The organism is Enterococcus sp. DIV0436a (genome assembly GCF_051711605.1).
In the GTDB taxonomy this organism is placed as follows: domain Bacteria; phylum Bacillota; class Bacilli; order Lactobacillales; family Enterococcaceae; genus Enterococcus_B; species Enterococcus_B faecium.
In genome coordinates, this window is the sequence record NZ_JBIONA010000001.1 from 1,503,087 (window position 1) to 1,618,429 (window position 115,343).

Here is a 115,343-nt window from a genome sequence, read left to right on the forward strand (position 1 = left end):
CATGGAACCTATTCCCATAACATTCAGCATCAAATTTGCACTCTCTTTGAATGTATGAATGGATGAAAGTTGGCTTTTTCTTGTCATCCACAAGAAAAAGGAAGCCCCGAATAAAATGAGACTCGTCATGACAAGTAGGACAAGACCAAGACTTAAACTATAAGATAAAATGATTGTTGGACGATTACTGGCATAAAATTCTCTTTCTAAAAATCGTTGGAAATCTTCGGGCGTACGTACAGAATCTGGTTGGAAAGATGGGCTATAATTCATCGTATAGCGGCGTATACCAGATTTATCCTTTTGTTGGATCACCCATTGTTCCTTCTCAAAATCAATAAAAGTTCCATGATCGGATTGTTGTTTCTCAGATAAAGACACACCTACCAAAATTTCAGGGGTCACAGCTATCGTTTGTTGCGATGATTGTAACCCAGTTTCAGATAATTCAAGTTCAGAAAATTTTTTGGTTCCTTGTTCATCGATCAGCGAATGAACGGATAGAAATTGTTCTAATGGAATCGCTTGGATCTGATTGGCATAAAAAAGAGTCACAGGCATAACCATCAAGGAAACTAAAAATACAAATATCAAGAAAAATTTAGGCCATGATAATAGTTTGCGTCCCGCAAACACTTGAGTTGGCGTACGTAATGCGGAAAAATAGTTTAACGGAAATGTTTGCATGATACTCTGCTCCTATCCTTTTGTTCCGCCAGATGTCAGGCCGGTAACAAAGTTCTTTTGTAAAAAGAAGAATAATAGACAAATCGGTAGTGCAATCAAAATTGCCCCAGCAGCAAAAAGAGAGACTCTTTGGTTTGTCACATCAGAAATAAATGTTTGTAAGCCGACAGCAACAGTCTGATTTTCAGGTGTACGAAGCAGGAACTTAGCTAACATGAAATCCCCAAAAGGTCCCATAAAAGCCCATAATGCTTGAACGGCGAGCATCGGTTTGACAAGCGGTAATACAATCTGGAAAAAAATCCTGAAATGCCCTGCCCCATCAAGTTTAGCAGATTCATCTAAATCTATTGGTACTGTGTCAAAGTATCCTTTCATCAGCCAAGTATTCATTGGAATCCCACCGCCTATATAGATCATCGTCAAGAACCAGTACTTATCTAGCGCCTCTAATAGGAAAGCCATGACATAAAAGGCAGTCAATGCTGCCATAGTCGGTACCATCTGAATCACTAAAAAGAACATCAAACTTGATTTGCGGCCGATAAAACGATAACGGCTATACGTATAGCCAGCTAAAGTTACTACAGTTACTTGTACGATCATCGTTAGGACAGAGATGATTAACGTATTTTTATACCAAGTCCCGTAAAGTGTTTCACTGAATAGCCGAGTAAAGTTTCCTAAAGTCCAGTCACTTGAAAGATCTAAACTAAAAGCTGCAATATTTCCTGACTTGAAGGCAGTACTTGCTGTGATCAAAAGCGGATAGATGATAATGACTGACAGTATTAAAAGAAAAAAGTAAGTAAAAAAGTGAGAAAGTCGTTTTTGGAATCGAGCACTCGAATGAAATTTTTTCATTGTTAATCCCCCATATTGAACGCATTTGTCTTTTTAAATACCAGCAATGACACACAGATAACGATGATGGAGATAATCAACGTGATTGCTGAAGCCATAGAATATTGCGGAGAAGTTCCAGTCGTAAGTTTATAGATCCAGGAAATAAGAATATCAGTAGAACCAGCTCCTCCGCCTACGCTTCCGGGACCACCATTGTTAAACAGATAGATCATGGAGAAATTATTGAAATTCCCCGTATACTGTGTAATAAATGTTGGCGCTGCCACTAGGAAGACAGCAGGAAGCGTGATGTTTGAAAAGCGCTGCCATGCATTTGCTCCGTCGATTTTTGCTGCTTCATATAAGTCTTCTGAAATCGATTGTAAGATTCCTGTAACCATCACATAGATATAGGGAAATCCTAACCAGCCCTGCACTAAGATAATTGCTACTTTCGTCCAGTTGGGATCTGTTTTCCAAGAGATTGCACTGATATCTACAAAAGGAAGCTGGTTTAGGAAAGGAATCACTTGAGTATTGATGGCTCCTACGCTGTCGTTGAATATATTCGAAAAACTCATGATAGTAATAAAAGCTGGGACCGCCCATGGTAATAAGAAAATGATACCGAAAATACGTTTGAATTTAATAAATTTCTGGTGAGCAACAACCGCTGTGAGAATACCAAGGGTGATTTGCAAAGTTGTTGCACATAAAGTCCAAATCACGGTCCACGAAAAGACTGCAAAAAAAGTATTACGATATGAGCTTAAAAAGAAGATACTAAAAAAGTTTTTAGCCCCTACCCAATCAATCAAACTGGCTGGTGGAATATGATTGAAGTCATAATTAGTAAATGCAGTGAACAATGTAACTAGGACTGGGAAAATGATCGTAAAAATCATGAGAAGATAAGCGGGAAGTGTCAATAGATAAGGAAAACCTTCATCACCTATATTATGTATGACTTCCTTCATCGTCCGATTGATTTTTTTGCCCTCTTGACGCATCTTCGCTACTCGATAAGCGTCTAAAAGATTCAAACCGTAAAAAATCAAGAAAATGATTGTAATGATGAATTGCAAAGTGCCTTCAATCAAAATAAATAATGAATGATCTTCCATTGGTATACTTCCCAAAGTAACCAATCCTACCAATGCATGAAATCCGCCCAGAAGCATCTGACCAATGAATAGGACGAATATGGCGAAAAAAACGATACCTTTAAAAGCTTGGCCATTTACAAACTGCCCCATCCCTGGAATAAGTGAACAAAGCGTGATTTTTTTTTCGTTGATATTGCTTGTTTTATCTTGCTGCATCTGAATGCCCCCTCTAAACTTGCTAAACCGCAAACTGCTTTTAAGATAATGGCAACAAGAGCAAGATAATTTTCCATCTCGCTCTTGCCACTTTTATCTGAAGCACCTGTTCCATTTTTTATAAAAATGGACGGTTATCATTTTAATCAGTATTTTTGTTCTATGGCTTCACTGATTGTTTTTACTGCTTCATCTGCGGATTCTTTTGGTGTTTTTGAACCTGATGCTGCATCGAACATCAAGTTTTCTGCACCTGTCCAAACTTCGCCCATTTCTGGGATGTTTGGCATCGCTTGAGCTGTTTCATATTGTTCAATCACAGCTGTTGTTAATTCATCGTTTTTAGCCTTTGCTGTTTCCCTAGCTTGTTGGTTTGCAGGGATTTCATTTACCATTTCAAAGAATTTTTCTTGATTTTCCTGATTCGTTACATAATCAAGCCATTTTTGAGAGAGGTCTTTGTTTTTAGCATAATTGCTGACTACCCATCCTTTTCCTCCGCCAAACGGTTGATAAGGCTGTCCATTATTTAGAGTAGGAATTTTGGCTACACCATAATTGATATTGTTTTCTTTGTATGTTTGCGCTTGCCATGGACCGTCAATGATTGCTGCAGTTTTATTGGACATGAATTGCTGGCTGGCGAAGTCTCCTGCACTTTTTATGTCTTGCATTCCCTTTGGCCAAACATTTTTGAACCAATCTGTTGCATAAGAGATTCCTTCTACAGCACCTGCATTATTCAAACCGATATCTGAAGGATTTGTACCATCATCACCAAATACATAGCCACCGTAACCTGCAATTAAACCATAGGAATAATAAAAGTCAGTCCATTTAGCTAAAAATCCTGTATTTTTTCCTGCTTCTGACTCAAAAGCAAAACGACTGTCTTTGGATAGATTCTCCAAATCTTTAAACGTTGATGGTGCTGTATCGACTAAATCTTTGTTATAGTACAAAACAAGGGTCTCGATTACTGCAGGTTCTCCGTAGATTTTTCCATCATAAGTCACTTGGGCTTTGTCTGTTTCATCGTAAGCTGCTTCATTTCCCAGTTTTACTTCCGCCAGATGTCCTTGCTGTCCTAACGCACCGATCCGGTCATATGCTGCCATCATAACGTCAGGTCCCTTTCCAGCAGGCCCATCTAACGCTAATGATTCCAACTGATCGAACATGTCCTTTTCTACTAGCTTGATTTTCACATCGTTTTCTTTTTCGAAAGTGTTTTTTATTTCGTTTATATAATCTTTATATCCAGAATCAACGGAAACTGTTAACGTTTTTCCTTCATCGGCTTCCCCTTCTGCTGAAGAGTTACCATTGCCACAAGCCGCTAATCCGCCTAAGATTCCTAAAGAGATTAACCCTAAACCCAACTGTTTCACACTTCTTTTTTTCATCTTCATTTCCTCCTGTGTATTCAACGTGCTGTTACACCCTTATTATAATGGGCACAAATCTTCATTTGCAAACGCTTTCTTGTTGTTACCGGTAACAGTTTTCAACACATGATCAAAAATCCGTATTGTCGTATCTCTGCTTTCCCGTCTTCTAACAACTGACAATTTTGACTAAGAATCACCTCATTTTCCTGTTCTACTACCCAAGGTTCTTTTGACTGATTAAAGTAAACATAGATGATCTGTCCCTCTAGTTCCCGTGTGAAATAGAGCTTATCTTCACGATCATTTACTATTAGCCACTGAGTAGAACCTTCAGAAATAATCTTAGACAACTGTTTCCTTAGAGAAACAAGTTCTTTTATAAAACCGAATAGCTCTAGATCTTGTTCCTCCTTCTCCCATATCATACATTTGCGGCAATCCGGGTCATCTTCACCAGTCATCCCTATTTCTGTCCCGTAATAGATACAAGGAGACCCTTTTTGAAGAAACATAAAGGCCATCACAGACTTCATCAATTCTTTGTTACCTTGGCAAAGGGTCAAGATCCTGGCAGTATCATGAGAATCTAATAAGTTGAATGTTCCTTCGTTCACCTGATCTCTGTAAAGCATTTGCTGATGATTCATTCCACTGACCATTTGTGAAGCTGTGATTTTCTTTTTTGCAAAATAATCTTTAATCGAATCTGTAAATGCATAATTCATCACTGCATGGAATTCATCCCCTTGCAGCCAAGCTTGAGAGGAATGCCAAATCTCTCCAAGGATATAGATGTCTGGTTTGATTTCTGTAACTGCTTCTCTGAATTTTTTCCAAAAATGATGATCGACTTCATTAGCAACATCAAGACGCCATCCATCAATATCGAATTCTTTTATCCAATAAGTTGCGATATCCAGCAAATATTTTTGCACTTCTGGATTTGCTGTATTTAGTTTCGGCATGAATGGAGTAAAAGCAAAAGTATCATATGGGATATTTTCAGCAGTTTCTGGTAAGTCAGTCATCTGATAAGAATCTACTGGGAAAAAACGGATGTGGAACCAGTCTTTATAGATCGATTTTTCTCCGTTTTTGAGAACGTCTTGCCACTGTGGTGAATGGACACCCATATGATTGAATACAGCATCGAACATGATACGTATCCCTCTTTTATGTGCTTCATCAATCAAGTTTTTTAAAAGTTTTTTATCGCCAAAAGCGGGATCCACCTCATAATAATCAATCGTATCGTATTTATGATTGGATGTGGCTTTAAATATGGGACAAAAATAGATGCCATTGACGCCAAGGTCCGTCAAGTAATCCAAATGATCCCTCACACCTTGCAAATCTCCCCCGAAGAAGTCTTCTCGGTCTGGATCTTTACTTCCCCAAGGTAAAGTGTGTTCGGGGTCATTTGCTTTGTCCCCGTTTGCAAATCTTTCGGGAAAAATTTGATACCATACTGTTTCTTTTACCCATTCTGGAATAGTGAATCGATCGATTTGATGAAAATAAGGTATTCGAAAATAAAAATTTGGTTCAGTAATCACATTTTCTCGATAAGGAAAAATTCCTTGATCACCGTAAAAACAGTCCGTGTTATCTTCCCCAACAACATGGAACGCATACTGTAAGCGCCTTGTTTCGCTCGTCACTTCAATTTCCCAATAATCATGAACATTGGTACTTAGACATTTTTTCATTGGTCGTTGTTTTTGATACCATTTTTCAGTTGTTATGGTATATGGATCTCCACAAAGCACATATACTTTTTTGATATCATTTTTCCTAGTACGAAGCCGAATACGAAATCTTGTATTCGTATATAGAAATGCATATTCACTTTCCGGTCGATGATAAATTGCAGCTGTATCCATTGATTTCCTCCTTGTGTTTTAATATGACGTCATCACTATAAGTGATAGAGAAACAAAAGACAACGCTTTCAAAAATGTTATCGGTAACAGTTTTTTGATACCGAATTTTTATTTTTTAAACTTGCCAAATAGATAGACTTAAAACTTTTAAAAGTTTTAATCTACTTCCTGTACTATTTAGTGTCCTGAATTTATCTTAAGCGATCAATTTCTCCAATTTTCTAAAGTAAAAGTTTTTTAACAGTTTTTAACGTAGAAGTATATTCTAGAAGAATGAAACATAATAATTTAGACTAGCCTAATTTTTTTATTAATTAAAGTTAACTTAAGGTGAAAAGTAAGTTATAATAAGATAAGAGTATTATTAATGAATTAAGGAAGTGGATAAATGAAAGAAACGAGACAATTTATATGGACATACATTAAAATTATTTTTGCCCTCTTCATATTAGGAGTCGCTATCAATATGTTTTTAGGGCCTCATCATATTGCTGCTGGAGGTGTCAGCGGTCTAGGAATATTACTGGAAGCTGCTTTAGGATTTGACCGAGCTATAGTTATTTTAGTGTTGAATATCGTTATGTTGGTACTAGCTCTTCTATTTTTAGGTAAAAAACCCTTTTTTAAAGTACTTTTCGGAAGCTTGGTTTTTCCTTTAATCATTGCAATAGTTCCAGAAACAATGATTACTTCAGATCGGTTGTTGTCTGTCATTTTTGGAAGTGCGATTTTTGCTTTAGGAGTTGCGATTTTATATAAAAACAACTCTTCTAGCGGCGGTACGACGATCCCTCCCCTCATTTTTAAAAAATATTTCCACTTGAATACTTCGATTGGCTTATTTTTTACAGACGCATTCGTTGTTTCTCTTAATCTGTTTGTTTTTGGAATAGAAGAGTTTCTTTATGCTATTTTATCTATTGCAATCACTTCAATTGTCATGACTTATATCGAAACAGGTATCAATCGAAAGAAATCTGTTATGGTCATGAGTGAACATTATTTGGAAGACATCCGCCTTCGCTTAAGTGCTGAGATTGGACGTGGCCTTACCCTGCTAGAGGCAAAAGGCGGGTATAATCGAAAGTCAAAAGAGGTTTTATTGATCGTTGTGACTGATCATGAATTTTCCCGAATGAAACCATTGATAGAAGAAATCGATCCAAGTGCCTTTGTCATTGTCAGCAGCGTAGCAGAAGTAATGGGACGCGGATTTACTTATCATCCAATCGAATGAGTTGGTAAGTAAATCCGCTATTTTTTTGAATGCGTTTTCTTTAACTGGTATAATAAAAGAATCTAGTAACTGTTCGACTGAAAAGGAGAGGAGATCTTTATGCATAAAGGAACGGAAATCGATTTTGTATTAAATGATAGTTTGAAAGCACTAGAACTGTATCAAACAATCTTTGATGAAATACAACTGATTGAGGCAACAGATTACCCTAGAGGCAATAATGAAGTCATTTTTACCTTGTATGGCACGAGATTCCATATGCTGGATGAAAACACGTCTCTTGGTTTGACTGCTCCTACTGCTGAACATCCAAATACGATCTGGTTCAATATCATCGTCTCTGATATCGAGGACACACATAATAAAGCATTACGAAATGGCTGTGTAGAGATTCAAGAAATGACAGAAATGATGGACTTTGGTGTGACTAACTCAATGTTCAGAGATCCTTTTGGTTATTTATGGATGCTTCATCAGGTCCATCGTGAAGTAAGTTTTGAAGAAAGAAAACAACTTTTTGAGAAATATATGTAATGTTTATGATGAGATTAGTTTTTGTCTCTGATATTTTTTGTATATGTTTGCTATTCGAGAAAGCGCGTCTGTTTCATGTGCTTTCTCTTATTTATCTTATGCCAATCCATTTCTTTGCTTTTCACAATTATATTGTGTAAAATTCAATTGTATAAAATATAATTAAAGGTGGTAATTTTATGAAAAAAATGTATTCTACGAAAATGATCAACACAGGCGGACGCTCTGGAGAAGTTCATAATCCCGATCGTACATTCGAATTGAATATTGCAGCTCCTGGTAAACGCGTCGAAAATGCAACCAACCCTGAACAATTGTTTGCAGCTGGTTTCAGTGCATGTTTTAACAGTGCATTAGAATTGATCAAACAGCAAAAAAATATCTCTGGGGCTTCTACTGTCAGTGCACAAGTTTCCCTTTATTCAGAAAGTGAAACGAGCTTTGTCTTAGGTGTAGAGATTGAAGGATCTATCGAAGGTCTTTCTCTGGAAGAAACGCAAGAATTATTAGAGGCAGCGCATAAAGTGTGTCCGTATTCAAAAGCTACAGCTGGAAATATAGAAGTTACTCTGAAAGCAGTTAGTGAATAGACTTTTTTGTGTAAATCCGCTATGATACACTATAGTAAAACAGCGGAGGTGGAAAAATGGAAGATCTATATTTAGTTAATCAAGTATGTTTTCCTTTATATGCCGCCTCTAAGGAAATCATTAGACACTACACTCCCCTCCTCAAGCCGCTGAATCTTACCTATACCCAGTATCTTGTGATGTTAGTTTTATGGGAAAAGAAAAAGACTTCAGTGAAAGAGCTAGGAAATGATTTGTGTCTGGATTCTGGTACGCTGACTCCCTTACTAAAAAAGTTAGCAGAAAAAAATTATATTAATCGTCAGCGTGAAACGGGTGATGAAAGAATCGTAAATGTTACGCTGACTCCTCAAGGTGCTGCGTTGCAAAAACAAGCAGAAGGTATTCCACAAAAGATCAAGTCTTATCTTCCACTTGAACAGGAAGAATTGGATACACTGCAACATCTGACCCGAAAAATGCTAGATAATTTTCATCAAGACCAGAAAAAGGGCTGAAACTGCTAGATGAACGATTTTATGAGGAAAACCAACTCATAAGATAACGTCATTTAGCGGTTTTTCTTTTTGCTCTTTCTCTTTCTTATTTTCATATTCCATCATATAATGAATAACGTGTTTATTTTTTGTTATTTGGAGGTTGTCGATTTGACCGTTTATCAGCGTTTTTTGGCGAATGAAAAAATACGCCGTCTCACTGTTTTATTATTTGTCGTTTTTGTTCTTTTCTTAGTTAGAAGTATGATTACAACCATTTTGCTCACATTTATCTTTACTTATTTGATGATTCATCTTGTTCAAATCATTCAGCGATTTGTCCGAATCCCTACAGGTGTTTTAGCTATCATGATTTATACACTGATCGTTTACCTTATCTATCTGGCATTCACAAAGTATATCCCGATGCTTATTCATCAAACATTTGATATGATCCAGTCCGTTATTGATTTTTACGAGCATCAGCCAAAAGATGCAGATCCTGTTTTACAATATATCCATACTTATATTGAGCGAAACGATTTTTTTGAACAGCTTCAAAATGGCGCTTCGATTGCGCTTGGCTATTTACAGGATATAGGAAAAATGGCAGTGGCGTTTGCTATGTCATTCATCTTAAGTTTCTTTTTTATGATTGAAAAGAAAAAAACAATTGTATTCTCAAGATTGTTTTTAAAAAGTGAATTTTCTTGGTTCTTTCAAGATATTTACTATTTTGCCGATAAGTTTGTCAATACATTTGGTTTGGTATTAGAAGCTCAATTTGTTATTGCTCTTTTAAACACGTTGCTCACTACAATCGCCTTGGCTGTATTTGGCTTTCATCAGCTGCTGAGTTTAGCGATCATGATTTTCATTTTAAGTCTGATCCCAGTAGCAGGTGTTATCATTTCTTGTATTCCTCTATCTTTCATAGCTTATTCCCAAGGAGGCATCCGAGATGTTGTTTATATCCTGATTACGATTTTGATTGTCCATCTAATTGAGTCTTATGTGCTGAATCCGAAGTTGATGTCCAGCAAAACAGAACTGCCGATTTTTTATACATTTGTGGTCTTACTTGTTAGCGAACGGTTCTTTGGCGTTTGGGGCTTGATTGTCGGCATTCCGATCTTTACCTTCTTTTTAGATGTATTGAAAGTGAAAAAGATCCCGAACCATCTTCCAAAAGAAACAGATATCCCTTAAAATAAATATGAAGAAAGATAAAGTATGAACGACCCCAAATATCAGATTTCAATCTGGTATTTTGGGGTCGTTTTCTGGATATTTCTTTTTATTTGAAAAATGCGTTCAAAGACATTATTCAAATGTTAGAGAGATCTGTTTTGTTTAAATCTTTTTGCAGAAAGCATTGTTGCTATACTTAATAGAATGATTCCGCTCCACAGTATAACTTTATTTTGTGACTCTCCGGATTTTGGTAGCTGTTTATTTTTCGTTTCAGGACTAGCAAAGGTTGTATCCTTGCTACTTTTTAAGGTTTCAGCTGATTGGGCGCTATCAAATATTCGTGATTTTTTATTCAGCTGCTCTTCATTTATTTTTAGAATTGCTAGATTTGATTTTTTACTCTCTTTTTTTCCATCCTCTTGAATTGTTTTTTTGTTTATTTTTTCTGGTATTCCTTGGTCTCTTGCGTCCGTATCTGGTTCTGGAGTCACATCTGGTTTTTCTTCTGGATCTACCTCTGGTTTTTCTGGATTTTCAGTTTCATTATCTGTGTCTGGATTTGTTTCCGATACTGTTTGGTTTCCAGAATCCGTATCTGGTTCTGGAGTCACATCTGGTTTTTCTTCTGGATCTACCTCTGGTTTTTCTGGATTTTCAGTTTCATTATCTGTGTCTGGATTTGTTTCCGGTACTGTTTGGTTTCCAGAATCCGTATCTGGTTCTGGAGTTACATCTGGTTTTTCTTCTGGGGCTACCTCTGGTTTTTCTCCAGGGGTTATTTCAGGTTTTGATTCATTGTCTGGCTCTGGTTGAGTTTCTGTATCGGGTTCTTCTCCAGGTTCTATTTCCGGTTTCTGTTCTCCGTCTGGATTTTCTGTAGGCGGTACTTCTGGCTTATTTTCATTTTCTGGTTTATCTGTTGGTTCTTCAACAAGATCTCCTCCTGAGTCGATAGCTGAATCTTGCTCAATTGTCTGCCGCTGACTATACGGCGTTAAATGATGATGATCGTTCGGTAGTCCATCTGATACCTTGACAGTAAAAAGCGCTGGTTTTAACAAGTCCTGATTTAATGTAACGGTGAAGGTAAATATCGCTTGCTTGTGTTGGATAGTCAAAGTGTTCTCGTCATAGCCAATCGACAAAGCGGGATCAACATTCTCAAATGTAACAGCTGATTGTAGTATAGGTGCTAAGTCTCCCGAATAGTCAATTTTTGCTTTGATGGTCGCTGTTTGTCCTTTTCTTAATTTTGCGACTCCTGAATTGAAGGATGAAAATTCATCCTGAAAGGTAATTCGATTGACGTTGGCCCACTTGGTTTCTGTCCATTTGGCTGTTTCTATCTCCTCTGTGTGGACTGTCTGATTTATAGTAAGCGATAAGCTTAAGGCTGCAAATGTTGATATTAAGATGGTTGAATATCTCATAACTCTCTCACTCCTTGATTTTTTTGTATGCAAGAAATAAGATAGTAGAGATTCTACCTATATGTTTACTGTTTTTTTGTCTAAATTTATGAAAAAAACAGTAATATTTTCAAGTTTTAACAATTTAAGTAAAAAGGAGCCTCTTTCATGCAAACTCAAGAAGCGATTAAAACGTTTCTCTTGAAGAAAAAAAGCAATACAAAATTAGATATTTTTCTTTTCCTATCTGAACATCGTTTCTTTATTACTACACAATATTTAGCAGATCATTTCCATATGTCTGAATCAAATTTTTTACTATACATCAAAGAATTAGAACAAGACTTTGAGCGTCTCAATCTAACAGAACTGCATATTGATAAGCAAAAACCTTTTTTAAAGTTGAATTTTGAAGGAATTGATCCGGCTTACTGCTATTATCGTCTATTTGGAAGATACTGCAACGAATCAGTCAGTTATCAGATCTTGACTTCTTTGTTCAGCTGTCAGACAAATTCGATTATCAGTTTAAGTCAGCAAACAAACTATAGTGCCTCTTATTTGTATACGAAAATGAAAAAGATTAATGCATTTTTAGCATTGTACGGTTTGTCTATCTCCTTTTCTAATAACGGCAGAAAGTCTTTTTCTGGAAAAGAGGTACAAATTCAATATGCAGCATTAGATATTTATTGGAACATCTTTTCAAGTACTGCTACAGAATTTTATGATGAAGATCCGCAAGTAGTGGCTTTTATGATGAATACTTTTTTTAAAAAAGAAGTACTTGACCGACTAAATAGCGGTATGATAGATAAATTATATTTTCTATTAAAAATATGTAAAGAGAATTTTCCTGCAACTTCTGTGAAAGACGTACAAAAAGAATTCACAGAGTATGAATATATTGACTTTTTTATTGATCCCTCTGTAGATATTTTGCGACCTAATCTGCCAATTTGTCGCGAACAACGCATCTTAGTGAATATTTTAGCTCGACTTTCTATCACGAAAATCGAATCGGAAGAAACAAGCTTGGAGCAATACAAACTTTTAAAAAAAGCAAACGTTCCTCATGTTCTTTATTCAAGAGAAATGGTGGAGTCCTTTTGTACTGTATTTGATTTGTTTATACCTGAAAAAGAAAAGATTCTTTACTCATTGGCATTCGCACGAAATAAACTTTATAATGGATTTCTTAACTTCAATCAACCAAATACGCCCCTTCCTACTTTCATGCTTTATCAAGAACATAGCGTATTGAAAGAAGTCCAAACCGCCATTGAACAATTTTATATGGATTTCAGAGAACAAAATCAACACTTGTTACCAGTTATTTTAGAAAAGGAAAATGTGCAATGGATGGTTGAAGACCTAGTACATTTGTATGATCGCTACAAAAAACAGCCGCGAATTGTGATTGGTGTGAACTATACGCGTGATTTCTATATCAGTAAAGATCTGATCGTTAAGATAGAACAAATTTTTTCAAATGAATCGATCAAAATACAAAATGATTTTATGGAGAACTGCAACATCGTTATCAGCGACTGCCCTTTGAAACAATTGCCTTCTCATATCAAAAAAATCTATATTTTAAAAGGAATCATCACACCAGAAGACTGGAAAAAAGTGATTATGAGGATCTCAGAATATATCTTTGAATTAAAAGAAGAAGCACTCATGGATCAATCGAAAAAAGAAAATCAAGTTACTTCCTAGACCAAATAAGATACATAAATCCGAATGCTTATTAACAACCTCCGGATTTATGTATCAAGAATTTGAACATCCTTCTTGTTTACATAATAAAATTACAGTTTTTTTCACTAATTATCTTTACTTTTGTTTCCTTTTTCGATTGCTTCCCATAATCCATTTAGATAAACAGCACCTAATGCTCGATCATATAAGCCGTATCCTGGTCTTCCTGTCTCATTCCAGATCATTCTTCCATGGTCAGGACGGATGTATCCGTTAAATCCGTTGTCATACATTGTTTTTAGTATGCGGTACATGTCTAATGAACCGTATTCGGATTTATGCGGTGCCTCATAGAAATCTCGATTAGCTAAAAATTTAATATTTCGAACATGTGCAAATGGGATTCGATCTCTTTGGCAAAATTCTGCTAAAATCCCATATACATCATTTTCTGGATCTTCTGCAATACTCCCTGTACAAAGAGTGATTCCGTTATAAGGGCTGTCTACTATGCGGCACAACCAATCTAAATCTTCTCGATTCTTTACGATTCGAGGTAATCCAAAAATCGAGTATGGCGGATCATCTGGATGTACAGCCATTTTGACCCCTACCTCTTCACATGTTGGGATGATTGATTGGAGAAAATAGGCAAAATTTTCTCGAAGTTTTTCTTCGTCTACTGATGCATAAGCTTCAAGCAAGGATTTGATATGAGCTAAGCGCTCAGGTTCCCATCCCGGCAATTCAAATTCATTGCTGGAATGTTCGATGCGCGCGACGATTTCTCTTGGATCATCTGGAATATCATCAGATATAAAAGCTAACGTGGATGAGCCGTCTTCTAAGCGGTAGTCAAGGTCAGATTTCACCCAGTCAAATACAGGCATAAAATTATAGCAGATGACTTCTATTCCATATTCTGCCAAGTTTCGGATTGTCTGCTTATAGTTTTCGATATACTGCTCACGGGAAGGTAATCCAATTTTAATGGCATCATGCACATTGACGCTTTCAATTACTTTTAGTTTTAACCCACGAGACTCAATTTCTTCTTTTAGTTCTTTGATCCTCTCCCTAGGCCATACCTCTCCTACTGGTATATCCATCAATGTGCCTACAATCCCTTTGACCGCAGGAATCTGTCTGATTTCATCTAAGGTAATCTTTTCTTCTTGTGATCCGTACCATCTAAAAGTCATTTCCATGATAAATTTCCTCCATGTTCTTGTAAGTAATCCTGTAATGTTTTTCGTACGGCATTTGGTCCTGCTACCATCTTGATGAACATTTCTTCTATTTTTCTGCCAAGCTCTGCTTGGTAAAGATCTACACCAAAAATTTCTTTATTTGACAAAATAGGAGCCATTTTCTCATGAATATGTGATGTATCTTGCGTACCCAGTTGAATATCGGAAAGCTTATGCTGAAGGTCTGTCAATAGTGGGTCTGCACTCGGGATGAATGGTTTTCCTTGATCATCAATGCCAATAAGGTATCGAAGCCAAGCAGCGAGAGTCAATGGTATGAATACAAGTGTCTGCGGGTCTTTAACTTCTATTTCCATATATTTTTTAATCGTCTCACCATAACGAATCGCCACCTTTTGAGAGGTATCCGTGGCGATTCGCTGAGGCATATCAGGAATATTTGGATTAGAAAAGCGCACAGTAATTACTTCTTCCAGAAAGATCTTTGGATCAATGATACCTGGAGACTCCACAACTGGGAGGCCTTCATTGTACCCGATTTCAGAAACTAGCAGCGATAAATCTGGATCTTTCATCTCCTCAGCTATGCTCCTATACCCCAGTAAACAACCCATAATAGCTAAAGACGTATGCAAAGGATTAAGGCAAGTCGTCACCTTTATCGTATCTGCTTTATCTACCGTTGCACGATCAGTCAAGAATACCCCAGCTTTTTCGAATTTCGGACGTCCATTGGGAAAATGATCTTCCATGATTAAATAATGGATGTCCTCTGTATTGACAAATGGAGCAATATTATTTCCTTTTGCGGTTTGGAAAATCGACATATTTGAAAAGCCCTCTTTTGCCAACATTTTGCTAACTGACAAGGAAGGATTCGGGGTGATACGATCAATCATCGTCCATGGAAACGCAACAATTTCTTCATTCGATAAGTATTGGATAAATGTATTTTGTACATAACCTTCCTTTTGCCATTCTTTTGCGATCGTTAGCAAAGAAGTACGTAATTGACTACCGTTTTGTGAAAAATTATCTGTAGAGACAAGTGCAATCGGCCAAGCTCCAGATAAAAAACGTTTATAAAGTAGCGCAGCAAGAATACTCATTGTATGTGATGGCTTCTTTGGACCATTTTTTATATCGACTGCAATCGGTCCTATATATTTATTATTTGTATCTTTCAATCGATAACCTTTTTCAGTAATAGCAAAAGTAACTAATTGTAAACTAGGATTTTCAAAGTGTCGAATCATCTTATCAAAGTGTTCAGAACAATCTGGATGACAATACAGACTGTCAGCTGTCGCAGCTAATATACGTTTGACGAACTCTCCACTGCTTGGCATGACCACTTCAAGAATCAAATCATCAAAATTTTGGTAAGCCCTTTCAATTATTTCTTCATCGAATGTTTCACAAACAATGACACCAGTGGACAATTCGCCTAGATCCGCTAAACGTTGAGCGATTTCTGCATGAAATCCTCGATAAAGATTTCCGCCACCGAAATGGATCCAGACAGGATTTTTTTGTCCATTTTCTCTTAATGATGCACGGTCAAAATGAGGTATTTCTACTTCTTTTTGAGATAATTCAGGAATAAAGTTCCTCCAGTTGTTTAAAGCAATCATTTTTCCCCTCCTAAACTAACATATTAGTTTTTTTGTATTCAAGTGAATTTTATGCAATAAAAATCGCTATGTCAACCAAAATTTTACTATTTATACAAATTTCCTAGTTAATGTGACATATCAGATTATTTTTCAGACCTCTTCTGTTATACTACGTTCATAGAACTGATTTTGGAGGTATAAAAATGAAAAGCAGCTTGCAATCTCAAGCTTATCAAGCGATTCGTAAACAAATTATCTATGCTGACTTAGAACCTGGAAGGAAAATATCTGAAAAGGCACTGGAGGAACATCTTGCTATCGGCCGGACTCCCATTCGCGAAGCATTGATTCAACTACGTCAGCAAGAACTCGTGTATACGATACCTCAAAGTGGTACGTATGTTTCAAAAATTAATCTTGTTTCTGCAGAAAATGCTCGCTTTGTCCGAGAACAGTTGGAAGAGCAAATCATGATTGAATGTTGTTCCAAATTGGACACACAAACACGAATAGTGCTAGAAACGATTTTAGAAGAACAAGAAAAAGCAGTCAAAATAAATGACGAACGCGCTTTTTTCCGTGCAGATAATTTATTTCATGAAGCTTGTTTCGAAATTGCAGGAAGAAAAGAAGTTTGGAACTGGTTAGATGACCATAATACCCATTTAGAACGTTTCCGCTGGTTACGAGTGACCATTCAGGGGCTTCCATGGGAAACGATCATGGAACAACATTATGATTTACTCAAGGCTTTAGTTGATAAAAAACCAGAAGAAGCTCGATTTCAAACGGGATTGCACTTACACATGATGCTGAAAGAACAGAAAACTGTTACTCAACGTTATCCCGAGTATTTCCAGCAGTAGCATTTTCTTGCGACCTCTTCTATTTTTATAATTAACCTTCGTTTTTGAGTAATCTTTATTAAATAACAAAATATCCATTGACTTTGCAACTCCAACTAAATTACAATAATTATAAATAAATAATTATTATTGGAGGTTTTACTATGTCATTGATTGGGAAAAAAATCGAAGAATTTAATGCACATGCTTATCATCAAGGAGAATTTTTAGAAGTTAGTGAAAAAGATCTTATGGGGAACTGGAGTATTCTTTGCTTCTATCCAGCTGATTTTACTTTTGTTTGTCCTACTGAATTAGAAGACTTACAAGAACAATACAGTACATTGAAATCTTTAGGTGTTGAAGTCTTTTCTTGCTCTACCGATACCCACTTTACTCACAAAGCATGGCATGATACATCAGATGCTATCGGTAAAATCGAATACGTGATGATCGGTGATCCGTCTCATCAGATTTCTCGTATTTTTGATGTTTTGGATGAAGAGCAAGGATTAGCTCAGCGAGGAACATTTATTATTGATCCAGACGGAATCGTTCAAGCTATGGAAATCAATGCAGATGGAATCGGTCGTGACGCTAGTGCACTGATTGATAAGATTCGCGCTGCTCAATATGTACGTACCCACCCAGGTGAAGTTTGTCCGGCAAAATGGAAAGAAAGTGGCGAAACATTGAAACCAAGTTTTGATCTTGTTGGAAAGATTTAGGTGGTGGATATGTTAGACAAAGAAACTAAACAAAATCTCGAACAATATTTAGCACTGATTGAATCTCCTATTGTTTTTTCTGTTAGTTTGGATACTAGTGAAAATAGTCAAAAACTAGCTGAATTTACGAAGGAAATAGCAGAAATGTCTCCTAAAATCTCTTGGGAAAAAAGAGATTCGATGCGAACACCTAGTTTTTCTATCAATCCAGTTGGCAAAGAAAGTGGAATCGTTTTTGCTGGTATCCCCCTCGGTCATGAATTTTCCTCTTTTTTACTGGCTATGTTACAAATTAGTGGACGGGCACCGAAAATCAGTGAATCTTTGAGTCTTAAAATCAAAAAAATAACACAAACATTGCATTTTGACAGTTATGTTAGCTTGACTTGTCATAATTGCCCCGACGTTGTACAGGCATTGAATATATTAGCTGTATTAAATCCAAATATTACTCATACGATGATTGAAGGTGGGATGTTCCAAAAAGAAATCGATGATAAAAAAATCATGGCAGTGCCAACTGTGTTTTTAAATGGAGAAGAATTTAGTAGCGGACGCATGACGATCGAACAAATTGTTGAAAAAATCACTGGCCCTTTGATTGAAGAAGAGTTGTTTGAAAAAGAACCTTATGATGTATTAGTGATTGGCGGTGGACCAGCAGCTAGTAGTGCAGCTATCTATGCAGCACGTAAAGGAATTCGTACAGGACTTGTCGCTGATTCTTTCGGCGGACAAGTCGTTGAAACACTCGGGATTGAAAATATGATTGGTACCCCTTACACAGAAGGTCCAAAATTGATGCAGCAAGTAGAAAGTCATGTGCGTAGTTACCCTATCGACATTATGATGAATCAACAGGCCGTTTCCTTAAATAAAGAGCAACATTTTATTAATATTGGCTTAGCTAACGGTATATCACTTAAAGCAAAAACCGCAATCATCGCGACAGGTGCGCACTGGCGTTCTATCAATGTACCAGGCGAAAAAGAGTTTAAAAATAAAGGAATTGCTTATTGCCCACACTGTGACGGCCCTTTATTTAAAGGAAAAGAGATTGCTGTAATCGGTGGTGGTAATTCTGGTGTTGAAGCAGCGATTGATCTAGCTGGGTTAGCAAAACATGTTTATATTCTAGAATTCTTACCCGAATTAAAAGCAGATCAAGTTTTACAGGATAAACTAGTTTCTCTTGCGAATGTCACTGTTATCAAAAATGCAGCGACGAAAGAAATCAGCGGGTCGAATCAGGTCGAATCTCTCTCCTATATCGATCAACATACGAAAGAGTTGCATACTCTAGCTGTTTCAGGTGTATTCATTTTAGTCGGTTTACTTCCTAACACGGATTGGCTAGATGGAACAATCGAAATGAACCCAAGAAATGAAATAGTGACTGAGAAAAATGGCGCGACGAATATCCCCGGTGTTTTCGCAGCTGGTGATTGTACAGATAGTCCATACAAACAAATCATTGTTTCAATGGGTTCAGGAGCTACTGCAGCTTTAGGAGCCTTTGATTATTTGATGCGCACTTGAGCGATGAAGATTATACAAAAGACAGATAGAGGTTGTAAGCCTGCCGTTTCACTCCGAGTCACAAGGAACAATTTAATAAACAGTTTCTCATGTTTGTTGAATATTGTGACTTGTGACCGAGGAGTTGACAGGACAACACCGTTCACTCGGAAAAAAGGATTGTGACAAGAATTTTGTCACAATCCTTTTTGTTTTTTTGAATAATCGCTTTTTCTTCTCTTTTTCTTATATACTATAAGTAGTAAATAATTTGAAAAAAAGAAAGGTGACTGATTATGGCGCAAAATCGTATTTTTACGACAAGTTTTGCAAGCGTTTATCCTATGTATGTAGCAAAAGCGGAGAGAAAAGATCGTATAAAAGAGGAAGTAGATGAAATCATTTGTTGGCTGACGGGTTATTCCCAAACAGAACTAGAATATCAACTACAAAAACAAGTGACTTTCGAACAATTTTTTGCGGAAGCCCCTGTCCCCAATCCTTCACGTTCCTTGATTACAGGTGTTGTTTGTGGTGTACGAGTAGAAGACATCGAGGATAACTTGATGAAAGAAATTCGTTATTTAGATAAAATGATCGATGAGCTAGCAAAAGGCAAAAAAATGGAAAAGATCCTCAGAAGTTGATTTTTCCAGAGATATTCTTCTCCTTCGCTCATTTTGTAACATTTAATTTGGTAAAATGACTAGTTCACGTTAAAATAAGTCAAAGGAGGTTTTCTTATATGTTTGAGACGATTAAACAAAATATTCAAAAATACGCCTTATTAAGAGCTGCTGTTTATATTATTTCTGGGATTGCGATTGTGCTAAACCCTTCTGCTGTTTTTCATTTTATCGGTTATCTGATCACCGCCTATCTTGTTTTGCTTGGGTTGTTGAATCTTTTTGAGGCTTACCGTTTTAAAAGGAAAACAGGTTCTTGGAGTATCGGTCTGTTCAGTGGTCTTTTTTTCCTGATCTTAGCTCTGATCGTCTATGCTTTTGCACCTGCAATCGTTTCTATCCTGCCGATTCTTCTTGGATTAGCTGTTATCATCAACAGCTTGTTCCAGTTGTTCTTCAGCATGAATACAAAAGCTAAAAGTTGGAGTGTTTATAGTATTCTGTTGTTGATTGGCGGATTCGTCTTATTGTTCAATCCATTCAAAAGTTTGATGCTTCTATTCCAAATATTCGGCTTTATTTTGATTTTCATGGGCATCCAGGAGATTATCAATTTCATCAGAATAAGAAAAATGACTATACGTTAATCATTTTTAGTTATTAAAATAGACCGTATAAAAACCAACAATCCAAAAAAATCTTTTGGATTGTTGGTTTTTTTGTGAGTATATTTTCCTATTTTTTCAATAATGTATGTTATGCTAAGTTCGGACTATATTTTATACAAAGGAATGATGAGAATGGAATTTATTGGTATTTTATGCCTGATATTGATTTCAACAACGATTGGCTCACATATCTCGCGGAGATTAGGTATCCCAGCAGTGATTGGACAATTACTTGTTGGTGTTTTGCTAGGCCAAGCTGGATTGAATTGGGTCAAACCTGATATTCTAGTCCATGACTTTTCGGAGATTGGTGTGATCTTATTAATGTTTTTAGCTGGTCTGGAAAGTGATTTATCTCTTTTGAAAAAATATTTCCGACCTGGTATGTTCGTTGCTTTGCTTGGGATCATCTTCCCGGTTGTTTTTGGCTGGTTGACAGGCGAAGCATTCCAAGTTTCGGGAAATGAAGCGATTTTCTTTGGGATTATTTTTGCGGCAACTTCTGTCAGTATTTCAGTAGAAGTATTAAAAGAACTAAACGTAGTGAATACAAAAGAAGGATCAACAATTTTGGGTGCTTCTGTGGTAGATGACATTTTAGTCGTTTTAGTTCTAAGTTTCAGCCTATCTTTTCTAACGGGGGAAGCTTCTAGCAATGCTTCTTTACCGCTTGTTTTGATTGAACAGCTAATTTATTTTGTTTTTATTTTCTTATTAGTCAAATGGATTGCGCCTTTCCTACTTTCATTTGCAGAAAAAGTGTACGCAAATTCTTCTATTATCATCGTATCGCTAGTTATTTGTTTAGGAATGTCTTACGTAGCGGATCTTGTTGGGCTTAGCTCTGTCATTGGTGCTTTTTTTGCAGGGATAGCTGTCAGTCAGACAAAGGTTAAAGAAGAAGTATACCACAATGTAGAGGCTTTAGGATATGCAGTATTTATACCAGTATTTTTTGTCAGTGTAGGATTAGAAGTTGATTTTTCTGACTTTAGTGAACAACTACTCTTTATTTCTATATTGACGCTTGTAGCGATTTTGACCAAATTGCTTGGAGGGTATTTTGGTGCTCAGATTGCCGGTTTTTCTCAACATAGTTCATTGATGGTCGGTGCTGGTATGATTTCGCGTGGAGAAATGGCTTTGATCATTTTACAAATTGGACAGCAAAGTCAATTGATCGAACCACAGTACTATTCACCTTTAGTTATCGTGATTTTATTAAGTACACTTATTTCTCCACTTGTTCTCAAATATTTTACAAAAAAAGTTTATGAAGTGTGAGTAAATCAAAAAGAAGTTGTGAAAGAGACATCGTGAAAACCGTTTATTTGAAAAAAGGACTGTGACGATAACGCCACAGTCCTTTTACTGTACTTAAAAAGCAATTTTTTATTGATAATTTTGGTTGAGGTATTGCAATAGTTCCGGTGCTCGTTTGGTTGCTGAATCATCATCTTCTTTATTTTCCAACATGCTGACCATCATATAACCTTGGTTATCAGGATTGAAAGCAAACAAGAAACTGTTCTCTTTCCCCTTTTCATCCTGTTTTTCTTTGATTTCCGCTGTACCAGTTTTCGCTGCCAACGGAATCCCTAAAGCAGAAAGAGAATGTGCTGTACCATTTACATCTTGCACAACTTCTCTCAGATCTGGCACGATCGTTTGTACTGCTGTTTCGCCGATGACATTCTTCTTATCTTTTGTCTCTTTATCTGCAATCAATTTAGGATAGACAAGTGTGCCATTGTTGGCAAAAACAGAATACATTGCTGCTTGCTGGATAGGATTAATTAGAAGTTCGCCCTGTCCATATCCAGTATCAGCTAGCAAGATATCTGAGTTAAAGCTATCTTCATTAGAAATTTGTGCTGGATTCATACTAATTGGCAAATCAAGGTCTTCACCAAAAATGAATTTATCTAAGCCTGTACGAAATTTTTTCTCACCCATTTTCAACGTTTCTTGTGCCATATATATATTATCGGAATAGATCAAAGCAGTTTTTAAGTCTACTTGTGATACATCACTGACACGCGTTACTTGATAAGATCCCCAAGAACTGTCTTTTTGCCATTTAAGCCCGTTGATCGTCAACACTTCATTTGGATCGATAGTGCCGTTGTCGAGACCGATTGCTGCTGTAATCATTTTAAACGTAGATCCAGGAGCATAACCTGTCGCAAATCGGCTGATGAATGGCTGTTCAGGATTTTCTTCATAAGCTTTGTAATCTTCTTGTGAGATCCCGTTTGTCATTTTGTTTGGATCATAGCTTGGAGAGCTAGCAAGCGCAAGAAGATCACCGGTTTTTGGCGTTGTCGCAACAGTTGATCCAGCTTTTCCTCCTAGACTGTCAAAAGCTGTTTTTTGTGCCTTCGCATCGATTGTCAATTTGATATCTTTGCCATTTTGAACTTCATGTTCGATCAGAACTTTTTTCTCTACACCGTCTGCATCTGTAATGCTTAATTTCCCACCTGTTATCCCACGAAGATCCTTATCAAAAGCCATCTCCAAACCTGAGCGACCGATTTTTCCATTACTGCTTAATTCTGGATTCTTATCAATATCTTCTGCTGTGATATCTCCCACGTAACCAATCAGCTGAGCAGCTGCTTCACCCAAAGGATAATATCTGCCGTCTACTTCTTGAATGGTAGCTCCAGCTGGAAGTTCTGGCGTTGCTCCATCAATGATTTTCAATGGGACAAAGTAATCGGGTTGTACCCAGCTTTGTGAAATCGCCTGATTGATAGCATCTTCTGTTAAGTCGAAGGAGGAAGCAATCGCTTTGATATTGGCTGTTTTTTCGTCTCCATCTCCAAGTTTACTTGGAACGACTCCTAATTGTTTTAGTTTGCCTGTTGTTGCTAATGGTTCACCATTTCGATCTATAATATTCCCTCTTGCTGCTTCTTGTGTGGTCAGGCTTACTTTGTCATTTCCTTCCATTTCTGGAAAAACCAAGTTGGGTTGCCAGTTGATCGTGGTTTGACCATCATTTCTGTCTAATGTTCCTTTATAAGAAAGATCTTTCAATTCACCTAATGAGGTATTCATCTTTGCTTTATATGAGAAGCTATAAGTAGAATCGTCTTTTTTATCTACTTTTAGATTCGATATCTGAAGTCCTTTGACATCAGCAGCACCGTATATATTCTGGTATTTCTCTAAGATCTCTTTTTCAGATAATGCACTTTTATTTGCCGCCTTTTTTGATGCCATTTCTGCAGCTTTGTTATAATCTCCTTTGTTCAAAGCTTGGACAAATTGCTCAACCGTCTTTTCTCCAGCTTCTACTGCTTGGTCTTCTTGATAGTGCTGGTAGTAAAAATAACCGCCACCCGCAGCTGCTATTAAGATCACTGCGCCGGCAATATAAGCGCCTGTTCGATTTTTGCCGTGCTTGTCACTTCTTTTCATTTTTTCCTCCTTCTCTTGCTTGTCATTCCTTTATTTTCACTATTTATCCCTGTTTATTCTAACATAATAAAAGAAGTCAGAACATAACATAGATTGTTATTTCTAACTTCTTTTATTTTCTTTACTTAATTATTCAGAAATTTTTTGATTGCTTCTTGGTTTTTGGTCAAATCTAATTCCAGAACACTTCCGGAAGGCGTATTGTCGTTGAAGTCCCAACTGCCGTCTACTGGTACGGATAATGTATCGATCTTTTTATTATTGTCTTTGAGGAAATCCATACCACAATCCAGAAGCACACTTTCTGGAAGGCTCGTTTGGATACTACCAAGTAATTTCCCAACCGCTTTGGGTAGCTTGAATATTGAAGTTACGTCTTTCAGCTGCTGAGAGATAGCTTTGATCACTTGCTGCTGCCTTCTGATCCTCCCGAAGTCTCCTTCTTTGTCTTCCCGAAATCGAGCATACTGGAGTAAAGTATTACCATCCATCACTTGCTCTCCTTTGTTTATATATACGCCATCTAAATCTAGAGATTTTTCTGCATCGATCTTGACTCCACCAGGAAACAGTTCATTAACGCAATCGATAAAATCTTGAAATGTGATACTTGCATAATAGGGAGCTTCAAATTTGAAATTTTCCTTTAATGTTTGATTTAATAAATCAACTCCCCCATAAGAGTAAGCTGCATTTATCTTATTCATTCCGTAACCTGGAATATCGACATATGAATCTCTCATGATAGAGATCAGTTTTGCTTGTTGTGTTTTCTGGTTGTATTGTGCAACCAGAAGTGAATCCGAGCGACCGTTTTCGTCTTTCGAACGAGCATCTGAACCAATCAAAGCCACATTTAGTGTGGTAGGGACACTTTTCGGCTCTACCTTTTTCACAGTTGAACTCTGTTTTGCAGACGAAAATCCATGGATAAACTCAATCGAAAAATAGCCAACTACTAATGTAAGCAGCAACAAAATAGATAATATGATTTTTTGAGATACTTTCATTGCGAATTCCTCTTTCTAAAAGAACCTCTCGCTTGAAAAATAAAAGATTGTACTTTATGATAATTCAAACTGAGAGTTTCTCAGTTTCTCTTTATTGTTTTTCAGGTCGATAGATCGGCAACTCTTCGGCCTGTATCTTTGAAGAAATATTCAACGTGATTCCGATTCCTAAAGAAAGGATCAGATAACTTGTTCCTCCGTAGCTAACAAATGGCAATGGCACACCAGTCATTGGCATCAGCCCCGCGATACTTCCCACGTTCATTATCGTCTGAACGAATAGCAAAGTTCCGAATCCTAAAAGAAACAATCCAGCTTGCTGATTTTTACAGCGACTGCTTAAACAAAAGATTCTCATGCATAATGAGAACAATAAGAAAAGCACACACAATGCACCGATTAGCCCAAGCTCTTCTGTAATAATCGAAAAAATAAAATCTGTTTCTGTCTCTGGAAGATACCCTTTTTTTGTGATACTATTTCCTAATCCCCGCCCAAATATGCCACCATTATATAGTGCATAAAACGAATGGGTCATTTGATAGCCCGCACCATGACTATCGATAAAAGGATCTCTTAAAGTCGCGATCCTTTCATAAGCATGATTAAACATCTGTGGAAGCCAACCTTTATTTCCTAAATATAATACCCCGCCTGCTGCTCCAATCAGCAATGCAGAAAAAGTAACGATTAGATAGATCCCTTTTTTAAATGGAACCGCCGCTGCCCAAAATATGACCCACGCAATCGAAAGGATCATCAATGCTCCAGCAATCTTTGGCTGGAATAAAATCAGAAAAGTTATACCTACTGTAATCAGGAATGGTTTTTTTAGATCTTTTGGGCTACTATTTCCGTCACGAAAAAACCAGCTTAAATAAAAAATCAAAAAAAGATTTGCCAGTTCAGAAGGCTGGAATTGAATGCCAAACAGAGAGATCCAACGTTGTGCGCCATTGACAGTGACACCGAATATCCCTATTCTTACTAATACTAAAAAGAAAATCGATAAGGCTAAACCGTATCCTGCTATTTTAGGGTGAAGTAAATAGTGTAGTTTGACTGAACGAGCTAAGAAGATCACGCTCCAACTCAAAAATATGAAAATTAGTTGACGCAATAATAGACTTTTTGTATTTTCATCGGCTTGCAATAAACGATAAGAACTGGCACTGTATACTTCTAAAAGACCGATCATGGACAAAGTCAAATAAGGACCCAAAATCCACCAATCGATCTTTTTTCTTTTTTTCACCGCATCTCCTCCTCACACAGCAATCCACTTGTCAGGTGAGGAGCGAGTTTGTCTCATCAAATAAGTCAGTCACAAAAATATAAAGAAAAGGTCAGAAACCTTTTCGAACAAGAATTCTGACCTAGCATCATCTCATCGTCCGAGTTTTAGCACTATACAACGTAAAGAAAACATTCTTAGCTATTGGAAAAAGCCTTAATCCGACAGTTTCTGTTTTACCCATTGGCGACTTTCGACGTTTCTGGGCAACAGCCTATGTTTGTATAGGAGCCTCACCTAACAAGGTTATTACTATATTCTATTTACGAGTTCATGATAGACTTTTCCTAATGATTAGGCAATGGAATTTGAAATGAAATAGTGAAATTTAACAATCTTTAATATTTTTTAGAAAAAAATAACAAATAAGTTGAAAGAATCCCGTTGCAAATTCTTTCAGTTGCACCAGGATTCTTTGATAATTTTTTAGTTTTATGTGTTTTTTTATATATTTTTTCACTTTTCGGAATAAATGTTTATTTGTTAAAGTAATTAAACAATCCGCTAATCGTTTGATCTGGCATTTCTATTTCCTTACCATCTAAAGTAACAGTAGTAACGACAAAATGGTCTTGCAATGGCGGAACTTCTAAGTACTGCCCTTGCAGAAAATCATTCACTGTTTCATATTCTTTTTTCATTTCTTTTGAATCTGTCGATGGTTTATAGCTTATTTTTAACATAACTAGTGCTCCTTTTTATTCGGGACGTGCAATCGTGAAAATTTCTCCTATTGCTGCATAATCATTTCCTGCCAAACGGCTTACAGCATTCAATTTTCTTGGATCGATCCTTCCTGTCTTATCATCATAGACTGTTTCATTTAAATGATATTTCTGTACTTCTAGCAAAAATAAATCAGCTGTTACTTTATTTTTATTCCGTATCTCGACATGTTCATATAAGGATGTTTCAAAACGAACTTTTGCTTCTGTCAATGCTGGTACTGAAATGATTACTGAATCAGTTAAAGTCAAGTCAGTCAGGTACAGTTCGCTTTCCTCATTAGGCAGATTGGCTGCTGTTTTATTTACTTCTTCTACGTTGTCCTCATCAAGGATATGGATAACAGCTTCTCTTGTCTCAAGAATATTCTTTGCTGTGTCTTTTACTGCATCTTGTTTTCTCTGGATCGCCAAGGATAAGATGGGTGGATTCGAACTGACGATATTGAAGTAACTGAAGGGTGCGATATTCACTATATCTTTTGCTGATTTAGTCGTTACTACTGCTACTGGTCTAGGGATGACTGAACCAATCAGCAACTTGTAATTTTCACGTTCTGTCAATTCTGAAGGACTCCGTTCAAACATGGTTTCGCCTTCTTTCTATAAAATTCGTTAAAAAGCAGATCTTGAAGACAAAATGAAAAGTAATGCTTTTTTCATCTTCTTAGAATCTGCTTTAAACTATCTATCAATTTTTCTTTTTTGTCAAGAATCTGTGCCGTGCGTGTTTTTTAGTTATTTGCTTTACTTGCGGCTTCGACATATCTTTTAGTGATCAATTGCGGACGGGTGATAATAGATCCAACTACGACTGAAAAAGCACCTAATTCATATGCTTTCTCTACTTGTTCAGGAGAGTCAGTATGTCCTTCCATAATTACTGGGATATCGACTTGTTCTATGATTTGATTCAATAAATCAAAATCAGGTGTCTGCGTCTTTCGTGAATATTCTGTATAGCCTGCTAAAGTCGTAGACAAAAGATCAAAACCATCTTCTTGCGCTTGAAGCGCTTCCTCAAAAGTCGAAATATCTGCCATAGCTAACCGACCGTGTTCGTGAATCATTTGGACAAGTTCAGCAGTTGTTTTTTCTGTCGGACGTTTACGAGAAGTTGCATCCAGTGCAATGATTTCTGCTTGCGTCTCCAAAAGTTCTTCCACTTCTTTTTCTGTCGCAGTAATAAACACTTCTGACCTATCGTAATCTCTTTTGATAATCCCTATTACCGGTAAATCAACGATTCGCTTGATTTCATTGATATCTTCTGTCGTATTTGCTCGAATACCAACTGCTCCGCCTTCTTTTGCAGCCAAAGCCATTCTCCCCATAATAAAAGAACTGTGTAGCGGCTCGTTTTCCAAAGCTTGACAAGAAACGACGACTCCGCCTTTGATTTGTTCCAGTGTATCCACAATATCTCCTCCAGTAATGTTATATAAAAATACAGCTTCATATAAAAATGTAACCCTTTTCTATTCAGGAGTCAATAATGAGCTATTTCTTTCAGCAGACCTTTCTTACTAAAAGAAAATTACTTCAAATTCTTCGTATACGACCAGCTTCTCTTCTGTAAATTCTATGTTCAACGCTTCTTTATAAGCATGTTTAAAAAACTCAGCATGGACTTTCCGCCAATAAGCTAATGTCCGATCCCCTTCTCCTTCTTTCCAAGCATGCTCTTTCGTGACTTCACTAAAAGGCAAGATGGTCACATTTATATTTTTGATGATACAAACTGGTTCATTTTTTCCATTCAGGACCACGTCTAATTGACCAACTTTTGGTAAAGGCTCATTCTCTTGTTTATACAGATCGTAACCACTTGATGTACCAGTCTTTATCTTTTTTACAACTAGTTCGCTCAACTCGTCTGCCATTTTTTCTGTATCCCCAAATGAAAAGAAACCTAATTTTTCTGATTGATAACTAGGATATTTTTCTTGGAACTTTTTGACATATTCTTCTACTTGCTGATACATAACATCCACCCCTTTGCTTTTTATAATGAAAAAACCATCCAGATACTAGTATAAACAATTATCTGGATGGTGAGCATAATGAATTATTGAATATTCAAGACACGCAGACTATCTTCAACGATTTGTTTTGGTGTTAAATGATAACGTTCATAAAGCTGCCCTACAGGAACGCTATCCGTGAATTCTTTCTCTGCACCAAAATTTAATACGTTCATTGAAGAATCACCATAATAACGACTGATATTTTCGCCAAATCCTCCTGACAAACTACCATCTTCTAATGTGATGACTAATTCATGTGTTTCTTTTAATTTATCTAATGTTTCTACGTCATTTTCTGTGATCGTTCCTGGATTGATCAACGTTGCTTCGATTCCTTTTTTTCTAAAAGCTTTTACTGTTTCTTTTCCTAATTCAAGAAAACCGCCTAAAGCTAAAATTGCTACTTTTCCTCCATTATTTACTGTTTGATAGGCTGGAATACTATAATCATTTGCGATAGCTGTACCATGTTCTACACCATGTGTAGGAATCCGGATTGCTACAGGCTGCGCTGTTTGTTCGAACGCCCAATCTAGCATAGAGATCATATCCTCTTTTGTTGCTGGAGCAAGATATTTGATGTTCGGGATACTTGATAAGTAAGGAATGTCAAATGTTCCTTGGTGTGTTCGGTCACTAGCTGAGATCGTTCCGCCACCGACTAAAATAATCACTGGATTCTCGTTGATCGCTAAATCATGTGATAATTGATCATATGCCCGTTGCAAGAAAGTACTTGATTGGAAGACGACTGGACGTACTCCCTGAGAAGCCAAAGCAGAAGCGAAAGTGATAGAGTGCTGTTCAGCGATCCCCACGTCAAAATAATGATCTGGATGTTTTTCTTGGAATGTTTTCAGTCCAAAGGCGCCTGGTATCGCTGCATTGACTGCGGCAATAGGAGCTGTACTTGTTTGCATTTTCTTATCCAAATAATCCATGATGATCATATTAAATGTTTCTCCAGAAGTTACCTGCTTTGCCTCCCCGGTGGGCAGATCAAATGGTACATGCCAATGATATTTCATTTTATTATCGATTGCCGGCTGATAACCGCGACCTTTTTCCGTATGGACGTGAAGTACAATCGGATGATCAATATCTTTTACTTCTTCAAATAAACGGATCACCGTTTCCAGATCGTTTCCATTATCCACGTAACGATAATCAAATCCCATTGCTTTAAATAGGTTATTGCTGCTTTTACCGTTGGTTTGACGAAGCTCAGCTAAGTTTTTATATAAACTGCCATGGTTCTCATCAATAGACATCTCATTATCGTTTACTAATACGATTAGATTGGATTGTAAAACACCACCATTGTTCAATCCTTCAAAAGCTAAGCCACCACTTAGGGAGCCGTCACCGATAAATGCTACCACATTTCCTGATTCTTTCTTCAGATCTCTCGCTTTAGCTAAACCTGTTGCTAAGCTGATAGATGTAGATGTGTGCCCCACTGTAAAATAGTCATGTTTACTTTCATGTTGGTTGGAATATCCGCTCACTTCACGGTAATGTCCTTTTTCAAAACCATTTTTTCGACCAGTTAAAAGCTTATGACCATAAGACTGATGGGAAACATCCCAAACGATTTTATCCTTTGGTGAATCAAATACATAATGAAACGCAATCGTTAATTCTACTACACCTAGATTCGGACCAACGTGCCCACCTACATCGCTGTCCTTTTGCAAGATTTTTTGGCGCATCTCTTCTGCCAACTGTTTCATTTCCTCAACAGATAATTTTTTGACATCTGCGGGGCTATTGATTGCATCCAATACATGTAATACTGTACTCATAATACATTCTCTCCTCCGTACTATCTTCTTTTAATGAAAATAGATTTGTTACACTTTATCTATTCTACTACTTAGAGTTGACTCTAAGTCAATAGCATTTTAAAAAAATTTCAGAGAAAGCTTGTTATATAAGTAGATCTTCGCACGAATCAGGACTCAAATAAAAACCTTCTACAGACAATTAAAAAGCTTTGTAGAAGGTCTCCTAATTAAGATCTCATCAAGAAATATGTTTTTTTAATAGGTGAAGTTCCTGAGCAATATGATACAAATGGATGTTTGCACCTTTTAATGAGATTGGATAGATCTTTGTCTTTTCAGTTTCTAATCCATTTTGATAGCTAGCAGCATCGCACAAAACCGCTCTTTTTTTCGCACATAGACATTCATCAGGCAATTCTTCTAATGAACGAAATAAAATAGGATTTATTTCAGCGATGCCTTCTTCCGCATACAAATGAAATTGGGTTCGATAAAAAAATTGTTTGACTGAACTTTCTGAAACAACAAAAATTTCTATTTCCTGTCTCCCCGCTTGTTCACTGTTGATCAAAGAAAGACTTTTGACGAATTTTCGAATGAAATTTTCATTCCATCTTAGTTGGATTTGATTTTTCTTTTTCCACTCTTCCAATATTTCTACAATTTTTCCGTACAGAAGTTGTTCTTTTTCTGATAGAAGATAGATCCTTTCCGGTAAAAATACTTGTCCATCTGCCCACAACGTACGGACAAATTGTAAAAAGGATTGCTTGAAAATAAAATTTTCTGCATCGTCGATTTCAGCGATACTAATAATCTGTAAAATCAATTCATTCAGTGATAGGTCATTGAGAACAAAATTTTTATAAACAACTTCGAAATCTTTTCTTAACAGCTCCATGTTCTCATTGGTATAATTTCTACTGTTGAACAAAGAAAAAATATAATAGACATCTTCTTCTTGTAAGTCTAGAATTCCTTTTTGCTCTTCCAATCCTTGACAGACTAATTGAAATAACGGCTTCGTTTCTGCGCTTTTCTTATCTTCTTCTTTCAGTCCAAGGGGAAATGCCTTTCTTCCGATTGCGATCTCTATTCCTCGTATGATAAAGGACTTTTCATCTTCCGAATATCTTCTTTTAAAAAAATGAGTCTCTACATAATCAATCAACTCGTTACAAGCTTCTTCTACATACGGATTTTTATTTTCATAGCCTTCCCAATTGACATAACGTACTAAAGCTAGCAAGATGTTCCGCGAGTCAAATTCTGGGATAATGATTTCTTTATTTTTCAAATAATCATTTTCTTTAAAAAAATCCAATACGATTTTTTTGATTGTATATACTTTGCTCAAAGAAATAAATTCAAGATCAGCCAGTTCTGTACTCGTGAATATACCATTAAAATAATAACTTAAAAACTTTAAAAAATAAGATTGACCGTACAGAAACTGTGTGAGCTCAGAAAGAGCAATACCATGTTTGAATACGAGTTTATACTTATGCTTCTCTCTTACTTGTTCTTTTATGCAATATTCTAGACACTCGGCTAGACTTTCTAGATCGTGAAGGATCGTTGGTGTAGTCACCCTTAGTGAAATAGCTGTTTGTTCGATATCTATTTCTTGGAATTCAAATAATTGTTCACACAGATACACTTTTCTAAATATATTTCGCTCGATGTAATTTTCCAGCATTCCTGATACACGCCTCCAGTTTTTCTTATGATTTTATTTAATCATATCTGTAAATCGTATTTTTGTTTCCTTTTTATTTAGAAAAGCCCTTTCAAAAACCAATAAAAAAAGAAACTGGGACAAAAGTCAAACAAGCTCACAATTTCAGCCTCATTGTAGGTAGCTTTGAGCCGTTTGGACTTTTACCCCAGCCTCTTTCAAGAATGGTTATTCAAAGATGTCAGCGTCTAGTTCTTTGACTACATCTTTCAACAATTGGATACCAGCTGCGCTGTTACCAAATGGATCTAGTGCCGGGCTGAAGACACCTATGCCGTAACGATTTGGCACAGCTGCCATCAACCCGCCGCCTACACCGCTTTTTGCAGGTACACCAACATGGACGGAAAACTCTCCTGATTCATCATACAAACCAGCAGTTGTCATAATTGATTTGACGATTGTAGCACTTTCTTCAGTAATGATTTGTTTGCCATTCCAAGGAGCAATTCCTTTATTTGCCAGCACAGCAGCTAATTTTGCTATGCCTGTAGCGGTGACATTGAGGGAGCATTGTCTGAAATAAGCATCGAGTATCTCCGGTACGTCTCCTTCGATCATTTGATTACCTTTCATATAGTAAGCAAGAGAGCGATTGATATCACCTGTTCTTGATTCAGAATGATAGATTTCTTCATTCAATGTGATATTAGGATCATCACAGATCTCTTTCATAAATGACAAGATTCGCTCAAATCTTTCATCTGCATCTTTACCGGCAATCAACGAGGTTGTTGCAATCGCTCCTGCATTAACAAAAGGATTCATTGGATGTTTGCGATGATTGATTTCCATATTCATGATAGAATTGAAAGCAAATCCGGTTGGTTCCGTGTTGATTGTTTGAAAGACTTTTTCTATTCCGTTGTCTTTGATTGCTAATAACAATACGGGAACTTTTGACATGCTTTCGATGGCAAAGCGCACATCGGCATCTCCACCCTCAATCAGTTGTTTTGTATTCAAATCATAAATCGCCATACCTAATTGTTTAGGATCCACTTCAGCTAATGCTGGAATGTAATCCGCCACTTGTCCTGTTTGATAATAGTGGAAATTTTTTCCAATCAATTGTTCTAATTCTTTTACTTCCATTTGAATAACCAGCTTTCATTTTTTATTTTTCTGCATGCTGGAATTTATGACGGCATGCGTAGATCGTAAATGGAATAACTAAGACGATAAGATAAGAAACAATCAGAATCGTTTCATAAATCCCATGCTGTCCAGCTGCGATACTAGCAGGTGGAACAAATGAGATACAAAAAGCAAAAAGTGAAGTCAAAAGACCTAAACAAGCAACGATTACTTTTACAACTTTTCCGCCTGGAACCTGATAGGCTCTTTCAAGACTGTCATCTTTAAAAACCAGCTTCAAATAGCCCGCGAAAAACATAAAGTACAACATCAGGTAGATTACAACAGTCAATGACATCGCTGCAAGAAATGAAAGATTATTCCCCCCGCCGCTTAATGTAAAGACGGCTGCCCAGATTGTTGCAACGATCCCATTTGCGATCATCAAATGAGCAGGAACACCGTGTGTGTTTTCTTTTGCAAAATATTCAGGAAGTAATCCTTCTTCTGCTGCTACGTGAAGTGCTTTTGAAGGAGAGGTTACCCAAGAAGCAATTTCTCCGATGACACCTAAACAAACAAGAATCGCAAGAATTTTCGCAATCCATGCAAGATTTGGATCAATGTGTCTTAATAGGAATTCTAACGATTGAATCACCCCTGTATTAAGAGACAAACCATGTTGAGGTACTGTAGTAGCGACGGTCAATCCGCCAAAAGTATCTAAAATGATTGCCAGAATAACCAATACAAACATTGCTAATGGATAATCCTTTTTAGGGTTTTCCATTTCATTTGCATGACTGGCAGATGTTTCTACGCCCATATATGCTAAAATAAAGGAAACAAAAACAACCAGCGTAGGCAATTTTGAAAAATCAGGAATCAATGTTTTCATAGACAGTGTCGTTTGTAGTGGAGCGCCTGAAGCGACATAATGGATCCCTAAGCCAAACAAGACTAATGCTGGCAACAAGATACCAGCTACAAAACCGATCCGAGCAATCAATGAAGTGTATTTGGTTCCTTTTAACTGTGAGAGTAAAATAGCCCAGAAAATAATCAATAGGATTGCCAATTTCAGATATTTATTGTTTTGTATAGCACCAATACCCGTTGCATAGGATAATGCACCAGTTAAGAAATACAGCATGGTCAAGTAGCCAACTGTTATCTCAAACCATTGGAAAAAGATTGCGGCAAAACCGAATCGTTTTCCCAATGTGCGACTGACCCAAGTATAGACACCGCCTTTTTCCCATCCTTTCACCGTTGCCATCTCTGCTGCGCACAATGCCACAGGGATAAACCATAGCAAACCGCCTAATAACAAGAAAAATACTAAGCTGAAGCCTGAGGTCGCGAATGTGGGATATTCATATAATGAAACGACCATTGAGATGGTCATAGCCAAAAAGCCAAAGAACGTTAATTTTTTTGCAGGAATTTTCGTTTTGCTTTGTTGCATGAATCTTCCTCTTTTCTATTTGAATTTGTTTCAATTGAGTTTGTTGCCAAAGAAGAAAAAGTCCAATCCTTCTTCTTGTTCTTCTTTTGTAGTAGTGATCGTTGTAAAGTGCATCGCCGATTTTAAAATCACTGTTGTCAGCACATAGGCATACACGGCAGTAATGATGACACCAATCACTTGAATCCCTAAGAAGTACCAGCTGCTTGGATTCGTTAGTAAATGGCTGTTAGATGCAAAGATCCCTATCAGAATCGTACCTGTGAATCCGCCCATGCCATGAACACCCCACACATCAAGTGCATCATCCCATTGTTTCTTTTTACGAAAATCAACAGCAGCATGACAGACGATACCCGCAATGATCCCAATCAGCATGGCACTTTTTGCTTCTACATAACCGGCACAAGGCGTAATGGCTGCCAATCCAGCAACGGATCCTGTTAGTACGTCGACAAAATCAAAGCCATTTCCTTTTACTTTTGCAATGATCAGCCAAGTAATCATCGCAAATGCAAGAGCGATGAATGTTGAACCAAATGCATTGACTGCTTGTTCATCTGCTCGAAGTGCACCACCGGAATTAAAACCGAACCAGCCAAACCAAAGCAGTCCTGTACCGATAGCAGCTGCCATAAGACTGCTATGCTGACTTCTTTCTCCTAAAGGAATCTTTCTTTGACCAAGTGTGAGGATACATGCTAAAGAGCCGAATCCAGCTGTCGTGTGGATGACTGCTCCACCAGCGAAATCTCTAAATCCCATCTGATCCAAAAATCCGCCGCCCCATATCCAGTGGCAAACAGGGAAATAAATCAGCAGATTCCAAAAAATAACAAGTATAATATAGCCTTTTAAATTCAATCTCCCTGCAAAAGCTCCTGTCATCAAAGGAACGGTAATCACGATAAACATCAGTTGGTAAAGAAAGAACATTAAAAATGGAATCGTTGCACCATGAAACATGTTGGGGAAGCTTGTAACATGTCTCATCAAAAAGAAATCTGCCGGGTTTCCAATAACACCGCCGATATCCCGTCCAAAGGCCAATCCGAATCCACCAAATACCCACATAATCGTTGTTATCCCAACGGAGAGAAAAGATTGAGACATGATCGTTAGTATATTATTCTTCCGTGCTAATCCGCCGTAAAAAAAAGCTAGACCAGGAGTCATCAGACAAACCATTGCTGTACATAAAATCATGAATGCTGTATCTCCTGTATTGATAGGTAATGTATTCATTTTTTTCGCCTCCTTTCTACGATTACGAGTATAAAAGAAGGTGTAGTTGTTTTTTTCTTCTGTTTTTTTGAATTAATACTTGCATTTATAAAAGACAGACAATTAATAAAAGCTTGATGTGTTGTGCTCTTTTTCGTTTTTCACACAAATAAAGACAAAAAATAAACGGTCTTCTTTTTATAGAAAACCGTTTATTTTCGTCTTTTTTTATTTTTAAAGATATTTTTTCATAAGGAATAAAGAATACTTCATATAAAATATATAAAAAAGAACCGCAGCAAGTGTCGCTACGGTTCTCAAATTTGTTCTTCATTTCAACATAAGTTTTTCTTCAATTTGCTTATAATTTACGTGCAAAGAATGAAACGACTAATACTAAAATGATTGCACCGATCAATGATGGAATGATAGCCATTCCTGCAATTGTTGGTCCCCAAGTTCCTAGTAAAGCTTGTCCAATTGCTGAACCTACTAAACCAGCAATGATGTTTGCGATGATCCCCATTGATGATCCTTTATTCGTGATTGCTCCTGCAATTGCTCCAATGATACCGCCGACGATTAATGCCCAAATAAATCCCATTTTAAATTCCTCCTAACTGACTTTTTACTTCTTATTGTACACGTGGTTCGTTATTTTCTTTGACTTTTTGTGCACCTTTGCCTACAGCAGATTTTGCTTTATCTGTTTGGCGTGAAGCAAATTGTCCTGTTGATTTTGCTGCTTCTGTTACTTTGTCTTGTACTGTTTCTTGATCTTTTTGGTATTCTTCTTGTGTTTTGATGTCTGCAACATTCACATTCACTTCGATAACATCTAAATGTGTCATATTGTTTACTTCAGTACTGATCAATTCTTTGATTTGGTTGTAAATATCTTCGATGTCTTTACCGTATTCTACGATCACATCTAGATCCACAGCTACTTGTTTCTTACCTACTTCTGTATTGATACCTGCTGTTACGTTATCTGTGTTGACTAATTTTTCAGCCATATTTGAGAAAAATCCGCCATCTAATGTCAATAGACCATCTACATCTTTCAATGCATAACCGATGATTTTTTGGATGACTTTGTCTTCATAAGTCAATTCACCATTCATCATGCGGTTTTCTCCTTTTTCATTTGCCAAAACTGATCCATTTGTTGTATTCATGTTTTTGTTTTCCATCTTTGTTTCCTCCTATGATTTAAAAAATTGATCAACTATTCCTGACTGTTTCAAATAAAAACCGATTCCTACGCCAATTGCTGTCATGATTATGATCAACAATGTCTTGAAAAATCCAATCGTTAACCACAAAACAGCTAGCAGTAGTCCAAGACCCCCAAAGATAATAGGGAGCTTGTATGCTGAAAATAGTTCTTTCATTATTTGGCCCTCCTATTCCACTCGAGAGTGCTTGTAGTCTCTTGTATCTTCTTGTTCTTCATAACCGCTGTATGTGACTGCCACTTTGACCGTTTCTTTTGTTCCAAGTACTCTAGTCACTTCTTCTTCGATGTCTTGCATCAATACACCTGTTTTCCCTACTAATGAAGAAGTTCGTTTCAAGTCTCCGTTGACATGGATATGGATTCGATTTTTCGTTGAACGTATCCGTACTTTAGGTGAATGAATGAACTCTTCTTCGTGTAAATGGGAACGTACCAACCCTTCGATCGCTTTTTTGTCGATTGTTAGTTTGCCATCTTCCCGTTTCATAACGAAAGTTCCTCTTGACTTTGGATAGAAAAGAACGACTAGCAAGATGATAATAGCAAGAACGGCAAATACTACAGCTGCCCAGAAAATATATTGTTGCATGTAGTAATTCGTTAAAGTAAAGAAGCGAAATCGTTCCAATTGTTCAGGCATAATATACGGCGCATTGATCAACGCAATCGCTAGAAATACTGAAAGTAGCAGTAAACTCATGATAACACCGATTATTTTTAACCCCTTATTCATTTTCCACCTCCTATAAACTTATTTTTACCCTGTAAATAACTCTACCGACAATCACAGTATAGATAGCGAACAGTTAGCATAGCACCAGTAAATAAAGCGCTACCAAACATTGTTGGATCATAACGGCGTTTTATTGCCAGTCTGATACTGAAATAACAATTGCTTACTTATTCTCTATTTACTTTTGATTACTGGCTATACTTAAAGGATATTATTCAAGATTAAAAATTGCAAAGGTTATGCTCAGTTATTATTACAAGATTCTATTTATTTATTAAATTTTTTCGGAGAATTAAAAAATACAATAAATAACTTTAGTTACTTTAATGCGTTCTTGCTTTATTTTTATATTATCATTTTTCTTATTCACTTCTTTGGTTTATACTATTCTTATAAATAAAAACGAGGTATGTCCTATGATGAAAAGATTGTACTATTCATTGATCATAACGATTGGCTATTTGATTGTATCAAATCTAGGAAATATGGTATTTGGTATCAGTAAAGAATTCAGTTGGACTACTACATTATGGGAATCTCTATTCTTTTTCATCTTCGTATTTTTGTTACAAAATTATCGAAAAAAATAAACATGTGCCATCTATCTGTTGGCACATGTTTTAGGATTTATGGTACTTTTTATTCGGCAATCCATTTTATTTTTCTACTTCTTCTTAATACCTCTAACACTTTTGATTTATAAACTAATCCAATGCATCTACTTGCGCTTATTAAGCTATTTCAGCTAGATAGTACCACCCCATGCGTCAATGCTTGATTTTCCTTTTGTATAACATTGTATAAGCAATAAAGGACAAATAAGTGGTGATTACACCAAACCATTGAATAAGAAAAATTCTGATACGTAAATAAACATGAACTTGAAAAAATTAATGAATCGGTTAGCTACTACGTAGTTGTCTTTTTTCTCATACAGTTCTGTTAACTTACACTTCTCTTCGCTAGATAATAAAAAATCCTCCAACTGTATTGTCCAATATAATCCCAGGCATCTAAACTAGCATTATAGAAGAGACACACATAGAATCTAAAATAACTGGTTTTAAATGTTTCTTACAATCAAAAAAAGCTGTTAAATGCACTCCACACCCTCATACTCTATCATTTTTTATAAACGATATATTTTTATTGTTTTTCGATAAAAAATAGTTGTTTTACAATAATTATTCTGCTATATTTTAGCTATCAAAGATAAAAGAGGGATAAAAATGAAATTTAAAACATTGCTATTAAAATTTGTCGTTTTAGGTATAAGTGCCGTATTTATTTTGTTCGGCGTACTTTTTTACACTCAGATCGCTACAAGCGAAAAAGGATTCAATTTTGATTGGCAGACCACATTATTTGTTTCTGTCATTTACTTTGCCCTTCTCCTAGGGATCGTTATTGCTTATTTCTTATTGAAACTATTGAAAAAAATCGAAGATAACCAGGCTTTTTCCACTCAAAGCTTAAACATACTAAAAAAAATCGAACGAACCATTTTGTTTATTGGTTTCGCCTTTTTTGGCTTACTTCCTAAATTTATGAAAGTAGCGGATTTAGACGATGCTCCAGGTTTGATGTTGGTAGGAATCGCTGTCGTATTCATTCCTTTTGCAGTATACACATTAACAAGCGTGCTGGAAAAACTGCTTGAAAATGCGATTTTACTTAAGACAGATCATGATTTGACAGTGTGAGGTGCGACATGGCAATTATCGTTAATTTAGATGTAGTATTAGCTCAAAAAAAAATGAGTGTGACTGAATTGAGTGAGAAAGTGGGCATTACGATGGCAAACATCTCTATTCTAAAAAATGGAAAAGCAAAAGCCATCCGTTTTTCCACTCTCGAAAAAATCTGCCAAGTTTTGGAGTGTCAACCAGGTGATTTGTTGACCTATAAAAATGACTCGAATACTATACCAGAAGAATAAAATAAAGTAGAACAAACAGTAAATAAAAAATAATCTGAATGATAGATGTGTGAGACTTTTAGAAGTTATTTACGTCTATTATTCAGATTTTTTATTTCAATTGAATACCGTTTTATCTATAAATAAGATATGTACTGACTCATACAAAGGGGGCCTTTTCTTCTCCATGTACTATCACTTTTCCTGATACAACTGGTTTCCTGTTACGTTGTAGTTGGATCTGCTTTTAGTATAATACTTTATTCATTCCACCAGACTGATAGCAGTTTGAGCAGTCTAAATAATCATGTAGTATTACAGGCCATTCTGTTTCATACCTTGAAGTGCTTAAAACTTCAGCTAATGGCCCATTGTGTTAACTCTTACTCCATTCTTTTTTAGTAAACTCCCATATATACTGTAAAGCCTTCTATATATTATGTCATGTTGCTTTTTACCATTTACTATGTAGTTTTGATAAAATGATTTGAATAACAGTGATGGAATGTTCTTTTTTATTTTTAACATTATTTTGATAATAATGATTATTTATTTAAAAATACATTAGATAACATTTGTTACGACACGAAAAAGCTTCACAAACAAATATCGTTATTTTAAAATGAGGGCGAACTCACACAATTAGGAGGAATAGTATGCCATTTATTGTTTACTTTTTTCTTTCATTACTCGTGATCTATATTCCATTACCAACATTTTTCCTGCTCGTCAATCGTCTAGCAGAGCAACATGATACGATTGCTGCTCTTACGAAACTTTGTTTACTTCTATTTGTTTGTCTAGATTACTTTACGAGCTATTATTGGCTAAAACAGACAAGAGTAAAAAAGAGATATTATTTCTTCCTTGTCTTTTTCAATCTCTTTGAGTTTCTGATCCATTGCTTTTTACTTCATCAGTATCATACGATCCATTTGTGGATCATCTGGGTTTTCCAAGTGGTCGTATTATTTTGTATGTTCACCTTTTCTATCTCAAGAAAATTTAGGGAGACATTATTTTATTAAAGAAGCTTCTCTGTATCAATAAAGACACATTTAAGGAAAAACTGGTTAACATACTGGGTTTCCCTTAAAAAACTTTTAAAAATCTAATTGGGAATTTGCCCGCATAAATAAGAGGCTGTGACAAAAGTCTTGTCACAGCCTCTTATTCCGAATAAACAGTGTTCAAAAGCTTGCATCTTCGATAATATGCCCAACCAAATGAAAAATATGAGAAGCTATTTTTGTTTGGCTGTTCTTATTACTTGATGAAGAACAGCTTTTTCACGACCTCTTTTTAAAAGTCTTTTTACAGTTTTCGAGCAAAGAATGATACGATTAGTACTAAAATGATGGCACCAATCAATGATGGCACGATTGCCATTCCTGCAATACTTGGTCCCCAAGAACCTAATAATGCTTGACCAAGTGCTGATCCAACTAAACCTGCTACGACATTTGCAATAATCCCCATCGAAGAACCTTTATTCGTGATTGCTCCTGCAATTGCTCCGATAATTCCTCCGACGATAAGTGACCAAATAAATCCCATGTTTCGTTCCTCCTAATGTTTTACTTCCTTATTACTGAACCCGTGGTTCTGTATTTTCTTTTACTTTTTGTGCGCCGCTTCCAGCTGCTGATTTTACTTTATCTGTTTGATTCGAAGCAAATTCACCGGTTCTTTTCGCTGCGTCAGTTACTTTGTCTTGCACCGTTTCTTGATCTTTTTCAAATTCTTCTTTTGTTTTGATGTCCACTACGTTAGCGTTGACTTCGATCACTTCTAAGTGTGTCATATTTTTTACTTCTTTGCCGATTACTTCTTGCATTTCTTCAAAGATTTTTTCGATATCTTTGCCATATTCCACAATGACATCCATATCAACTGCTACTTGTTTTTTACCGACTTCTGTTTCAATACCAGCCGTTACATTATCTGTATTCACAAGTTTTCCTGCCACATTAGAGAAGAAACCACCGTTTGCAGATAATAAACCGTCTACTTGTTCAATTGCGATTCCGATGATTTTTTGCACAACTTTATCTTCATAATTCAGCTCACCGCGCATTGAATCTTCCTGTTCAGAATCATGCTTTCCTTGGTTATTTGTATGATCAGAACCAAGTTTTCCTTGTCCGTTTGTGTGGTCAGAACTAAGTTTTTCTTGTGCTTTCGCATGGTCAGAAGGATGTTTTTGCTCTTCCACAGGTTTAGAAGGATCGATTGCATCATGTTGTTCTGGAACTTTAGATTCTGGAGTTCCTGGATGATGAGGTGCATGCTTTTCTGCATCATGTTTCTTCTCTTCTACTCCTTGTTGAACGTTAGGGACTACTGGATCTGGATGTGCAGATACTGGTGCTGTTTTGTTCTTTTCATCGTTCACACCATTTGATTGGTTTGGTGTCGTTGGGTCTGGATGTGCAGACACTGGTTTTTGGTTGTTCATTTTATTGTTATTATTTTTGTTATTGTTATTCATGGATGTTTCCTCCTAAGATTTAAAATAGTGATCTAAGATTTTCGTTTGTTTCAGATAAAAACCGATAGCGACGCCGATCGCTGCCATGATCAAGATCAATAAGGTCTTGAAAAAGCCCACGGTGATCCATAAAACGGCTAATATCAATCCAAGTACCCCAAAGATGATAGGGAGCTTGTATGTCGAAAATAGTTCTTTCATTTTTGGTCCCCCCCTATTCTACTCGTTTGCGGTCATTGCTTCGTTTAGCTGGTTCTTCAAAGCCTGTGTATTTCACCGATACTTTCACTGGCTCTTTTGTTCCCAATATGTGTTGTACTTCATTTTCGATTTCTTTCATCAATGTTCCTGTTTTACCAATGAGTGCTGAAGTTCGTTTCAACTCCCCTTTTACATTGACGGCGATCTTGTTTTTTGTTGCTTTGACATTTACTTTTGGTGAATGGATGAATTCATCTTCATGCAAGTGAGAACGAACCATTCCTTCAATTGCTTTTTTATCCAACGTCAACTCCCCATCACCATGTTTCAGTAGAAAGTTTCCGATTGTTTTTGGATAAAACAGGAAAACAAGTAACGTGATAATTGTCAAAATAGCAAATGCAACGGCAAGCCAAAATACATATTGTTGCACGTATGAATTAGTGATGGAAAAGAATCGAAACTTCTCTAGCTGAAAAGGCAATGGATAGGTTGCACTTAATAGTATCGCAAACAAAAGCACAGATAGCAAAAGTAACGTTCCGATCACTCCGATCGTTTTTACACCTTTATTCATTTTCGCACCTCCTCATAGGGGTGAAACGATCAACTTCTTATAAGTTGATCGCTTCTCCACCAGTTACTCCGTAAATTTGGGCTGTAACATAACTTGCTTTATTCGATGCTAAGAAAACATAAACTGGTGCTAATTCTCCTGGCTGACCTGCACGTTCTAGTAAACTTTGCTGACCAAATTCAGGGATCGAATCAGAAGGTTGTCCTTCGTCTAGTTGTAATGGTGTCCAGATTGGACCAGGTGCTACACCATTTACACGGATTCCTTTAGGTGCAAGCTGTTTTGCTAAACCGATCGTAAAGTTAGCGATTGAAGCTTTTGTTGCTGCGTAATCTAATAAATGTTCGCTTGGATTGAATGCTTGAACAGAAGTTGTTGTTACGATTGCTCCTCCTGCTGGGATATGCGGAACAGCTTCTTTCACTAAAGCAAACATAGCGATGATGTTTATCATAAATGTGTCTTTGACTTGCTCAAGTGGTAACTCAGCAATAGACTGACAAGAAATTTGCTGTCCTGCGTTTAGTACCATCGTATCTAGCCCGCCAAGTTCACTCACGGCCTTATCTATGATTTCTTTAGGTGCTTGTTCGTCACGAAGATCAAAAGGTAGTAAGACAATCTTACGTCCTGCATCTTTCACGTATTTTGCTACTTCCTCTGCATCTTTTTCTTCTCCTGGGAAGAATTGAAGAGCGATATCTGCTCCTTCTCTAGCAAATGCAATCGCTGCTGCACGACCGATCCCTGAATCTCCACCAGTGATTAGTACACGGCGGTTTTCTAGTTGATTATTGCCTTCATAGGATTCTTCTCCGCAATCAGGAACAGGAATCATATTCTGCTGTAAAGCGGGTGTATCCTGATCTTGTTTAGGAAATTTCTCCGTATGGTACAAGTTTCGCGGGTCGATTAATTTTGGTTCTGTCATTGCTGTATTCCTCCTAGTTTTTAAATTGTATTGCCAAAACAAATTTCTTTGTTTGATACCTGTTTTAAATAGATTCTTTAATTTGTATAATCTTTCCGGTATAAATGGTAACCTAAAACTACTGCTGCTATCAAAGAGCCAAAGACTACGAGTATAAAGCCTAGAGCAGAACTTTTACCCGGTAATCCTCCTGTATTCATTCCCCAAATCCCTGCGAACAACGCCGGAACGGAAATGATTAATGCAGCTGAATCTAGATATTTCATGATATGATTTAGATTATTGTCCATCATCCCGTTGAATAGATCACCAATACTCTCTAATAAATCTCGATAGATCTCGATCATTTTTTCTGTTTGTCGCTGTCTCAAATGGACATCATAGAGTAGCTGTTCATCATCTAAACGTTTGATGAAAGTTTCAGAATTCCATAATTGATCCATTGTTTCCCGTTGATCTCTTAAGGTATGATCGATATATACGATGTCTCTTTCAAGATCTGCCTGTTTATACAGTTCTTCATTTTCCGTTGTTTTACGAGCTGCTTTATCCAAAGCGTCAATTCGCTTTTTCATCTCTCTTAGTTCTTTCACGTAATGGGTGTAAATATCTAATAATGTATACGTGATGATCTTTTCAAACGAGTTTAAATGATTTCCATGCTTTGTCAGCAGCCGATCCACAAATTCGGTTTTTCTATCGATACAAGTAATCAAGAGATTATCGGAAAGTACAAAAGATATTGGCGTTAATTTTTTTTCGATACGATTATCTGACTGATCTAGATTAATCACTACCAAAGAAAATGGATGCTCTAGTTTCGTCTCATAAAGGCGCTCCATCCGAGAAACTTCTTCCGGATATTCGGTTCCTACGAAAATATCATCAGGAAGCTCGAATTCTTCGATTGCTTGCTCGATCTCTTCGGGCTTTGCACTATCAAGTACGAGCCAATTATATTTTTTTTCATCTGTTTCTATTACATTCTTTTCTTCATCCACAAAGTAGTATCTCAATGTATACCTCCTTTTTGGACTTTCTCGAAACTATTAGCTGAAGAAGCAGTTCTTTAATTTGATATTATAATCGAGTACTGCGATTTCATTTTCTAATGAAAAGCTGTCAAGCTGTTTGTTGAAGTCCATGTTCAATCGTTTACCGAAATAATTTTGCTCTAATTTAGATGTATAGATGTCCAATAATGGATGCTCGATTTTAGTCGCATATTCTCCAAATTCCGAAACAAAAGGAATGATTTGAAAAAAGCTGCCTTTTGCAAAAGCACCTTTGTCCCTTAAAAATGGATCGGAATCATTGATGAGCGCGAGTGCGATTTTTGTATTTTCCCCAACCTTTTCAATTAACGTCTCTACTGCATTTTTAGACATTGTAATTTCCATTCCTACTCCCCCTCTTCAGTTGTTGTCTTCTATTATTTAACAACTACATCTGTTTTTGGTTGAACTTTTGCGTATTTTGGATATTTAGGGAATTTAGCTACACAGCGGAAAGCCGTCATCCCTGCATATTTTTCGTAATATTTCTTCGTTGGCCCTTCAAAATCCTTGCTCCACGGTTTCACATGTCCTGAAAAATGGATAATGTAAGGATTGTTGCGAGTTTCTTCGTATTCACGTTCGCCTGCTGCTGTTGGATGTTTTTTTGCTTTTGCCATGATATAGCCTTGTGCATTCCAACGCGGATGAAGTGGTAACCAACGGTCATGTAAGATAGCATTTAATGCATCTTGGTCATGGAATCGTAATTTTTCTGGATTATGTTCGATGAAATCTAATACTTTTTGCGTAATATTTTCATCTAACCATTTTTTCACATTGATCAGCATCAAACCTGAGTTGAAATAACGCATTGATTTAGCTGAAATTTCCATTTTTTCCAGTCGTTGATGGAACCCTGCATCTTCAACAGCTGCTACGATTGAATCCCCAAAATCAAGACGCCATAATTTAGAGATGTCTTGTAAAGCGATCATGTCGCAATCCATATATAAGATACGTTCAACTTCTGTGCCGCGGAACAATTCCGGAATCGCAATACGATAATAAGCTGTTTCTGGAATACGATCGCTGATTACCACATTTGTAAAGAATTCTTTATTGATTTTCAAGAATTCCACATCTGAGTTCATTCGTGCGTTTTTCACTGAGAAGCGTAAAAGCTGTTTACTTTCAAAATCGATATCATCGTCAATCACATAGAACCGAACAAATTTAGACGGGTTGCAATTATCTAATACTGAGACAAATAATGCAGCTAAATGTGGTACGAATTTTGTGTTACAACTTGCGACTACTGCTATTTCTTTTTTATTCATTGATCTCGCCTACTTTCGTTAGAGTACTGTGTGCTAATTTTTTTAAGTATAAATTGGTATACGGATGATCTTTCAACGTATTCCAAGGTTTATCATGTCCTGTAAAGTGAACGATCGAAGGTTTTTCATTTCCTTCTTTATACTGACGTTCATATTTTTCATTTGGTGCTGGATGACGTTCAAAAATCAGCGAAGTCTGCATGTTCCATTTTGGATGAAGTTGTTCCCAATCTTCATAAAGTACAGCATTCAAAGCATCTTGGTCGTGATAGATGATTCGATCGCCATTTTCACTGAGGTAATGGATAGTTTTTTCTGTAATTTCTTTTTTATTCCATTGATCAATGTCAATCACCATCACTCCTGAATTGAAGTACAAGTCATCGGAATCGATTCCTAATCTTTCCAAAGCTTTCACTTGGCCTGGATCGATAATAGCGCCGATTGTTTTTCCATTTAACGGCTCATCATATAGTTTTACGATATCGTCTAGTACTAACACATCTGAATCTAAGTAAAGGACTTTCTTATAATCCTCTTTAGCTAATAAGTTTGGTAAAGAAATTCTTAAGTAAGCGGTAGTTGTGATATGGTCACTGACTAGGAAGTCTTCGTAGATATCTTTTTCCACTGTCAGGAATTGGATACTTGCATTACTTGAATATTTATTTACCGTTTCTTCCAATCCTTCTTTACTATATTCTGATAGACCATCGTCAATCACATAAAATTTTATGCGTCTTGTTTTATTGCAATTTTCTAATGCAGTTGCGATCATCACGCTCAAGTAAGGAGCATAATTTTCGTCTGAAGCAGTTACCACAGGAACTACGCCGTATCTCTTCTCCATCAAAATCACTCCTTTTTCTAATCTTTTTCTAACCTGTTCTACATCTAGAATATTCCTCATTTGGTTTTAAAGCAAAATATATGCTTTGTTTTCATTGAATATTTTAAAATTTTTTTATCACAAAACGTATTGGTAAGCGCTAACTATTCGTTTTTAATGGCTTTTTATTCAAAGGTATTGACCAAAAACTACTATATATAGCCACCTTTTTCTTAAGAATGTTTTTTGAAAAAATTCATAATGACAAAGCAAGTTAGTTTCATTTTTTTAAATTCTCATTTAATCTTAAGGTAACAGGAAAATAGATATGTAAAAAGAAAGTAGGAAGATAAAATGAAACTAGCAGCGATTGATTTAGACGGTACCTTGCTTGATCGAAATGGAAAGATACCAGAAGAAAATATCCAAGCACTTCGGAAATTTGATGAAAATGGCGGAATCGTAACCGTCGCTACCGGAAGGAACAGCATTTCTGCTAAAGATATTTTTTCCGAATTAGGAATCGGTGGCTATTTGATTTCTTCCAATGGTTCACTGATTGCTGAAATGAAGGATGGAAAAATGGCGAAAGTTCTCAGACGTTCAAAAATAGATAGCGATACACTGAGAAAAGCCTTCTTCTATGCTCAAGAAGCGAAAATATCCATCATTGCTAGCCGAGAAACCCAAGATGATCAGCTGACATTCGATGAATCAAATCTAGTCAAAGATGACCCTTATTATGAACATTTCAATTTGCAGAACCATTCTTTTGATCAAATTTTAAATATGTTGGAAGATCCTTCTCTTAGCTATCTTAAATTAGCATTAACAGATAAGAGTGAAGAAAAACTACAGAAGCTACAAAGAGATCTGCAAGCAGATGGTATCCAATCAGTATTCTCTGATCCGCATTTCTTAGAAATCACGCCTACAGGTATCACTAAAGCTCATTCACTTGTTTTTCTGGCGGATTACCTTGGAATCGAATCGAATGACATCATGGCTTTTGGCGATCAAGAAAACGACATTGCTATGTTGAATTACAGCGGGTTGAGTATTGCGATGGGGAATGCACAGCGACAAGTAAAAGAAATTGCAAACCAAGTAACGCTGACGAATGAAGAAGCTGGTGTTGCTTATATTTTAAAAAACTTTTATTAAAAAGAATAAAATGACGATATGAATGTAGGAGGAAAGAAAATGTTAGTTATTATTGATATGCAAAATCATATTCTTGATCCAAACAGCGAATTTTATATTCCAGAGTCAGATCAATTGGCAGAACGTATTGCTCAAAGATTAGCTAAAGCACGCCAAAATAATGAATATATTCTCTTCACACGGGATATTCCAGTTGAACTGAAGGACAAAGAAGAAGAACGAGAAGATTTGCAATTGATCCCTCTTCTTTCTCCACAAGAAAATGAACGAGTGATTAAAAAGTATTACTTTACGATTCCACCTGAAACTTTAGCTGAAATCAAGGAAACTTTATTTGAAAGCAAAGAAGAACAAAAAGAGATCGAAGTAGTCGGGATTGAAACAAACTTGTGTGTACTCTCTAATCTGATAGGCCTGCAGAGTGCTTTTCCTGAAGCAGACTTTTTTGTTGATCCAATGTTAGTCTCCAGTAGAAAACACGGAGAATCCGCTTTAGAGCTGTTGAAAGATTTCAACGTCTCTATTGTCGAATCATAAAAATATCTATCTTCATTTACGATATTTAACACACAATAAAAAAAGCACGCAGAACTGTTTTAGTCCTACGTGCTTTTTCTATCAAAGTAGATTGGCTTTTTTATGACACAGAGTGAAACGGCAGGCTCACGACCTCTTTCTTAAATGGTGTTCAATCAACTGACCCTCGGTATTAGCTTAACAAACGGAAAAATAGTTCCTCATATTTTGCCGTTTGTTAAGCTAATACTCAGGTCAAAACGCTGATTTCACAACCTCTTCCTTAAACGGTATTCAAAAGCTTGCATCTGCAGTAATAAGAACAGCCAAGTAAAAACATAAGAAGCTGTTTTTACTTGGCTGTTCTTATTACTTGATGCAGGGCAGCTTTTTCACAACCTCTTATGTACCTTGTAGGACTCGAACCTACGACCGGACGGTTATGAGCCGTCTGCTCTAACCAACTGAGCTAAAGGTACATCATAAATAAAATTTATTTTTGTTACTTTTCAACTATAGCACGGATGATAAACTCTCGCAAGTTTCAAAATATAAGTAAAATAATATTGTTATTCTTATTTCTTTTACTTGTATCATAACTATTTTGTTACTTTAATTTTTATTGAGAGTATAAAATATTTTGTGTAAATGAAAAAATCCATACAAAAAAGGAAGTCCCTTCTGTAGAATAAAGTTAACGACAACCAATTCACAGAAAAGAGGACTTCCCTATGAATGATTTTACTACAGAAATTGTGCAAACTCTAGTCACTAAAGGCGATTTAAATGAATTATTCCGTTCGCACTTAGAAAAAGCGATAAACACACTCCTACGGACTGAATTAACGGCTTTTTTAGATTACGAAAAATATGATCGCACTGGTTTTAATTCAGGTAATTCGAGAAACGGTTCTTACTTTCGATCAATCAAAACCGAATATGGTGAATTAACATTGGAAATACCTAGAGATCGTAATGGTGAGTTTAAACAACAAACTTTACCAGCCTACAAAAGAACAAACGATACATTGGAAACCACTATTATCCATTTATTCGAAAAAGGTGTTACGATGTCTGAAATTGCTGATTTGATCGAAAAAATGTACGGTCATCACTATACTCCACAAACCATGTCCAACATGACTAAAGTTCTGACTGAAGAAGTAAATGCCTTTAAATCCAGAGCCTTAAATGATAAGTATGTCGCTATTTTTATGGACGCTACTTACATTCCACTAAAACGTCAAACTGTATCCAAAGAAGCGATTTATATTGCCATTGGTATACGAGAAGACGGCACTAAAGAAGTACTGAGTTATGCGATTGCTCCAACTGAATCAACATACGTTTGGAATGAGCTGCTACAGGATATTAACTCCAGAGGAGTTCAAGAAGTCTTGCTTTTTATTACGGACGGCTTAAAAGGCATGAAAGATACTATCCATCAAATTTATCCTAAAGCAAAATATCAGCATTGTTGTATCCATGTATCTCGTAATATCGCTCATAAAGTACGTGTCAAAGACCGAAAAGAAATCTGTGATGACTTTAAGGCTGTTTATCAAGCTAACTCAAAAGAAGAAGCGAATACCTTCTTATCCGGCATGATTGAGAAATGGAAGAAAAACTATCCTAAAGTGACGCAGTCACTCATAGAAAACCAAGACTTATTAACTTTTTATGATTTTCCACCTAGCATTCGTAGAACCATTTACTCAACCAATCTAATCGAGTCTTTCAATAAGCAAATTAAAAGATACAGCCGTAGAAAAGAGCAGTTTCAAAATGAAGAATCACTAGAACGCTTTCTAGTCAGCATTTTTGATACATACAATCAAAAATTTCTAAACAGAAGCCATAAAGGTTTTCAACAGGTAACCGATACATTAGTTTCAATGTTTACTGAGTAACTAATTATTTTGCAGGAGGACAATTTATTTACACAAAATTATTGACGCTCCCTTTTTATTTGCTTATTTTAGAAAAAATGTTATTCTTTTATTTATTCTCAATGTTAGGAGTGATTATTTTGCCATTTATTGCGATTTTATTCGATTTAGTTGCGGCAGCAGCTTATTTTCTCCAATTAAATTATCAAACCTCAGGAATTCTGTTTATTGGAATGATTTTTCAAGGTGTGATTACCCTTTTGCTTCTTGTCATGATGCTCAGCTATAAAGGAAAAAGATATGCCCGTATTCAAACAAAAGTATTTGTTAAATATGTTTCCATTCGCTATGGGATTATCATTCTTTCCTTTTTGGTGAATGCGATCGTCCTCTTTTTATATGTATTGAATTACTTAGATATCAATCCATTGATTTTTTCTCGATAGATAAGACACATTCAGCGGAACAGTTCCTGCTCATCAGCAGAAAACTGTTCTGCTTTTTCATTTTTCATTGATCTATTCTTCTTTTATTTTCCTAGCATTTCATTTGTGATGTATGCAATAACATGTTATCTTTTATTATATGAATCGTTGAGGAGTCCGTTACATGATTACGTTGGTGAGAGTTTTGTTTTGGGTGCCTGCGGTCGCACTGATCGCAAGTATTGTTTATCTTATGAATTGGAACAAAGAACGGTTTTATTTAGCTATTTTGACTCTTCCGGCTATCTACTTTATGTGGAAAGTTTTTAATTACAACTACTTTGAACCCGATAGTGTTTTTATAGAAGAATTATCAGGACTGGTTTTGTCTTTATTGATCGTCATTCTTTATTTGATACGTTTAAATAAAAAACATTGAGTACTATTGATTGCATGTGTAGCTTTCTATAGTCATTATAACTATTCTACTATAATGAAAGGTGATTAAATGAGTATCGAAGAAGCTATTTTACTGGATACTTTACGTTGTCGTCTGAATTTCTTAAGAACTGGCCGATCTTTATCTCAAGTAGCTGTTTCTAGCGCGTTAAGTATTCCTTTATTCAAATATCGTAAGTACGAAGAAGGAGAAGAAATTCCAAGCATCATTGAATTAATCTATATCGCTGACTTTTACGATATTTCCGTTGATTACCTAATTGGTCGCTCAGAAACAGCAAGCAGACTTAAGTGATTTTTTCCAGCCTTGGTGCTGGTTTTTTCATTTAACGTCTAAAGTTAACAATCTATATATAAAGGAGATATTTCTATGCGATTATGGCATGAAAAATTGATTTCAAAGCTTCCTCGTCAACAGCTTTTAGGACAACATCGGGAATGCTGTGCATTAAGAGGAAATGGCTGGGGAAAGAAACATGCTACTGTGGATTATGTTTTTCACTATTCTCCTTATAGATTATTCCAATATCATCAGCTTGTCATGGATGAAATGGAAAAACGTGGTTACAGCCCAGCACCAGAGTGGAAAAATCCTATGTATCGTGGCAAATCATGCGAAGCATTTTTTGATTTACCTACTGTAGAGCGCAACGTGCCGATTTATCCGGAACACGATGAAGTTTATCTAGCAGAATGTTTAGCAAATTTGGAGCAAAAAGGAATTTATCTTACCTAATATAACTAGAAAAGCCTTCTATCTCCTCTTACTTCATTAAAAAGCTTTAACCATCTTAGATCAAGCTAAAATGTCGTAAGTTTTAGGGTTATCTTCATCCTCACGTGCAAAACTAAAAGTATACTCTAGTTTTGGTTCATCGCCAACTTCCCTAGACATAAATGAACATCTCCTGACGTGGTTTAAAAGTACCGCATCTTCGACGTCTGTATACGATGCACAGCACAGATTGCTTCTTTTGATCTTTCTTTTGATCTTTCTTTTGATTTTTCTGTTGCTTCTTCTACACCTTCTTCGATTACTACATCGATGCTTACAATTGCTTCTGCCTAATATTCCCATGCATCGTCGATTTAAGCCTCTGTAGTCACTGTGATCGTTTCCACATTTTAACTCCTCTGTCGTGGCTTCAGTTGATTTTGTGATCAGTTCAGTTGCTAAGCCAGAATCAGAACAACCTGCCATTGCTAGCGTTAATATTGATAGTAAAAATAGTTTTTTTATCATAAGGTTACCCCCCTGAAAATAGACTAAAATAATAACGCTTTCTTTTTTGTTTTCAGACGAAAATTAATAATTTCTAAATATTCTTAAAAAAAGCTTATAACTATTATGCCTTTTTTAATATATAACACAGTTATTTTTAAAAATAAGAATGCTAAATCACTCTACAATAACGGCGAAAGCACAAAAAACAAAAAAATTATTACGTTATTTAAAAAACAGATGAAAGATCAGGTTTTATTAGATCTCATTCTTTCATCACTTGAAGGGATTTAATGAACTACTTTTTCCTCTTTGTCGTTTTTATATATTCGTATTCCTTCAAACAGTAGGATAGCCTCTTTCAATGCTTGATATTTGAACTGTCCGTTACTTAAAAATTTAGATGTGCCGCCCTCTTCCTAGAACATATTCTTTTTTACTTTTTCATTAATTGACAGACCAATCGAACGAAACTGTAAATTTCGATAGGATAATGATTGGTCAAACTCATTCATTTTCAAGACATCTCGATTCATATTCAAGATAGGAATCTTTTTATCAACATCACTTTATTCGTATTTTCCTCTACCATAAAAGCTTCACGCTCCACAAAATTGTTTTATACACTACTATTCAGCCCATTCAACGACCAATGAATTTTTTCATACAAAAAAACCGTCTTTTCTTTCGAAAAGACGGTTAAAAGTCAATTTTTATTAAGCTTTAACAATGTTTGTTGCTTGAGGGCCACGTTGACCATCTTCAACATCGTAAGACACTGCTTGGCCTTCTTCTAAAGTTTTGAAGCCGTCACCTTGGATAGCTGAAAAATGTGCAAATACATCATTTCCATCTTCACCAGTGATAAAGCCAAAACCTTTGTCTGCGTTGAACCATTTTACTGTACCGTTATTCATAAATAAATTCCTCCTGATACGTATCAATGTACGTTTTTTCGTTGCAATAAATATTTGATAGGCAAAAGGAGTTTTATCTATGTAGATATATCGCTCAAATTACGTTTCAAAATAGATTACTCATTTAATATATCATGCTTTTTCTAATAACACAAGGATAATGCAATGAAATATAAAATTCATTGTCTTCTATTGTCTTCGAATCGAAGAAAAAGTTGAATAACCGCGATTGATTCACTTTTTGTTTTCTTGTTTATTTGCTTTTATCTGCAACTTTTGACTTTAAAATTTCTTAACTATGAAAACCTTTCAATTGGTGGTATACTTATAAATGGAATTTCGTTATCAACGCGTTCGTTGCCTTTCAGCAAGTATTTAAAGAAAGGAGAATGGCTATGACATTCTATAACAAAGATATACAATATCGAGTAACCTTGGATACAGATTTGAATCTATTTGTCGTTTTTGACAAAGAAAATACCAATCATGTAGCGACAGGTGTTACGATCGAACAAGCAGTGCAAGAATTAAAAAAATCTGCATAAGGAGTGGAAACCCTCATATGGACGATTCTCGTTCTTCTCTTTAAACGCATCTACTGGTAGATAACAGTAGATGCGTTTTGTGTTTGTTCTAAATTGTTCACTACAAATAAGGTAGATACTTCAAAATAAAAAATTACTTCTTTTTCATCTGTTCCCTCAGTCGTGCAGGACAATAAATAAAGAGGACTAGAAAATAGTCCTCTTTATTAGAGATACACCCCTTTACTTTCTAAAAATCGTTTTGCTTGATGCAGGTCATAAAATTCATAGTCTGCTTTATTGGATTCATATAAACTTACATCTACTTTCAACTTATGCTTCCCATTATGATCGGGCAACCCTATCAAATGATCTTTGATGAGAAAAGACAAAATGCCCGCTCGCCTTGCTGCTTCGATCCCTGCAATCGAGTCTTCAAATACAAGTGCTTCACTTGGAGGAATATTCATTTTTGAACAAGCTTTCAAAAAGATCTCTGGTTCCGGCTTCCCTTTTTTTACATCATCCCCTGAAATGATTTGATCAAACAAGGCATATAGATTTTCCATTTTTAAATACATTTCTACTTTTACCCGTGTATTAGACGAAGCCACGATTGTATGGATTCCTCTTTCTTTTGCAAAAGCTAAAATTTCTTCTGCTCCTTTTTTCGTATATACTCTCTTATCTTCTTTCACGATTTTTTCTTTATATTGATTGATTGCTTCTCGCCATTTGATATATGGAACATCTTCTCCGTACAAAATGCCCATTTGTTCTCTTATCGCCATTTCTGTTTGGCCAGTTAGTAAATAATAGACTTCCTTACGCATTTCATAATCATACTTCTGTGCTGATTTTACATAAGCACGATAAGCTAAACGTCCAGTTTCTAATAAAAGGCCATCCATATCAAAGATGAAGAGCTTGATTTTATTCATAATGCTCTCCCAGTGGTTTTTCCTTACTTATCGCCTCATATAGACCTTGCATGTAAGTGAGTCCCATTGCACGATCATACAGGCCATATCCAGGCATAGCCACTTCACCCCACACGGTTCTACCATGATCAGGGCGTATAGGACCGTCGAACCCTTCTTGCACCAACGCTTTCATAATATGATACATATCAAGGGAGCCTTCTGTAGAGGGATGTGCCGTTTCTTTGAACTTTCTTTCTCCTAAAAACTCCACGTTTCTGAAGTGGACAAAATGGATGCGCGAACCTATCTCATGGATGATTTCAACTAAATCGTTTTCCGGATTTGCCCCTAAAGATCCTGTGCACAGCGTTAGTCCATTATATGGAGAATCTACTGCATTTAGAATTTTCTTCAAGTCGCCAAGATTTTTCGTCACTCTAGGAAAACCAAAAAGTTCCCATGGCGGATCATCTGGATGGATAGCCATTTTTACATCTGCTTTTTCGCACACTGGAATCACTTTTTCTAAAAAATAAGTCAGATTTTCAAATAATTCTTCTTCGGTCATTCCTTCATACAGTTTTTCCAGCTGAGCGAATTTTTTCAACCGTTCTTCTTCCCAACCCGGCAATTTGAATCCCTTTGACTGGCTGTGTATCAATTGATACATTTCTCCTGGCTCCATCTGATCGACGATTTTCTGATCGTATAAAAGAGAATAGCTTCCATCGTTGTTTTCATTAAACAAATCAGTTTTCGCCCATCCAAAAATTGGTTTGAAGCTATAACAAATCAATCGAACCCCACATCGAGACAAGTTTTTGATTGTTCGTATATAGTTATCAATATAGTAATCTCGTTCATCTGTCCCTGCCTTGATTGCATCGTGGATCGCTACACTTTCAATTCCAAGCAGTTCCAGTCCTTGGCTCTCAACAGATGCTTTCAACTCCTCAATTTCTGAAATCTCCCAAACATCTCCAGGCATTTTAGTCAGCAAAGTTCCAATTATCCCATTTATTCCCGGTATTTGGCGAACATATTTTAATGGGATCGAATCCCCTTTTTCACCATACCATCTAAATCCCCACTTCATCTTTTCAGCCTTCCTTCTAAAAATCGTCCTCATCTAAATTTTTTTCTTCCGCTGAAGCATGCCAAACAGTTAAATTATCTTTTCCTTGTTTGACAATTTGTTCCACCGCTTCTTCTATCGGTGTGTGAAGCATCTGATGATTGATTGCTTCTAACAACATTGGCAGATTCACGCCCCCTATGACATAAGTGGCTGCTTTCTTTTCTTCAGTCAGTTCATTGACTGCCAAGAGCGCTTGATTGTACGGACTTGCGCTAATTAGATCAACAAATATTAGCATGGGTTCTGCTGTGTTGATCATAGTTAATTTTTCTTTGACCTTCTCTCCGAATGTTTGGATGTCCTCCCCAGACTCTAAGCACATTGTTTCAATATGGCTCGATGTCCCGACAATTACTTCCGCCGCATCTTTCAGTCCTTCGCTCAACTTACCATGTGTAACGATCATGATTTCCAACATTAGTCTTCTCACTCCTTGTTTTGCACTTTTTACTTATCGAAAAAGAGCAATAATCTGATTGGCATTTTGCCAATTAAATGTTTTCCCTCGTAAATCTGTTTTGGTCAAATAGAAGAACTGCGCTTGCTTTTTTCTTGCACTAAAAATATAATTGACGTTTTTTTCTTTCAACTTATCAACTTGTTTCAGCCACTGTTCTTTATTTGAAAAATAATTTCCCGAAAACTGTAGCGGTGTATCTGCCCCAACAGAGTCTAGATAAAAAAGAATAGCCTCTTTTTTCATACCCGATCTCACGCTGTCTAAGCCCTTTTCTCCATAACAGCCTTCATCAACAAACGCATACGCTACACTCGGATCATCAATCGTACGGATCATTTCTAGCATCGTTAATATAGATGAAGTATTTCGAATAAAAGTTTGTCTGCTAGGCCATCCGCGAGCTGCTTTTCCCAATAAGAAAAAGTAGCTCCCAAATGCTAGTACAGTGATACCTGTTTGTACGGATAGCAGATCGAATACGTGATGAGGATTTTTGTTATATATCATCATTCCCCACCAACCTAAACTGAACAACAAAATGAAGGACAATAATATAGAGTAGATTGTTTTTTTCCTTTGGTCTTTCCAATCAAACATGAAATAACTTCCTAATGCATGAACGGGTGTATCGTAATAAGTACAGATAACTTTCTCTGCTTTTTCGATATCTCCAACATAAATATTTTTTGATCGGTAGGCTAGCGTATCGTAAGCAATGACTGTCACATCTGTTCTCATACTGTAAATATCTGATACTAATGCTGAAAGAAAACGCTGTTTACTCTTTTTTGTACGGCGCTTACGGTAAATATAGCGATAACGAAATTCCCAATCACGAAACATCTCGTTCTTCTTCATTTTTTCGCCCTCTTTATCTTTTTTCTAAGCATTTGTTTATGACAAATCAAACTTGTTCAATACATCTTTTAATCCTGTTTTAGGTGCAGATGGAGTGGCTTGAAAATAAATATTCTTTACGCCATATTGTTCATTCATTTCTTTCAATTTTTCAGCATCTGATTTATTTAAATAAACAGATTTCGTCACTAAAAGATCTGTCTCAGGATTTTTTTGAGCAATCCCTCCAATATTCAATTCTTCCATGGGGATTCCGTGTTTTACTAAGTCGTAAATCGTTTGGACTGTTTTTGCGATCAAAATACAATTGTATTCTTTAAATTGATATTCATCCCAATAGAATTTAGCTTTCTCTGGTGTAATGACAATTGTTTTTTGTCCTGTACGGCTTCCTGCATTTTTGTAAAGATCTCTCATAAATTTATCTTTTGCTACAACTTCGTCTACAACAAAAATGGAATTCACTCCACTTTTTTGAGATAACGTTACCATTACTTGCCCATGGATCAAACGCTCATCCACACGCGCTAAATTGACTACACCCATCTTATTCACGTTCCCTTCTTTTTATAAAATACCGATTCCTGCTAGCACAATTAATATTCCAGTCAGCCATAATAATGCTTGTGTGACTTTCAATCCTTTTTTCGTATAGAACAAGTACACACCCATTACGACAGCTAAAGGTAATATCCCTGGCACGATTTGATCAAGAATTTCCTGGATAACAAACTCACGTCCGGATATCGCAAATTTCAATGAAGATTCTACTTTTACATAGTTTCCCGCAAGCACCCCCATCATAAACAACCCTAAAACTGATAGCATTTCAATCGCTGTCTGAACACCAGTGTTTTGCATTAGGCCTGTAGCATTACGGCCCATAGTGAAAGCTTGTCTTGCGAAAAATACCCCTAGTAAAACCTGATACAACCCAAAGCAGATAAAAGGAAAAAGTGCGCCTAAAGGACTTCCCTGTTGTGCCCAAGGTACCGCGATTGCGATAAAAATATATTGGACGGTTCCTGAATCGATTGCATCTCCGATTCCTGCTAGTGCCCCCATCAATCCCGCTTTCGTGTTATACATCAAGTCATCCTGCATCAAGATCTCTTTTTCTTCATACTCTTCTTCTGCTCTTTGCTGTTCCATAGAAGACATTAGGCCAGTAATCACACCGCCACCCCAGCTTAATTGAGTGTTGAAGAACAGTAACTGCCGTTTATATGCTGCTTTTAAAGAGTCTTCATCTTTATAAAGTTTTTTCAAGATTGGCATCATTCCGTATAGTAGTGATGGCGCCAAGTAACGTTCAAAAGAGTGAGGAATTTCGTTTGCAAAATGCCATCTCAGATAGGCTTTTGTTACATCTTTTTTCGTGATTTCTTCAGGAGCACCTGTTTGATTATCCATTATTTCAGCCATTTCCCATTCCTCCTAAATTAAAATCCGTCATCATAGTCATCTTCGTCATCAAAAGATGCTGAATTGTTATTGCTTGTGGCAGGCTGTACTTGTTTCCCTTTTTGCGACTGGACAAAGATCAAAGCGATAATAATCCCAAAAATGGCATAAGTAACCATCGTAATATCTAAAGATTTCAAAACAACACTCATAAAATAAGCAAGGAAGAAAAAGACCAGATAATCTTTTCGACCGATAACGTATACAGTTGTCGCGATACCGATTGCCGCTAACCCTCCACCTACTACTTCAAGAATGTGGATAATGACTGTTCCCTCTAAAGCTTTGATTACATCAGCGATCAATGGCGCCCCTAAATATAAAGCAATGAAAACAAGCGGAACGAATAATAAAAATGAGGCAACCGTTGGATAAAGAATAATTGATCGGGCCATAGCTTTTGTATTCAAATCTTCTACAGCTTTGTCTGTATATTTACCTAAAAAAGTATTGATGAAAAAACGAAACTGATACAAGTAACTTCCGAGCAATCCGACTGGCACCGCAACGGCAATCGCTGCTTCTGGCGACAGATCCCCTAATAATGCGACTGGTACTGCGATAGCTGCTGCAATAGATGGTTCAGCTGGCATTGATCCTCCTGGAGAAAAAACCCCCATATAAATCATTTGCAAAGCGGCTGTAACAATCATCGCTTGTGCAACTTCCCCCATGATCAACCCGACGACTAATCCAGTCATCAAAGGAGAAAAACGTAAGGTCAACGTGGCTCCTCCACCTAACCAGCGGGACATAACCGCGGCTACCCATAAAGCAATCAACAAACTTTGTACTACACTTAATGTTTCCATGTGTCCTCCTCCTTCAGATCTTTCTGATATAACCTTCCAGTTCCATCATTGACTGTATCAGTGATTTCTGTGTTACCTCTATAGGAATCAAATGCACTTTCTCTTTCGAATCAATAAATTCAGCCATTTTATCTATTATCTGTTTATCTTTCGGAAATAATCCCATTTGTTCTAGAGAAACCGGCAGTTCTAATTCCCGATACAAAGGATATAACTCGTCTATTTTTTCCCAGCGACCTTCTAGTGCCAGTTGATAGAAAATCCCATACGCTACTTTTTCTCCATGTAGAAAACGATGGCTTTCCGGAATATATTTACTGATAGCGTCATGCATAGCATGTGCTGCCGCATTTCTTGCGTATTTATCTCCTAATCCTCCAACTAAACCAGCAACAGCAAAGATAATCTCTGAAAGCTGTTTGAACTCCGATGTCAGTTTTCTTTGTGCCATATCTTGGATTGCTTTAGCAGAATGATTCAAAATCTCTTCTTTGCAGATCTTCGCAGTATCTTGTGCTAGCTTCAAAAATGATTCATCTTGCAAAAAATCTTGTTCTAAGATGAGCTCAGATTCATACCATTTTGCTAGTGTATCTGCTAACCCGGCAATGAAATATGGAACAGGGGAATCAATCACTAATTGGGGATCTGTTATAAAAAAAGCAGCTTGTCTGTAAAAGTGTTCTGTTTTCCCTTCTGCTTGTCCATTCTCCTTATACATGACAGCAAGAGGTGTCCATGGAGCACAATTACTAGCTAAAGTAGGGATGACGCCGAAATCGATTCTTGCAAGATTGGCACTATAACCCACTAGATCGGTCAGTTTTCCTCCGCCAACGCCAACTACGAAATCGATTTCATTTTTTTTGATGATTGTAGCTATTCGTCTGGCTTCAGCATAACTACATTCTCCAGAATAACGATGATAAAAAAATTGAATCGTTTCGTCATTCAAAAATACTAATTTAGGTAGCGCCTTTTCCCATGATACCGTTCCGTGGGTGACCAGTACTCTTTTCGCGCCGTATGATTTCAAGAGATCAGAAACTTTTGAAATACCACCTTCTTCATATAAATAAAATTGAGGGCCTGTTTTCACTTTTAAACCGTTCACCATTTTCTTCATCATCCTTTTATATAGTTGCTCTTTGTCTGGACAGAACGTTCAGGAAGAAGGTGCTGACTGATCTGTTCGACATCTCTGACACATTTTTCACCCATTGCTTCTAAACATTCCCTTGTGTAGGCCGATATATGTGGCGTAATCACTACTTGTTCAAACGCTAAATACGGATGATCTTGACGTCCCGGTTCTTCTTCTAAAACATCTGTGGCATATCCTGCGATCTTTCCGCTTTTCAGACCATTAATCATCGCTTCTTCATCAACTAAAGCGCCTCTTGCACTATTAGATAGATAAACATTTTCTTTCATCTGATCGACTTCTTTATCAGAAATCATGTGATAGTTCTCTTCTGTCAAATTCGCACATAAACAAATGATATCTGAATGTTCCAGTAATTCTTGAAGTTCTACTTTTTTTGCACCAAAGCTTTCGATGTATAAATCTGATTTGTAAGGATCATAAGCTAGAACATCACAGCGAAAACCGTTACGCAAAATTTCGATTACTCCGCTTCCGGTATTTCCTGCACCAATCACACCAACTGTTTTGTTAAACAGCGTCCTACCGACGAACTCCGCCCGATCTTCCCATCGATCGTCCTTGACTCTTGCTTGTGCTTGTGTCGTGCGTCGAAGCATGGACAACAAATTAGTTATATTATTTTCTGCTACAGCATTTCGTTCAACTAAAGCAGGTATGATAGATACGATTGTCTGGTGTTCTTTTGCTGCTTTTAAATCAATATTGTTGTAACCAATACCATGTCGGGAAATCAATAGCAGTTCATCTTTGTTTTCAAAAAAATCTCGTCGAAAAAATGGCGTAACACTTGCAATAATGATATTGAATCCTTTAAGTAACTCCGCTAGTTCTTTTCCTGGAATCTCTTGATCAACAGTAAAGAAATGAACGTCTCCAACTGACTTTAATCTTTCCAAGTGGTGTGGAAAAACTCTTCCGAAACTGCTGGAATTAACGATTGCTATATGATAATCTGGCATTTTACTCACCCTTTTCAACTATTTCATGTCCGCCAAACCCATTTCTTAGTGCTGAAACTACTTTTGCTGAAAAACTATCTTCTTCCTGTGAAAGATTCCTCATGAACAAACTAGTTGCAATTACTGGAACTGGAACAGCCATTTCTAGCGCTGTTTCAACCGTCCATTTTGCTTCACCTGATGCAGAAACGATTCCCCGATAATTACTTAAATTGGGATGTTCGTTTAACTGATCTTCCATGATTTCCATCAGCCAGCCGCGAATCACCGAACCATGATTCCAAACACGTGCGACTTGTTCCAAGTCAAAAGCATACTCACTTTTTTGTACAAGTTGGAATCCTTCACCGATTGCTTGCATCATTCCATATTCGATTCCATTATGGATCATTTTCAAGAAGTGTCCGCTTCCGGATGCACCAGCATACAGATATCCTCTTTCGATTGCTACATCTTTGAATAATTGTTCCACGGATAGAAAAGTTTCTTTATCTCCTCCAATCATTAAGCAGGCTTGATGTCGTGCTCCTTCGATTCCTCCAGAAGTCCCACAATCCAAGTAACCGATTTCATTTTTCTGAAACTCTTCTGCTCGACGGATTGAATCTTTATAATAAGAGTTTCCGCCTTCAATAACAATGTCTCCTGGTCCGAGTTTTGGAAAAAGTTTTCTTAACATGTTTTCGGTTATCTCTCCAGCAGGAAGCATTAACCAGATGATTTTTTTCTGCTCAAAAGTAGCTAGAAATTCAGAGATCTCTTGATAAGCAGGAATGTCATTTTCTCTTGCCTGACTAACAGCTGTACTTGAAATGTCGAGTCCTTGTACTTTGTGATGGTGCTCTTTTAAGTTTAAAGCTAAATTCAATCCCATTTTTCCCAAACCAATTACACCAATTTCCATGATAGCGCCTCCATTTCTATACCCTCATTATACAAAAAAATATTTTTTTGTAAATAGATTTTACAAAAATATTTTTTGTTTGATTTTTTCCTACTCTCCTTGTATCTTTAACATTAATGAGAACGGAAAAAATGATAATCTTATTATGAAAAGGAGGAATTCTCATGAGCGTCTCCATAAGACTACAAATCAAAACAATGTACAACGACTTCAGCCCAAAAGAACAGGCTATCGCCGATTATATTTTAGAAAATCCAAGCAAAGTAAGTCATAGTCCTATTAGCAATTTAGCAAGTGAACTGGGCATTGCTGACTCTACTTTTTTTCAATTTACAAAAAAACTTGGTTATAATGGATTTAAAGATTTTAAAATGGCCATGTTGATCCAAGAAAATGATCTATCTGCTATTTCTATCCACGAAAATATTCAGAAAACAGATACTGAGCTCACTATGGCGCAAAAGGTGTTCGAGTCTAGTATTTCAACTTTAAATGACACAAAAAAGTTGTTACAACAAAAGGATCTAAAAAAAGCGGCTACTATTATCAATGAATCTAAACGTGTCTATTTTTTCGGTGTTGGCGGTTCAGAGATTGTAGCAACTGACGCTTATCATAAATTTTTGCGTTCCCCTATCGCAACTTCTCACAGCACGGATTACCATATTCAATTGATGGAAGCTTCTTTATTGACGGAAAAAGACTGTGCTGTTTTGATTTCTCACACAGGGCAATCAAAAGAAACAATCCATATTGCTGAAACCGTAAGAAAAACTGGAGCAAAAACAATCGTTATTACTAGCCAAGCTAATTCTTCCCTTGCTAAACTTGGCGATGTCGTTTTTATTTCTATTTCTGAAGAAACAGAATTCCGATCTGAAGCTTTAGCTTCCCGTATTTCTCAACTAAGCATTTTGGACTCTCTATATGTGATTTTGATGTTTTACAACGAAAAAGAATCACGTCGTTCTATCGCTAAAGTTCGACATACTATTTCTGAAATCAAAGAATAGCACCATAACAGAAAAAGCGAAAAATCCATAAAACAAAAAAAGCCACTACCAAATATTTGGTAGTGGCTTTTTTGGTTCTGCAAGGGTGGTACAGAACATCAATAGTCGGTGGGTTAGAACGTATGTCATCGCATCTTTGGAGAAGGTTGTATTGGTATTATTCGAGTTACTTGTTAGATGCGATAACAAAGTTAGTATACAGTAGTAAAAAATTTATCTTTTCTTTTTTTTATTATTTTTGTTTCTTATTTTCTAAAAAATTAAAAAAAATTTTGGTAAATTAAGTATTTCCTTGATAACACTGGCTTTTGGCCTCATTTTAGGTTATCATTTGTAATTTTATTTCACAGTTGATATGATTGTGATGTAAAATAAAAAAGTTTAGGATACATCGAATTTTTGGGGAAATTCTTTTGGGGGTATCCTAAATCTTTTCTATTATATTCCCATATTTTCTATTATTGGTCTAGACGTATGATGGTAAACTTTGTAACTATCTGATTGCTGAATCATTAATTGCTTATCATTAGCCATCTTTGTTTCAAGTTCGCTGGATGGTCATTTTATTCACATCCTAACAAACTTGTCACATTTATAGATTCTTAATCTATTTATCATACAATTATAAAAAAGGAGGTGCTGCTTATGAAAGCTATCCATATTTCTTTGCTTTTTTTCGCTAGTGCATTGATTTTATTTGCTATTCATCTTTGTTCCCAGCCTTATATCAATAACAACGGAATATTAGTGGAACCAGCATTCTTTTGCTTACCACTCGGCTTTTTGTCCCTTCTTGCCTCCGCAGGCTTCGGATTTGTTGCTTTTTTTAAACGATCAAAACAACAAATCTGACTTATAAAATTTACGTAAAAGAGATCGTGACAATAATCGTGTGATATTCCCAAATTTCGAATAAAAGGTGCCCCTTGCCATCTCTAACTCCTCAGTCACAAGTTACAATATTCATAAACCATGAAAAGCTTGTTTATTGAAATTGCTCCTTGTGACTTGGAGCTAAGTGACAGATTACAACCTCTTTTGCATCATAAGACTTTACTCCTTGAAAAACATTACTAACTTTTGATATGTTTCTTGCGCTTGTTTATTGCTGAAATCAAACTGATATTCATGGTTCAAAACAGCATTTTTCTCCGCATAATCTACTTTTGTGACTTTCACCCCCGCTTTCTCAAATACAGAAGTTACTTCTTCCATTTGTTTCGTAAACGTATTTGTATTTCCATCCGTTAAGAATGTGTTTTGCGTCCAACGATCCGCATGTCTGACCAAGGCTAAACTTTTGACCTTCTCTGATTGTTCAAAGTCCTTATTATCAAAGTAAGCCCATCCACATTTTTCATAAAGAAAGCTAGAGATTTTATCACTTACTTGAGTAAATGCAGAAGGATCCAACAGACCAGACAAAGAAATAAACTTCGTAATCTGCTTGTTCTCCAAAGTCGGATCAAGATGATCAGCTTTTTTAATTTCTTCATTTTGAAGTGCTAACAAATATTCTCCACTAATTTGTGCACCTGCCGAATCTCCACCAATCGAAATATTCGACCAATCTGCTTGATCTTTTATCTCTTTTTTAGCTGCTTGAATGGCTTCGTTCAATTGGATAACTGGTGTAGGATGTTTTGCTTCCGGTGATCGTTCATAATCTATATTTACGATGATTTGCTGCGTGTCTGAACATAGATATTCCAAATAATCACGACAATCATTTTTATCCCCTCCTACATATGCGCCTCCATGCATCCAGAAAAGAATCGGTAACTTTTTCTTTTCCACTTTCGGTGTGTAGATATCCATATTATTATTTTTGTATTTTGAAGGATAGGATATTTCTTTTTTTATATCGATTTGTTCGATTTTTTGCTGGAAATCATCTGGTCGGGCATATACTTGTTCTTTTTCACTTGTGTCAAATTGTTTTCTAACAAGCAAGCTAATCGGCTTTGGTGTGATTTGATTAATCAAAAATACAGTGACTAAAATAACTACGATGATAACTGGTACTGCAATCACTATTCGCTTGAACCATTTCATTCATTTACCCTCTCTTTCTTCGCCAAATCCATGTGATAATCGTGCTAACAGATAAAAATCCACCTGAATAAATGAGAAGCGAATGTTTCTTTTCTCCAGTTTTCGGCAACATTCTTTTTTTTGCATCTGTCTTTTTTTGTACTTTCACTGTCATCTGAATCGGTTGCGTATCATCACTTGATTGATCCTCTCGAGGTTCATTCTTTCCCCTATTGTCTGCATTCTCTGTCGGATCTTGCTTTTTTGGTGGAGCTACTGGGATTTTTTTGTAATGGTAAATAATAGTTGGTATCGTCTCATTAAAAACCCCTTCAGTCGGTCCTTCAACATTTGCTAATTCGTATCCTTCGAATGTCTTTTGCTCTGTCATATAATTCTCTCCATAAGCTCCGTAAAGCTGGATTTCGTCCTGGTCTTTGAGTAGACTTTTATTGTTTTCATCCACATACTTTACGTTTATCTGATCATGGAACACTACTTTCAAAAAGTCCGTTACATGTTTCGTGTAGGCAGCATGGTCAACTTCCTGTGCCTTTCCATGCCCTGCTCCTTCTACTAATAAAAGATCTTTATACCCTCCTGATAACTCATATAATTTTTGCGCGTTAGACACAGGTACTACATCATCTGCTGTTCCATGGATAATCAATTTAGGCAATGAATCTGACATTCCAATCGTAGGTAGAGCAGCTTTTGTATCCAAATGCATCTCCTGATCAAAATAGTATTGTTTCAAAAGGCCCATAAATAAATCTTCATGCTCTTGATCCCCAATGATGTCTAACTGATTTTTTATGGCATCCGGTAGTGCGGGGACTACTGTCTGGCTGTACGTAAAACGTAGTTGTTCATCAATTGATGCAAATCCGCAATTTTCAATAATTCCTTTGACATTGACAGGAATATCTTTCGCTAATACAGACATCATCGTAGCTGCTCCCATCGAACCACCATAAAGTAAAATCTTTTGAGATGGCCGCTCTCGAACTTCTTGATTTATCCAGTAAAGGACGTCATCTGACTCATATTGTCCATAGGTCACATAATCGCCTCCGCTATTACCAGTCGCTCTGGAATCAACAAATAATAAATTATACCCGGTCTTATAAAAATCATTGTATTCTTCTGTAACGATCCCGTTATTCCAATTCCCTCGAAATCCGCCATGGATCATGACTGTTTTATCTGAACCTTGATCGACATAATATGCATATACATCCATCATTTTGCCATCTTGTTTGTTTAGTACAGTTTGATGAAGTTGTTTTGTATTTGGATAGAAGCCTGTGTTTTCTGTAGGCGTTGTCCCATCATCTGTACCTCCAAGCATCGACATCAACACACTGTTTTTTGCAAAAGCGATATCGTACAATAGATAAGTAGCAATCAGATGTTTGATAATCTCTTTATCTACACCATAATCATTAACAGCAAGCTCAGTGACTAATAACTCTATTAATTTTGACTTGATGTCTTCTGTTGGTCCATTAAGTATTTCTGTCATCTTGTTTACCGAAGTAATTCAAATATTCTTTACCATTAAAATTTTCACCTTTACCGATATCATCATTTTCTGTCCCATTCTCTTTGTCACTTACTTTAGCAGAAGAGGATTCGTCGTTTGACATTTTTGTAGCTGTTGCTTCTTCTGTTTGTTGGTTATCTGCGGTAGCGGTCGTTTCTTGATCTGTGCTAGTAACAGATGTCTCAGCCGTTGTTTCAGTATTTGTTTCTGTTTGTGAAGTACTCGATTTCGTTTCATTTCCAGCATCAGTAGTTTCTGTGGTTTCTACCTCCCGAGATTCCGATTCGGAAGAAATGCTCTCTCCATATACTGTCCATTGCGGGACGCTTGTACTTACAGCAAATAAGATGACCAACGCTCCCTTTAATACTTGTTTTGTTCTCAAGCTATTCACTCCTTTTTATGTTTCTAGGAGAATTATATGTAAACGCAAACATTTTTTATACAAAAAATAAATGGTTTATCCCATAAAAATAGAACAGGATTATTTTCTCATTTTACGTAATAAAGCAGAATGGATAAACCAGTATCCATTCTGCTTTTTTAAACGAAGAAACAACTTATTGCTCCAAAAATGTCAGAAATCGTTTATCCCAAATTTTCTCGTAAAAAGCGATTGTTTCCTTTGCTTTCATAAAAGGATTATCATAAGTTGTCGTTGCTCCTCTACACATCATAAGCTGGTATCCTAATCCATGAGCAAACTTCACAGTCGTATCTATACAATACTCTGCTTGTGCCCCACATAATTCGATCGAATGACAGTCCAATTCAGTTAATAAAACACTCAAATTAGTCTTATAAAATGAATTCGCATGGGTTTTTCTCACAAAATAACTGTGTACAGGAATAGATAATTCCGACAATAGCTCCCATGGTTTTGTTCCTGGTACTAATTGATCATCTTCGTGTTGAACGAAAATAACTGGCTTTCCAATCGTTTCGTATGTTTTGATTCTTTTATTCACTAATGCTGTCACTGTTTCTAATTCGTGTATCGGCGAAGAATCAAAACATACCCCTTTTTGTAAATCGATCACTACTATTGCGTCGGCTGTGTTTGACATACTTGTGCCTTCTTTCTTTTTTCTTGATTTAATAGTATTTCTTATCTAGCTAGTTCCATTATACGTGACAACATTTTCTTATTTTACACCTCTAAATGGCACTTTTCGACTATTTCTTCATGTTATTATTTCATAAATACTTAGCTATTGGAGGAATGTATGATGATTAAATTGTATACAGGTTCTGGCTGCTCGTCTTCAAGACGCGCAAAACGTTGGCTTATCGTCCATGATATACCGTTTATCGAACAGAACTTAATTCGTCAACCACTAACCAAAAATGAATTTATCCACTTACTAAAATTGACAAACAACGGCGTGACCGAAATGCTCTCTACTCATTCTATTAGTTATAAAAATCTTGTTCACAGAATAGACGAGCTCAGTTTGAGTGAACTATACCTTGAGATTCGTACATCCCCTTCTTTATTGAAAAAACCGATTATCTACGACCAACCTGCAAAACTTTTGACTGGATTTAGCGAAGATAAAATCAGGATGTTCCTTCCTAAAACTAAAAGAAAGCAAGAGCTCAACGAACTCTTGCTTTCTGGTCATCTTGTTGATTTTAAAGAAAACAATCTTTTGGCGATGTCTTGATCTTGGCATAAAAAATCTGCTGTTCTTAATTAACGAAATCCAATTTTTCCAATATGGATCTATTTTTCTCATTCCTGATTTTTATGATCTCAGCTTTCAGACGCGCCCAATCATTTTTTGTAGGTTGTCCATTCCAGTAAAATATCTGTGTATTCGTTTGATCATATGCCTTTTTGTCGATAGGATAATCGCTAATGACAATATCAGGTAACTGATCAGCGGATGCACTATATTTTATTGGGCGTTCAGTCATAGATAATATCCTTTTCTTTGCCCATAATTCCTGAGTTTTACCGTACTTCGATTGAATATAGAATATGACAGGTTGTTCGTGTTTTATAAAAATGTCCCTGACTAGCATACAGTATTGAAAAATCAATCGACTGTTCTTTTCATAATAAGTATTAAGCTCTGGAATTCTGCGAGCTACCCCACTAAAAAACTGTTGCATGATTGGATACATCACTGGAAATATATGCTGAAAATCTCTGTCCTCTGCTGTTTTTCCGAAAGCATCCACCTTCTTTTTTGTCCCAAAAACCCTTGAATACAAATGGATCATTGCCAAATTGACATATAGATAATTTTTTTCTGAAGTTGTAAAACAAATCTTGAAGTTTTTTTCAAAATTTTCTACAATAGACGATTCAATCCACCCCCAACTTTCTTGTACTTTATCTGGAGCATCCAACAAGTCTTCTTCCAAATAGGTATTCATTACACCAAACATAAAATAAAGGTAAGCTTGCTCTGTTGGAGTGATGTGGTTCATCGACCAGAAGTTTGCTTCAAAAAAAGGCTCTAGTATGTAATGCGTAAACTCTTCTTTTGTTATCAATGGATGCACAAATTTGTTCATCTCTTCTGGGACAAACGTAATCGGGTGGCCTTGTTTCATTCGTTGCAACGAAATTCTTAGTAGGCTGATCCATTTCTTTCTATCTATACTACGCGTATATGGCGCATGTTTCGCAAATTTTTCTAATAGTTGACGTTTATTTTTTATACTTGATAATATATCAGAATGATTTTCGTCGAATGACTGCCAATACATCAAGTGAAAAAAGTATCGGATACGGTATTCTTCTCCTTCTATCGGATTACCTTTTTTCAAGCTGCAAGATAAATGATAGTTTTTCAAAATAGTATTAAGTTCTCTTAATTTTCTTTGAATCGTACGCAAACTTATATAATTTTTTTGACTAAGATTTTCTAAGGATTGATAAGTACCTTTGTAAAGTGAATCCAGTAAAATATAACCAATCGTTCCCTCTATCAGTATAGAATAAACTTTACTCAGTAAAAACTGAGAAGAAAACTCGACTTTTATCATCTTGTTTTCTGAAAGAAAAGATAATTTATATTCTGGATACCTTTCGCAAAACGATTCTGCTTGTTGAATCACCGAATTCATCTTAGCCAGGGTGTAGTTTAGATCTAAAGCGATATCCTTCACCACATATAATTTCTCGTCTCTTTCATAACAATAGTTCAAAAATTGATATACTTGCCTTTCATTGATATCAATAAATTCTTCAAACAAAGTACATACTCCTTTTTATCTATTATTTAGACTTATTCCGACAGCTACATGAATAACGTACAAATAGATTCGTTACTGATTTTTCAGAGATACTACCATGCGCAGTGTGCATTGTCAATTATTCTTGCTCTTATTTTCCATTTGTGTTCCTGTTATTTCCTGTTTCTCAAATATGTTAGTAAACAAAAATAGACCTGGCAAAGCTACAACTTCGCCAGGCAATACAGCACTCTCGAATGAAATATTCACTCAAAAATCTATCGTTTTTTATTCAATTTTAGATCTGTTGCTTTTATTCTTTATTTCACTCGATGGAAGAGAGAACGAAAATAGCTTGCTCCTACAATCAAAATGAGTAACACACCCATCCATGTAATTAGCTTGTTCAAGGTTCTACTACCAGTTTCTGGTAAATCGCTTTTTCTATTATCTGTTTCTTTCGCTTTTTCTTGATGATCAATTCCACGAGAAACAAAATCAGGCTGTTTTAGCACACTTTTTAGGTTGCTCCCTGCATTTCTCTTTTGTTCCTTAGTTGGTATGATAGGTACCAAATCAAGTTCATTATTTACTTTTCCTGTGCTGCTTTCACTACTTGTTCTATCCGTACTGCTTTCGCTGCTCGTGCTTCCTGTGCTACTTTCACTACTCGTGTTTTCTGTGCTACTTTCACTGCTCGTACTTTCTGTACTGCTTTCACTACTTGTGCTATCTGTACTGCTTTCGCTGCTCGTGCTTCCTGTGCTACTCTCACTACTCGTGTTTTCTGTGCTACTTTCACTGCTCGTACTTTCTGTACTGCTTTCACTACTTGTGCTATCTGTACTGCTTTCGCTGCTCGTGCTTCCTGTGCTACTCTCGCTGCTCGTGTTTTCTGTGCTACTCTCACTACTCGTGTTTTCTGTGCTACTTTCACTGCTCGTGTTTTCTGTGCTACTTTCACTGCTCGTACTTTCTGTGCTGCTTTCACTGCTCGTACTCTCCGTACTGCTTTCACTGCTCGTACTCTCCGTACTGCTTTCACTACTCGTACTCTCCGTACTGCTTTCGCTGCTCGTGCTTCCTGTGCTACTTTCACTACTCGTACTCTCCGTACTGCTTTCGCTGCTCGTGTTTTCTGTGCTACTTTCACTGCTCGTGCTATCCGTACTGCTTTCGCTGCTCGTGCTTCCTGTGCTACTCTCACTACTCATGCTTCCTGTGCTACTTTCACTACTCGTACTCTCCGTACTGCTTTCGCTGCTCGTGCTTCCTGTGCTACTTTCACTACTCGTACTCTCCGTACTGCTTTCGCTGCTCGTGTTTTCTGTGCTACTTTCACTGCTCGTACTCTCTGTACTGCTTTCACCGCTCGTGTTTTCTGTACTGCTTTCACTACTTGTGCTATCCGTACTGCTTGGCGGTCCAACAACTGTCCAACTGATTGGTTTCAAATTCTCCGTAATCGTCATCTGTCCATTATAAAAAACAATCAAATCAACTTTATCTTTACTCTTGATCTCATCAATCGATAGTTCTGCAGAAATCATTATTGTATACTCAATACCAGCGGTCCATTGTACGTCTTTTAAATAAACTTCCCCAATAACTTTTTCTGAACTTCCATTACCATCCCAACCATATGTTAGAACAGCATGTACATCACTACCATTCACGCTTTTGTTTGGTTTGACTGGAATAGTACTGGAATAGTAATGACTTGTTGTGTCATGTCATAAACAATCCGATCAGTTTTCACAGTAAATGAAAGATTCTCATTTGCCCGTTCATTTGCAGAAGTACTGATTCCAATCATTGCTGCAATTATACTCAGCCCAAGAATAACAAATAATACGGTCGCTGTTTTCTTCATTTCTATCACTCTCCATATAATTACCTTCTATTTGATAAAGGAATTATATAAAATGAAAATGATGAGAACACGACAGTCAGTTGTGAAAATCTAACAAAAGATGTCGTGTATTCGCTTGAATTTGTTTACTTTTTCGTTTAATCAATGACAGACTTAAAAAAGCAAGACCGATATCAGCCTTGCTTTCTTCATCTTTTATTGATAAACAGCAGTGTATTTCTTCATCCGCTTTGTTTTATATGCATAGAGTAACAAACCAACAATCAAGACTAACAAGAATAATGTAGTCGATATAGATGCTTCAGCCCCAAAGTTTCCCCCAGTAATTATTGTATTTTGCGATTGGATCAGAGTGGAGAAAAAACCTTGTTCTTGCGTTCCGCTGACTGGTATACCCAAAATAGCTCCTTGTGTCCAATTCCAAGTAATATGAGCACCAATAGCCGTAAATAAACTTCCTGTACTGTAGATAAGTGCGCTGAAAAAGCAACCTGCTAAAAAGATATTGAAAACTGCCAGAAATGTCATGTTAGGATTCAATCCGTGCAAAAGAGCAAATAATACAGCAGATCCAATCATTGCTATTAACGGACCAAATCTAAGCATCTGATGCTGAAAAAAGCCACGGAATAAAAGCTCTTCTGATGCCCCCCACTGCAATAAATAAAATAAAACTCGTTATCAGCGGCACAATGTTTGCGTTTCCTGAATCTAACCGATACGCACCCGTCAAATATAATGGACTAGTAATAAGCAGAAACACTCCAATTCCAACAACGAGACCTCCCGCTAAATACCCCCAGTCTTTTCCTCGAACAGAAACACCATAATCTTCTATTCTTTTTCCTTCGACCTTACTAGCAAGAAATAAAGCTAGTAAAAAAACAGCTAAATGTCCGACCGTACCGGCAATTGCTCCAATCCATTCACTATTTCCAATAAACATATCCGCAAGTGCATTATTGACAAGAATTCCTAAAACAAAACCAACTAAGACTATTAAAACAGATCCAATCAACCGAATAATCCTGATCATCTTTCATCCCTCCTTTATATTAAGTTTAACAACCCTTTTCTTTCTTGTCTCGTGAAAACTATGTAAATGTTCTCCATCATAGAGAGAATAGATTTTTACGAACTAAGAATATCTACAGCAACCTTACGAAAATGAAAGACTGTCTGCCTGGTTCTTCTGTTAGACTGTCTTTAATAAGGAAAGGATGGGAAATTTTTTGAAAAAACAACTACTGATTATGTGCCTTTCAGCATTTGCTATTTTGCTATTCTCAGGTTGTCGCAAGTCCAATGAAACAATTGCAACGTTTAAAGGTGGAACACTTACAGTTCAGGATTTTTATGATAACCCAAAAGTTAAATCAAACAATCAAACACTATTAAAAAAAATGATTGTCTTCAAAGCATTTGATGATGTATACGGAAAAGAGATTTCTTCAAAGGAAGTAATAAAAGAATATAATGAACAAATCAAAAAACTTGGTCCAAACTACAAGGAACAATTAAAAGCAGTTGGCCAAACAGAAGAGACATATAAGAAACTCTTTAAACAGATGCTGGCTTTCCAATACGGTTTGAAAGCCAATGTAAAATTAACAGATAAAGATCTAGACACTGCTTGGAAAGAATTCCATCCAGAAGTTAGTACACAGATCATCCCATTTTCGACTAAAGAAGAAGCAGATAAAGCAAAAAAAGAAGCAAACGAAGGGGAAAATTTCTCCAAGCTTGTTCAAGCTTATGGAAAAAATAAAACACTAAAGGAAACTGATGGAAAAATGAATTTTGATTCAACCAATCCAGGGATTCCTACTGAAGTAAAAAAAGCAGCATTTCAATTAAACAACGGGGAAGTTTCTGATATCATTCCTGTAACAGATCCAACGACTTATCAGCAAAGCTATTATCTAGTAAAAATGGTAAAAAAACAGGATAAAGGTTCTAATAAAGATAAATACAAATCAGAGCTAGAAAAAATCGCCACGGAAACAAAAACTCTTGATACGGAATTCATGGACAAAACAATCCGTAAAGTGATGAAAAAAGACAATGTAACTATTAAAGATCCTTATGTAAAAAATATATTCAAATAAACAAATTTGACCCAATTGGGGATGTGGCAAAATTTGAGAAGTGATTTTTGGAAATTCCTTCTTATTTTTGAGGCAAACCACTTTTGCCACAACTTCATTGGGGTCTTTTTTTATTTGTTACAATCATGAGGATATAAATTTAAAAAAGTTTTTTATTTCTATCACATGAATCAATGCGCCATTAAGTAGATTCTTTCATGCTCCCCTATTTTTTCACTTGCCGTATCGCTTCAAAAACAACTATCATAAACTCAAACTCGACTGAAAAGTTATTTAAAAAAGACTAAAAATATCCCTTATGGACTTTTTCTTCTTATTCTGTTATACTAGAGAAACACGAAAGATATTTTTATGCGACACTTTTCATTTGTTTTTATGAAATTTATTCAAAACTGGCGTAACTTCAGAGTTACAAGGATGTATTAGAGGTTAGGGAATACATCGTTTAAATGAGAAATAAGTAATAGTTAGTAATAGTCACCCAAACTTTAAATTAATGAATATTGAATCGTCAGATAGCCTTCTCGAGTTTTCGAGAAGGCTATCGTTTATTTTATGGAGAAATTGATTCAGAAGTAATCAGCGACCTTTTTTAGTTCACCAATCGTTTCTGCTTGGAAAGTTTGCACCCAATCTTCTTGGAAGCCCCTCACTGCTTTATCAATCGAGGGCATCTCTAATACTTGATCTAGTAGCTCTTTACCTAACGTTATCGCATGAGCTCCAGATCGAATGGCTGTAGTGACTTGTTCACAATTTTTGAAACTAGCTGCTAATATTTTTGTTGGACTTTGCGTACGTTCGATCTCAGTCCGCAACGAATCAATCACTTTCATAGCATCAATGCCTTGATTTTGCATCCTGTTATAATAAGGTGCAATATAATCTGCTCCATTATTAATAGCTAAATACCCTTGTAATTCTGTGTAAATAGCTGTACCGGTAATCAAATAACCTTCTTTTTTCAACTTTTTGATTGCTTGAAGGCCTGCTTGATTCACCGGCACCTTGATAAACGTATCTTTTCCCAGTTCTTCTATGATAACTCGAGCATCCTCTATCATTTCTTCTTCCGTTCTTCCTATTGTCTGAATATGGATGGGAATCTGTCCGATTATTTTTTTGATTTCTTTCATATGCGAGAAGAAGTTTGACACTCCTTCTTTTTTCAGAATAGTAGGATTTGTTGTTACGCCTGTTAAATTCAAAAACTGTTGACAAGAATAAATACTTTTTGTATTTGCTGTATCAAGCATGATTTCCATATAGCTTTCCCCCATTCTGATCCTCTTGATCGATTTTAATGATTGTCCCCTTTCTTAAATGCGGCATTTCCTTATCTTCTACATACATTGTTCCTGGAAGTTCCGGCTCATGAGATCCATCAAATTTTATCGTGATATGTCCTAATTCATTCAAATTAGTTTGGACAACATCTCCTACTGCTGTGATTACATACATTTGTTTATCAAAGCAGAGCTTCATATCACAAGTTATTTCTTTTCTTACCTGATTCAATTCAATCTTATAACAATAATCTGTTAATGTTTCCGGTGCTTCATCTCCAAATAAAATCATTATTTTTTCTTTCCTGAATACTTCTACTTCTATACCAACATCTGTTACAACCGTTTCAAAGATCGTCATCTCTGTTCCTCCTAAACTCAGCTATATAATCCAAAACTTGCTACCCAAGCAATGATAACTCGTGGGATGCCGTTAAGAAATCTTGAATAAAGAACTGATGGTACACCTACTTCTACTGTCTCAGCTTTTGCTTCTTCCAAACCTAGACCGACTGGAATAAAATCACATGCATTTTGAGTATTGATAGCAAATAGTGCCGGTAATGCTAATTGGGGAGGAATATTTCCTTTCCCAATCTCTACACCGATCAATGTTCCAATCACTTGGCTAATAACTGCCCCTGGACCAAGCAAAGGAGATAAAAATGGCAGTGAACAAATAAATCCAATGATTGTTAATCCAACTGCATTTCCTGCTAAAGGTGCCATAATGTTAGCAAATACATTACCGATCCCAGAACCTTGTATCACACCAATCAAAAGGGAAACGAAAGCCATAAAAGGGATTACTGTCCGGATCATCGTATCTACTGCTTCTCTTGCTGATTGATTGAATGTAGCAACTACTTTTCCCGCGCCCATTCCAATTTTTGCTATCCAGTTTTGCTGCTCTGCTTTTTGCTCGGTTATCTTTTTAGAAGTATCATATTTGTACTTTTTATCTGGAGATGCAGTATTTACTGTTTCTTTGTTATCATCAGTTTCCATTAGTGGCTGTATTTGTTCTAATCCTACTGCTGAAACATAAATATCTTCAGTGATATATTGTGCTAATGGGCCACTTTTTCCTGTGGGAACGATATTGATGGTTGGTATCCCTTTTTTAGGATAAATTCCACATCTAAGAGTCCCTCCACAGTCAACGATTGCAAGCGCAATTTCACTATCAGGTATTGATGTTTTGAATCCATTGATAGACTCCATACCTGTCAGTTCTTCTATTTTATCTACGATCATTGGCCTCTCACCTCCACCTGTGACATAGATGAACTTGTGTTTATCTTTTGTCGGCCTAATAATCAAAGGACCTCCATACCCGCCGTTTCCTTTTACGATCTTGATATCACTATACATTTAAAACTCTCCTTTCTCTAATCAACTGAAAGCTCTACTTTTTTGCTAAGAACGATTCCTTGCTGTCTGCATACAAATCCAGTAGTAAAATCAGTTATCCAACCACCAATAAAGTTCATCAGCAGTCCCACAAGCAAGTATCGGATAGCCAGCTCCATCGAATTTAGCCCTAAGGTTTCGATCCCTTGAGCAATCCCCATCCATACAAACAATTCTCCAGGATTAATATGGGGGAATACACCATTGCTCGTATGACAAAATTGAGCTTGAGCAGCATAATAGCTTGGTTTGTAGTATTCTGGAAGGAAACGAGCCATTGTAAATGACATAGGATTTCCCAACATAAAAGCAGATAAGAACGGTAACACAAGGTAACGAGTAAGCGGATTTTTCGCTGATAATTTGGCTACTTTCGTTACTCGGTCTTCACCTAAAAAAGCAATCAGCGTATTCATTGCAACCATCAGCATCAAGACAACTGGTACGATTCCTGTCATCCAGCTTATGAATGTTTCTGCACCTGTTTGGAACAGCCTCATAAATCCCTCAGCAAATTTTGTTATGATATCCATCGTTTGTCACTCCTTTTTTCTTTGATCGTACTTTTCCATATCCGAAAATTATTGAGCATAGCAATAAAAGGCAATGAAGGTTGTTCACTTTTTTCATTTCCTGCCTCTATTCGTAAGTATACTTCTCTGGCATTTTCTAAAGCTACTTGTGTCAAACGATCTTCCGCTCGAACTGAGGGATGGTAACGATCGATGTAATGGATATCTTCACCCGCATAGACAGGTAATGAATGAAATTTCGCCAAAGATGTAACCCCTTGCATTTTTCTGACTTCTAAAACTTGATCATGATCGTCTATAGCTAGCATAACAATCGTGCCTGAACGGATTTTCCCAGGTCGTTTACCAATCGCTACTTTTCCTTTTCTTCGCAGTTCGCTATATGTTTGATTGAAATGCTTTAGTTGCTTCCAACCGATAACTGCTTGCATCACATAAGCTGAAGCTGCGAAAACTATGAATAGATACATATCATTCATGAAGTCTCTCTCCTTTACTTTTGATTAGTTTTAAAAATGATTCTTGTGTCGGTGCTAATTCAATAAACTCATCTATTCCCATTTTTATGAGTTCAAATAGGATATCGTATAGCTCAAATAATTCATTCTCAACTTCAGCCGTCATTTCTTCAGGTATGGCAAATAAAAAAATAACTCCATTTCCTCCTGTTTCTGCTAAACCTTGATCAGTTATTAGCCCTACTGATAAAACAATGTGTTGAGATAGCTGGTTGGTTGTGTGAGGAAAAGAAAATTCTTTGTTAACAAATGTGCTTTGCTGAGATTCTCTTTTCAAGATCCTTTTTTCAAATTCTTCATCCACATAATAGCCTCTGATCAAAGGAGCGATTAATTTGTTTAAATATTCTTGATACGTCTTTTTTTCTTTCCATATTTGATAGAAAAAAACAGTAGAATGAAACCCGGCTAATCGCTTTTTTTTTGCTTTTTGCCATTGTGCCCTTAACCAAGAGTCATCGAAAAGATTAGTCAAATGGATCACCGGTGTCTCTTCATTTACATTTTTTAACGGAATCGTTGTAAAAACAGCGAAATATTTGTTTAGATCTACTTTTTCATATTGTTCTTCTGAAACATGTGTTATTTGTATATCCGTCCCCAATATCCTTTTGATTTGTCTTTGGATCATTAATGCTGTTCCTTTTCCTGTCGTATGAACAATGGCTACTTTTTTAGAGGAAAAATGCTCTTTTTGATATCGAAATGCTAACTCCAAATACAACGTTAGGTAGCTGATCTCTACTTTAGAGATCGTATGTTGCAAGATAGCTTCTAATGCTTGTATGCATTCGCTAGCGATTTGGTAAGAAAAAGGATACTTTTTTTCTATCTCACCATAAAATAAATCAGTCAATCGATAACGAAAAATTACCCGATTTATCAATAAAGAGAGGTGCTGTTTCATCTCTTGATATAAGAAGGACTCATCCAGATCAATGAGATCTAATCGTCGAATACGCATCATCATGGGGTCGAAATATAAGCGCAAATCAGAGTTAGCTTTTCTTATCATCGTTATACTTGTGTTGATGATGTTCAAAGGAAAACTGATAAAATCTTTTTCATATTGGCTCAAAGTTAGTTCATAGATTTCTTCCAACCGATTGATCAGTTCATTGAATTCTTGGATATATTCAAAACACCCACTGTAACGATTGATGGGCTTCTTCAACAGATAGTTACTAGAGATTCTATTCAAAGAAATACCGATAACTTTCGTCAAAAGGGTGATTTCTTGTTTACTAGCATTCGTCTTCTTCTGAAAATGTTTGATTGCTTGTTTTTCTTCTAGAAACTGTTCTGTTTTCGTCTCTGAAAAGTAGGGAGAAACAAAATAAAATAAAAGTAGTCGTAATTCTAGCTCATCTCCTATTATTCTTAGTCCTTTATTTGGTGTGCCTGTAATCTTTACATCAAAATCATTGATCATCTCTTTTAATGTCTTTAGATCCTTGACCACTGTTCCTCTGCTGACACCGACTTCTTCAGACAAATCATCCATACGTAAGAAATCCTCTGTTTCGATCAGCCTATTTAGTAAATAAGCGATTCTTTTGGATGCCGAATTGAAATCACTGGCTGTTTTCAATTTTCCTTGCATGATCTCATCAAAAAAATCAAAATCATAAATTTCAAGTTCAAAATGTTTGTTTTTTTGGATGATTTTTGCAATACCGGCAATTTCTTCATTCAACTCCCCAATATCTTTTTTTATGGTTTGATTACTGGTTTTGATTTCTTTTTGCACTTCCTGGATTGAAACTTTCTTGTGAGTGACTAGTAATTTCAATAATTGGTACCATCTGTTTACTAGCGTCACGTGCGTCCCCCCTATCCTTTATCCTCTTGTTTTACCTCCTGAAATATTAGTCGTGACCCCAGTGATATAACTTGATCTTTCTGAAAGATAATAGCAGACTAGATCCGCCACTTCTTGCAGCTTACCACTCCTTCCTAGAGGGATCGTACTTGTTCGACTGTAACCGTTTCTCAGCTGTTCGACGCTTATACCTCTCGTATAAGAAAGAGCTTCTTCATATTCTTGTGTTCTCAAACCGGTTTCTTCCAGTATCCCTGGTGCAACACCTACCACACGAACATTCCTCTTTCCTAACTCTTTTGCCCAAGAACGAGTAAAACTGTTCATCGCTGCTTTTGTAGCAGCATAACAGCTCTGTCCTTCTGATCCTTCCAATCCTGATTCAGAAGAAAGATTTACGATCACTCCTGATCCCTTTTGCACCAAGATTCTTCCAACTGCTTGGCTCATCAAATATACACTTTTTTGATTGACAGCGATCATCTTATCAAAAACTTGTTCTGATAATTCATACTTGCTTTTTGGATGATTTCTATCTATTAGAAGAGAAGGAATATTTATTCCTACATTATTGACTAGACCATCGATCGTCTTGAAATGTTTCATTACTTTATATATCCCTTCTTCTATGTCCGTTTTAGAAGACACATCGACTTTTAAAGATAGTAGGTTTTCATGCTGTATACGGCATTCAGTTACATCAAAATTCGCTACTTGTGCATTCTGCTTCAACAAATTTTCGACGATACTTCTTCCAATTCCTGAGGAACCTCCAGTTACAATTACTACTTTTCCTGCAATATCCAACCAATCCGACATATGTGATCCTCTCCTTCTTTTTTCTTACAAATCCAGTATAAAAGCTCACTAAAAAAAATTAAGACATGAAATTTACAGCTTCAGCTAAAAAATGTGTACTAATGGAAGAGCAAAAAAAATTTTCATCTTTTTGCATAGATTGCTAAAATTCCTGAGCGTTATATAAGCAATGTTTCTCTTTTTGATATATAATTGTTTTATCATTTAAGGAAGGAGAATTCTAATGAAAACTTTAGATGCTATTGCATTAACTTTATTGATTGTGGGAGGGTTGAACTGGCTGTTGGTAGGCTTGTTCGAACTTGATTTAGTAGCTATGATTGCTGGTGGTTCAACAACTATTTTTGCGAAGATCATTTATATCGTCGTAGGTATTTGTGCGATCTACTGCTTGAAATTTTTCCCAATGATTACTAGAAAAGTTGATGAAAGATATTAGAAAGCTATAATTATTAAAAAAGTTATTATCTTCATGAACCTTCCCTTTATTGGGAAGGTTTTTTCATTTTAAACCATCTGCTTTTCTTTGTTTAAGTGATATACTGAATAAAGATAATCTATTTTAGGAGGAGCTATCATGCATAAAGGGATTTACGCAGGCTTGTTGGGAACTGTAATACTTTTTTCTGCCTGTGGATATAAAACAAAGAATTCTGTTAAAGAATCTTCAGCAGCCATTTCAACAACTGAGGTTGGTTCAACTAAAAGTACTTCTACTACTTCCATTGCTAATACTTCTACTGGTAATGTAGATTCGCAACATAGCCAATCAAGTATTCAGTCGTCTAGCATTTCTTCAACATCTGAAATGCAAGAAAGCACTGTACCTTCTCTTCCATTAGAAAACTCTGACAAAGCACTTCTATTTCTTATTGCCCACCGTTCCGAATTACAAAGTGACGATATTGTTATTAGCTTTTATCAAAAAATTGATCGAGATTATTTGTTCACAGCTTCCAGCAAACAAATCCGTTCCCAAGGAGGATCTGGAAGCGTTGGTTTTTATCGAGTGTCACCCGAAGGATCGATTACGATGACAGATGCAAATGGAACACCATTTTGATTAGATGATATTATACGGATTTACAGTACTAGCAAGTCATTATTGGTATCATTTTTTCTGAGAAAGTTATACGGAGTATAAATAAGCATTTGCATTAACCTAATAATTCGTTACAGCTATTTCTCTTATGAATATACTCACTTCTCTACTTGCTCTCTTGATAAATTTTTGGTATCTACTTCATTTTCGGTCAACTGAGTTAATAAAATTTATTGTCGGGCGGTTTTCTAGATTCAATTTTTCTATATTTGGATAGAAGAATTTACTTTTTTATCTTTTGACATATTTTCTTCTTATTATTTTAATGATCCCTTTTTCAAATTAGAAAGATAGCCTTTGTATCGTATTAGATGAAATATTCACAAAGCTAACCATTATACTTGCATTTTTTTCAAAATAGAGTTATTACGTAAATAGGGATAAATAAAAAATACTTATTGAAAGGATGATCAAAAATGGCAAATGTACCTAGCATTCGCGACATGTTCCCTGATTTCAATGATGTGTTTAGTCCAGCATTCAATGATTTTTTAGGTGTTTCAAGTTATCCAAAAGTAGATTTAGTCGAAAATGAAAAAGAATACAAACTAACTGCTGATATGCCTGGCTGTGACAAAGAAGACACGACAGTTGAATATTCAGATAATACTTTGACGATCTCCGCCAATCATGAGTCCCATACAGAAGATAAAGAAGATGGCAACTATGTACGGAAAGAAAGACATTCGGTCTCTTACAAACGTTCATTCTATCTTCCTAATGTTGATGAAGAAAAAATCACTGGAACCTTTAAAAACGGTGTGCTGAAATTGGTATTACCTAAAACAGCTCATCAGCCAAAAGAAACAAAAAAAATTGAGTTAAATTAGAACTTATCGCCTCTCGATGAATGAGGGGCGATTTTTATATATTTGGATAAGAACGAGTATGTTTAAATTTTCAAAATGAGCAAAAAAATATTTTGTTTTTACGATAAAGATGTTATGATCTCTCTTGGTAAAAAATATGGGAGTTGATCATTTGATTGTCTTAAGTAAACTTTTGTTTTGGATACCATTTATCATAATGACCAGTGCTTTCTTTTACTTATTCAAAAGGCCTAACAAATACTTACTCTTATCTGCTTGTCCGATGATCTATTTTATCCATAAGATTAGAGGATTTTATTATTACGACTCTGGTATCTCATTGTTTTGCTACGAAATCGGCTTATTAGCTTCGGCCATCTTTTTCATATTTGTGTTAGAATATTTCAGAAAAAAATAAACTTCCAGTCAGTTTTGGCTGGAAGTTTTTTATTTGGTGCAGATCTTTTCAGCTGTTATTCATACAAGTTGATCCATTTTTCTATTATTAAGTACATACCATTGTTACTCTTTGAATGTGGGGGAGAAAAAAATAAAAGGAGCTGGTATTTTGTTAGTTATGAGTAAAGCTTTGTTTTTACTTCCCTGCACGTTCATGTTTATTGTTTTATGTTATTTCAAAAGAAGAAAAAAATGGTGCTGGATCGATGTTCTACTATTCCTTCCCTTTTTCCCGCTTATTTATTTTCTTGAAGAAATATGGGATGATATGGCATGTGATTCTGCTTTTCTTTTTAGTCATTCATTGGGGCTTATGATCTCTCTTATGATCTTTGCCATTGTGCTATTTTTTTTGAATAAAAAATAATGTATTAAAATGTATTAACTCGTTTGTCCCAACTTCCAAAACATATTTTTGAAAGTTGGGTGTTATCTTTTTTGAAGTATAAAAAGATCTCAAATCAATCCACTTTACTTTCTTATTATGTTATTCATAGTAACAAAATCCCACCTACTTTATCTTATAACTTGATTTTTTGCATAAAAACTAAATAAAGAGTGCGGCATTTCGCACTTTTTTATTATAGATAAACGTTTAGACAAATTGGAGTACTTCTAGTGTCGTGATACATTGGCATAGAAATTACTTGCAGTTTGTAGGTTTACATAATTTAATTATAGTTACGCTCTATTTTATCTCCCATTCACTAATATTTCAAAGATGATTTCTCCATCTCGTTAATTATTATAGAAAATCATATGACAAAAGTGTTAGCTTTTTCGATTGTGATTCTTGCTCAACTTTATTAATAATACAACTGTCACTTGTTTCATTTATTTAATTAGGAGGGAAAAATTTGAATACTGTTAGCTTGAAAAAAGGATTTTCTACCTTTGATCTAAAAATTTTAGGGATTACGTTGATGTTTATCGATCACATTCATCAAATGTTTTATCCGTTTGGTGCTCCCGATTGGCTGGATTGGTTTGGTAGGCCAGTTGCTACTTTGTTCTTTTTTATAAGCGTTGTAGGCTTCTCACATACACATGATAAAAAGAAATATATGAAGCGACTTTATTTCTCAATGGTTCTTATGGCTTTCTTCACTTATTTTCTTGGTAATATCGTTCATTATGATGAAGTGGTATTGATAAATAATATTTTTAGAGATTTGTTTATTGGTACGGTCATGATGTATGCAATTGATCTTTTCACTGATGGAAAAAATACTGGAAGTTGGAAAAAGATTCTTACAAGTATTTTCTTGTTCATTTTACCAATCTTACTCTCACTATTTATTCCCTTGTTATTTTCCAGTCCAGTAATCGTTCAAAATAAAATTGTTTTTATGCTGATTACGTCATTTTTACCTGCACTGCTTTTAGCAGAAAATAATTTTATGGTTCTTTTGATTCCTTTACTTTATTTAGCAAGAAATCACCGTAGCATTCAATGTATTATTATCTCAATCGTTGCCGGCATATACTTCTTCTTGGGTACGACCCAGTGGATAATGATCTTTTCAGTCATCCCGATATTGTTATATAACGGACAAAAAGGAAAAGGAATGAAATATTTCTTCTATATCTTTTATCCGGCACATATTGCCCTATTATATTTGCTATCCGCGTTTTTATATAAATACTAGACTGATTATTAATGAAAGAAAAACTTGTCATAAACTCTTAAAGAATCCCATGAAACTTATGCAGGAGAATTCACCATTTCGATTTAGTTCCTTTCCTTAGTCTTTTTTACCCATTCCATATTACAATCGCTTTGCAATCGATCTCACAAAAAGGAATCTGGAGGGAAAAAGATGAAGCAAATATTGCCGTTTTTGACGTATAATGGTCAAGCAGAAGAAGCAATCAATTGGTATCACAAAGCTTTTCCTAACTCCGAAATCACTAAGTTGAATCGGTATGGAGATACCAGTAAAGAGGAACCGGATCTTATACTTGAAGGCGAACTTAAATTAGGCAATCAAGTAATTGGATTTTTGGATATGTCAAAAGATTTCCCTGCACCTGCCTCCACCTGAGCATCTACCATTTTGATTGAAGTAGATGATCAGGCAGAATTCGATCAGGCGTTTAATATATTAAAAGATAGCGGAACTGTAATGATGCATGAAAAAAACTATGAGAAGTATAAGGAAGTTTGCTGGGTGACTGACAAGTTTGGCTTTACTTGGCAATTGTTATTCTAAGCATGAGATAAAACGTAAAAAACGATAGTTGACATCCATTAAATATGGAAAGTCAACTATCGTTTTTTCTCTCGAGTAATATTACTTTTCTAACTTGAATAAATCGTCTAATGCATTTGAGAATGTTGTTATTTCAAAATCTGGAAATTTCTTTTTAAATTTATCAGAATTAAACTTGTTGTCATAATGATATCTAGGTAATAACTCTTTTAGCTCTTGCATATTTTTATTGAATATAGAGCCAAGATCAAACATCCATTGTTTGATCACTTTATATTTTACCGGTTTGTGCAATTTTTCTTCCATCAACTTTATCATCTCTTCATATGTTCGACTTACATCACAAGGTAGATGCCAGGTTTGGTTATAAGTGTCAGGCTGATTTGCTAAAAGCGCCATGGCTTTACTAGCATCAGGTGTCCATATTAAGGTCCTTAATGTTTGATCAGAAATTGGCAACAAAGCAGTCTTATCATTTTTCACTCGGTTAAACAATAAACTGTTTGTAATACTTTGCGTCTTATTAGGTCCATAAAATTCAGGAGCGCGACAAATCATCACATCGATGTCAGGATTCTCCATTTCAGTCACTAGCCGGTCTGCCATTTTAGCTCGAACAGTGGATTTGATACCATCATAAATAAATTTGCTATCCTCAAATTGTTCCGTGTCATTTTTTTCGTACATATAAGTGTTATCGAAAAAAACTAATTTCGCCTTTGTTTCTTTACAAGCCTGTATGACATTTTCTAACATGATTTCAAATTTTGTTTTCCACTGTTCGGAGTCCATCGGTAATCCTGCAGCAAAATAAACAATCTCACTTCCTGCTACAGCACGAATAGTTGCCTCACGATCTAAAATATCCGCTGAGATTAGTTCGTCTGTATCGTTGATTGATTTCGGATTTCGACTAACTAAGCGCAACTGTTTCCCGTACGTTTGATTGAGTTCTTTTGCTAATTCGTATCCAATTTGGCCATTACTGCCAATAACTGTTTGCATTTAGATAACCTCCTTGATGAATGTTCGTGCTAGTTCTCTTGTTGAATACGGGTTTTGTCCAGTAATCAGATGACCATCCTTTACCACATGACTCTTAAAGAAACGCTTCTTGATAAAATATCCTTTTCTCCTTACAGTCATCTCTTCATTATCAAAAGGAACTACTTTGCTTTTCATCGCCAATAATTCCTCCGTTTTAGTAAAACCAGTCAATTTTTTATTTGCTATTAAATAGTCATTATTAGCAAGTCTGATATTCAATAAACCTGCTATACCGTGGCACACAGATAATACATAGCCATTTGATTCATAAATATCACTCGCTATTTTTTGTAATGCGTTATTTTCTGGAAAATCCCACATGACACCATGTCCTCCGGTAAAGTAAATAGCAATATAATCTTCACTCTTTACGTTTGCAGGAGACAACGTATTCCTCAAACCTTTTTCAATAAATGTTTCATTAGAATAAATGTCCATAACATCAGGATCTAGATTTTTCATACTTCTAGGGTCAATCGGTACATAACCACCTAACGGACTGACAAAATCAGCTTCAAATTGATATTTATAGATTTCTGCTAAAAATTCTACTGTTTCTCCTAGCCAAAGCCCAGTAGCTTTATTTGTTCCTTTGTATTGATTGACATTTGTTTCAACTATCAGAATTTTCTTCACTGTTTTTTAGCTCCTCTATTTCATCTATTACGTCAGACAAAAAATCTCTTAGTTTATATATATTTTTATTTTCGTGTTTTAAATAGTAAAAATTTTTAGTTCCCTCTTCTCTGACCTCTAATAAATCGGCGTCTTTTAAAATTTTCAAGTGGTGCGATACTGCTGGTCTTGATAAACCTGTATCGTCAGTTAGTTCTCCTACTTGCAAACCATGACAGCTTTTTTCATTTAATAATCTAATCAAAATCAATTGTCTTTTTCTGTCACCTAAAGCTGCTAAAAAATCACTTAATGATTCTAGTTCTGTTTTTAAGCGATCGTGTCCATTCATTGTGATCTACCTCTTTCGTTTATCAGTTTAAACCATTAAACCATTTTTAATAAAATATGTAAATTCCTTTGCTCAAAAAAGTAGCTTCTTTACGATTCGACAATTTCAGATAAAGCAGGTAAAAACTGGCTGTCAGAAAATAGCCAAACTGAAGCAAAAAATAATGTTAAAACTAATTAATGAACGAAAAAATCCCTCACCTAATATTACGGTGAGGAATTTTTTCTACCGACATAAACAAAAAAACCACCTCATATGAGGCGGTTAACGTTCAACATTATTTTACGATATTTACTGCTTGAGGACCACGTTGTCCTTCTTCAATATCATAAGTAACTGCTTGGCCTTCATCTAAAGACTTAAAGCCTTCTCCTTGGATTGCTGAAAAATGAGCGAATACGTCATTTCCATCTTCACCAGTGATGAAACCAAAACCTTTATCTGAGTTAAACCATTTTACTGTACCGTTATTCATATATATTTCCTCCTGATACGTATATAATACGTGTTTTATTGCAATTAATATTACTTGGTAAAAGGAGTTTTTATAGTGTGAATATATCGCTCAGATTACGTTTCAAATTAGATTACTTATTTACTATAACACGGATGTAATGCTAACACAAGGATAATCACTCGATATACGGCTTAAATATAAATAAAAAGATGTGAAATTTCAGAAAATCACAATAATTGATTAACCAACGAGAAAGACCTTCAATGAATGATCTCTCTATCAATTAATCGAGTAATATCTAGTTTCTTTTTGTTCTTCGTTAACTACTTCCGTTTGTGAACTACTCACCACTTAGCTAAACCTGACGGTTCTTAACGCTTGAAGTGGGAGCTTCTTGGGAATAGAGCATACTTGATAGCGTATTTCTTTACTAACAGCGGTGTCTCTTATTTACCAAGCTATCCCCGTAGTTCCTACGGTTCTTGATGATTGGATCTAAGCCAATCCCATAGAATGTAGTCTTAGACCTTCGGTCAGAATATTGATACTAGCATTGATATCACGATCATGATGAGTATGACAAACAGGACAAGTCCATTCTCGAATTTCAAGAGATTTCTTGCCATCTTTATGTCCGCACTCTGAACAAATCTGACTAGACGGAAACCATTTATCTACTTTGATGATTTTTCGTCCATACCAGTCAGCCTTGTATTGTAATTTAGTCACAAACTTTGACCAAGAAACATCAGAAATACTTTTAGCTAATTTATGATTTCGCAACATACCTTTTGTGTTTAAGTCTTCAATACAGATAATATCGTGATTTTTGATCATTTCTGTACTCAACTTATTCAGAAAATCAGTACGTTGATTCATTACTTTTTCATGCAATCTAGCTACTTTGCGTTTTTGTTTTTGATAATTTTTAGCTTCAAATAGATTGGTACCTTTATTTTTAGCCAATAAAGCACGCCTAGACAATTTGCGTTGTTCACGCTTTAGTTTCTTTTCCATTTTGGACGTGAATTTATTATTATCAATTTTTTGTCCATCAGAAAGAATCGCAAAGTCCATAATACCTAAGTCAATACCAATTGTGGAATTAGTTTTAGGTAATTCGATAATTTCTTCTTTACACAACAAAGAAATATAGTATTTACCGCTAGAATGACGTGATATTGTAGCAGATTTGATAATCCCTTTGGTTGTCTATGAAGCTTAATTCTTACTAATGACTTCAATTTAGGAACTTTGATGAATTTACTATCAATCAAAGCAATTGTACCATTTTGATTATTCGTTGTATAACTCTGAACAGGATTTTTCTTACTTTTGAAACGTGGAAATCCAACGGATTTATCCCGAAAAAAATTCTTGTATGCTTTATCTAAATTAAGTTGGGCATTGGCTAAAGCAAGGCTATCAATTTCTTTCAAAAACGGAAATTCTTTCTTGTATTTAGCTGGTGTCGGAAAAGTCATTTTTTTAGAAGAATCATTTTTAACTTCTTCATACGCCTTTTTTCGGTCATCAAGCATTAGATTGTAGACCTTACGGACACAACCAAAAGATTTGGCAAAGAAGATTTCTTGTTCCTCTGTTGGATAGATTCTGAATTTGTATGCTTTTAGTTGTTCCATAAAGTTCACCTACTTTCTATTTATGATTGTTTCCTTGATTTTGGATATACTTCTTAATCACATCAATTGGTGCGCCACCAGTTGTCAGAAGACAAAAGCTTTTAGACCAGAACATTTCTTTCCAAAGAAATTGTTTGACTCTTGGAAAGTCACGTTTTATCAATCTTGAGCTGGCACTTTTATAGGCATTGATGAATTTTGTCAATTCTGTTTTAGGTTGAGCTTTGAACATAATATGAACGTGGTCTTTATCATGATTCCACTCCACTAAAGTAATGTGATACGATTCTGAAATTCTTTCAAAAGTAGTTTTGGCATAATCAGATATTTCATCATCAATCACTTGTCTACGATATTTCGTTACTAAAACAAGGTGGTAATAAAGAAGAAATACTGAATGATTATTTGTATCTAATTCCATGTTATATCAACTCATTTCTTGTATAGACTGATTGTAACATGGGACAAAATAAAAAGGCAATACGCCTTAGTTGTCGGTCTTCGAGTTACCAACGGTAACCCTCATACCGAACGGCATTCATCACCCACCTATAGAGGATGGGCGACTTCTGCCTAATTCTGTTAAACAAAATGTTTGTAGTGTGGTTATATTAGCAATACAATTTTTCGCAACTTTATATGTTTTTTCTTCAGAAACTCCGTATTCTTTTTTTTAATTTTGCTTTCGCTGCAGTTAGTTCGTGTTTTCTTAATTTTGTTAATTTGAGGTATCTGTGATTCATTCGAAACTATTCTTCTTATTATTTGGTTATTAGTTGGCTATTAGTTGATAAAATGCTATTATCCTAATTGATATAAGACTATATGGGAGATGATACTGTGGTCACATTTAGTATGCTTTTATTTTGGATTCCAGTCTGTATTGGTGTCATCTCTTTCTTTTACTTCACTAAACGTTCTAGAAAAGCGATTATATTAGTGCTTTCTTTTTTACCATCTGCGTTTTTTATAATAAAAATAATAAAACATACATTTTATCAATCGCTTTCAGCATTAAATTTTTACGTAGTAGGGTTGTTTTTATCTCTTATTCTTTTTATCGTTGTTTTGCGATATCTTTATAAGAATTATTAATTTTTCTGCTTTTATAACTATAAATTTTCTCACTTGTTGTTTTTGTCTTTATACTAGTACTATCAATCGACATCCAACTGTTTGGGAGCGTCAATAATTTTGTGTAAATAAATTGTCCTCCTGCAAAATAATTAGTTACTCAGTAAACATTGAAACTAATGTATCGGTTACCTGTTGAAAACCTTTATGGCTTCTGTTTAGAAATTTTTGATTGTATGTATCAAAAATGCTGACTAGAAAGCGTTCTAGTGATTCTTCATTTTGAAACTGCTCTTTTCTACGGCTGTATCTTTTAATTTGCTTATTGAAAGACTCGATTAGATTGGTTGAGTAAATGGTTCTACGAATGCTAGGTGGAAAATCATAAAAAGTTAATAAGTCTTGGTTTTCTATGAGTGACTGCGTCACTTTAGGATAGTTTTTCTTCCATTTCTCAATCATGCCGGATAAGAAGGTATTCGCTTCTTCTTTTGAGTTAGCTTGATAAACAGCCTTAAAGTCATCACAGATTTCTTTTCGGTCTTTGACACGTACTTTATGAGCGATATTACGAGATACATGGATACAACAATGCTGATATTTTGCTTTAGGATAAATTTGATGGATAGTATCTTTCATGCCTTTTAAGCCGTCCGTAATAAAAAGCAAGACTTCTTGAACTCCTCTGGAGTTAATATCCTGTAGCAGCTCATTCCAAACGTATGTTGATTCAGTTGGAGCAATCGCATAACTCAGTACTTCTTTAGTGCCGTCTTCTCGTATACCAATGGCAATATAAATCGCTTCTTTGGATACAGTTTGACGTTTTAGTGGAATGTAAGTAGCGTCCATAAAAATAGCGACATACTTATCATTTAAGGCTCTGGATTTAAAGGCATTTACTTCTTCAGTCAGAACTTTAGTCATGTTGGACATGGTTTGTGGAGTATAGTGATGACCGTACATTTTTTCGATCAAATCAGCAATTTCAGACATCGTAACACCTTTTTCGAATAAATGGATAATAGTGGTTTCCAATGTATCGTTTGTTCTTTTGTAGGCTGGTAAAGTTTGTTGTTTAAACTCACCATTACGATCTCTAGGTATTTCCAATGTTAATTCACCATATTCGGTTTTGATTGATCGAAAGTAAGAACCGTTTCTCGAATTACCTGAATTAAAACCAGTGCGATCATATTTTTCGTAATCTAAAAAAGCCGTTAATTCAGTCCGTAGGAGTGTGTTTATCGCTTTTTCTAAGTGCGAACGGAATAATTCATTTAAATCGCCTTTAGTGACTAGAGTTTGCACAATTTCTGTAGTAAAATCATTCATAGGGAAGTCCTCTTTTCTGTGAATTGGTTGTCGTTAACTTTATTCTACAGAAGGGACTTCCTTTTTTGTATGGATTTTTTCATTTACACAAAATATTTTATACTCTCAACTGTTTCTCCTTAATTCTTGTTTCTGTCGACTTATTATTAAGGTATTGACTATAAGATACTCTTATCTAAAAGTGATAGGAGGAAGAAAAATGACGCTTATCAACAAACTTAATGCTAATATATTTTTATACACCGGAATGATTCTTGTTATACTTAATGCTATTTTTTTATATTTCAATTTTTTCATAAATATTTTAGGTCTTGCTCTTGTCTCATTTTCTAGTAATATCACAAAAATAATTGGAAATTTTCTAAAAGACAATCACTAGTTGATTGTCTTTTTTTCTGAATGTCTATGTAACTAAAAAATATGAAAAGAATCTGTTTATCTTTTCCCCTAACGGTAGTCGCTAGACTTTAAGTGCCTTATTTTCTCTTTTTTTACTCATTTAAATAAAATTCTGATTTATCTTGTTGTGGATCAATTCATAATACGCCTTACTAGAAGCCGCTGTGCTTATCTTAGCTTTATTATTTTACAAATCTTACACGATCACACTGCAAAAACGACATTTATTGTAGTCTGTGTTTGATTTGTTTTATCAAATTTTTCATTTGACTAATTAGCTGCCTCTTCATTCTTCTCCTGCATAATGACCTCAATCTTCTCTTCAGCAAAAAAATGGCTAGAAACAGAAGTATCATGTATAATTAAATTAAAATTAAAATAATTAGAGAAGGTGAAGTTATGGATGAATTTCAAATGATAAAAAGCACTCTTGCATCTATAAAAGAATATGTATCAATGAGAAGTAGCTTTCCTAATGAAAGTGATAGAAACAACGTTATAAGGAATTTTAATATTCAGTTTATAGGAAAAGAACGTAAAAAAGTTATTTCTATAGAGATTGCTAATTATTTAAAATTAGAAAATAGGATATTTAACAAATATATTGAAGAAGTTGCCAATGAACTCCACATCAAATTAGAAGGACTCCATAAGGTAAATTCTGTTACTTCGGAAGCTGATGCGTATTATATTTATCTTTGACAATAAGCAATTGATATATTTTAAGTAAACATAACTTTGATGTTTATAAATTGATAGACAGCAACGGAAATAGTAAAAACAAGGATGTGAATTTCAACTCTTCCTAATTGTTCTTACTATTTTTCAACCGTTGCTGTCTATCGCATTTCATCATCCTTTCAATCCGAATTAATTAGGGTACTTTATCGGCATATCTAGTATTTAACCATCAATACCATGACTACTATCGTAAAATCCGTCTTTTATTTTTATTCCGTTCCCTCTCATTGACGATCATTATCTAATATAGAAATCCAAACTTACGAATAGCCTCACTCGCATTAACAATACGTCGATTTGCCATTTTATATACTTCTTCTTCAGAAACTTTGTTGTGACTTCTCCCCTTAGTCTCATTTCTTTCTCATAATAAATAAATAGTGATAAAATAAATATATTGGGAAAGAGAAAAAATAAAGGGGATATAACTTTGTTATTTATTAGTAAAATCTTATTCTGGGTTACTTGTGCATATAAAAATTATTGTTCTAAGTTGTTTGAAAATATGGCGTAAAAAAGATTGTTTATTGATCGTCTCATTCCTCCCATTTATCTATTTCATGATCAAGATTTGGGATGATTCAGATTCTGATCCCCTTTTTTTATCCAATTATTTAGTTGGGTTAGTGTTTTCGATAGTATTTTTTATTTGTATATTAATTTATCTGAATACAAAAAATTAACTTTTCCAGCTCTTGTAGCTGGCTTCTTTTGTTTCTAGCCTAATTATTTTTCTAAAAAGTTATTTGAATAAATACTCTTTTTGAGAGATCTTAGCCAAACCATTTTTTAAATAGCTAGGGATTCTGCGCTAACTTAAACGGCATAACTCAGTTTATACATGTATTCTTTTGATTAATCCAAAGTTGTTTCCAACTCATCCACTGATTCCAAGGTATCCAAGGCATTATTTGATGTACACCTATTCTCATGTGACAAATAAGATAAAAACTGAAACGATAGATATCATGGAGAATTTAAGAAAAAATTCTTGAATTTTACCAAAAAAAGCCACCGGTAACAATCCGGTGGCAAACCCAAAAGAAATCCAGGCTCGAGTTGGTCATTCTAGATTAGCTACTACAATGGATACCTATGCTCATGTGACAAAGAAAATGAAAAAAGACACTGTCGACATCTTTGAACAGATGCTACGCGACAATGCCTTTTAAAAAAGATTAATGTGGGAAAAATGTGGGAAGATAGCTCTTAAATGGTGTATTCCAATCACCAGACCACTTGCTACTTCTTACTTTCTTCCTCATCCATTTTCAGAACGGCCATGAAGGCTTCTTGCGGAACTTCGACGGAGCCGATTTGTTTCATCCGCTTCTTCCCTTCTTTTTGTTTCTCTAAGAGTTTACGTTTACGAGAAACATCTCCACCATAACATTTAGCCAAGACGTTTTTACGCAAGGCCTTGATGTCTGAACGGGCAACGATTTTTTGTCCAATAGCTGCTTGGATTGGCACCTCAAATTGTTGGCGTGGGATTAGTTTTTTCAGTTTTTCAACGATTGCTTTTCCACGTTCATAGGCAAAGTCTCGGTGAACGATAAAGCTTAATGCATCGACTTTTTCTCCATTCAGCAAGATGTCCATCTTCACTAACTTGCTTTTTTGATAACCAGACATTTCATAATCCAATGAGGCATAGCCTTTCGTGCTTGATTTCAATTTGTCGAAAAAGTCAAAGACAATTTCAGAAAGCGGAATATTATAGACGACGTTTACTCGGTAATCATCTAAATAATCCATCGTAATGAATTCTCCCCGTTTTCGTTGAGAAAGTTCCATTACTGCACCGACAAAATCATTTGGGACCATGATCTGTGCTTTGACGAATGGTTCTTCTACATCCTGGATCGTTACAGGTTCAGGAAAATCTGCCGGGTTATCTACTGTAGCAGTCGTACCATCCGTTTTATTAACATGGTAAATAACGGATGGTGCAGTCGTGATCAATTCTAGATTGAATTCCCGTTCCAAGCGTTCTTGGACGACATCCATATGAAGAAGTCCGAGGAATCCACAGCGGAACCCAAAACCTAATGCTTGAGAGGTTTCTGGTTCGAATTGTAAAGCAGCATCATTCAATTGCAGTTTTTCTAAAGCTTCCCGCAAATCGTTGTAACGAGAAGTATCAATTGGATAAAGACCACAATAAACCATCGGATTCATTTTTCGGTAACCTGGTAAAGCTTCAGCGGCAGGATTGTCTGCTAACGTTACTGTATCCCCTACTCGTGTATCTTGGACAGTTTTGATACTTGCTGTGATATAACCGACATCACCGACCATCAAAAAGTCTCTAGCAACTGCTTTTGGCGAGAAGACCCCGACCTCTGTAACATCAAATGTTTTTCCATTACTCATCAGTTTGATTTTGTCTCCGGGTTTGACCATACCGTCCGTGATTCGGACATTTAGAACAACACCGCGGTAACTATCATAAATAGAGTCAAAGATCAAAGCTTTTAGCGGTGCATCTAAGTCTCCACTTGGTGCAGGAACATATTCCACGATCTGCTCGAGAATATCTTCAATCCCAATCCCTGATTTGGCACTAGCTAATACAGCTTCACTAGCATCGATTCCGATTACGTCTTCGATTTCTTGACGGACACGTTCGGGATCTGCTGCGGGTAGGTCGATTTTATTGATGACTGGCAGGATCTCCAAATCATTGTCTAACGCTAAATAAACATTGGCCAATGTTTGTGCTTCGATTCCTTGTGCTGCATCGACCACTAAAACGGCACCCTCACAGGCAGCAAGGCTTCGAGAGACTTCATAGGTGAAGTCGACGTGCCCTGGGGTGTCAATCAAATGAAAGATATATGTTTCTCCATTTTTCGCTGTGTAATTGAGTTCTACAGCATTTAATTTAATCGTGATTCCACGTTCACGTTCCAAATCCATCGAGTCTAACAGCTGATCTTGCATTTCGCGAGACGTCACAGTGTGCGTCATTTCTAAAATACGATCGGCCAATGTAGATTTCCCATGGTCGATATGAGCGATGATCGAAAAATTACGAATCTGCTCTTGGCGTTCTTTCATTTTCTTTATATCCATAGCGTCTCCTCTTTTCATATAATCAGCACTTTCCATTATACCAACGAAAAGCAGTAATTTAAAGAGTTTTTAATTAGTCAGCTATAGAAGTTTTTTTTGTAGAATTTTGCTATACTGTTATCAAGCTAATAAATGGAGATGAAAAAATGGATCATAAAGATTTTAGAGAAAATCTTGAATTAAAACCGGTCACTCAAGAACATATCGATCAATTCAATGAATTACTTTCCTATGTGTTCCAAGTGACTGAAGCAGATATCGAGGAAAGCGGGTTTGAGAATAAACGAGCTTTTATCCGTTCCAAAAAACCGATTTTGGAAGTATCGAAAGTGTTCGGATGGTTCCACGAAAATAAACTGATCTCTCAAATCGCTATCTATCCTTGTGAAGTCAATATTCACGGTGCACGTTATAAAATGGGTGGTGTGACTGGAGTTGGAACTTATCCAGAATATGCTAACCATGGATTGATGCAAGATCTAATTATCGTTGCATTGGATAATATGCGCAAGAATAAGCAATGGATCTCTTATTTGTATCCTTACAGTATCCCCTACTATCGGCGTAAAGGATGGGAAATCATGTCTGATAAACTTTCCTTTAAAATCAGAGATACACAGCTACCTAAACAAATCCCAGTAAGTGGTATGGTTGAGCGATTACCAGTTGATCATCCAGACGTATTTTCCGTTTATGACAAATTTGCCCAACAAAACCATGGTGCTTTATTCCGCAGTGATTTTCATTGGGAAGAGTATTGGCGTTTCGAAAATGAAGATGAGCGCACAGCCGCTGTCTACTACGATAGCAACCATGAACCAAGAGGTGTTCTATTCTACTGGGTAGCTGAAGAAATATTTCACGTAAAAGAAATGTTCTATCTTGATCAAGAAGCTCGAAATGGCTTATGGAACTTTATTTCCGCTCATTTTTCCATGATTTACTGGGTACATGGAGATATTTACAAAAATGAGCCCTTAGCTTTTTTGATTGAAGACAGTCAGATCAAAGAGCAGATCGAACCATATTTTATGGCTCGGATCGTTGATGTAAAAGAATTCCTTCAACGGTTTCCGTTTGTTGGAACAGCTGATGCTTTTCATTTCATCATTGAAGATCCTGTCGCTCCTTGGAATAATGGCGTCTTTGCTTTAACATGGGATGAACAAGGACAAGTCCGTGTCTTGAATGAACCTATAGGAAACCCTGTTCGATTGAATATCCAAACATTGACTTGCTTGATGATGAATTATCGACGTGCTTCTTATTTGGCAAGAATCGAACGGTTAGAAACAGATGAAGAAACACTGAAGTCACTAGAGCGTATCATTCCAAACATGGAAGCTTACTTTAGCGATTATTTTTAATAAAAAGGATGATGTTTAGATGAAAATTTATTTTGCCGCACCAATGTTTGCTAAAAGTGATTTGTTATATAACCAACAGTTAGTTAAAGAAATCAGAGAGCTCTCTTCTGAGCTTTCGATCTATCTTCCTCAAGAAAATGAAGCAATCAATGACAAAACTGCTTATGCAGACAGTCGGATGATTGCTCTTGCAGACACAGAAAAAGTGTTGGAAAGCGATTTGATGATTGCTTTATTAGATGGATTGACGATTGATGCTGGCGTAGCATCGGAAATCGGTGTGGCTTATGCGAAAGGCATCCCAGTGATCGGCTTATATACTGATACTCGACAGCAAGGCGGAACCCACCCGAAAAAAATCGCTGCACTACAAGAAACAGCTGAAAATCAATTTCACTACCTGAACTTATATACAATAGGTCTGATCAAATTGAACGGAAAAGTGGTTTCTTCAGAGACTGAGTTGCTTTCAGAAGTAAAAAGATTTTTAGATGGAGGGACTTTCAGTGATTAAAGAAATCAAAAAGGTTCAAATAGCTTTACTTGCTTTTGGTGTATTCGTTGTCTGCTATAATTTTTATGAATTTATCACCCAAAAGTATTCGACTTCTCAAGGAATCACATTTATCGTGGAATCTTTATTAGGGATTGCATTGATTTTCATGCCACAAGTCATTTTGACAGTTTTCAAACTTAAAATTCCAGCAGCAATCGTTTTGTTTTACTGGTTCTTCTTATTCATCTCTGTCTTTTTAGGTACAGGGATGCATTTGATCAGTATCATCTCTTTTTGGGACAAAATCTTACATGCGGTGAGTCCAATGGTCCTGACAGCTCTTGGCTATGGATTGATTGGTTACTTGATGAAAGATGCTGAGATATCAAAAACCAGTCCTTGGTTGTTCCTCTTATTCGGCTTTGCGTTTGCTGGACTTTGCGGCGTGTTTTGGGAGTTCTGGGAATTCTTATGCGACCAGTTCTTAGGCATGAATCTTCAACGTTTTGCTGCTTCTGATGGCACACTGTTTGTCGGACGAGCAGCATTGATGGATACGATGGGCGACTTGCTGACAAATACGATAGGTGCTGCCTTAATGGGATTGTTTGCATGGTCTCAAAGTAAAAAAGATGAGCGTTACTTTGAAAGTTATAAATTAGAAAAAGTAAAAAATATTTAATAAAAGAGATTGTGGCAGAAGCGGGCAGCTTCAAGAAACAAGAAGGCATTTACGAAAATTGCTTCTCAATTTTTTTTGAAATTTCGGCTTATTTTTCGAAGAAGCTACTTCTGGAACACTGTTTATTTGAAAAAAGGAGGTCTGACACTAGTTGTGTCAGACCTCCTTTTTTCTTTTATAGTCTCAATTTGAAGATTAGACGATTTCTTCTAGTTCTTCTGTTTTGAAATGAAGTTGTCCATCAAGTAAAGTAATCGTTACTTTTGATTTAGGCATAACATGCCCTGCAACGATTTCTTTAGCTAGTGGTGTTTCTACTTCCTTAGTGATAAATCGTTTCAGTGGTCTTGCACCATATGCTGGTTCATAAGCATTTTCAGCGATCCACGTTTTGGCTTCATCACTGATCGTCAACAGGATTTCTTGATGTTCCAGACGTTGTGCCAATTGTTCCACCATTTTGTCAACGATACCTTTCACGTTGTCTAGGCTCAATGGTGTAAATAAAATCGTGTCGTCGATTCGGTTCAAGAATTCTGGTTTGAAATTTCCACGTAATAGCGTGTTGACTTGTTCAGCCACTGCTTCTGGAATCGTTCCATCAGCAGTCACGCCTTCCAACAGTAACTGTGAACCGATATTGCTAGTCATGATTAGAACCGTATTTTTGAAATCAACTACTCGCCCTTTTGAATCAGTCAAGCGTCCGTCATCTAGGACTTGTAACAAGATATTGAAGACATCGGGATGCGCTTTTTCGATTTCATCCAACAAGACGATTGTATAAGGATTTCGTCTGACAGCTTCCGTTAATTGACCACCTTCTTCGTAACCTACATAGCCTGGAGGAGCTCCGACTAGACGAGACACAGCATGTTTTTCCATATATTCACTCATATCGATCCGTACCATATGATCTTCTGAGTCAAACAAGTTCTCAGCTAACGCTTTCGCTAATTCGGTTTTTCCGACACCAGTTGGTCCTAGGAAAAGGAAAGAACCTAGAGGACGATTTGGGTCTTGCAATCCAGCACGTGAACGAATCACCGCGTCACTGACCGCATCAACTGCTTCATCTTGACCAATCACTCGTTTATGAAGTGTTTCATTCAATTTAATTAGTTTTTCTCGTTCACCTTCTACAAGTTTCGTTACGGGAATACCCGTTAATCTGCCAACGACTTGAGCAATCTCATTTTCGGTAACGGACTCTTGAACCATCTTGATTTCGCTGTCTTTTGCTTTAGCTTCTAATTCCTTCAATTCTTTTTCTAATTGAGGTATCGTACCATGTCGCAATACAGCAGCGCGTTCCAAATCATAGTTATTTTCTGCATCTTCTAATTCGTGTTTTGCTTTATCGATTTCAGCACGTTTTGCTGAAACAGAATTGACTTCTTCTTTTTCTGTTTCCCACTGCATCTTCATCGCATTTGCTTCTTCACGAAGTTCAGCTAATTCTTCTTGCAAATTTTTCAAGCGTTTTTTACTTGCATCATCTGATTCTTTTTTCAGTGCAGCTTCTTCGATTTCCAACTGCATCAAACGTCTAGTAACTTGATCTAATTCCGTTGGCATAGAGTTCATTTCTACTCGAATCGTTGCACTGGCTTCATCGATCAAATCGATTGCTTTGTCCGGTAAGAATCGGTCAGTAATGTAGCGGTCAGATAAAGTAGCTGCTGCTACTAATGCGTTGTCATGGATGTTAACACCATGGTGGATCTCAAAACGTTCTTTTAATCCACGCAGAATACTGATCGTATCTTCCACTGTTGGTTCTTTGACTAATACCTTTTGAAAGCGACGTTCCAACGCTTTGTCTTTTTCCATATATTGACGGTACTCATCTAAAGTTGTGGCACCGATCAAATGTAATTCACCGCGAGCAAGCATTGGCTTCAACAGATTTCCGGCATCCATACTTCCTTCTGTTTTTCCTGCCCCTACGATATTGTGGATTTCATCGATGAACAAGAGGATACGTCCATCACTTTTTTTGACTTCTTTCAAGACTGCTTTTAGTCTTTCTTCAAATTCACCACGGAATTTTGCTCCAGCGATCAATGCACCCATATCTAATGAAAAAATCGTTTTATCTTTTAAATTTTCAGGCACATCTTTGCGTACGATACGTTGAGCAAGCCCTTCAACGATTGCCGTTTTCCCTACACCGGGTTCTCCTATCAGAACAGGATTATTTTTTGTTTTTCGTGAAAGAATACGGATGACATCACGGATTTCTTCATCACGACCGATGATTGGATCCATTTTTCCGCTTTTGACTTGCTGTACTAAATCAACGCCGTATTTTTCTAATGCTTTATATTGTTCTTCTTGGTTTTGTGAGGTCACTCTTTCTCCTCCTCTCATCTCTTCGATGTTTTTACGCAATTCTTTTTCAGATAATCCGTTTTTATTCAAATAAACAGTTAACGGATAATTTTTTAATTTCATCAACGCTAAAATAACGACTTCCGTTGAAAGAAACTCGTCGCCGAAGCTTTCACGTATCTGGTCTGCTTCATTCAATAATCGAAAGAAATTCTGGCTGAGGTTTTGTCCATATTGGACGTTTCCACCAGAAACAACTGGATACTCATCCAGTAGACGATCAATTTCATGTTCAAAAGATTCGACATCCAATCCGGCATCCGTATAGAAATTTCGACCAAAATGATTAGGTTGTAAAAAGATTTTCCATACATGGGCAATGTCGATATCTTGGTGTTTTCGAGTGACCGCAATCTGTTGAGCTTCAGCAATCGCTTCTTGAAGCGTCGTAGTCATTTTCTCAATATTCATACAGGTATACCCTCCTAATTAAAGGTAAGATCACTTATTTCTTTGATCTTTACAAAAACTATTATATCGCTTTGGTCAATTTTGGTCAAAATATACACATAGTTTTTTGACTTTTTTTCTCGACTTATATAAATCTTAAAAAAACAAAATTGATTGTATGTATACAAAAAAAGAGCCAAACAAACGTAAAATTATCTTATCCATAACGTTTTTCTTTGATTTGATAAAAAGGGTAGATCTTATAAAAGACCTACCCTTGATTTTCTTTATTCTCTTTTTTTACTTCTATTATTTCTTCTTTGATCACTCTTCGCCGTTCAGCAATCACATACACAAATCCATAGAGAAATGGCAAGATAAAGGAACTGAAACGATACAGTAAAAGCGAAGAAACTGCGTCAACTGTTCCAACAACTGGTCTGAATAATAACAAATAGACAAATTCAAAGGAACCAATACCAGCAGGCGTAGGAATAACCCCTGAAAGCACTACTGCAAAGCTGATAAACGAAATGGTCAGTAGAAAATCTATTTTAGGATGGTTTTCAATCAGAATCAAATAGGGAAGTACATACCAAAATACAAGTTTTAACATATTCCATAGATAAATCCGCAATAGCGCAGTCCTGTCTTGGATAATGGTTTGGACCGTTTCCCTTAAAGAGTAGATCTGCTGATTGCATGTATCCACCCATTTCCGCAAACGCTCACTTTTAAATAACTTATTCGATAAGCTGACAAAAAATATTTGAACATTCAAGCTGACGGACATCGCCAATAAAAAGGCAACAATCACGATCGTCAAAAGGATACCAGCGATGATAAACCAGATCATTGACGGACCATTAGAATAAAAAAGAGAGAATTGGATGACCAAGCCAGCTAATGCATAAGTGATCACTGCCAGTTTGTACATAATCATATGGAGTGCTGTCACCCCTGCTCCCTGGGATAGCTTCATTCCTTTTTTGTTATAAAAATAAATCTCCGAGATCAGCGTTCCTGTACCAAATGAAACGATTCGGTAAAACGCAATATAGCTAGAGGTCAAGAACCCATCTTTCGTTGTAAAATTCGGCGCGAAAGGTTCAGCAATTTCTTTGATTGAGCGCCCTTCAGCGATTTGGTAAACTGTCCCTAATATAACAGCTGCTGCCAAAACAACAACACTGGTAGACAGCAATTCGGCAAAGATATCTGCAAATGATTGATTGATTAAATAATAAATAATGGCAAAAATCACAATCAGCAAAAGCAGATTCAGAATGATTTTAGTTTTCGTTCCTTTAGACGACATCTCCTGCTCCTTAATGGAAAAAATAAATGAGAATCAAATCAACAAGTACACCTGCAGCGAATCCTATAGTAAACTTCTTTTTCCGAGTTTTATGATGGAAAACTTTTCGAGAGATCAATCCTCCCAAACCACCGCCTAACAGGCTGACAAATATCAAATTATTCTCAGGAACACGCCAGCCGCTAGTTCTAGCCTGATGTTTATCATACCCCATCAGACAAAATAAGTAAAAATTCACAATGAAAAGGTAAAACCACAAAGGATTGTGTAACAATACATCCATTACTCTTCTTCCAACTTTCTGTTAACTACTATTTCTAAGCATTTTCTTCTTTCTTTGGTGAATAAACTGTTAATCCTTTTGATACAACAGATAATTCAACTGGAAGATCATCTGTCGTGTCTCCATCCGTTCGAGTGCCCACAGATTTTTCCTGCGCTTGGATTTTCATGCGTTTGGCTGTGAAATAAGTAATGCCGGGGATCGTATAGAATTTGCCTCTCATGATTCTAGGCAAATAAAAAATAAATCGGAAAATATCTAAGGAAGGTACGATCGTTACATGGAATTTTCCATCATCTGGGGTCGCTGAGTCGTCAAAATTTGTAAAACCGCCCACGGAGTTAGACATCGTGACTGTCAACAGTTGGGATTTTCCTTTCCAATGCTCCTCGTCTGTTTCTAAATCCAAATGATATTTTTTCTTCTTCAGCAATAACTTAAAAAACTTCTTGATAAAGATCCACGAGCCGTAACGCTGTTTTTCTTCTTGACTGATCCAAACTGCTGTATCTGCTAAGATTCCGATTGTCAGTGTAGAGATAATGACTTCATCATTGACTTGACCATAGTCTATTTTCCGTACATTGCCTTCCAGGATCACGTCAGCAGCTTCTTCTTTTTTGAGTGGAATCTCAAGAACACGTGCAAGGTTGTTGACAGTTCCACCTGGAAGTAATCCGACATGGTATTGAGATAATGTTTTTTGGAACGCTTGGACGATATGATGAATCGTGCCGTCTCCACCTATAATTACTAAAGTATCAGCTTCTATGGCTTCTGCTTTCTTGACTAATTCCGCATCATCAATCGATGGGCCAGTTTCAGCTAGTTCTACATATAATTCTGGCTGCTTTTCTTTTACATAATCTTGAAACCAGCGTGCTAATTTCTCACCCTCATCTTTCCCTGAACTTTTGTTATAAAAAACTAGCAGCTTTTCCATTCTTTACCTCCTATTTACTCTTCAAAAAAGAGGGCGGGACAACCAATTCCATTGTCCTGCCCTTTAGCCTTAGACAGATGACATTCCATCATTGGGACGAACGCCTTGTCATAAGCTGTTCTTTTTCGATTTTAACTCTTTGTGTTCAATTCTGCAATTTTTACAATCACGTCTGTTGCTTTTTCCATTACTTGTAAAGAAACAAATTCGAATCGTCCGTGCATATTTTCTCCTCCGGCAAATAGATTTGGCGTCGGAATACCCATGTAAGAGATTTTTGAACCATCTGTTCCTCCACGAACTGGTTCGATCACTGGAGAGATACCAAGCTCGATCATTGCTTGTTTCGCTAATTCCACGATGCTCATATCTTTTTCAATGATTTCTTTCATGTTGTAATATTGATCATACATATCTACTTTGATTCGTTCTTGATCAAATCGCTGATTCAACTCTTCTTGGATATGTGTGATTTGTGCTTTGCGTGCTTCGAATTTTTCACGATCATGATCGCGAATGATATAACTCATAGAAGCTTCTTCAGGATTCCCATCCAATGCCATCAAATGGAAGAAACCTTCGTATCCTTCCGTTTTTTCTGGAACTTCATCGGCTGGAAGCTGATTATGAAAATCGATTGCTAACTGTAGAGCATTGATCATTGTATCTTTTGCCGTCCCTGGATGTACATTTTTCCCTTGGATCGTAATATTTGCTTGAGCAGCACTAAACGTTTCATACTGCAACTCACCTAAAGGACCACCATCGACTGTATAAGCAAAATCTACATCGAATTGCTCAACATCGAATTTATCCGCTCCGACACCGATTTCTTCATCAGGACCAAAAGCCACTTTGATGGTACCGTGAGGGATAGAAGGATTATTGATCAAGATCTCCATTGCAGTCATGATTTCCGCAATCCCTGATTTGTCATCTGCTCCCAGTAATGTACTGCCATCTGTTGTGATCAATGTGTGGCCTTCATAATTTTTCAAATTTGGAAAATCTTTTGTATTCAATGTATAGCGTTCTTCCGCATCTAGTACGATCGTAGACTCGCCATCATAGTTTTCAATGATTTGTGGATTGACTCCTACTGCATTAAAATCTGCTGTATCCATGTGGGAAATAAATCCAATGGAACGCACTTCATGATCAACATTGCTTGGTAATGTTCCCATAACGAATCCGTTATCTTCATTATAGAAAACATCAGCTAAGCCTAACTCTTCTAATTCTTTTTTCAATTCTTGCGCAAAAGCAACTTGTGTCTGAGTCGATGGAGTCGTTTTGCTTGTTGCATCGGAGCGTGTTTCTGTTTTGACATATCGTAAAAAACGTGGCAAAAGATTTTCGTACATAGTATTCTCTCCTTTTAATTAAATTGAAATGGGTTTGTATTTGTTTCAGAAACGAAAAAGTTAATATCCCAATTTTCTTCTTGTTTCCAAGATTCAAATTTCTCGATGAATCGTTGCTTGCATAACGATTCAATATAATGACCGGGATCAATTGCAATCAACCCAGCGCTTTGCATATCATGAGCCGTATGATAATAGATATCTCCCGTGATATAGACATCTGCTCTTTGGGCGATTGCTTGCGGATAAAATTTTTCACCGCTTCCACCGCAAATCGCAATGCGCTTCACAGAGGATTTTGCATTTTTTGGCTGGACTATTCTAAGTCCATCTAGTTGGAACGCTTCTTTTACTTGTTCTACAAATGCCTCTATAGAAATTTCTTGCGGCAATTCACCTACTCGTCCTAACCCAAACATTTCGACTGGTTCATCTATAGCGAAAAGATCATAAGCAGGTTCCTCATAAGGATGAGCTGACCGCATGGCTTGAATCACTTGTTTTTCGATAGTTTCCGGCAAAATAACCTCAACTTTTGCCTCTTGAACTTGTTCTGTCTTCCCTACTTTCCCAATCGCTGGTTGTGCACCAGCTTCCGGAGTAAATCGACCGTGTCCAATCGAGGTAAAACTTGTACCGGTATAATCACCTTGTGTACCAGCACCAGCTGCAGCTAATACTTCACGCATTTTCTGTGCATGATCCACAGGTACATAAACGGCCAGTTTTTTATAATGAATCTCATGAGTCTTTACTAAATAACTCTCCACTTCAATACCGAGAAGTTCACAAAACCAGTCATTCAGTCCATCCCAAATAATATCCATGTTCGTGTGTGCTGCATAGACGGCAATATCATGTTTCAACAAATCTGCATACATTTTTTCTTGTGGCTGATCAGTAACCAGCCGTTTTACAGGACGAAAGATTGGAGGATGTTTAGCAATCAGCAAATCGATTTTTTTCTTGATTGCTTCTTCGACCACTTCTGGACGAACGTCTAATGTCATCATTACTCGTTGGATTGGCTTATCCAATGTTCCGATATGCAGTCCGACTGGGTCTCCTTCTTCAGCTAGCCACTGAGGACAATAGCTTTCAAACTTTTGGATGAAGGTGCGTCCGCTGATTGTCATGTCTTTAAAACCTCCTCAATCATTTCGATTTCCTGCTCGATTTGTTTTTGACGTGCCTCTTGATTAGCTGCTTGTTTGAGCTGTTCACGGATAGCTTTTCTTTGTTGAAGCTCTCTTGACCATTTTGATTTGAAGATCTCACTTTTCTCTTCAAGCAGAAATGGCCCGAACATCAGCTCCATTTCATTGTAAGTAACTGGTTTTTGTTCTTTTTCGGCTACAATGATTTCATATATTTTTTTATTTTCTTCAAGTATTTTTTCTGATTGGATTTTATACTGATTTTCTTGCAGCCAAGATCGTAATGTACGCTCTCCGATGTTTGGCTGAAGGATCAAACGTTCTTGTCCGCTTAAGCGTTGATTCAACTTGCCAGCTTCTAGGATATCTCGGATCAGTGAACCTCCCATACCCGCAATCGTGACAGCTGTAATACCATCTTGTGGCTGGATAGCATCTAGACCATTTGCAAGGCGTACGGTGATACGGTCTTCTAATCCATCTTTTTTGACTTGCTTACGTGCTGATTCATAAGGACCTTGAACGACTTCACCAGCAACTGCATATTCGATTTTTCCTCTTAATATCAATGCAACGGGTAAGTAAGCGTGATCTGATCCAATGTCTGCTAAACGAGCGGATTCAGGGACAAAGTCACCCACTGCGGCTAAGCGCTGAGATAAATCTAAATGGTTCATAGCTTCACTCCTTCTAGATAATTATAGCATTTTCCAAATAAAATAAGGAGACTAGGAATAAAAAAATTCCCATATCTCCTTAAAAAATATACCTTTTCGTTCTATAAAACAACATTTTCTTATTTTTGAAAAAATGTTATTGGTTATTTGTTCAATGAAACATCAATAATCGAATCTCCAGGAACTTGCGGTGGGATAGACATCGTCATGATCGGCATCTCAACTAATGTAAATTGGACTTTGTCACCGATTTTCAATTCATTTATGTCCACGCTTATTTTTTCAGCAGTAGCATTTAAGATCACTCCGTCATTGCTGAATGACGTTCCCATATTCGCTGGATCTTCTTTGGCCATGACATCGACGAGTTTCAACTGAAGCGTTTCTTCTTCTGCTTCTACTTGAGTGATACTTTCAATCGTTCCGACAAATATGCTTTGTCCCTCCGTTTTCGTACTGCTTGTTTTTACTGTTTGACCCGCATCAATCGAATCAACAGAACCTGTGTTGCTATCTGCGCTACCGCAGCCTGCTAAAAGAAAAAATAGACCAACTACAGATATACTAGAAAAAATAGCCCTCATAAAAAATCCTCCGTTTAAGTTTCTGCATTACTTGTTGCGGTGATTGTCTCCGGTCATTTCTGTCCATATAATGATTCGCTGACCTGCTTTTACTACTAGGTCAAATGTCAGTTGGACTTGTCAACTGTTCAACCATTGCGTCGGTTGCGACCAGTCATTTCGATTTCTTTTGTCAAATAACGTATGCGTTCCATTATTCGTTTCGCTTTTAGTGGCTCTTCATCTCCACGTTGAGTGACGGACAAATGCTGTTCCAATTCATCCATTGTAAAATTCGATGAGAAGAAGGTTGGTAACTGTTCCTGCATCCGATATTGAAGGATAACACCGAATACTTCGTCTCGTATCCAACTACTCATCGCATCTGCACCAATATCATCGATCATCAAAATAGGTGAACGTTTCACTGCATCTAACTTTTCTGCCACTTGATCTTTTCCGATTGCCTGTTTCATCTCAACGGCAAATGTCGGAAAATGGACTAGCGTCGTGGTGAATCCAGCAATCGCTAATTCTCTCGCTGTTGCTCCTAATAAATATGTTTTTCCAATACCAAAACTTCCTACTAGATACAGTCCTTTATGATACCCTTTTGGATCAGCAGTATATTTCTCTACAAAATCTAGGGCTTCTAAGCTCGCATATCCTCGTCCATCTGTACGTTCAAAGTTTTCAAAAGAAGCCGATTGAATATCTTTTGGCATATCCATTGCTTTTACTCGGCTTCTGATTTCTTCTTGTCTTTGCCGTGCTAACAATGCTTCCGTTGGTACATAAGTGACATCCACATAATGAAAATTCAACGTCAGCTTCGGCTCATAGCCGGGAGCGATCATCGTTGGATCGTTTTTTTGATATTTACGCTTTTCTTGCACGAATTCATACAATTTAGCGTAACTTTTTTCAATATCCGCTTGTGTCAATTCTTCTTGGTGTGCGCTTAGAAAAGCTTGAACATCCGCATCATTTAAGACTTCAGCGATCATTTCAGCATACTTTTCTTGATAATTGCGTTTGCTGATGATCCTCTTCAATTCTTTGCCTACGTCTTCCATTAGATGTCACCCTCCTTTTTTGCCAGGTATTCTTTAAAACGGCGGTCAATCTCTGCTTTTTTCTCGCTGCTGATCTGTTTTTCATCTTTTGGCTGGTTGACCCAATCAGGAAGCTTTTCCCGTCGAACATTTCGCTTGCCAGTTTGATAATTTGTTTGCTTCTTTTGTTTTGATTGTTTTGCTTGATTACTTATTTGCCGAATGTGCTGGATCGCTTCTTCTGCTGTGGCGATTTTCTTTTGTGCCCATTCATTTGCCACTGTATTTACATAACTGGCATTTAAGCTAGCATTATTCTTGATCACTAGTACATAATTCAGCAAAACATTGATCACGCTACTGGAAAGACCTGATTGAGAAACAAGATCTTGCAGTAACCAGTTTTCTTGTTTAGAAACATATCCGCCTTTTTCTGACTTGATTGCTTCCAGATATTTCATCGGTGGAATGCTCTGTGCTTCTTTTATCAGCTGAAGCGCTGCGTTTGTCAAATGTTCGTTTGACGAGGGTTCATTACTGTTTTCAGAAACCGCAACTGTTTCTTTTGTTTGCTTCACCGGACGTCTCTGCATTGCCAAAATGGCTTTTTGCAGTTCTTTTTCAGATACTTTTTGTTCACTAAAGTCATAAGATTGACTGATGAGTTCACCAAGAGTTAGTTCATCGAATCCATAAAGCTGATGATACATGTCGACTTGTTTGATGATTGAATCATCAAGAACAGTCATATGTTTTTTTGCCAGCCAATCATTCAAAAATTGCCAATCGAATGTCGAATCTGTTTCAAGTAATGCTGCTGGCTCAGATTCTTCAAAAGATTTATTCAGTGATTCGATGTTTTCTTGATTAGCAGCGTATACTGCTTCATTGAAGCGATAAACATCTAAAAATTTTTTTGTGATTTTTTGATATCCCTCTGCTGTATGCCTTTTAGGTTCAAACAATTTGGTAAGCTTCTGGAATCGTCGTTCACCAACTTTTTCCAGAAGAAGAAATGCCAGAACAGAATCTTTGAAAAATGCTTTAGGAACGAGTGGCTCTAACAACTCATAAATAAAACGAGGCCCCAGATCGCTATCTTCTTTAAAATAAACATCCAGTAAGCCGATTCCTTCCAGCTTTTTTCTTGCATCATAAAATTGAGGGATCCCGCAGCCTAGACTACTGAGTAAATCTGCATGCATCCCTTCAGGACCTTCACCAGATTCTTGCGAGATCTCTGATAATAGAGTGAAATAGATACTCAAGGCTTCTCCGCCGATCAGTGGCTGATAAAGATACAGCAAGGCGTTCTTGCTGTCTTCCCTCAGCGGAGCCGCTTTTCTTCCTTGGTAAATATTTTTTGGTTGAAGCTCTTTCCAAGCATTTTCCAAGGAAATGCCTCCTTTTTGTTTCTTAATTGTTTTCTTTATTGTTCTCTTTATTATTTTCTTTTGCTTTATCCACGATATCTTGCAATTCTTTTAAGAAAACAGACATATCTTTGAACTGGCGATAAACACTTGCAAAACGAATATAAGCGATTTCGTCTAAATCAACTAAATCTTCCATCACATATTCACCAATTAGATTCGTCGATACTTCGTTTTCTCCGAGACTGCGTACGCGGTTTTCGACATGGTTGACGATTTGTTCCATTTGTTCCATAGCTACAGGTCTTTTTTCTGCTGAACGGATGAGTCCTCTTAAAATTTTATCGCGATTGAACTCTTCGCGTTCCCCGTTTTTCTTGATTACTAATAACGGAGCAGCTTCAATTCGTTCAAATGTAGTGAATCGGAACGAACAATTCTCACATTCGCGACGGCGACGGATCGCACGTCCATCATCTGCTTGACGGCTGTCGATTACTCGTGAATTATTATGTTGACATCTGGGACATCTCATTTTGTCTCACCTCTTGCATCGCATTTTTATATAAAGGGTGTGTCTTTCTTTACAACTAGTTGTATTATAACACGAAACAAATCACAAACGCGACTGTCCTACCCAAAAAACACGGATATAAGAACAATTTTTTCTACTTTCATGCGTAATTGTGTCCCCTGTCCTTACCAAATTTCAATTTTCCAATACTGATCACCTTGATTACTGAGAAATAACTTACACAAAAGCTGATTTAGTCATCTAGCACAAAAAACTTGAAGCAGATGAACACCTTCTCATCTGCTTCAAGTCACATCTCGATTTTTTACTATTTTATAACTTCTCTTCGATTCCTGTATAGTGTTTCATTCGCTGTTCCTCGATTTTTTGCTCATCGGGAATGTGGTCACTTTCTGGGAGCGGTGTTTTACTACGATCAGGTGTCGGATTTTTTCGTTCTTGAGTCAAATCTTGCCGCTTCGCTTCTTCTTCTGCCTGCTGGTCTTCTATTTCATCGATTCTTGCTTGGTACTGCTTTTCTTTTTCTTCTGCTGTTTCTGATTGCGTACGACCTTCATCGATTAGATTTTCTTTATTGAGTATCTCGCCGATTTTTTCTTTTGCGTTACCTACGACTTTATCCTTTTGATTTTTTAATGATCCCATCGCTATCCCTCACTTTCTATACTCAGGATAGCAAAATTGACACAGATACTCAAAGAAAGCGATTAGCAAAAAGCCAATTTTCGATTTGTCCCACAAGTTTTTCTTTTGTTCCATTGTTGTCGAACAAAATATCCGCACGCTGCTTTTTTTCTTCGATTAGAAGCTGACTACTAATTCTCTGCTGCGCTTGTTCTAGCGTCAGTTGATTACGTTTCATCAAACGCTGAAGCTGAGTTTCTGGCGTAGTATAAACGACAGCTACTGCATCCATATAGTGGTCATAATGACCTTCGTAGAGCAATGGGATATCTACAATTACTAAAGGCTGATTGGAACTTAGAGAGGCGATTTGATCTTTTATCGCTTTTCGGATAAACGGATCTAATAGCTGATCAAGTTTTTGCCGTTTTTCCTTTGATGGAAAAACAATCATCCCAAGTTTCCCTCGATTTAGCTGCCCATCAGACTGCAATACCTCTTGGCCAAACACTGACACAATTTTCCTCAGAGCAAGCGTTCCAGGCTCAACAGTTTCTCTGGCAATCACATCGCCATCGATCAAAGGAAATCCATGAGACTGAAAGACTTTGGCTGCCGTACTTTTACCGGTAGCTATTCCACCCGTCAAACCTAAAACAAATCCTACTTTGCGATTTTTAGCCTTTGACAATTCGGACAATAGTGCGTCCCCCTTTGTGCCACTTTTGTTTTCACGATCGGCGTCCCACAACGTATACATGGTTTGCCAGTTTGCTGATAGACATGCAGTGCTACTTGAAATCCGCCTGATTCTCCTAATGCATTCAAATAACTGCGAATCGTGGTACCTCCGGCTTCTATTGCACGATCCAAAACATCAATGATCGATAGACGTAATTGTTCTACCTCTTTGGTGCGCAGTGTGTTCGCCGGTTGTTCTGGATGGATCTTCGCTTCCCATAATGCTTCATCTACATAAATATTACCTAGACCAGTCACTAGACGTTGGTCTAGCAGCAATGGCTTGATTGCTTTGTGGGACTTTTTCAGTCCATTTGCAAAATCTGCTAATAAGAAGCTATCTGGCAAAGGCTCAGGTCCCAATTTCATGATTCCTCGGTAAGTTGCACTTGCTCCTTTTTCGACGATTGTCATACGACCAAATTTTCGTACATCGTTGTAGCGAAGTTGGCTTCCATCCTCAAAAAAGAAAAGTACATGCGTATGTTTATCGATTGGTGTATTTTCTTTCGTAAATTGATATTTTCCTTCCATTCGCAAGTGTGAGATCAGTTCATAATGATCGAGATGAAAAATTAAAAACTTCCCTCTACGTCCAATGGATTGGATGGTTTCGCCAACAAGAGAAGCCTCAAAGATGGGTGTCTCTGGTTGCTCGATGATCTTGGGCCACAAGACCTGAACTTTTTGAATCGTTTTTCCTACTACTAACCGTTCCAATCCTTTACGAACGGTTTCTACTTCTGGTAATTCTGGCATTTTTTCTTTTCACCTTCATTATATTGCTCTGTCTTAAACAATGTTTATTTTGCTTCGTACCACGTTTTTCCCCAACTGCTGTCAGTGATCAGTGGTACATGAAGAGAAACAGCTTGTTCCATAACTTCCTTCACCAATTTATCTAATGATTCAAGTTCTTTTTCTGGTACCTCGAAGACAAGTTCATCATGAACTTGTAACAGCATCGTAGCTTGAAGACCTGTTTCTTTTAATCGTTTATCCAATTCGATCATCGCGATTTTCAAAATATCAGCAGCACTTCCTTGGATTGGTGTATTGATAGCTGTTCGTTCCGCAAAAGAACGGATATTGTAATTTCTTGAATTGATGTCTGGCAGATATCGACGGCGGTGATACAGCGTTTCGACGTAGCCTTGGTCTTTTGCTTCGCGTACGATTCTTTCCATATATTCTTTGACACCTGGGTATTTTTCAAAGTACGTATCGATGTATTGCTGTGCTGCTTTTCGGCTGATTCCTAGATTTTGTGAAAGTCCGTAATCAGAGATGCCATACACGATACCAAAATTCACTGCTTTTGCCTGCCTACGCATATTTGGTGTGACATCCTCTGCCTTTTCGATTCCAAATACACGCATCGCTGTGCTGGCATGGATATCTTGACCTTCTAGGAAGGCAGCTTTCAAATGTTCATCATTTGAGATATGCGCAAGTACGCGTAACTCGATTTGTGAATAGTCAGAAGAATAAATCAGCCAGTCTTTTTCTCTAGGAACAAATGCCTGACGTATCTTTCTCCCTTCATCTAATCGAATCGGGATGTTCTGCAAATTAGGATCAACAGAGCTTAATCGTCCTGTTTGGGTCAATGTCTGGACATAACGGGTATGCACTTTCCCATCTGATTGGATCACTTTCAGCAGTCCCTCGACATAGGTAGATTGAATTTTTGCAATTTGACGATAGGTGAGGATATCCTCTACGATTGGTGCTTGTTCACGAAGCTGTTCCAGTACATCTACAGCTGTGGAATATCCAGTTTTTGTTTTTTTGATAACGGGTAATCCCATTTTTTCAAATAAGATCACTCCTAATTGCTTTGGTGAATTCAAATTGAATTCTTCGCCGGCTTCTTCGTAGATTTTTTGTTCGATCTCTCTTAAGCGAGCAGAGAACTCGCCCTTCATTTCTTGTAAGCGAGTCGCATCTACTTTGATCCCGCTTATTTCCATCTCTGCCAAAATGATAGACAATGGCAGTTCCATTTTCCGGAAAAGATCTTCTTGGTTTTTATCTGCCAGTTCTTGGCTCAATTTTGGTGTCAACGCATTGATTGCAGCTACTTTTCGCGCTAAATGAGCAAAAAAGAGTTCCTCTTCTTCTGGTAAACCTTTTTTCGCCCCTTTGCCGTATACAGCTTCATCGGATTGGATATCGTTGTATCCGTAATGTGCAGCTATTCCTTCGATATCTGTGCTTTTTTCATTCGTATCGAGAAGGTATGCACCTAGCAAGACATCAAAATCGATTCCTTTCGTTTTTCCAGTATAGCGGTTTAAAGCAACATAAGTTCGTTTCGCATCATATACTTTTTTCAGCCGAGTCGGATCAGTGATCCAAGAATGGAACGCTCGGTTTTCGAATACAGATAGATCGTTCGTGACATAAATTTTCTTTTCTGTCCCCCACGCTACTCCGACGATTTCCTCTGTATGATAATTGTCGCCCATCATTTCCACGTACAACGCCATATCCGTAGTAAACATTTCCTCTTTGAATTCATGAACGACTTCAAACAAAATATCATCCATTTTTACTTCTTCTTCTACGATATTCAATTT

The 115,343-nt window shown here is 36.4% G+C and carries 119 protein-coding genes, 1 tRNA gene, 7 pseudogenes and 1 riboswitch (2 of these 128 cut by a window edge); of the genes and pseudogenes, 42 read left to right on the forward strand and 85 right to left on the reverse strand.

The genetic code is table 11. The features are described 5' to 3' along the window. From IGL15_RS07295 to IGL15_RS07315, 5 genes are all read right to left on the reverse strand, one after another. Positions 1-687: the 5' portion of a maltodextrose utilization protein MalA gene (locus IGL15_RS07295; protein ID WP_047929392.1), read on the reverse strand. Its footprint begins 129 nt before the window's first position; the window shows 687 of its 816 coding nt (coding positions 1-687); the start codon lies at positions 685-687; its stop codon lies off the left edge, out of view. A gap of 12 nt (positions 688-699) precedes the next feature. Further along, positions 700-1,551 carry a sugar ABC transporter permease gene (locus IGL15_RS07300; protein ID WP_002288156.1) on the reverse strand — a complete coding sequence of 284 codons (852 nt, stop codon included), beginning with the start codon at positions 1,549-1,551 and terminating at the stop codon, positions 700-702. Positions 1,552-1,553: 2 nt separating this feature from the next. Further along, entirely contained in the window at positions 1,554-2,855 is a 1,302-nt protein-coding gene (locus tag IGL15_RS07305; protein ID WP_002318365.1) for a carbohydrate ABC transporter permease, read from the reverse strand. A 146-nt stretch (positions 2,856-3,001) separates the two neighbouring features. Beyond that, positions 3,002-4,261 carry an extracellular solute-binding protein gene (locus IGL15_RS07310; RefSeq protein ID WP_002288159.1) on the reverse strand — a complete coding sequence of 420 codons (1,260 nt, stop codon included), beginning with the start codon at positions 4,259-4,261 and terminating at the stop codon, positions 3,002-3,004. Between the two features lie 101 nt (positions 4,262-4,362). After that, positions 4,363-6,129: a glycoside hydrolase family 13 protein gene (locus IGL15_RS07315; protein WP_047929390.1), complete on the reverse strand. Its 1,767-nt coding sequence runs from the start codon at positions 6,127-6,129 to the stop codon at positions 4,363-4,365. A gap of 388 nt (positions 6,130-6,517) precedes the next feature. Here IGL15_RS07315 and IGL15_RS07320 point away from each other — a divergent pair, with 388 nt between their 5' ends. From IGL15_RS07320 to IGL15_RS07340, 5 genes are all read left to right on the forward strand, one after another. Then, the gene (locus IGL15_RS07320; protein ID WP_002288161.1) at positions 6,518-7,366 is read left to right on the forward strand and encodes a YitT family protein; all 849 of its coding nucleotides are present in this window, start codon (positions 6,518-6,520) and stop codon (positions 7,364-7,366) included. Positions 7,367-7,465: 99 nt separating this feature from the next. Next, positions 7,466-7,900 carry a VOC family protein gene (locus IGL15_RS07325; protein WP_002288162.1) on the forward strand — a complete coding sequence of 145 codons (435 nt, stop codon included), beginning with the start codon at positions 7,466-7,468 and terminating at the stop codon, positions 7,898-7,900. A 179-nt stretch (positions 7,901-8,079) separates the two neighbouring features. Continuing rightward, a complete protein-coding gene (locus IGL15_RS07330) occupies positions 8,080-8,490 on the forward strand; it encodes an organic hydroperoxide resistance protein (RefSeq protein WP_002288163.1) in 411 nt (136 codons plus the stop codon). A 56-nt stretch (positions 8,491-8,546) separates the two neighbouring features. Then, positions 8,547-8,987, forward strand: coding sequence for a MarR family winged helix-turn-helix transcriptional regulator (locus IGL15_RS07335; protein WP_002311986.1), 441 nt, complete (start codon positions 8,547-8,549; stop codon positions 8,985-8,987). A gap of 108 nt (positions 8,988-9,095) precedes the next feature. Further along, positions 9,096-10,175, forward strand: coding sequence for an AI-2E family transporter (locus IGL15_RS07340; protein ID WP_002288167.1), 1,080 nt, complete (start codon positions 9,096-9,098; stop codon positions 10,173-10,175). Between the two features lie 125 nt (positions 10,176-10,300). Here the strand turns inward: IGL15_RS07340 and IGL15_RS07345 are convergent, their stop codons facing one another. Further along, the gene (locus IGL15_RS07345; RefSeq protein WP_047929389.1) at positions 10,301-11,590 is read right to left on the reverse strand and encodes an LPXTG cell wall anchor domain-containing protein; all 1,290 of its coding nucleotides are present in this window, start codon (positions 11,588-11,590) and stop codon (positions 10,301-10,303) included. 147 nt (positions 11,591-11,737) lie between these two features. Here IGL15_RS07345 and IGL15_RS07350 point away from each other — a divergent pair, with 147 nt between their 5' ends. After that, positions 11,738-13,291: a helix-turn-helix domain-containing protein gene (locus IGL15_RS07350; protein WP_002288171.1), complete on the forward strand. Its 1,554-nt coding sequence runs from the start codon at positions 11,738-11,740 to the stop codon at positions 13,289-13,291. Between the two features lie 107 nt (positions 13,292-13,398). Here IGL15_RS07350 and uxuA (IGL15_RS07355) read toward each other — a convergent pair whose 3' ends face one another. Together uxuA (IGL15_RS07355) and IGL15_RS07360 are read right to left on the reverse strand one after the other, a co-directional pair. Further along, entirely contained in the window at positions 13,399-14,481 is a 1,083-nt protein-coding gene (gene uxuA, locus IGL15_RS07355) for a mannonate dehydratase (protein ID WP_047929388.1), read from the reverse strand. Then, positions 14,472-16,118: a mannitol dehydrogenase family protein gene (locus tag IGL15_RS07360; RefSeq protein WP_104765514.1), complete on the reverse strand. Its 1,647-nt coding sequence runs from the start codon at positions 16,116-16,118 to the stop codon at positions 14,472-14,474. The genes uxuA (IGL15_RS07355) and IGL15_RS07360 overlap by 10 nt, the downstream gene beginning before the upstream one ends. Positions 16,119-16,303: 185 nt before the next feature. Between IGL15_RS07360 and IGL15_RS07365 the strand changes: the two genes are divergently transcribed. The 6 genes from IGL15_RS07365 to IGL15_RS07390 all read left to right on the forward strand — a co-directional run bounded on the left by IGL15_RS07365 (position 16,304) and on the right by IGL15_RS07390 (position 21,769). Next, on the forward strand, positions 16,304-16,966 hold the full coding sequence (locus IGL15_RS07365) for a GntR family transcriptional regulator (RefSeq protein ID WP_047929387.1): 663 nt from the start codon (positions 16,304-16,306) through the stop codon (positions 16,964-16,966). A 143-nt stretch (positions 16,967-17,109) separates the two neighbouring features. Next, entirely contained in the window at positions 17,110-17,673 is a 564-nt protein-coding gene (gene ahpC, locus IGL15_RS07370; protein ID WP_002288178.1) for an alkyl hydroperoxide reductase subunit C, read from the forward strand. A 9-nt stretch (positions 17,674-17,682) separates the two neighbouring features. Further along, positions 17,683-19,212 carry an alkyl hydroperoxide reductase subunit F gene (gene ahpF, locus IGL15_RS07375; RefSeq protein WP_104765513.1) on the forward strand — a complete coding sequence of 510 codons (1,530 nt, stop codon included), beginning with the start codon at positions 17,683-17,685 and terminating at the stop codon, positions 19,210-19,212. A gap of 275 nt (positions 19,213-19,487) precedes the next feature. Beyond that, positions 19,488-19,838 carry a DUF2200 domain-containing protein gene (locus IGL15_RS07380; protein ID WP_002288180.1) on the forward strand — a complete coding sequence of 117 codons (351 nt, stop codon included), beginning with the start codon at positions 19,488-19,490 and terminating at the stop codon, positions 19,836-19,838. A gap of 98 nt (positions 19,839-19,936) precedes the next feature. After that, positions 19,937-20,464, forward strand: a complete 528-nt coding sequence (locus tag IGL15_RS07385; RefSeq protein WP_002324862.1) for a DUF308 domain-containing protein — start codon at positions 19,937-19,939, stop codon at positions 20,462-20,464. 153 nt (positions 20,465-20,617) lie between these two features. Beyond that, the gene (locus tag IGL15_RS07390; protein WP_104765512.1) at positions 20,618-21,769 is read left to right on the forward strand and encodes a cation:proton antiporter; all 1,152 of its coding nucleotides are present in this window, start codon (positions 20,618-20,620) and stop codon (positions 21,767-21,769) included. Between the two features lie 108 nt (positions 21,770-21,877). On the opposite strand, the gene pbp4 is transcribed toward IGL15_RS07390, so the two are convergent. From pbp4 to amaP (IGL15_RS07475), 17 genes are all read right to left on the reverse strand, one after another. Then, positions 21,878-23,914, reverse strand: coding sequence for a penicillin-binding protein PBP4(5) (gene pbp4, locus IGL15_RS07395; protein ID WP_104765511.1), 2,037 nt, complete (start codon positions 23,912-23,914; stop codon positions 21,878-21,880). Positions 23,915-24,039: 125 nt separating this feature from the next. Next, a complete protein-coding gene (locus IGL15_RS07400; RefSeq protein WP_104765510.1) occupies positions 24,040-24,924 on the reverse strand; it encodes an LCP family protein in 885 nt (294 codons plus the stop codon). A 91-nt stretch (positions 24,925-25,015) separates the two neighbouring features. Continuing rightward, positions 25,016-26,179, reverse strand: coding sequence for an FtsW/RodA/SpoVE family cell cycle protein (locus IGL15_RS07405; protein ID WP_104765509.1), 1,164 nt, complete (start codon positions 26,177-26,179; stop codon positions 25,016-25,018). Between the two features lie 124 nt (positions 26,180-26,303). After that, a riboswitch (M-box (ykoK) riboswitch) is annotated at positions 26,304-26,470 on the reverse strand. A gap of 224 nt (positions 26,471-26,694) precedes the next feature. Beyond that, the gene (locus tag IGL15_RS07410) at positions 26,695-26,901 is read right to left on the reverse strand and encodes a hypothetical protein (RefSeq protein WP_002287763.1); all 207 of its coding nucleotides are present in this window, start codon (positions 26,899-26,901) and stop codon (positions 26,695-26,697) included. 15 nt (positions 26,902-26,916) lie between these two features. Then, on the reverse strand, positions 26,917-27,531 hold the full coding sequence (locus IGL15_RS07415) for a flavin reductase family protein (protein ID WP_002297470.1): 615 nt from the start codon (positions 27,529-27,531) through the stop codon (positions 26,917-26,919). Between the two features lie 146 nt (positions 27,532-27,677). Next, a complete protein-coding gene (locus IGL15_RS07420) occupies positions 27,678-28,361 on the reverse strand; it encodes an N-acetylmannosamine-6-phosphate 2-epimerase (protein WP_047928135.1) in 684 nt (227 codons plus the stop codon). Positions 28,362-28,469: 108 nt separating this feature from the next. Beyond that, a complete protein-coding gene (locus tag IGL15_RS07425; RefSeq protein ID WP_002295936.1) occupies positions 28,470-28,928 on the reverse strand; it encodes an ASCH domain-containing protein in 459 nt (152 codons plus the stop codon). 83 nt (positions 28,929-29,011) lie between these two features. Beyond that, entirely contained in the window at positions 29,012-30,775 is a 1,764-nt protein-coding gene (locus IGL15_RS07430; RefSeq protein ID WP_047928137.1) for a 1-deoxy-D-xylulose-5-phosphate synthase, read from the reverse strand. A 220-nt stretch (positions 30,776-30,995) separates the two neighbouring features. Continuing rightward, complete coding sequence (locus IGL15_RS07435; protein WP_047928138.1) at positions 30,996-32,456, reverse strand: hypothetical protein; 1,461 nt, start codon at positions 32,454-32,456, stop codon at positions 30,996-30,998. Positions 32,457-32,663: 207 nt separating this feature from the next. Further along, entirely contained in the window at positions 32,664-33,590 is a 927-nt protein-coding gene (gene glsA / locus IGL15_RS07440; protein WP_047929383.1) for a glutaminase A, read from the reverse strand. A 22-nt stretch (positions 33,591-33,612) separates the two neighbouring features. Then, positions 33,613-35,040 carry an amino acid permease gene (locus IGL15_RS07445; RefSeq protein WP_002297463.1) on the reverse strand — a complete coding sequence of 476 codons (1,428 nt, stop codon included), beginning with the start codon at positions 35,038-35,040 and terminating at the stop codon, positions 33,613-33,615. 30 nt (positions 35,041-35,070) lie between these two features. After that, positions 35,071-36,285 carry an ammonium transporter gene (locus IGL15_RS07450; RefSeq protein ID WP_002296683.1) on the reverse strand — a complete coding sequence of 405 codons (1,215 nt, stop codon included), beginning with the start codon at positions 36,283-36,285 and terminating at the stop codon, positions 35,071-35,073. Between the two features lie 85 nt (positions 36,286-36,370). Next, positions 36,371-36,598 (reverse strand): hypothetical protein, encoded by a 228-nt coding sequence (locus IGL15_RS07455; RefSeq protein ID WP_080343611.1) that lies wholly within the window; start codon positions 36,596-36,598, stop codon positions 36,371-36,373. A gap of 27 nt (positions 36,599-36,625) precedes the next feature. Next, positions 36,626-36,868: a GlsB/YeaQ/YmgE family stress response membrane protein gene (locus tag IGL15_RS07460; protein ID WP_002290686.1), complete on the reverse strand. Its 243-nt coding sequence runs from the start codon at positions 36,866-36,868 to the stop codon at positions 36,626-36,628. 31 nt (positions 36,869-36,899) lie between these two features. Beyond that, complete coding sequence (locus IGL15_RS07465) at positions 36,900-37,457, reverse strand: Asp23/Gls24 family envelope stress response protein (RefSeq protein WP_002295944.1); 558 nt, start codon at positions 37,455-37,457, stop codon at positions 36,900-36,902. A gap of 12 nt (positions 37,458-37,469) precedes the next feature. Next, positions 37,470-37,658 carry a DUF2273 domain-containing protein gene (locus IGL15_RS07470; protein WP_047928142.1) on the reverse strand — a complete coding sequence of 63 codons (189 nt, stop codon included), beginning with the start codon at positions 37,656-37,658 and terminating at the stop codon, positions 37,470-37,472. 12 nt (positions 37,659-37,670) lie between these two features. After that, positions 37,671-38,237, reverse strand: coding sequence for an alkaline shock response membrane anchor protein AmaP (gene amaP, locus IGL15_RS07475; RefSeq protein ID WP_002297459.1), 567 nt, complete (start codon positions 38,235-38,237; stop codon positions 37,671-37,673). A gap of 416 nt (positions 38,238-38,653) precedes the next feature. Between amaP (IGL15_RS07475) and IGL15_RS07480 the strand changes: the two genes are divergently transcribed. The 4 genes from IGL15_RS07480 (at position 38,654) to IGL15_RS07495 (ending at position 41,183) form a co-directional block, all read left to right on the forward strand. After that, entirely contained in the window at positions 38,654-38,827 is a 174-nt protein-coding gene (locus tag IGL15_RS07480; protein ID WP_002291299.1) for a hypothetical protein, read from the forward strand. Between the two features lie 639 nt (positions 38,828-39,466). Then, complete coding sequence (locus tag IGL15_RS07485; protein WP_047928143.1) at positions 39,467-39,940, forward strand: DUF2975 domain-containing protein; 474 nt, start codon at positions 39,467-39,469, stop codon at positions 39,938-39,940. A gap of 8 nt (positions 39,941-39,948) precedes the next feature. Then, positions 39,949-40,176 (forward strand): helix-turn-helix domain-containing protein, encoded by a 228-nt coding sequence (locus IGL15_RS07490; protein WP_002295139.1) that lies wholly within the window; start codon positions 39,949-39,951, stop codon positions 40,174-40,176. A 635-nt stretch (positions 40,177-40,811) separates the two neighbouring features. Continuing rightward, a complete protein-coding gene (locus IGL15_RS07495) occupies positions 40,812-41,183 on the forward strand; it encodes a hypothetical protein (RefSeq protein ID WP_104765508.1) in 372 nt (123 codons plus the stop codon). Positions 41,184-41,469: 286 nt separating this feature from the next. Here IGL15_RS07495 and IGL15_RS07500 read toward each other — a convergent pair whose 3' ends face one another. From IGL15_RS07500 to IGL15_RS07540, 9 genes are all read right to left on the reverse strand, one after another. Further along, complete coding sequence (locus IGL15_RS07500; protein ID WP_002291278.1) at positions 41,470-41,712, reverse strand: GlsB/YeaQ/YmgE family stress response membrane protein; 243 nt, start codon at positions 41,710-41,712, stop codon at positions 41,470-41,472. A 31-nt stretch (positions 41,713-41,743) separates the two neighbouring features. Further along, on the reverse strand, positions 41,744-42,646 hold the full coding sequence (locus IGL15_RS07505) for an Asp23/Gls24 family envelope stress response protein (RefSeq protein ID WP_047928145.1): 903 nt from the start codon (positions 42,644-42,646) through the stop codon (positions 41,744-41,746). 12 nt (positions 42,647-42,658) lie between these two features. Next, positions 42,659-42,847, reverse strand: coding sequence for a DUF2273 domain-containing protein (locus IGL15_RS07510; protein WP_002291274.1), 189 nt, complete (start codon positions 42,845-42,847; stop codon positions 42,659-42,661). Positions 42,848-42,860: 13 nt separating this feature from the next. Further along, entirely contained in the window at positions 42,861-43,424 is a 564-nt protein-coding gene (amaP, locus tag IGL15_RS07515) for an alkaline shock response membrane anchor protein AmaP (protein ID WP_002296677.1), read from the reverse strand. A 37-nt stretch (positions 43,425-43,461) separates the two neighbouring features. Next, a complete protein-coding gene (locus tag IGL15_RS07520; protein WP_002296675.1) occupies positions 43,462-44,355 on the reverse strand; it encodes an SDR family oxidoreductase in 894 nt (297 codons plus the stop codon). 77 nt (positions 44,356-44,432) lie between these two features. Beyond that, positions 44,433-45,356 (reverse strand): magnesium transporter CorA family protein, encoded by a 924-nt coding sequence (locus IGL15_RS07525; RefSeq protein WP_002303839.1) that lies wholly within the window; start codon positions 45,354-45,356, stop codon positions 44,433-44,435. A gap of 48 nt (positions 45,357-45,404) precedes the next feature. Next, positions 45,405-45,755, reverse strand: coding sequence for an iron-sulfur cluster biosynthesis family protein (locus IGL15_RS07530; RefSeq protein WP_002296672.1), 351 nt, complete (start codon positions 45,753-45,755; stop codon positions 45,405-45,407). A 32-nt stretch (positions 45,756-45,787) separates the two neighbouring features. Continuing rightward, entirely contained in the window at positions 45,788-46,690 is a 903-nt protein-coding gene (locus tag IGL15_RS07535) for a glycosyltransferase family 8 protein (protein ID WP_002298674.1), read from the reverse strand. After that, the gene (locus IGL15_RS07540) at positions 46,683-47,540 is read right to left on the reverse strand and encodes a glycosyltransferase family 8 protein (protein WP_002296670.1); all 858 of its coding nucleotides are present in this window, start codon (positions 47,538-47,540) and stop codon (positions 46,683-46,685) included. The genes IGL15_RS07535 and IGL15_RS07540 overlap by 8 nt, the downstream gene beginning before the upstream one ends. Positions 47,541-47,873: 333 nt before the next feature. Between IGL15_RS07540 and IGL15_RS07545 the strand changes: the two genes are divergently transcribed. Together IGL15_RS07545 and IGL15_RS07550 are read left to right on the forward strand one after the other, a co-directional pair. Then, a complete protein-coding gene (locus IGL15_RS07545) occupies positions 47,874-48,683 on the forward strand; it encodes a Cof-type HAD-IIB family hydrolase (RefSeq protein WP_047929378.1) in 810 nt (269 codons plus the stop codon). Positions 48,684-48,722: 39 nt separating this feature from the next. Then, positions 48,723-49,220: an isochorismatase family cysteine hydrolase gene (locus IGL15_RS07550; protein WP_010724100.1), complete on the forward strand. Its 498-nt coding sequence runs from the start codon at positions 48,723-48,725 to the stop codon at positions 49,218-49,220. A gap of 384 nt (positions 49,221-49,604) precedes the next feature. On the opposite strand, the gene IGL15_RS07555 is transcribed toward IGL15_RS07550, so the two are convergent. Next, a tRNA-Ile gene (locus IGL15_RS07555) sits at positions 49,605-49,678 on the reverse strand. 252 nt (positions 49,679-49,930) lie between these two features. On the opposite strand from IGL15_RS07555, the gene IGL15_RS07560 reads away from it, so the two are divergent. From IGL15_RS07560 to IGL15_RS07580, 5 genes are all read left to right on the forward strand, one after another. Further along, positions 49,931-51,109 (forward strand): IS256-like element ISEf1 family transposase, encoded by a 1,179-nt coding sequence (locus IGL15_RS07560; protein WP_000997695.1) that lies wholly within the window; start codon positions 49,931-49,933, stop codon positions 51,107-51,109. Between the two features lie 101 nt (positions 51,110-51,210). After that, on the forward strand, positions 51,211-51,534 hold the full coding sequence (locus IGL15_RS07565; protein WP_002321681.1) for a hypothetical protein: 324 nt from the start codon (positions 51,211-51,213) through the stop codon (positions 51,532-51,534). Positions 51,535-51,697: 163 nt separating this feature from the next. Next, the gene (locus IGL15_RS07570; protein WP_047929400.1) at positions 51,698-51,952 is read left to right on the forward strand and encodes a hypothetical protein; all 255 of its coding nucleotides are present in this window, start codon (positions 51,698-51,700) and stop codon (positions 51,950-51,952) included. A gap of 69 nt (positions 51,953-52,021) precedes the next feature. Next, complete coding sequence (locus IGL15_RS07575; protein WP_002339228.1) at positions 52,022-52,267, forward strand: helix-turn-helix domain-containing protein; 246 nt, start codon at positions 52,022-52,024, stop codon at positions 52,265-52,267. Positions 52,268-52,342: 75 nt separating this feature from the next. After that, a complete protein-coding gene (locus tag IGL15_RS07580) occupies positions 52,343-52,708 on the forward strand; it encodes a TIGR02328 family protein (protein WP_002296662.1) in 366 nt (121 codons plus the stop codon). Positions 52,709-52,768: 60 nt separating this feature from the next. Here IGL15_RS07580 and IGL15_RS07585 read toward each other — a convergent pair whose 3' ends face one another. Then, a complete protein-coding gene (locus tag IGL15_RS07585; RefSeq protein ID WP_192189013.1) occupies positions 52,769-53,215 on the reverse strand; it encodes a hypothetical protein in 447 nt (148 codons plus the stop codon). Positions 53,216-53,910: 695 nt separating this feature from the next. After that, positions 53,911-54,111, reverse strand: coding sequence for a cold-shock protein (locus tag IGL15_RS07590; protein ID WP_002293303.1), 201 nt, complete (start codon positions 54,109-54,111; stop codon positions 53,911-53,913). A 395-nt stretch (positions 54,112-54,506) separates the two neighbouring features. Between IGL15_RS07590 and IGL15_RS07595 the strand changes: the two genes are divergently transcribed. Next, entirely contained in the window at positions 54,507-54,656 is a 150-nt protein-coding gene (locus tag IGL15_RS07595; RefSeq protein WP_002296658.1) for a hypothetical protein, read from the forward strand. Positions 54,657-54,862: 206 nt separating this feature from the next. On the opposite strand, the gene IGL15_RS07600 is transcribed toward IGL15_RS07595, so the two are convergent. The 10 genes from IGL15_RS07600 to gnd all read right to left on the reverse strand — a co-directional run bounded on the left by IGL15_RS07600 (position 54,863) and on the right by gnd (position 63,321). Next, entirely contained in the window at positions 54,863-55,576 is a 714-nt protein-coding gene (locus tag IGL15_RS07600) for an HAD family hydrolase (protein ID WP_047929401.1), read from the reverse strand. Then, positions 55,569-56,654 (reverse strand): mannonate dehydratase, encoded by a 1,086-nt coding sequence (gene uxuA, locus IGL15_RS07605; protein ID WP_086319238.1) that lies wholly within the window; start codon positions 56,652-56,654, stop codon positions 55,569-55,571. The genes IGL15_RS07600 and uxuA (IGL15_RS07605) overlap by 8 nt, the downstream gene beginning before the upstream one ends. 16 nt (positions 56,655-56,670) lie before the next feature. After that, the gene (locus IGL15_RS07610) at positions 56,671-57,114 is read right to left on the reverse strand and encodes a PTS sugar transporter subunit IIA (protein ID WP_047929404.1); all 444 of its coding nucleotides are present in this window, start codon (positions 57,112-57,114) and stop codon (positions 56,671-56,673) included. A gap of 33 nt (positions 57,115-57,147) precedes the next feature. Next, complete coding sequence (locus tag IGL15_RS07615; protein WP_002321678.1) at positions 57,148-57,501, reverse strand: hypothetical protein; 354 nt, start codon at positions 57,499-57,501, stop codon at positions 57,148-57,150. A 549-nt stretch (positions 57,502-58,050) separates the two neighbouring features. Continuing rightward, positions 58,051-58,560, reverse strand: a complete 510-nt coding sequence (locus tag IGL15_RS07620) for a PTS system mannose/fructose/N-acetylgalactosamine-transporter subunit IIB (protein ID WP_047929406.1) — start codon at positions 58,558-58,560, stop codon at positions 58,051-58,053. 21 nt (positions 58,561-58,581) lie between these two features. Then, positions 58,582-59,439 carry a PTS system mannose/fructose/sorbose family transporter subunit IID gene (locus IGL15_RS07625; protein ID WP_002296647.1) on the reverse strand — a complete coding sequence of 286 codons (858 nt, stop codon included), beginning with the start codon at positions 59,437-59,439 and terminating at the stop codon, positions 58,582-58,584. 17 nt (positions 59,440-59,456) lie between these two features. Further along, positions 59,457-60,290 carry a PTS mannose/fructose/sorbose/N-acetylgalactosamine transporter subunit IIC gene (locus IGL15_RS07630; protein WP_438767242.1) on the reverse strand — a complete coding sequence of 278 codons (834 nt, stop codon included), beginning with the start codon at positions 60,288-60,290 and terminating at the stop codon, positions 59,457-59,459. 13 nt (positions 60,291-60,303) lie between these two features. Beyond that, positions 60,304-61,407, reverse strand: coding sequence for an iron-containing alcohol dehydrogenase family protein (locus IGL15_RS07635; RefSeq protein ID WP_002300139.1), 1,104 nt, complete (start codon positions 61,405-61,407; stop codon positions 60,304-60,306). A gap of 8 nt (positions 61,408-61,415) precedes the next feature. Further along, entirely contained in the window at positions 61,416-62,417 is a 1,002-nt protein-coding gene (locus tag IGL15_RS07640; RefSeq protein ID WP_010727733.1) for a D-isomer specific 2-hydroxyacid dehydrogenase family protein, read from the reverse strand. Between the two features lies 1 nt (position 62,418). Continuing rightward, complete coding sequence (gene gnd, locus IGL15_RS07645) at positions 62,419-63,321, reverse strand: phosphogluconate dehydrogenase (NAD(+)-dependent, decarboxylating) (RefSeq protein ID WP_002331728.1); 903 nt, start codon at positions 63,319-63,321, stop codon at positions 62,419-62,421. A gap of 164 nt (positions 63,322-63,485) precedes the next feature. Between gnd and IGL15_RS07650 the strand changes: the two genes are divergently transcribed. Both IGL15_RS07650 and IGL15_RS07655 read left to right on the forward strand, forming a co-directional pair. Then, positions 63,486-64,334, forward strand: a complete 849-nt coding sequence (locus tag IGL15_RS07650) for a MurR/RpiR family transcriptional regulator (protein WP_002296639.1) — start codon at positions 63,486-63,488, stop codon at positions 64,332-64,334. A 645-nt stretch (positions 64,335-64,979) separates the two neighbouring features. Then, on the forward strand, positions 64,980-65,186 hold the full coding sequence (locus IGL15_RS07655) for a DUF3955 domain-containing protein (protein ID WP_002296638.1): 207 nt from the start codon (positions 64,980-64,982) through the stop codon (positions 65,184-65,186). Positions 65,187-65,387: 201 nt separating this feature from the next. On the opposite strand, the gene IGL15_RS07660 is transcribed toward IGL15_RS07655, so the two are convergent. From IGL15_RS07660 to IGL15_RS07670, 3 genes and pseudogenes are all read right to left on the reverse strand, one after another. Next, entirely contained in the window at positions 65,388-66,389 is a 1,002-nt protein-coding gene (locus IGL15_RS07660) for an alpha/beta hydrolase (protein ID WP_010728342.1), read from the reverse strand. A gap of 4 nt (positions 66,390-66,393) precedes the next feature. After that, positions 66,394-68,308 (reverse strand): annotated as a pseudogene (locus IGL15_RS07665) (alpha/beta fold hydrolase). A gap of 166 nt (positions 68,309-68,474) precedes the next feature. Then, a complete protein-coding gene (locus IGL15_RS07670) occupies positions 68,475-68,981 on the reverse strand; it encodes a cysteine hydrolase family protein (RefSeq protein ID WP_104858878.1) in 507 nt (168 codons plus the stop codon). A 159-nt stretch (positions 68,982-69,140) separates the two neighbouring features. Here IGL15_RS07670 and IGL15_RS07675 point away from each other — a divergent pair, with 159 nt between their 5' ends. Beyond that, a complete protein-coding gene (locus IGL15_RS07675) occupies positions 69,141-69,581 on the forward strand; it encodes a Spx/MgsR family RNA polymerase-binding regulatory protein (protein ID WP_086300056.1) in 441 nt (146 codons plus the stop codon). A 25-nt stretch (positions 69,582-69,606) separates the two neighbouring features. On the opposite strand, the gene IGL15_RS07680 is transcribed toward IGL15_RS07675, so the two are convergent. The 5 genes and pseudogenes from IGL15_RS07680 to IGL15_RS07700 all read right to left on the reverse strand — a co-directional run bounded on the left by IGL15_RS07680 (position 69,607) and on the right by IGL15_RS07700 (position 74,012). Next, positions 69,607-70,635: a hypothetical protein gene (locus IGL15_RS07680; RefSeq protein WP_318654154.1), complete on the reverse strand. Its 1,029-nt coding sequence runs from the start codon at positions 70,633-70,635 to the stop codon at positions 69,607-69,609. Positions 70,636-70,689: 54 nt separating this feature from the next. Next, positions 70,690-70,995, reverse strand: a pseudogene (locus IGL15_RS07685) (helix-turn-helix domain-containing protein); the annotation flags it as partial. A gap of 428 nt (positions 70,996-71,423) precedes the next feature. After that, a pseudogene (sgrA, locus tag IGL15_RS07690) lies at positions 71,424-71,957 on the reverse strand (LPXTG-anchored fibrinogen/nidogen-binding adhesin SgrA); the annotation flags it as partial. Between the two features lie 294 nt (positions 71,958-72,251). Continuing rightward, positions 72,252-72,976: pseudogene (sgrA, locus tag IGL15_RS07695) on the reverse strand (LPXTG-anchored fibrinogen/nidogen-binding adhesin SgrA); the annotation flags it as partial. 195 nt (positions 72,977-73,171) lie between these two features. After that, positions 73,172-74,012: pseudogene (locus IGL15_RS07700) on the reverse strand (lysostaphin resistance A-like protein). A 184-nt stretch (positions 74,013-74,196) separates the two neighbouring features. Between IGL15_RS07700 and IGL15_RS07705 the strand changes: the two are divergent. Next, positions 74,197-75,084, forward strand: a complete 888-nt coding sequence (locus IGL15_RS07705) for a peptidyl-prolyl cis-trans isomerase (protein ID WP_104765638.1) — start codon at positions 74,197-74,199, stop codon at positions 75,082-75,084. A 569-nt stretch (positions 75,085-75,653) separates the two neighbouring features. Here the strand turns inward: IGL15_RS07705 and IGL15_RS07710 are convergent. The 7 genes from IGL15_RS07710 to IGL15_RS07740 are packed head-to-tail and all read right to left on the reverse strand — an operon-like array spanning position 75,654 to position 81,475. After that, positions 75,654-76,349, reverse strand: a complete 696-nt coding sequence (locus IGL15_RS07710; protein WP_086300164.1) for a fructose-6-phosphate aldolase — start codon at positions 76,347-76,349, stop codon at positions 75,654-75,656. Continuing rightward, positions 76,333-76,731, reverse strand: a complete 399-nt coding sequence (locus IGL15_RS07715; protein ID WP_104765637.1) for a PTS glucitol/sorbitol transporter subunit IIA — start codon at positions 76,729-76,731, stop codon at positions 76,333-76,335. Before IGL15_RS07715 ends, IGL15_RS07710 begins: the two co-directional genes overlap by 17 nt. A 17-nt stretch (positions 76,732-76,748) precedes the next feature. After that, a complete protein-coding gene (gene srlE / locus IGL15_RS07720) occupies positions 76,749-77,744 on the reverse strand; it encodes a PTS glucitol/sorbitol transporter subunit IIB (RefSeq protein WP_002331718.1) in 996 nt (331 codons plus the stop codon). 17 nt (positions 77,745-77,761) lie between these two features. After that, entirely contained in the window at positions 77,762-78,316 is a 555-nt protein-coding gene (gene srlA / locus IGL15_RS07725; RefSeq protein ID WP_002289423.1) for a PTS glucitol/sorbitol transporter subunit IIC, read from the reverse strand. Beyond that, positions 78,304-78,795: a transcriptional regulator GutM gene (locus tag IGL15_RS07730; protein ID WP_104765636.1), complete on the reverse strand. Its 492-nt coding sequence runs from the start codon at positions 78,793-78,795 to the stop codon at positions 78,304-78,306. Before IGL15_RS07730 ends, srlA begins: the two co-directional genes overlap by 13 nt. After that, positions 78,788-80,656, reverse strand: a complete 1,869-nt coding sequence (locus tag IGL15_RS07735; RefSeq protein ID WP_104765635.1) for a BglG family transcription antiterminator — start codon at positions 80,654-80,656, stop codon at positions 78,788-78,790. The genes IGL15_RS07730 and IGL15_RS07735 overlap by 8 nt, the downstream gene beginning before the upstream one ends. An 18-nt stretch (positions 80,657-80,674) precedes the next feature. After that, positions 80,675-81,475, reverse strand: a complete 801-nt coding sequence (locus tag IGL15_RS07740) for an SDR family oxidoreductase (protein WP_104765634.1) — start codon at positions 81,473-81,475, stop codon at positions 80,675-80,677. Between the two features lie 223 nt (positions 81,476-81,698). Between IGL15_RS07740 and IGL15_RS07745 the strand changes: the two genes are divergently transcribed. The 7 genes and pseudogenes from IGL15_RS07745 (at position 81,699) to IGL15_RS07775 (ending at position 86,058) form a co-directional block, all read left to right on the forward strand. Then, a complete protein-coding gene (locus tag IGL15_RS07745; protein WP_002289418.1) occupies positions 81,699-81,914 on the forward strand; it encodes a DUF378 domain-containing protein in 216 nt (71 codons plus the stop codon). A gap of 138 nt (positions 81,915-82,052) precedes the next feature. Next, complete coding sequence (locus tag IGL15_RS07750; RefSeq protein WP_104765633.1) at positions 82,053-82,538, forward strand: hypothetical protein; 486 nt, start codon at positions 82,053-82,055, stop codon at positions 82,536-82,538. Positions 82,539-82,993: 455 nt separating this feature from the next. After that, complete coding sequence (locus tag IGL15_RS07755; RefSeq protein WP_002299276.1) at positions 82,994-83,407, forward strand: Hsp20/alpha crystallin family protein; 414 nt, start codon at positions 82,994-82,996, stop codon at positions 83,405-83,407. 136 nt (positions 83,408-83,543) lie between these two features. Further along, positions 83,544-83,804, forward strand: a complete 261-nt coding sequence (locus tag IGL15_RS07760) for a hypothetical protein (protein ID WP_002322258.1) — start codon at positions 83,544-83,546, stop codon at positions 83,802-83,804. A gap of 117 nt (positions 83,805-83,921) precedes the next feature. Then, positions 83,922-84,212: a hypothetical protein gene (locus tag IGL15_RS07765; RefSeq protein WP_025480068.1), complete on the forward strand. Its 291-nt coding sequence runs from the start codon at positions 83,922-83,924 to the stop codon at positions 84,210-84,212. Between the two features lie 490 nt (positions 84,213-84,702). Further along, complete coding sequence (locus IGL15_RS07770) at positions 84,703-85,494, forward strand: TraX family protein (RefSeq protein WP_104765632.1); 792 nt, start codon at positions 84,703-84,705, stop codon at positions 85,492-85,494. Positions 85,495-85,665: 171 nt separating this feature from the next. After that, positions 85,666-86,058 (forward strand): annotated as a pseudogene (locus tag IGL15_RS07775) (VOC family protein). Between the two features lie 81 nt (positions 86,059-86,139). On the opposite strand, the gene IGL15_RS07780 reads toward IGL15_RS07775, so the two are convergent. From IGL15_RS07780 to tnpA, 6 genes and pseudogenes are all read right to left on the reverse strand, one after another. Then, positions 86,140-87,063 (reverse strand): NAD-dependent epimerase/dehydratase family protein, encoded by a 924-nt coding sequence (locus IGL15_RS07780; RefSeq protein WP_002331713.1) that lies wholly within the window; start codon positions 87,061-87,063, stop codon positions 86,140-86,142. Continuing rightward, complete coding sequence (locus IGL15_RS07785) at positions 87,064-87,741, reverse strand: type 1 glutamine amidotransferase domain-containing protein (protein ID WP_058140381.1); 678 nt, start codon at positions 87,739-87,741, stop codon at positions 87,064-87,066. After that, the gene (locus IGL15_RS07790) at positions 87,719-88,072 is read right to left on the reverse strand and encodes an ArsR/SmtB family transcription factor (RefSeq protein ID WP_002324895.1); all 354 of its coding nucleotides are present in this window, start codon (positions 88,070-88,072) and stop codon (positions 87,719-87,721) included. Before IGL15_RS07790 ends, IGL15_RS07785 begins: the two co-directional genes overlap by 23 nt. Before the next feature lie 277 nt (positions 88,073-88,349). Then, on the reverse strand, positions 88,350-88,547 hold the full coding sequence (locus IGL15_RS07795; protein ID WP_002293041.1) for a cold-shock protein: 198 nt from the start codon (positions 88,545-88,547) through the stop codon (positions 88,350-88,352). 477 nt (positions 88,548-89,024) lie between these two features. Continuing rightward, a pseudogene (gene tnpB, locus IGL15_RS07800) lies at positions 89,025-90,172 on the reverse strand (IS200/IS605 family element RNA-guided endonuclease TnpB). A gap of 16 nt (positions 90,173-90,188) precedes the next feature. Beyond that, positions 90,189-90,593 (reverse strand): IS200/IS605-like element ISEfa4 family transposase, encoded by a 405-nt coding sequence (tnpA, locus tag IGL15_RS07805; protein WP_002287522.1) that lies wholly within the window; start codon positions 90,591-90,593, stop codon positions 90,189-90,191. A gap of 419 nt (positions 90,594-91,012) precedes the next feature. Here tnpA and IGL15_RS07810 point away from each other — a divergent pair, with 419 nt between their 5' ends. Continuing rightward, positions 91,013-91,267 carry a hypothetical protein gene (locus IGL15_RS07810; protein WP_002298667.1) on the forward strand — a complete coding sequence of 85 codons (255 nt, stop codon included), beginning with the start codon at positions 91,013-91,015 and terminating at the stop codon, positions 91,265-91,267. Between the two features lie 135 nt (positions 91,268-91,402). Here the strand turns inward: IGL15_RS07810 and IGL15_RS07815 are convergent, their stop codons facing one another. Beyond that, on the reverse strand, positions 91,403-92,581 hold the full coding sequence (locus IGL15_RS07815) for an IS256-like element ISEf1 family transposase (protein WP_000997695.1): 1,179 nt from the start codon (positions 92,579-92,581) through the stop codon (positions 91,403-91,405). A 199-nt stretch (positions 92,582-92,780) separates the two neighbouring features. Between IGL15_RS07815 and IGL15_RS07820 the strand changes: the two genes are divergently transcribed. From IGL15_RS07820 to IGL15_RS07830, 3 genes are all read left to right on the forward strand, one after another. Then, positions 92,781-92,960, forward strand: a complete 180-nt coding sequence (locus IGL15_RS07820) for a hypothetical protein (RefSeq protein WP_104765631.1) — start codon at positions 92,781-92,783, stop codon at positions 92,958-92,960. A gap of 419 nt (positions 92,961-93,379) precedes the next feature. Beyond that, positions 93,380-93,682: a hypothetical protein gene (locus tag IGL15_RS07825; protein WP_002324900.1), complete on the forward strand. Its 303-nt coding sequence runs from the start codon at positions 93,380-93,382 to the stop codon at positions 93,680-93,682. Positions 93,683-94,749: 1,067 nt separating this feature from the next. Continuing rightward, positions 94,750-94,893, forward strand: coding sequence for an integrase (locus IGL15_RS07830; protein WP_081156658.1), 144 nt, complete (start codon positions 94,750-94,752; stop codon positions 94,891-94,893). 70 nt (positions 94,894-94,963) lie between these two features. Here IGL15_RS07830 and lepA read toward each other — a convergent pair whose 3' ends face one another. Beyond that, a complete protein-coding gene (gene lepA, locus IGL15_RS07835; protein WP_002317740.1) occupies positions 94,964-96,799 on the reverse strand; it encodes a translation elongation factor 4 in 1,836 nt (611 codons plus the stop codon). A 146-nt stretch (positions 96,800-96,945) separates the two neighbouring features. On the opposite strand from lepA, the gene IGL15_RS07840 reads away from it, so the two are divergent. The 3 genes from IGL15_RS07840 to IGL15_RS07850 are packed head-to-tail and all read left to right on the forward strand — an operon-like array spanning position 96,946 to position 99,344. Continuing rightward, complete coding sequence (locus IGL15_RS07840) at positions 96,946-98,166, forward strand: GNAT family N-acetyltransferase (protein WP_104765630.1); 1,221 nt, start codon at positions 96,946-96,948, stop codon at positions 98,164-98,166. 19 nt (positions 98,167-98,185) lie between these two features. Then, complete coding sequence (locus IGL15_RS07845) at positions 98,186-98,680, forward strand: nucleoside 2-deoxyribosyltransferase (protein WP_002338320.1); 495 nt, start codon at positions 98,186-98,188, stop codon at positions 98,678-98,680. Then, positions 98,658-99,344 carry a hypothetical protein gene (locus IGL15_RS07850; protein WP_077150321.1) on the forward strand — a complete coding sequence of 229 codons (687 nt, stop codon included), beginning with the start codon at positions 98,658-98,660 and terminating at the stop codon, positions 99,342-99,344. Before IGL15_RS07845 ends, IGL15_RS07850 begins: the two co-directional genes overlap by 23 nt. 195 nt (positions 99,345-99,539) lie before the next feature. On the opposite strand, the gene clpB is transcribed toward IGL15_RS07850, so the two are convergent. The 15 genes from clpB to polA all read right to left on the reverse strand — a co-directional run. Next, positions 99,540-102,149: an ATP-dependent chaperone ClpB gene (clpB, locus tag IGL15_RS07855; RefSeq protein WP_010718116.1), complete on the reverse strand. Its 2,610-nt coding sequence runs from the start codon at positions 102,147-102,149 to the stop codon at positions 99,540-99,542. Positions 102,150-102,399: 250 nt separating this feature from the next. Then, the gene (locus tag IGL15_RS07860) at positions 102,400-103,446 is read right to left on the reverse strand and encodes a lysylphosphatidylglycerol synthase transmembrane domain-containing protein (protein ID WP_002288347.1); all 1,047 of its coding nucleotides are present in this window, start codon (positions 103,444-103,446) and stop codon (positions 102,400-102,402) included. 10 nt (positions 103,447-103,456) lie between these two features. Then, positions 103,457-103,729: a DUF1294 domain-containing protein gene (locus IGL15_RS07865; protein WP_002288344.1), complete on the reverse strand. Its 273-nt coding sequence runs from the start codon at positions 103,727-103,729 to the stop codon at positions 103,457-103,459. A 34-nt stretch (positions 103,730-103,763) separates the two neighbouring features. After that, entirely contained in the window at positions 103,764-104,672 is a 909-nt protein-coding gene (locus IGL15_RS07870) for a diacylglycerol/lipid kinase family protein (protein ID WP_104758350.1), read from the reverse strand. Positions 104,673-104,803: 131 nt separating this feature from the next. Continuing rightward, positions 104,804-106,036, reverse strand: coding sequence for a peptidase T (gene pepT / locus IGL15_RS07875; RefSeq protein WP_002288340.1), 1,233 nt, complete (start codon positions 106,034-106,036; stop codon positions 104,804-104,806). Positions 106,037-106,050: 14 nt separating this feature from the next. Then, positions 106,051-107,172, reverse strand: coding sequence for a Nif3-like dinuclear metal center hexameric protein (locus IGL15_RS07880; protein ID WP_002288338.1), 1,122 nt, complete (start codon positions 107,170-107,172; stop codon positions 106,051-106,053). Beyond that, a complete protein-coding gene (locus IGL15_RS07885) occupies positions 107,169-107,870 on the reverse strand; it encodes a tRNA (adenine(22)-N(1))-methyltransferase (RefSeq protein WP_002319139.1) in 702 nt (233 codons plus the stop codon). Before IGL15_RS07885 ends, IGL15_RS07880 begins: the two co-directional genes overlap by 4 nt. Positions 107,871-108,013: 143 nt before the next feature. Further along, positions 108,014-108,454, reverse strand: a complete 441-nt coding sequence (locus IGL15_RS07890) for a hypothetical protein (protein ID WP_002323022.1) — start codon at positions 108,452-108,454, stop codon at positions 108,014-108,016. A 128-nt stretch (positions 108,455-108,582) separates the two neighbouring features. Next, positions 108,583-109,509: a primosomal protein DnaI gene (gene dnaI, locus IGL15_RS07895; RefSeq protein ID WP_002288331.1), complete on the reverse strand. Its 927-nt coding sequence runs from the start codon at positions 109,507-109,509 to the stop codon at positions 108,583-108,585. Beyond that, positions 109,509-110,882 (reverse strand): replication initiation and membrane attachment family protein, encoded by a 1,374-nt coding sequence (locus IGL15_RS07900; protein ID WP_104765466.1) that lies wholly within the window; start codon positions 110,880-110,882, stop codon positions 109,509-109,511. The genes dnaI and IGL15_RS07900 overlap by 1 nt, the downstream gene beginning before the upstream one ends. A 22-nt stretch (positions 110,883-110,904) precedes the next feature. Then, a complete protein-coding gene (gene nrdR, locus IGL15_RS07905; protein WP_002288327.1) occupies positions 110,905-111,396 on the reverse strand; it encodes a transcriptional regulator NrdR in 492 nt (163 codons plus the stop codon). A gap of 312 nt (positions 111,397-111,708) precedes the next feature. Beyond that, entirely contained in the window at positions 111,709-112,041 is a 333-nt protein-coding gene (locus tag IGL15_RS07910) for a hypothetical protein (protein ID WP_002319136.1), read from the reverse strand. Positions 112,042-112,090: 49 nt separating this feature from the next. Next, positions 112,091-112,720: a dephospho-CoA kinase gene (gene coaE, locus IGL15_RS07915; RefSeq protein WP_104765467.1), complete on the reverse strand. Its 630-nt coding sequence runs from the start codon at positions 112,718-112,720 to the stop codon at positions 112,091-112,093. Then, on the reverse strand, positions 112,684-113,520 hold the full coding sequence (gene mutM, locus IGL15_RS07920; RefSeq protein ID WP_104765468.1) for a DNA-formamidopyrimidine glycosylase: 837 nt from the start codon (positions 113,518-113,520) through the stop codon (positions 112,684-112,686). The genes coaE and mutM overlap by 37 nt, the downstream gene beginning before the upstream one ends. Before the next feature lie 44 nt (positions 113,521-113,564). Continuing rightward, a protein-coding gene (gene polA / locus IGL15_RS07925; protein ID WP_002303538.1) for a DNA polymerase I crosses the window boundary here: on the reverse strand, positions 113,565-115,343 show its 3' portion. The gene runs 867 nt beyond the window's last position; only the last 1,779 of its 2,646 coding nucleotides appear in the window; its start codon lies beyond the right edge, outside the window — the gene reads right to left on this strand; the stop codon is at positions 113,565-113,567.

What these genes read in the sequence shown, in the direction of transcription:
- IGL15_RS07435 (WP_047928138.1), bottom strand. Translation starts at nt 32,456, where the DNA reads ATGCTGGAAAATTACATCGAGCGAAATATATTTAGAAAAGTGTATCTG.
- IGL15_RS07680 (WP_318654154.1), bottom strand. Translation starts at nt 70,635, where the DNA reads ATGTATTGGCAGTCATTCGACGAAAATCATTCTGATATATTATCAAGT.
- IGL15_RS07600 (WP_047929401.1), bottom strand. Translation starts at nt 55,576, where the DNA reads ATGAATAAAATCAAGCTCTTCATCTTTGATATGGATGGCCTTTTATTA.
- dnaI (WP_002288331.1), bottom strand. Translation starts at nt 109,509, where the DNA reads ATGGAAGACGTAGGCAAAGAATTGAAGAGGATCATCAGCAAACGCAAT.
- pepT (WP_002288340.1), bottom strand. Translation starts at nt 106,036, where the DNA reads ATGTACGAAAATCTTTTGCCACGTTTTTTACGATATGTCAAAACAGAA.
- IGL15_RS07885 (WP_002319139.1), bottom strand. Translation starts at nt 107,870, where the DNA reads ATGAACCATTTAGATTTATCTCAGCGCTTAGCCGCAGTGGGTGACTTT.
- IGL15_RS07500 (WP_002291278.1), bottom strand. Translation starts at nt 41,712, where the DNA reads ATGGGATTTATTTGGTCACTTATCGTCGGAGGAATTATCGGAGCAATT.
- lepA (WP_002317740.1), bottom strand. Translation starts at nt 96,799, where the DNA reads ATGGATATAAAGAAAATGAAAGAACGCCAAGAGCAGATTCGTAATTTT.
- IGL15_RS07640 (WP_010727733.1), bottom strand. Translation starts at nt 62,417, where the DNA reads ATGCCAGATTATCATATAGCAATCGTTAATTCCAGCAGTTTCGGAAGA.
- clpB (WP_010718116.1), bottom strand. Translation starts at nt 102,149, where the DNA reads ATGAATATTGAGAAAATGACTACGACGCTTCAAGAAGCGATTGCTGAA.
- IGL15_RS07580 (WP_002296662.1), top strand. Translation starts at nt 52,343, where the DNA reads ATGCGATTATGGCATGAAAAATTGATTTCAAAGCTTCCTCGTCAACAG.
- IGL15_RS07300 (WP_002288156.1), bottom strand. Translation starts at nt 1,551, where the DNA reads ATGAAAAAATTTCATTCGAGTGCTCGATTCCAAAAACGACTTTCTCAC.
- IGL15_RS07325 (WP_002288162.1), top strand. Translation starts at nt 7,466, where the DNA reads ATGCATAAAGGAACGGAAATCGATTTTGTATTAAATGATAGTTTGAAA.
- IGL15_RS07460 (WP_002290686.1), bottom strand. Translation starts at nt 36,868, where the DNA reads ATGGGATTTATTTGGGCATTAATCGTCGGCGGTATCATTGGAGCAATT.
- IGL15_RS07445 (WP_002297463.1), bottom strand. Translation starts at nt 35,040, where the DNA reads ATGCAACAAAGCAAAACGAAAATTCCTGCAAAAAAATTAACGTTCTTT.
- IGL15_RS07490 (WP_002295139.1), top strand. Translation starts at nt 39,949, where the DNA reads ATGGCAATTATCGTTAATTTAGATGTAGTATTAGCTCAAAAAAAAATG.
- IGL15_RS07780 (WP_002331713.1), bottom strand. Translation starts at nt 87,063, where the DNA reads ATGCAAACAGTTATTGGCAGTAATGGCCAAATTGGATACGAATTAGCA.
- nrdR (WP_002288327.1), bottom strand. Translation starts at nt 111,396, where the DNA reads ATGAGATGTCCCAGATGTCAACATAATAATTCACGAGTAATCGACAGC.
- IGL15_RS07630 (WP_438767242.1), bottom strand. Translation starts at nt 60,290, where the DNA reads ATGGAAACATTAAGTGTAGTACAAAGTTTGTTGATTGCTTTATGGGTA.
- mutM (WP_104765468.1), bottom strand. Translation starts at nt 113,520, where the DNA reads ATGCCAGAATTACCAGAAGTAGAAACCGTTCGTAAAGGATTGGAACGG.
- IGL15_RS07360 (WP_104765514.1), bottom strand. Translation starts at nt 16,118, where the DNA reads ATGATTGCTTTAAACAACTGGAGGAACTTTATTCCTGAATTATCTCAA.
- IGL15_RS07425 (WP_002295936.1), bottom strand. Translation starts at nt 28,928, where the DNA reads ATGTATCAGCAAGTAGAAGAATATGTCAAAAAGTTCCAAGAAAAATAT.
- IGL15_RS07365 (WP_047929387.1), top strand. Translation starts at nt 16,304, where the DNA reads ATGAAAAGCAGCTTGCAATCTCAAGCTTATCAAGCGATTCGTAAACAA.
- IGL15_RS07840 (WP_104765630.1), top strand. Translation starts at nt 96,946, where the DNA reads ATGGATCATAAAGATTTTAGAGAAAATCTTGAATTAAAACCGGTCACT.
- IGL15_RS07825 (WP_002324900.1), top strand. Translation starts at nt 93,380, where the DNA reads ATGGATGAATTTCAAATGATAAAAAGCACTCTTGCATCTATAAAAGAA.
- IGL15_RS07880 (WP_002288338.1), bottom strand. Translation starts at nt 107,172, where the DNA reads ATGACAATCAGCGGACGCACCTTCATCCAAAAGTTTGAAAGCTATTGT.
- IGL15_RS07890 (WP_002323022.1), bottom strand. Translation starts at nt 108,454, where the DNA reads ATGAGGGCTATTTTTTCTAGTATATCTGTAGTTGGTCTATTTTTTCTT.
- IGL15_RS07385 (WP_002324862.1), top strand. Translation starts at nt 19,937, where the DNA reads ATGTTTGAGACGATTAAACAAAATATTCAAAAATACGCCTTATTAAGA.
- IGL15_RS07450 (WP_002296683.1), bottom strand. Translation starts at nt 36,285, where the DNA reads ATGAATACATTACCTATCAATACAGGAGATACAGCATTCATGATTTTA.
- gnd (WP_002331728.1), bottom strand. Translation starts at nt 63,321, where the DNA reads ATGGAAATTGGTGTAATTGGTTTGGGAAAAATGGGATTGAATTTAGCT.
- IGL15_RS07455 (WP_080343611.1), bottom strand. Translation starts at nt 36,598, where the DNA reads ATGAAGAACAAATTTGAGAACCGTAGCGACACTTGCTGCGGTTCTTTT.
- IGL15_RS07625 (WP_002296647.1), bottom strand. Translation starts at nt 59,439, where the DNA reads ATGGCTGAAATAATGGATAATCAAACAGGTGCTCCTGAAGAAATCACG.
- glsA (WP_047929383.1), bottom strand. Translation starts at nt 33,590, where the DNA reads ATGGAAGTAAAAGAATTAGAACAATTGATTGGAAAAAATTTCCACTAT.
- IGL15_RS07350 (WP_002288171.1), top strand. Translation starts at nt 11,738, where the DNA reads ATGCAAACTCAAGAAGCGATTAAAACGTTTCTCTTGAAGAAAAAAAGC.
- IGL15_RS07585 (WP_192189013.1), bottom strand. Translation starts at nt 53,215, where the DNA reads ATGATAAAAAAACTATTTTTACTATCAATATTAACGCTAGCAATGGCA.
- IGL15_RS07530 (WP_002296672.1), bottom strand. Translation starts at nt 45,755, where the DNA reads ATGGAAATTACAATGTCTAAAAATGCAGTAGAGACGTTAATTGAAAAG.
- IGL15_RS07575 (WP_002339228.1), top strand. Translation starts at nt 52,022, where the DNA reads ATGAGTATCGAAGAAGCTATTTTACTGGATACTTTACGTTGTCGTCTG.
- IGL15_RS07505 (WP_047928145.1), bottom strand. Translation starts at nt 42,646, where the DNA reads ATGAATAACAATAACAAAAATAATAACAATAAAATGAACAACCAAAAA.
- ahpF (WP_104765513.1), top strand. Translation starts at nt 17,683, where the DNA reads ATGTTAGACAAAGAAACTAAACAAAATCTCGAACAATATTTAGCACTG.
- IGL15_RS07410 (WP_002287763.1), bottom strand. Translation starts at nt 26,901, where the DNA reads ATGTTAAAAATAAGCTATAAACCATCGACAGATTCAAAAGAAATGAAA.
- IGL15_RS07655 (WP_002296638.1), top strand. Translation starts at nt 64,980, where the DNA reads ATGAAAGCTATCCATATTTCTTTGCTTTTTTTCGCTAGTGCATTGATT.
- IGL15_RS07560 (WP_000997695.1), top strand. Translation starts at nt 49,931, where the DNA reads ATGAATGATTTTACTACAGAAATTGTGCAAACTCTAGTCACTAAAGGC.
- IGL15_RS07740 (WP_104765634.1), bottom strand. Translation starts at nt 81,475, where the DNA reads ATGTCGGATTGGTTGGATATTGCAGGAAAAGTAGTAATTGTAACTGGA.
- IGL15_RS07755 (WP_002299276.1), top strand. Translation starts at nt 82,994, where the DNA reads ATGGCAAATGTACCTAGCATTCGCGACATGTTCCCTGATTTCAATGAT.
- IGL15_RS07565 (WP_002321681.1), top strand. Translation starts at nt 51,211, where the DNA reads ATGTTAGGAGTGATTATTTTGCCATTTATTGCGATTTTATTCGATTTA.
- IGL15_RS07610 (WP_047929404.1), bottom strand. Translation starts at nt 57,114, where the DNA reads ATGTTGGAAATCATGATCGTTACACATGGTAAGTTGAGCGAAGGACTG.
- IGL15_RS07315 (WP_047929390.1), bottom strand. Translation starts at nt 6,129, where the DNA reads ATGGATACAGCTGCAATTTATCATCGACCGGAAAGTGAATATGCATTT.
- IGL15_RS07540 (WP_002296670.1), bottom strand. Translation starts at nt 47,540, where the DNA reads ATGGAGAAGAGATACGGCGTAGTTCCTGTGGTAACTGCTTCAGACGAA.
- IGL15_RS07710 (WP_086300164.1), bottom strand. Translation starts at nt 76,349, where the DNA reads ATGGAAATCATGCTTGATACAGCAAATACAAAAAGTATTTATTCTTGT.
- IGL15_RS07705 (WP_104765638.1), top strand. Translation starts at nt 74,197, where the DNA reads ATGGGAAATTTTTTGAAAAAACAACTACTGATTATGTGCCTTTCAGCA.
- IGL15_RS07305 (WP_002318365.1), bottom strand. Translation starts at nt 2,855, where the DNA reads ATGCAGCAAGATAAAACAAGCAATATCAACGAAAAAAAAATCACGCTT.
- IGL15_RS07910 (WP_002319136.1), bottom strand. Translation starts at nt 112,041, where the DNA reads ATGGGATCATTAAAAAATCAAAAGGATAAAGTCGTAGGTAACGCAAAA.
- IGL15_RS07380 (WP_002288180.1), top strand. Translation starts at nt 19,488, where the DNA reads ATGGCGCAAAATCGTATTTTTACGACAAGTTTTGCAAGCGTTTATCCT.
- IGL15_RS07510 (WP_002291274.1), bottom strand. Translation starts at nt 42,847, where the DNA reads ATGAAAGAACTATTTTCGACATACAAGCTCCCTATCATCTTTGGGGTA.
- IGL15_RS07520 (WP_002296675.1), bottom strand. Translation starts at nt 44,355, where the DNA reads ATGACAGAACCAAAATTAATCGACCCGCGAAACTTGTACCATACGGAG.
- IGL15_RS07670 (WP_104858878.1), bottom strand. Translation starts at nt 68,981, where the DNA reads ATGTCAAACACAGCCGACGCAATAGTAGTGATCGATTTACAAAAAGGG.
- IGL15_RS07550 (WP_010724100.1), top strand. Translation starts at nt 48,723, where the DNA reads ATGTTAGTTATTATTGATATGCAAAATCATATTCTTGATCCAAACAGC.
- IGL15_RS07340 (WP_002288167.1), top strand. Translation starts at nt 9,096, where the DNA reads ATGAATAACGTGTTTATTTTTTGTTATTTGGAGGTTGTCGATTTGACC.
- tnpA (WP_002287522.1), bottom strand. Translation starts at nt 90,593, where the DNA reads ATGGAATTAGATACAAATAATCATTCAGTATTTCTTCTTTATTACCAC.
- IGL15_RS07820 (WP_104765631.1), top strand. Translation starts at nt 92,781, where the DNA reads ATGACGCTTATCAACAAACTTAATGCTAATATATTTTTATACACCGGA.
- IGL15_RS07330 (WP_002288163.1), top strand. Translation starts at nt 8,080, where the DNA reads ATGAAAAAAATGTATTCTACGAAAATGATCAACACAGGCGGACGCTCT.
- IGL15_RS07870 (WP_104758350.1), bottom strand. Translation starts at nt 104,672, where the DNA reads ATGGAAAAGCTGCTAGTTTTTTATAACAAAAGTTCAGGGAAAGATGAG.
- IGL15_RS07795 (WP_002293041.1), bottom strand. Translation starts at nt 88,547, where the DNA reads ATGAATAACGGTACAGTAAAATGGTTTAACTCAGATAAAGGTTTTGGT.
- IGL15_RS07570 (WP_047929400.1), top strand. Translation starts at nt 51,698, where the DNA reads ATGATTACGTTGGTGAGAGTTTTGTTTTGGGTGCCTGCGGTCGCACTG.
- IGL15_RS07660 (WP_010728342.1), bottom strand. Translation starts at nt 66,389, where the DNA reads ATGAAATGGTTCAAGCGAATAGTGATTGCAGTACCAGTTATCATCGTA.
- uxuA (WP_047929388.1), bottom strand. Translation starts at nt 14,481, where the DNA reads ATGGAAATGACTTTTAGATGGTACGGATCACAAGAAGAAAAGATTACC.
- uxuA (WP_086319238.1), bottom strand. Translation starts at nt 56,654, where the DNA reads ATGAAGTGGGGATTTAGATGGTATGGTGAAAAAGGGGATTCGATCCCA.
- IGL15_RS07545 (WP_047929378.1), top strand. Translation starts at nt 47,874, where the DNA reads ATGAAACTAGCAGCGATTGATTTAGACGGTACCTTGCTTGATCGAAAT.
- amaP (WP_002296677.1), bottom strand. Translation starts at nt 43,424, where the DNA reads ATGAATAAAGGTGTAAAAACGATCGGAGTGATCGGAACGTTACTTTTG.
- ahpC (WP_002288178.1), top strand. Translation starts at nt 17,110, where the DNA reads ATGTCATTGATTGGGAAAAAAATCGAAGAATTTAATGCACATGCTTAT.
- IGL15_RS07745 (WP_002289418.1), top strand. Translation starts at nt 81,699, where the DNA reads ATGAAAACTTTAGATGCTATTGCATTAACTTTATTGATTGTGGGAGGG.
- IGL15_RS07485 (WP_047928143.1), top strand. Translation starts at nt 39,467, where the DNA reads ATGAAATTTAAAACATTGCTATTAAAATTTGTCGTTTTAGGTATAAGT.
- IGL15_RS07470 (WP_047928142.1), bottom strand. Translation starts at nt 37,658, where the DNA reads ATGAAAGAACTATTTTCAGCATACAAGCTCCCTATTATCTTTGGGGGT.
- IGL15_RS07535 (WP_002298674.1), bottom strand. Translation starts at nt 46,690, where the DNA reads ATGAATAAAAAAGAAATAGCAGTAGTCGCAAGTTGTAACACAAAATTC.
- IGL15_RS07845 (WP_002338320.1), top strand. Translation starts at nt 98,186, where the DNA reads ATGAAAATTTATTTTGCCGCACCAATGTTTGCTAAAAGTGATTTGTTA.
- IGL15_RS07760 (WP_002322258.1), top strand. Translation starts at nt 83,544, where the DNA reads ATGGGAGTTGATCATTTGATTGTCTTAAGTAAACTTTTGTTTTGGATA.
- IGL15_RS07750 (WP_104765633.1), top strand. Translation starts at nt 82,053, where the DNA reads ATGCATAAAGGGATTTACGCAGGCTTGTTGGGAACTGTAATACTTTTT.
- IGL15_RS07465 (WP_002295944.1), bottom strand. Translation starts at nt 37,457, where the DNA reads ATGGAAAACAAAAACATGAATACAACAAATGGATCAGTTTTGGCAAAT.
- IGL15_RS07615 (WP_002321678.1), bottom strand. Translation starts at nt 57,501, where the DNA reads ATGCTAGAAATGATCCGTACGATTGATGATCCGAGTGTAGCGTATGCG.
- srlA (WP_002289423.1), bottom strand. Translation starts at nt 78,316, where the DNA reads ATGGATATCATAACAAAATTTGCTGAGGGATTTATGAGGCTGTTCCAA.
- IGL15_RS07480 (WP_002291299.1), top strand. Translation starts at nt 38,654, where the DNA reads ATGATGAAAAGATTGTACTATTCATTGATCATAACGATTGGCTATTTG.
- IGL15_RS07620 (WP_047929406.1), bottom strand. Translation starts at nt 58,560, where the DNA reads ATGGGTGTAGTCAATTTAGCGCGTGTGGATGAGCGTTTGATCCATGGG.
- IGL15_RS07865 (WP_002288344.1), bottom strand. Translation starts at nt 103,729, where the DNA reads ATGGATGTATTGTTACACAATCCTTTGTGGTTTTACCTTTTCATTGTG.
- IGL15_RS07715 (WP_104765637.1), bottom strand. Translation starts at nt 76,731, where the DNA reads ATGACGATCTTTGAAACGGTTGTAACAGATGTTGGTATAGAAGTAGAA.
- IGL15_RS07650 (WP_002296639.1), top strand. Translation starts at nt 63,486, where the DNA reads ATGAGCGTCTCCATAAGACTACAAATCAAAACAATGTACAACGACTTC.
- IGL15_RS07730 (WP_104765636.1), bottom strand. Translation starts at nt 78,795, where the DNA reads ATGAATGATATGTATCTATTCATAGTTTTCGCAGCTTCAGCTTATGTG.
- IGL15_RS07415 (WP_002297470.1), bottom strand. Translation starts at nt 27,531, where the DNA reads ATGTTTGAACGGAGTCCTTCAGAATTGACAGAACGTGAAAATTACAAG.
- IGL15_RS07400 (WP_104765510.1), bottom strand. Translation starts at nt 24,924, where the DNA reads ATGAAAGTATCTCAAAAAATCATATTATCTATTTTGTTGCTGCTTACA.
- IGL15_RS07815 (WP_000997695.1), bottom strand. Translation starts at nt 92,581, where the DNA reads ATGAATGATTTTACTACAGAAATTGTGCAAACTCTAGTCACTAAAGGC.
- IGL15_RS07635 (WP_002300139.1), bottom strand. Translation starts at nt 61,407, where the DNA reads ATGGTGAACGGTTTAAAAGTGAAAACAGGCCCTCAATTTTATTTATAT.
- IGL15_RS07595 (WP_002296658.1), top strand. Translation starts at nt 54,507, where the DNA reads ATGACATTCTATAACAAAGATATACAATATCGAGTAACCTTGGATACA.
- IGL15_RS07430 (WP_047928137.1), bottom strand. Translation starts at nt 30,775, where the DNA reads ATGAGTACAGTATTACATGTATTGGATGCAATCAATAGCCCCGCAGAT.
- IGL15_RS07310 (WP_002288159.1), bottom strand. Translation starts at nt 4,261, where the DNA reads ATGAAAAAAAGAAGTGTGAAACAGTTGGGTTTAGGGTTAATCTCTTTA.
- IGL15_RS07345 (WP_047929389.1), bottom strand. Translation starts at nt 11,590, where the DNA reads ATGAGATATTCAACCATCTTAATATCAACATTTGCAGCCTTAAGCTTA.
- IGL15_RS07335 (WP_002311986.1), top strand. Translation starts at nt 8,547, where the DNA reads ATGGAAGATCTATATTTAGTTAATCAAGTATGTTTTCCTTTATATGCC.
- IGL15_RS07790 (WP_002324895.1), bottom strand. Translation starts at nt 88,072, where the DNA reads ATGAATGGACACGATCGCTTAAAAACAGAACTAGAATCATTAAGTGAT.
- IGL15_RS07320 (WP_002288161.1), top strand. Translation starts at nt 6,518, where the DNA reads ATGAAAGAAACGAGACAATTTATATGGACATACATTAAAATTATTTTT.
- IGL15_RS07390 (WP_104765512.1), top strand. Translation starts at nt 20,618, where the DNA reads ATGGAATTTATTGGTATTTTATGCCTGATATTGATTTCAACAACGATT.
- IGL15_RS07590 (WP_002293303.1), bottom strand. Translation starts at nt 54,111, where the DNA reads ATGAATAACGGTACAGTAAAATGGTTCAACGCAGACAAAGGTTTTGGC.
- srlE (WP_002331718.1), bottom strand. Translation starts at nt 77,744, where the DNA reads ATGTATAGTGATATCAAGATCGTAAAAGGAAACGGCGGGTATGGAGGT.
- pbp4 (WP_104765511.1), bottom strand. Translation starts at nt 23,914, where the DNA reads ATGAAAAGAAGTGACAAGCACGGCAAAAATCGAACAGGCGCTTATATT.
- IGL15_RS07495 (WP_104765508.1), top strand. Translation starts at nt 40,812, where the DNA reads ATGCCATTTATTGTTTACTTTTTTCTTTCATTACTCGTGATCTATATT.
- IGL15_RS07850 (WP_077150321.1), top strand. Translation starts at nt 98,658, where the DNA reads ATGGAGGGACTTTCAGTGATTAAAGAAATCAAAAAGGTTCAAATAGCT.
- IGL15_RS07675 (WP_086300056.1), top strand. Translation starts at nt 69,141, where the DNA reads ATGATGATTAAATTGTATACAGGTTCTGGCTGCTCGTCTTCAAGACGC.
- amaP (WP_002297459.1), bottom strand. Translation starts at nt 38,237, where the DNA reads ATGAATAAGGGGTTAAAAATAATCGGTGTTATCATGAGTTTACTGCTA.
- IGL15_RS07860 (WP_002288347.1), bottom strand. Translation starts at nt 103,446, where the DNA reads ATGTCGTCTAAAGGAACGAAAACTAAAATCATTCTGAATCTGCTTTTG.